A 115,343-nucleotide genomic window follows, 5' to 3' on the forward strand; every position below is an offset into this window, starting at 1 on the left:
CCGGTCGTCGTCCGGGGGGTAGGCGGTGAGGAACTTGCCGGACTGCGCGCGGGGTGCCCGCACCGAGGTCAGCTCGGCCGTGATCCGCGGGGAGACGGCGCACTTGAACGCGCACGCGTGCGCCGCCAGGACGGGGACCGCCCTCCGGAGGACGTCGGCCGCGGAGGCGGGGGTCGCGGACAGATGAAGCTTCCAGCCCTGCTGACGGAGCGTATGGCGCGGCGGCGTGACCATGCACCACGTCTCGCCGTCGCTGAGTGTCCAGCCCCCGGCCGGACCCTCCCCCAACTTGCTTCTGACGATGGCCTGATAGCTCTCCGTCACCGGGTCAGCATGGCACGCCGGGAGGGGGTGAGGAACCCGTTCCGGGCAGTGGGGTGTGAGGCGGCCGCCGCGTTGCACGCCCGCCCGAGGCCGAAAGCCGACCACGGGCGTGTTCCCGCCATTGATGAGGCGCCGTGGCACCCGTTTCCATTGGCCTGACCGATGTTCCTGCTGTCAGGCGTGTGCCGTGAGGCGCACCGTGGAGGGGGATAGCGTGCAGAAGCCAGGAGTACGTACGGGGAGACCGAGAGCATCCAGAGCACGGAGTGGCATATCCGGTGCGGCGGCGCTGATCAGCGCCGCCGCACTCGTCGTTTCGGCGGCTCCCGCCCACGCGGCGGCCACCCCGCCGCCCCCGCCGCCCGGCGGGGTGGTCCCCGGGCAGCGGACGGCGACGCCGGCGCTGGTGGAGGGCCTCCGGGAGCCGGTGAAGGCGACCGGGAGCGCGGCCGACGCGGCGCGCGCGCATCTCGTGGAGAAGCGGAGCCGCTACCGCATCGCCGACCCGCAGCGCGATCTGCGGCCGCTGTCCACCACGGCCGCCGGTACGTCGGAGACCGTGCGGCTCCAGCAGCGGCACCGGGGCGTCGAGGTGCTGGGCGGCCAGTACGTCGTCCGGATGGAGAGGAAGGACGGCAAGAGGGTCGTCACCGGTACCTCCGGCAAGTACTTCACCGGGCTGTCCACCGGCGTCGAGCCCGGCGTCGGCGAGGATCTGGCCGTCGAGCGGGCGGTGGAGGCGGCCGAGGCGCGGCTCGGCACCGGCCGGTTCGGCAGGGACGACGGCACGGAGGACGGGGGGAGCCCGGCGGCGGCGCCGCTGACCGGCACCGCCCGCGGCCTGGTCGTCCTGCCGCGCGGCGCCGGCGTGCTCACCCACCACGTCACCGTGCGCGGCACCGACCCCGCCACCGGCGAGCCCGTACTGCGCGAGGTGTACGTCGACGCCCAGGCCGGCTACCCGGTCCTTCAGTACAGCGGGATCAAGACGTTCGGCGCCCCCGCGGCCCGTACCCCCGGAGCCGTCGGCCGCGCCGCCGACGACCCGGCCCCCGGGGATCCCGGCGGCGTCAGCGGTTCGGGCGTCAGGCTCGACGGGAAACAGGTCGAGCTGAAGCTGACCCTGGACGAGTCGCGCAAGGAGTACCTGCTGCGCGACACGTCCCGGATGCGCGACAGCACCGGGAACGTGCTCGCCACCTGGGACGCGCGGGGCATGAACGTGGGCGACGTGTCCGGCACCTGGCCCGACGGCATCAAGGAGTTCGGCTCCGCGACGGCGGCCTTCGGCAAGGAGGCGACCGAGGCGGGCGCGGTCGACGCGCACTGGGCGGCCGGCAAGGTCTACGACTACTACAAGGAGGTGCACGGACGGAACAGCCTGAACGGCCGGGGCATGACCGTGAACTCCCTCGTCGGCGTCACGAACTACGGCCAGCCGTACGTGAACGCCTTCTGGGACGGCACCAAGATGGTGTACGGCAACGGGGACGCGGAGTACCGCCCGCTCTCCGCGGGCCTGGACGTCGTGGGGCACGAGATGACGCACGGCGTCGTCGAGAACTCCGCGAACCTCGTCTACGCGGGTCAGTCGGGTGCCATGAACGAGGCGATCGCCGACTACTTCGGCAACGCCATCAAGACCGACGCCGCCGGCATCCCCATGGACAGCCCCGACTCGGGGCTGCTGGGCGACACCCTGTGCCGGACGAAGTCCCCGCGCGAGTGCGCGATCCGCGACCTCAACGACGGAAGGACCACCTCCAAGTCCTTCCTCGGCGTGGGCTTCGCCACCGACAACGGCGGCGTCCACCTCAACTCCACCATCTTCTCGGGCGCCCTCTGGGACATCCGCGAGGACGTCGGGCGGACCCTCGCCGACAAGATCGTCTACAAGGCGCTCACCGAGTACCTCACCCCGCTGGACGGCTTCACCGAGGGCCGTGCGGCGGTCCTCGCCGCCGCGGGTGCCCTGGGCGTCTCCGCGAAGGACCTCGCGACCGTCACCCGGTCCTTCAACGCCCACGGCATCGTGCCCGGCTGGGAGCAGGCGATCGGCGTGGACAGCGACCAGCTGCTGGGCAGGCTCAACATCACCGACTCGAACACCGGCTCGGGCGGCGGCTGGTGGGCCGTGTCCAAGTCCGACGAGACCGGCGCCGAGCCGTACTCCATCTGGGCCGGGCGTGCCGACGGCACCGGTGAGAAGAAGCTGATCAGCCCCAACGACGGCCGCTACCACGTCAATCCGGCGACGGACGGGAAGACCGTGGTGTGGGCGGCGCACGGGCCCGGCGGTGTGGAGCTCCTGTCGCGACCGCTCGCGGGCGGGCCCGTCAAGAAGCTGTGGCGGAACCGCAAGTCCATCTACGACCTGCGCGTCGAGAACGGCGTCGTGGCCTTCTCGGCCTCCATCCGCACCGGTGTCGCCCTGAGGGTCGCGTACCTGCGCCCGGGTGACGAGGAGCCGACGTGGATGAACACCGGCGGCCGCCGGAACGCGACCGCCATGCCGTCCCTCGCGGGCGGGAAGCTCTCCTACGCCAAGCGCAGCTACACGCGCCCCACCGGCTTCACCTACGCCGTCGAGGTCCGGGACATCGCGACCGGCGCGACCACCGTGATGCCACAGCTCGGCAAGCCGATCAACGTGGGGCCCACCGCCATCACGGGCAAGCACGTCTACTGGCTGGCGGACGAGGTCGAGGACCAGGGCCAGCGGGCCGTCCGGCGCGCGAACCTCGACGGTTCGGGCGTGGTGGACCTCAGCAAGGAGCGGGGCCCGGACGCGCTGTACGCCACCGACCTGACGGCCTCGGACGAGGCGGTGACGGTCACCTCCCAGGTGCCCGCCGTCCCCGGCGGGCAGTCCGGCAACGAGACGCTTTCCAAGCTGTGGCAGTTCTCCGCGGACGGCACGCACCGGGGCCGGGTCTCCTGCAACCGCGGTGAGCAGTCCGCGGCCGCCGCCGCGGGCGGCAGGCGGGTGATCTGGGTCGACGCCACCACGGGCTACGGCGACCTGGTCACGCGCGGCCGGCCGGCGGGCAACTGCGGCTGAGCGTACGACGACGTACGGCCCGCCGGACATCCGTCCGGCGGGCCGTACGCGTGTCGCGGCGGGCCGCTCAGCCGACCGTCACCTTGACGACCCGGCCGGACGCCTCGACGACGAACAGGACGCGCCGCGGGTCGTTGTCGCCGAAGGCGCGGGCGACGCGCACGCTGCTGGGCATCCGCAGCCCGTCGGTCAGGACGCAGGTCCGTCCGGTCGCCGGGTCCACCCGCAGCAACTGGCCCTTGCGGAAGCTCGCGACCACCAGGTCGCCGTCGAAGGAGGTGAGGTCGTCGAGGACCTTGGTGTCCAGGAGGCTGGAGCCGAGCCTGACGACCGTGCTGCGGGCCGCCGGGTCCTTGAGCGGGATCCGTACGATCGGGGAGGTGGTGTCGGTGATGACGCTCGCGTACAACTGGTCGCCCACGATCGTCAGGCCGTTGGCGCCGAAGACATCCGCGGCCTTCGTCCACGCCTCGTCCCGGGTACCGTCCGGACGGATCTTGAGGATGCCCGTGGCCAGCTCACGGCTGAGGTAGAAGTTGCCCTCGGTGTCGACGGCCAGGCCGTTGATGCCGGAGAGCCCCGACACGAACCTCTCGGCCTTCGGCCGCGCGGCGGCCGGATCGAACCGCACGATGCCGGAGTCGTGAGTCAGGGGATTCACCCCGTAGTTGACGTACATCATGCCGTCCGGGCCGCGCCGGATCCCGCCGGGACCGCTCACCGTGACGCTGGTCCTCAGCGTCCCGTCGGGGGCGTACCCCTCGACCCGGTTCTTGGTCAGATGCGCGACCCAGAGGGTGCCGCGCCCGTCGAACTCCAGGTTCTCCCGCCAGTCCAGCAGCGGTATGCCGCCCTCCTTGAACACGTCGAGGCGGGCGGGCGCGGCGCAGTGCCCGAGGGTCGCGGCCCGGGCGGGGGAGGTGGTGGCCGGGACCAGTACGAGGGAGGCGAGGAGGCCGAGGACGCCGAGGAGAGGGGCCATGCGTGCTGCGGAGCGAATCTTCATGGGGTCGGTTCTATCGGGGTGGGCGGGGCGTCACCAGGGAGTCGTGGGCAAAGGGGGGTGGAGGGCGCGGGGTTCGGGGGTTTTCCCCAGCGTCGGCCGTTTTCCGGGGGCTTTCCGGAGGCCGGCGGGCGTGCCGGTGGTGCCCGCTGCCGGAGCGGTCCGTGGTCCCGGTTCCCACCCTCTTCGCCATTGTGGCACTGCCTCGGCGTCAGTGGGTCTTGCTCGTGGCGCCATAGTGGTGCCATGATGGCGTTATGGACCTCACGCCCTACGTCGAGAACCTCCGGCACGAGCTCGCGGTCGCCGCGGGCGCCGGCGGAGAAGAAGCACGCGCACTGGCCGAGCGGCTCGCCGCACCCCTGGAGTCCGCCGCCCGGCTCACCCTGCTGAGCGCGTTGTCCGCGGCCATGGGCGAGGTCACCCGTGACCTGGCCCCGGGCTCGGTCGACGTACGGCTGCGCGGCCTCGACCCCGAGTTCGTGGTGACGCTGCCGCCTGCTCCGGAACCGTACGAGGAGGCGGGCGACCGGGCGCCGGCCCCGGCCGCGGCGCGGGCGCCCCTGCCACCGGCCTCTTCGGAAGGGGACGACGGCAGTACGGCGCGGATCAATTTCCGGCTGCCCGGCCATCTGAAGAACCGGGTGGAGGACGCGGCGGGGAAGGAGGGGCTGTCGGTCAACGCGTGGCTGGTGCGGGCCGTGGCGACGGCGCTGGAGCCGGCGGAGCCGGAGCGGGGCGGGCGGAGCCGGCACCGGGGCGGACAGGGGTACACGGGGTGGGTGCGCTAGCGGTCTGGGCCCTGCGGGCGGCCTTCTCCCCGGCCCCGCCCCTGCCCGATCCGGGGCTTCGCCCCGGACCCCGGTCCTCAAGCGCCGGACGGGCTGGATTTCCGCTCGGTCCGGAGCCGAGGTTTCCGCCCAGGTCGGGCGACGACTCAGCCCGGCCGGCGCTTGAGGCCACCGCGCGGTAGCGCGGAAGGGGGCCTGGGGGATCGCCCCCGGTTCCGGGAAGGGGCGGGGTGGGGAAAAGGCCCCGCGCGGCGGAACCCCCGGCACCCCCAAACCCACCGAACACCCACCACATGCCTAAGGACGGCCCACCCATGCCCCGCTACGACACCCCGGCCCCCATCTCCGTCACCCTCGAATTCGACATCGGATCCGCCCGCATCACCGCGGGCCCCCGCACCGACACCGTCGTGGAGGTGCTCCCCACCGACGGCGCCGACCCCGCCGACGTACGGGCCGCCCAGCAGACCAAAGTCACCTTCCTGGACGGCAAGCTGGTCGTGAAGGGGCCCAAGAAGCGCTCCCTGTTCAGCAAGAGCGGTTCGCTCGACGTGAGCGTCGAACTGCCCGCCGGCTCGGACGTCCTGGGCGTCTCGCCCCTGGCGGACTTCCTCTGCGAAGGCCCCCTCGGCGAGTGCCGGCTCAAGTCCTCCCTCGGCGACCTCCAGGTCGCGGAGGCGGCGGCCGCCAACCTGCGGACCGGGCACGGCGACGTCCGGGTGGGCCACGTCACCGGGGACGCCGAGGTCGTCGGTACGGGCCGGATCGGCATCGGCCGCGTCGGGGGCGCCGCGACGGTCAAGAACGCCAACGGCGACACCGAGGTCGGCGAGGCCGGCGGAGACCTCCGGGTGAACTCCTCCAACGGCCGCATCTCCATCGGCGTCGCGCACGCCGGCGTCGACGCCAAGTCCGCCCACGGCGGCATCAGCGTCGACGAGGTGGCGCGCGGCAAGGTGACGCTCCAGACGGCCATGGGCGACCTCGAGGTCGGCATCCGTGAGTCCACCGCCGCCTGGCTCGACGTCAACACCCGCTTCGGCGCCGTGCGCAACTCCCTCGGCCCGTCCGACGGCCCCGGCGCCTCCGACGGCACCGTCGAGGTGCGCGCCCGCACCGGGCTCGGCGACATCGTGATCCGCCGCGCCTGACCACATCCGCACGTGCTCAGAGAGGTACGACCGCCATGACCGCGCCCTTAGCGACCGGCACCGAACAGGCGATCACCGCGATCGGGCTCACCAAGTCCTACGGGGACAAGCTCGTCCTCGACGGCATCGACCTGCGCATCCCCGAGGGCACGGTCTTCGCGCTCCTCGGCCCCAACGGCGCCGGCAAGACCACCACCGTGCAGATCCTCTCCACCCTCGTCGCCGCCGACTCCGGCCAGGCGTGGGTGGCGGGCCACGACCTGACCCGGGACTCCGACGCCGTACGCGCCGCGATCGGCGTCACCGGCCAGTTCTCGGCGGTGGACAATCTGCTCACCGCCGAGGAGAACCTGCTCCTCATGGCGGATCTGCACCACCTGCCCCGCCGCGAGGGCCGCCGCCGGGCCGCCGGCCTGCTGCGCCGCTTCGACCTGACCGAGGCCGCCGCGAAGCCCGCCGCCACCTGCTCGGGCGGCATGCGGCGCAAGCTCGACCTCGCGATGACCCTGGTCGGCGAGCCACGAGTGATCTTCCTCGACGAGCCGACCACCGGGCTCGACCCACGCAGCCGCCGCACCATGTGGGAGATCATCCGCGGCCTGGTCGACGACGAGGGCGTCACCGTCTTCCTGACGACGCAGTACCTGGAGGAGGCCGACCGGCTCGCCGACCGCATCGCCGTGCTGGACCGGGGGAGACTGGTCGCCGAAGGCACCGCGGACGAGCTGAAGCGCCGCGTACCCGGCGGCCACATCCGCCTCCGGTTCGCCGACCCGGGCGGACTCGAATCGGCCGCCGCCCTCTTCGGCCCGGTCACCCGGCAGGACACCGAGGCGCTCACCCTGAGCGTCCCCAGCGACGGCGGCGTCACCACCCTCCGGGCCGTCCTCGACGTCCTGGAGTACGCCTCGGTCGAGGCGGCGGAGCTCACGGTGCACACCCCCGACCTCGACGACGTCTTCCTCACCCTCACCGAACGGCCCGGACACTCCGCACAGCCCGGCCACGCGCCCGGCGGTCCGAAGGAGAACGCCCGATGAGCACCGCCGCGTACGCGATGCGCGACTCGATGACGATGCTGCGCCGCAACCTCAAGCACGCGCGGCGCTACCCCTCCATGACGGTCTCGGTCGTCGCCATGCCGATCCTCATGCTGCTGCTGTTCGTATATGTCTTCGGCGGCGCCCTGGGTCCCGGCATAGGGGTCGCGGGCGCGTCGGGCGACCGCGGCGCCTACATCGGCTACGTCGCCCCCGGCATCTTCCTGATGGCCGCGACCTCCGGTGCCGTCGCCACCGCCGTCTCCGTCTGCACCGACATGACCGAAGGCATCATCAACCGCTTCCGCACCATGGCCATCTCGCGGGGCTCCGTGCTCACGGGCCATGTCGTCGGCAGCGTCATCCAGACCATGATCAGCCTTGCGCTGGTCATCGGCGTCGCGGTGGCCGTGGGCTTCCGGCCGGACGCCACGCCCGTCGAGTGGCTCGCCGCCCTCGGCATCCTCGCGCTGATCGCCTTCGCCCTCACCTGGCTCTCGGCCGCGATGGGCCTGGTGGCCAAGACCGTGGAGTCCGCGAGCAACGCCCCCATGCCGCTGACGTTCCTGCCCTTCCTCGGCAGTGCGATCGTCACGCCCGAGTCCATGCCGGACGGGCTGCGCTGGTTCGCCGAGTACCAGCCCTTCACCCCCGTCAACGAGACGCTGCGCGGGCTCCTGACGGGCACGGAGATCGGCGACAACGCCCTGATCGCCCTCGCCTGGGGCGCCGGCCTCAGCCTCGTCGGCTATCTGTGGGCCCGCTCGGCCTTCGCCCGGGGCGCCAGGCCGTAGCCCACCCGTCACCACCCCCCTGCTCACTTCACCCGGCACCTGCACGTCACCGTTCACCGCACGTCACTCTGCACCCTGTTCCGGAGGACACCATGCACCACGAACCGTCGACAGCCCCGGCCGAGGAGACCGTCCACGAGACGGCTCCGCCCCCCGAGCTCGTGTCGCTCCCCACCGCCCGCCCCGCGGGCTGCCCCTTCGACCCGCCCGCCGAACTGGCCACGCTGCGCGCGGAGCGGCCGCTCCGGCGGATGCGCTTCCCCGACGGCCACCTCGGCTGGCTGGCCACCAGCCATGAGATCGTGCGCGCCGTCCTCGCCGACCGCCGCTTCAGCTCGCGGTACGAGCTCATGCACCTCCCCATGCCCGGCGCCCCCGCGGAACTGCCCCCGGCGACGGTCGGCGACCTCACGGGCATCGATGCCCCCGACCACACCCGCTACCGGCGGCTGCTCATGGGGAAGTTCACGGTCCGCCGGATGCGCGCCCTGACCGCCCGCGTCGAGCGGATAACCGCCGAGCGCCTCGACGCCATGGCCCGGCAGGGCCCCCCGGTCGACCTGGTCGCCGCCTTCGCCCACCCCGTACCCGCCCTGATGATCTGCGAGCTGCTGGGCGTGCCCGAGGCCGACCGGGAGGACTTCCAGCGCACCGCCGCGGGGATGAACGACCCCGGCGCCACCCTGGAACAGATGCTGGCGGCCCTGGCCTCGCTCACGGAGCGCGTCCACGCGCTCGTCCCGGCCAAGCGCGCCCACCCCACCGACGACCTGCTCAGCGATCTGACCACCACCGACCTCACCGACGACGAACTCGCCGGCATAGGCAGCTTCCTGCTGGCAGCCGGTCTCGACACCACCGCGAACATGCTCGGGCTCGGCACCTTCGCCCTGCTGAGGAACCCCGAGCAGGCCGCCGCCCTGCGCGCCGAGCCGGAACTCGCCGAACAGGCCGTCGAGGAACTGCTCCGCTACCTCACCATCACCCACACCGGATTCCGGGCGGCCCTGGAGGACGTGGAGCTGGACGGGCAGGTGATCAAGGCCGGCGAGACCGTCATCCTCTCGGTACAGGCCGCCAACCGCGACCCCGAGCGGTTCGCCGACCCCGACGTCCTCGACCTGCGGCGCAGGGCCACCGGCCATATGGCCTTCGGTCACGGCGTCCACCAGTGCCTGGGCCAGCAGCTCGCCCGCGTCGAGATGACGGTCGCCTTCCCCGCCCTCTTCACCCGCTTCCCGACGCTGCGGCTCGCCTGCCCGCCCGAGGAGGTGCCGGTGCGCGCCGACCAGAACATCTACGGGGTGCACCGGCTCCCCGTCACCTGGGACGAGAAGTAGCCGGGGCGGCGCACCCCACCGCCTCCGTTCCCCGGCGCCACCGGGGAACGGAGGCCCGTCCGCCGCTCCCCGCGTCGTATCGGCGCCCGGGCGTACGAGGCCGTCACTGTCGGCGCGCTGTGAGCGTTCCGGCCGGCCGGGTCCGTGCGCCGGCGCCCCGCCGTGGGAAGGTGGACGTGTGACCTTGGAAGACCTCGTCCGGCTGCGCCGGGCCCGCGACCGGATGGACCGTGACTACGCGGAGCCGCTCGACGTCCCCGCTCTGGCGCGCACCGCCCTCATGTCGTCCGGTCACTTCTCCCGCAGCTTCCGCGCCGCCTTCGGCGAGACGCCGTACAGCTATCTGATGACGCGCAGGATCGAGCGGGCCAAGGCGCTGCTGCGAAGGGGCGACCTGTCGGTCACGGAGGTCTGCTTCGAGGTCGGCTGCACCTCGCTGGGGTCGTTCAGCTCGCGCTTCACCGAGCTGGTCGGCGAGAGCCCGAGCGCGTACCGGAACCGCCGCCACGACGAGAGCGCGGCCATCCCGCCCTGCGTCGCCAAGATCCGTACGCGACCGGTCCGGTCCGCGCGACCGCCCGCCGACCCCGGCGGAACCGGTCAGGAACGGAGAAGCGGAACCCGCCCCCCGCCCGTAGCGTGAGACGCATGGACATCAAGCTTTCACAGTGTTTCATCGCCGTCGACGACCACGACAAGGCGCTCGCCTTCTACCGCGACGTGCTCGGCCTGGAGGTGCGCGACGACGTCGGGTTCGAGGGGATGCGCTGGGTGACCGTCGGCGCGCCGTCCCAGCCGGACGTCAACATCGTCCTGGAACCGCCCCTGGCGGACCCCAACGCCTCGCCGGGCGACCGGCAGGCCATGGCGGAACTGCTGGCGAAGGGCCTGCTGCGCGGCGTCATCTTCGCGACCGACGACTGCGACGCGACCTTCGAGCGCATCAGCGCGGCAGGCGGCGAGGTGCTCCAGGAGCCGGTCGACCAGCCCTACGGCGTCCGCGACTGCGCCTTCCGCGACCCTTCCGGCAACATGCTGCGCTTCACCCAGCCCCGCGCGAAGTGAGCGCGCGGCACACGATCCCGACGGAGCCCGTGAGGACGGCCCGCGCGATGGACGGAGAGACGATGAGCAGGGCCACCAGGACGGGCGCGCGGCCGCACGCCGCCGACAGCCACGACCTGATCCGCGTGCACGGCGCGCGGGTGAACAACCTCAAGGACGTCAGCGTCGAGCTCCCGAAGCGCCGGCTGACGGTGTTCACCGGAGTCTCCGGCTCGGGCAAGAGCTCACTGGTGTTCGGCACCATCGCCGCGGAGTCGCAGCGGCTGATCAACGAGACCTACAGCGCCTTCCTGCAGGGCTTCATGCCGGCGCTCGCCAGGCCCGAGGTCGACGTGCTCGAAGGGCTGACGACCGCGATCGTCATCGACCAGCAGCGGATGGGCGCCGACCCTCGCTCCACGGTCGGCACCGCCACCGACGCCAACGCGATGCTGCGCATCCTCTTCAGCCGGCTGGGCGAGCCCCGCATCGGCCCGCCCACCGCCTTCGCCTTCAACGTCCCGAAGCGGACGGCGAGCGGATCCATGACCGTCGACAAGGGCAAGGGAGAACGGATCACGGTGCGCGAGGCCGTCTACCACGGCGGCATGTGCGCGCGCTGCGAGGGCCGGGGCAACGTCTCCGACATCGACCTCGCCCAGCTCTACGACGCCGGCAAGTCGCTCAACGAGGGCGCGCTCACGATCCCCGGCTACACCATGGACGGCTGGTACGGCCGGATCTTCCGGGGCTGCGGCTTCTTCGACCCGGACAAGCCGATCCGCGGGTTCACCAAGAAGGAGCTGCACGACCTCCTCCACAAGGAGCCCACCAAGATCAAGGTGGCGGGGGTCAACCTGACGTACGAGGGGCTGATCCCCAGGATCCGGAAGTCGATGCTCGCCAAGGACCTCGACGCCCTGCAGCCCCACGTCCGCGCGTTCGTGGAACGGGCGACGACGTTCACCGTCTGCCCCGACTGCGAGGGCACCCGGCTCGCCGCGGAGGCCCGGTCGTCGAAGATCAAGAAGATCTCCATCGCCGACGCGTGCGCGATGGAGATCAGGGACCTCGCCGAATGGATCCGCGGCATCGAAGAGCCCTCGGTCGCGCCGCTGCTCGGCAAACTCCTGCACACCCTCGACTCGTTCGTCGAGATCGGGCTCGGCTATCTGTCGCTGGAGCGGCCCGCGGGCACGCTGTCGGGCGGCGAGGCACAGCGCGTCAAGATGATCCGCCACCTCGGGTCCCCGCTCACCGACACCACCTACGTCTTCGACGAACCCACCATCGGTCTGCACCCCCACGACATCCAGCGGATGAACGAACTGCTGCTCCGGCTGCGGGACAAGGGCAACACCGTGCTCGTCGTCGAGCACAAGCCGGAGACGATCGCGATCGCCGACCACGTCGTCGACCTCGGCCCCGGCGCCGGTGCGGGCGGCGGCACCATCTGCTTCGAGGGCACCTTCGAGGGGCTGCGGGCGGCCGGCACCCTCACCGGGCGCCACCTCGACGACCGGGCCGCCCTCAAGGAGGAGGTGCGGAAGCCCACCGGCCGGCTGCCGATCCGCGGGGTCACCCGCCACAACCTCCGGAACGTCGACGTCGATGTGCCGCTCGGCGTCCTCTGCGTCGTCACCGGCGTCGCGGGCTCCGGTAAGAGCTCACTGATCCACGGCTCGGTGCCCGCCTCCGCCGGCGTGGTCTCGGTCGACCAGGCGCCCATCCGCGGCTCACGGCGCAGCAATCCGGCCACGTACACCGGGTTGCTCGACCCGATCCGCAAGGCGTTCGCCAAGGCCAACGGCGTGAAGCCGGCGCTGTTCAGCTCCAACTCCGAGGGCGCCTGCCCCACCTGCAACGGCGTCGGCGTCATCTACACCGACCTGGGGATCATGGCCGGTGCCGAGACCCCGTGCGAGGACTGCGAGGGGAAGAGGTTCGAGCCGTCGGTGCTGGACTTCCGCCTCGGCGGCCGCGACATCAGCGAGGTGCTCGCCATGTCGGTGACCGAGGCCGGGGAGTTCTTCGCCGCCGGTGAGGCGCGCATCCCGGCCGCGCACCGAATCCTGACCCGGCTCGCCGACGTCGGGCTCGGCTACCTCGGTCTCGGCCAGCCGCTCACCACGCTGTCCGGCGGCGAGCGGCAGCGGCTCAAGCTGGCCACCCACATGGGGGAGAAGGGCGGCGACCGCCTCGTCTACGTACTCGACGAGCCGACCACCGGCCTCCACCTCGCGGACGTGGAACAGCTGCTCGGCCTGCTCGACCGGCTGGTCGACGCCGGCAGGTCGGTCATCGTCATCGAGCACCACCAGGCGGTCATGGCACGGGCCGACTGGATCATCGACCTCGGCCCCGGCGCGGGCAACGACGGCGGTCGGATCGTCTTCGAGGGCACACCCGCCGACCTGGTCGCCGACCGCTCCACCCGCACCGGCGAGCACCTCGCGGCCTACGTCGGCGCCTGACGCCCCCGGCGGGCTCCCGGTCCGTACGGGGGCCCGGCGGGGCTCAGGCCACGAGGGACCGCTCGAAGCACATCGAGTCCGGTACGCCCTCGTACGGGCCGAAGTTGGGGATCCGCTCGTACCCGGAGCGGAGGTAGAAGCGCACGGCGTCGGGCTGACGCACCCCCGTCTCCATCCGGAGCCTCGTCCAGCCCCGCCCGCGCGCCCAGTCCTCCAGCGCGCGGAGGATGTGCGTGGCGGCCCCCGAGCCGCGGGCGGCCGGCGCCACGTACATCCGCTTGACCTCGCCCGACCCCTCGCCGAGGTCGCGGAGCCCACCGCAGCCCACGGCCGTGCCGTCGTCCTCGCGCGCCACGAAGAAGGCCGCGATGTCCGCCGCCGACGGCGGCACACCGGGCTCGCTGTCGGGGGTTCCGTACCGCTCGGCTATCTCGGCCCGCTGGGCGGCGCGCAGCGCGGTGGCGTCGGGATCCGTCCAGTCGACTTGTTCGATCTTCATGGCGAGGATTCTGCCCGACGGCCCGCCCGGGCGGCCCCGGTTCACGCGGGGCGCCCCGCGCCGTCGCAGGTCAGGACGGCGCGCCCTCCGCGCGCTCCTTCAGCGCCGCCACCGTCGCCGTCATGTTCCGCTCGAACTCCCGCATCCGCACGAAGACCACCGACTGCTCCTTGTCCGGCATCAGGGCGATCGCGCGGGAGAGGCCGGACGGCGCCGGGCCGACCCGCACCCACTCGGTCAGCTCCGTGCCGCCGTCACGGGGTTCCAGGGTGAAGCGCCAGGTCGCCGCCGGGTGCTCCGGGTCCTCGACGGCCCAGGCGAAGACCTCCGCCGGGCGGCACTCGACGACGTACGACGTGGCCTCCCACTCGCCCATCGTCGGGTGCCGGCTGCGGCCGGTGAAGCGGGCGCCCACGGCCGGCCCGGTGGCCCCGTCCAGCCAGGACACGGACCGGAGCTCGGTGCTCAGGCCGGGCATGAGGGTGACGTCCGAGACGAGCTCCCACACCCGCTCGGGCCGTGCGTCGATCCAGATCCGGGCCTCCGCCGTGGGACCGTCCGCGTAGCGGGCGCCTGTCCACTCCATGGCCGACCGACCTCCTCGTGACGTCGAGCGGGCACCGGGGGACGCGAGCCGGGCCCTGATCATGAGAGTTCCCCACCCGGATCCCCGCGTCAAGAACGGGTGGGCGGTGCCCGGCCGCCCGTACGGCACGGGCGTCACACCGGGTGCGGGCCCGCGGCCGTACGGGCGGCCGGCGCGGCCCTGACGGGACCCACGACCGGTGCCCCTCGTCCTTTCGGTCGATGCGGCCTTCCTTCACTCCCGTTCCTTCGGCCGAAGCGGCATTCCGCCTTCGAATGATTGGCTTGATGGGTTCATGGGAGTACGAAGGCGTCTCCGTTCATGTGAGTGAGATCGGAATGGGGACGGCGATGCCGCACGTGCTCTACCTGGTGGGTATCGCCGCCTTCGCGGCCAGCGGCGTGCTGGCCGCGCACCGCGCGCGGCTCGACCCCTTCGGCGGGCTGGTGCTCGCCTTCGCCGCGTCCATCTCCGGCGGCACCCTGCGCGACCTGGTGCTGGACCGGCACCCGCTGTACTGGACGCACGACTGGGTGCTCCTGACGGTCATCGCCGTCACCGCCGTCGTGACCATGGTCTACCTGCGGTTCCGCGAGCTCCCGCACCGTGCGCTGATGACCGTCGACGCGCTGGGCCTCGCCGTCGTCACGGTCATCGGGGCCCGGGCGGCCATCGACGCGGGCGTCACACCGTTCGCCGTGATCATCCTCGCCGTGGTCACCGGAGTGACCGGAGAGGTGCTCCGCGATGTGCTGTGCGGGGAGTTCCCGCCGCTCCTGCTGCGGGAGGAGGTCTACGCCACCGCCGCCCTGGCCGGCGCGGGCTGCTATCTGCTGCTGGACCGGCTGGGCACGGCCGGCACCCCGGCCACGGTGATCTCGGCGGGCACCGTCTTCGCGATCCGGATGGGCGCGCTGTACTACGGCCTCCACCTGCCACGCCTCTCCCACCGCCCCCGCGGCGGCTCCGGGAACCCCTGAGCCCGGAGCGCCTCAGAGCTCCTGCGCCGGCCAGTCCAGCAGGCGTGCCCCGATGACCGCGGTCTGAAGGGTGTAGCGGTGCATCGGGTCGGCGGGGTCCGAACCGGTGTACCGGTGGATACGCTCCAGCCGGTAGGTGAGCGCCCGTACGCTCAGGCACAGCCGGCGGGCCGTCTCGGCGGCCACGCACCCCGAGTCGAAGTACGCGGTGAGCGTCTCCAGCAGCGGCTCGGCGCCGCCGCGCGCCTGCCGCAGCGGCCCCAGCGTGGAGCGCACGAGGTCGGCCATGGCCTGCCGGTCCCGGGTCAGCACGGGGAAGACCAGGAGGTCCGCCGCGCGCAGGACCGGAGCCTCAAGACCCATCCGGGCGGCCAGGTCCAGGGCCCCGAGGGCCTCCTCGTAGGAGTGCACCACACCGCCGGCGCCCGGGTGCGCGCGGCCGATCGCCACCTGGCCGCCCTCGGTCGCGGTGTGCGCCTGCTTGGTGAAGTACCGCACGACGTCGTCCTGGTCGCCCGGCGCGACACAGATCAGCCGGCCTTCCTTGGTCGTCAGCAGGATCTGCCGCTCCCCGAAGCGGACGTGGAGCGCGCTCTCCACCCGCCGCATCACGGGGTGGGTGTCGTCGTACGGCTCGGCGCCGGCCGCCACGGCCACCGCGTGGGCGCGGGCCAGCCGGAGCCCGAAGCGCTCGGCCCGCTCCGCCAGCCGGCCCAGGTCGCTGCGCCCGTGGAGCAGGTCGTCGACGAACTCCCGGCGGGCCGCCTCCTCCTGGCGCACGGCCAGGCGCTGCGCGCGTTCGTAGCCCTCGGCGAAGGCGTCGACGGCCTGTTCCGTCGCGGCGAGGACGGTCTCGGCCGTGGCCCGGGCGCCGGGCGCGCCGCCCGAGGTGGGAAGCGCGGACCAGACCTCCCGGGTGGTGGCGAGGTGGCCGATGACCAGCTGACGCAGCCCGCAGCCCCGCTCCGCGGCCCGCTCGCCGAGGGCCCGGCGGGACTCCAGCTCGTCGCGGCTCAGCCGGCGGCCGGTGGCCGAGACCCTGGCGAGGATGTCGGCATAGCCGTCCAGATACTCCCCGGATATGTCCTGCTGCGGCACGCGCTCTCCCTGTTTCCTTACGCGCTGCTGACGACTTCTTGTCGCGCGCTGCCCAGCGTGCCAGACGGCCGCCGGAGTGCAGCACCCTGCATTAAGGAAGCGTAAAGATTGCCGGAAACCGGCAATGCGTGCGTATACCAACGGCTGGCAGCCTGGGGGTGCGGGAAACGGGGGAGGGCCCCGGCGTCGGAACACGGCAACACCATCCGGCGCCGGGGCCCCGTGAACAGCAAGGACAACAGTGGACGAAGGGGACGGGCGCATGGATGACTTCCTCGCCGCGGCACTGGGCTTCCCGGCCGTCCTCTTCGGCTTCGCGCTGCTGGTCGTCATCGGCTACTGGCTGCTGGTCCTGGCCGGCGGCCTGGACCCGGCCGACCACGGCCACGCCGGCGACCCGGACCCGGGCGCGGACGGTGCCGACGGCACCGGTCACGGCGGTCCGGCCGGCCTCGTGGCCGCGGCCGGTCTGGGCGGGGTGCCCGTCTCCGTCGTCCTGTCCCTGCTGATCGCCGTCGCCTGGTTCCTGTCCCTGGCCGGGACCGCGCTGCTGGCCGACGCCGATGTGCCCGCCCCGCTCTGGGCCGCGCTGTCCGCGGGCGTGCTCGCCGGCGCGCTCGCCGGTTCGTGGGCCGCCGCCTGGGTGCTCGTACGCCCGCTCCGCCACCTCTTCCCCGACGAACGCCCGCCCTCGCGCCTGGACTTCGTCGGCCGCGTCTGCGTCATCCGCACCGGCCGGGTCGGGCCCGACTTCGGGCAGGCCGAGGTGGCCGCCGAGGACGGCTCGACGGCGATCGTCCAGGTCCGTACGGAACCGGCACCGCCGCCCGGCGGCGGTCCGGAGTGGCCGCACCCCGGGGAACCGGGGCTCACCGCCGGCGCGACCGCGCTGATCTTCCACTACGACGCCGACGGCGAGTTCTTCCTGGTCGCGCCCTTCGACGCGGCGCCCGGCCCGGCCGCCTGACCGGCAGTCCTCCCACCGCTCCGCACCTCCGTGCGTAAACGTTTCTTCGCTCGCGAGGGCCGCACCCGCCGCGGCCCTCCGCGACCCACACCGACAGAGGTTCCCCATGGATGCCACCGCCATCGGCGTCGGCGTGCTCATCGCCGTCCTGCTGCTCATCGCCCTCGGCGTGTTCTTCACCGTCGGCCGCCTCTTCCGCAAGGTCGAGCAGGGCAAGGCGCTGATCATCTCCAAGACGAAACGCGTCGACGTCACCTTCACCGGCGCCGTGGTCCTGCCGGTGCTGCACAAGGCCGAGTACATGGACATCTCGGTGAAGACCATCGAGATCCGCCGGACCGGCCGCGAGGGGCTGATCTGCAAGGACAACATTCGCGCCGACATCCACATCAACTTCTTCGTACGCGTCAACAAGACCGCCGAGGACGTCGTCAAGGTCGCCCAGGCCATCGGCACCGCCCGGGCCAGCGACCCGCGCACACTGCAGGAGTTCTTCGCCGCGAAGTTCTCCGAGGCGCTCAAGACCGTCGGCAAGCAGCTCGACTTCGTCGACCTCTACACCAAGCGCGAGGAGTTCCGGGACCGGATCATCGCCGTCATCGGCACCGACCTCAACGGCTACCACCTCGAGGACGCCGCCATCGACTTCCTCGAGCAGACCCCGATGACCCAGCTCGACTCCGCGAACATCCTCGACGCCCAGGGCATCCGCAAGATCACCGAGCTCACCGCCATCGAGCACGTGCGCACCAACGAGTTCCAGCGCACCGAGGAGAAGGAGATCACCCGGCAGAACGTCGAGGCCCGGGAGGCCGTCCTCGAACTGGAACGCCGCCAGGCCGACGCCGAGATCAAGCAGCAGCGCGAGATCGAGACCGTACGGGCCCGGGAGGAGGCCGAGACGGCCCGGGTGCAGGCCGAGGAGCGGCTGCGCTCGCACAGCGCCCACCTCAGGACGGAGGAGGCGCTCGGCATCCAGAACGAGAACCGCGAGCGCGAGGTGGCCGTCGCGCAGAAGAACCGCGAGCGGGTCATCGCCGTCGAGAGCGAGCGGATCGAGAAGGACCGGATGCTGGAGGTCATCGCGCGCGAGCGGGAGACCGAGCTGCGCCGCATCGCCGCCGACAAGGAGGTCGAGGCCGAGAAGCGGGAGATCGCCGAGGTCGTCCGGGAGCGCATCGCGGTCGAGCGGACCGTCGCCGCCCAGGAGGAGGAGATCAAGAAACTGCGCGCGGTCGAGGAGGCCGAGCGCGAGCGGCAGGCCGCCGTCATCCGCGCCGAGGCCGAGGCGCAGGAGCGCCTGGTCAAGGACATCAAGGCCGCGGAGGCGGCGGAGCAGGCGGCCGGCCACCGGGCCGCCGAGACGCTGACGCTGGCCGAGGCGCGCCGCAAGGCCGCCGAGCTCGACGCCGAGGCCGCCGTCCGGCTGGCCGACGGCAAGCGCGCGGACGCGGCCGCCGTCGGGCTCGCGGAGGCGGAGGTGCGCGAGCGCACCGCCCAGGCGATCGGCAAGGTCGGCCACGCCGAGGCCGAGGTGGCCAGGGAGAAGGCGTTCGCCGGGGCCGAGGGCCTCAAGCGCAAGCTCCAGGCCGAGGCCGAGGGGCTGACCGACAAGGCCGCCGCGATGGCGGCGCTGGACGCCGCGAGCCGTGAGCACGAGGAGTTCCGGCTGCGCCTGGAGGCCGAGAAGGACGTCCGGCTGGCCGGCATCGAGGTGCAGCGGCAGGTCGCCGAGGCCCAGGCGGGCGTCCTCGCCACCGGCCTGGAAAACGCGAAGATCGACATCGTCGGCGGCGACAGCGTCTTCTTCGACCGGCTGGTGAACTCCATCGCGCTCGGCAAGGGCGTCGACGCCTTCGTCGACCGCTCCGAGACGGTACGGACGCTGGCGGGCCCGTGGCTCGACAAGGACGACTCGTCCTTCACCCGGGACGTCGGCGCACTGGCCGCGGGCCTCGGCCCGGCGGGTCTGCGCGACCTCACCCTGGCCGGCGCCCTCAGCGGCCTGATCGCCGGCGGCGGCCCCCGGGCGGGAGCCCTCCAGGGCCTGCTGGACTCGGTACGGGCCAGCGGGCTGGGGGACGCCAGCCTGGCCGAACTGGCCGGCGCGGCACCGGGGTCGGTCAACGGCGCCGGGAAGTAGCCGGCGGCCGGAGCGCGAGCGCCGGGGGCGACCGGCGCCGCGTGAGCGCCGGTGTACCGGCGCCGTGAAGCGGGCGCCCGCGAGCGATCGCCGGTCGCCGGGACCGGGTGCCGTGAAACAAGCAGTGGGACGACAGAGCACGAGCGGAAGGCCGGGAACGACGTGATCACCGAACGCCGGGACACGCGGGAGGAGCCGGGCGCGGGCACCGCCCCGGGCGCGCACGGGGACGGCTCCGGGGCGGGGCCCGCCGGTCCGGACGCGGGGGCCTACGAGGTGCTGCGCGACCGGCTCACGGCCCAGGCCGGCGAGCTCCGCCGCCGGGCCGAGGAGCTCAACGCCCGGCGGGCGGCCGCCTTCGGCTCCCCCGGGCTCCGGCTCCTCGGCACGGCCGTGCTCCGCACGGAGCACCCGTGCGCGCCACGCGACATCGCCGCCGTCGGCGGGCACCTCCTCCTCGGCGTCCGCGCATCCGGCCGACCGGGCCCGGAGACGGCCGTCGAGGACGTCCTCACCCTCCACACCGTGCGTGTCGACGGCGGGGGTGACGCTGCGGCCCCGGGTGGCACGGGTGGTGCGGGGGCGCAAGGCGGGGGCGGCGCGGGCGGGGGCGTCGCTTCGGCCACCGCCTCCGAGGGCGGTGCTGCGGGCCCGGGCGGCGCGAGTGGCTTGGACGGTGTTGCGGGGGCGGATGGCGCGGGCGGCCGCATCGCTCTGGTCCCCGCCTCCGAGGGCGGTGTTGTGGCCTCGGGCGGTGCGAGGGGCGTTGTTGCGGCTCCGGGGGGTGCGGGGGCGGAAGGTGCGGGTGGTTCGGGCGGCGTTGTGGGCGTGGATGGCGCGGGTGGCCGCATCGCCCTGGTCACCGCCTCCGGGGGCGGTGTTGTGGCCTCGGGCGGTGCGAGGGGCGTTGTTGCGGCTCCGGGGGGTGCGGGGGCGGAAGGTGCGGGTGGTTCGGGCGGCGTTGTGGGCGTGGATGGCGCGGGTGGCCGCATCGCCCTGGTCACCGCCTCCGGGGGCGGTGTTGTGGCCTCGGGCGGTGCGAGGGGCGTTGTTGCGGCTCCGGGGGGTGCGGGGGCGGAAGGTGCGGGTGGTTCGGGCGGTGTTGTGGGCGTGGATGGCGCGGGTGGCCGCATCGCCCTGGTCACCGCCTCCGAGGGCGGCGTTGCGGCCCCGGACGGTGCGGGCGGCGCGGGCGGTGTCGCGGCCCCGGGCGGTGTCGGCCCCCGTGTCGTCCTCGTCGGCGCCCCCGCCGGCGCCCTCCCCGGGCTGCTCCACGACCCCGCGTTCGGCAAGGACTTCGCCGAGCTCCACCGCTACTACCGCGACGCCGCGCTCGCCCGCCTCCACCGGGCCGACGGAAGGCTCCTCGCCGCCTTCCGTACCGGCCCGCGCCCCGGCGACCTGCGCGTACTGCGCTGGCGGATCGCCGCCGACGGCACCCCCGCGTACCTGGACGCGCACGGCGAGCGCGACCACGCGCCCCCGCCGTCCCAGGAGCTCGCCTGGACGCCCGCCACGCGCGACGACCACGTGCTCGGCCGGCACCCCCACGTCTCCGTCGCGGGCGAGGCGTTCGTCTCCACCGTCGGCGGCGCCCTCACCATCAAGACGGAGAACACCACCGAGACCGCCGAGGGCGTCCACAGCGAACCGGTCGACGAACCGCTCCAGTCCCTCGCCGACGCCGAGATCGAGCACGCCCGCGCCGGGACGCTCCTCCTGCTGCGCGTCCGCCCGTACAACGAGTCCGCGCGGCGGCACTTCGTCTTCGACACCGCCACCGGGACCGTGACCCGCCAGGACGGCATCGGGCAGGCGTGCCTGCGCCTCCCCGACGACCAGGGCATCGTCTTCCCCGGCGGCTACCACCTCGCCACCGGCGCCACCAGGACCTTCGACACCGACACCACCGGCCTCCGCTTCGAGGAGGCCGTGGCCGCCCCCGACGGCGAGAACGTCCTCTACGTCTTCCGCGCGCCCGACGACGGCCGCACCGTGCTCCTCCCGTACAACACCCTGCGGGAGGAGGCCGCGACCCCGCTCGTCTGCCACGGGCACGCCCTCTTCGACGACGGCACGCTCGCCCTCCTGCGCGCCGGCGCCGACGGGCCCGCCCGCGCGCACACCCTCCAGTTCTGGCGGACCCCGTTCCGCTCCGACGCGCACATCGCCGCCGGCCCCGTCGCCGACGGCCCCCTGGAGCGCGTCGGCAACGCCGACCTGGTGCGCTGCCTCTCCGCCTGTCTCTCCCTGGCCCGGGCGATCCCCGGCACCGCCCCGACGCCCGCCGCCCTCGAACCGGTCGTCACGGCCTGCGCGCGCGTCACCGACCGCTTCCCCTGGCTCGCCGACCCCGGCCTCGGCGGGCTGCACACCCCGCTCGCCGCCGTGCGCGCCACCGCCGACCAGGTCCTGCGCGAGTCCGGGGCCGTCCGGGCCCTCACCCGGCAGGCCGCCGACGAACTGGGCGAGGCCGCGGTGCACATCGCCTCGCTCGTCCGCCGCATCCGCGCCGAGGCGCCCCGCACCGCCGGCGCCTGGGTCGACCGGATCACCGAACTCCGCCGGGCCCAGGGCCGGCTGGCGGCCCTGCGCGAGCTGCCCTACGCCGACGTCCCGCGCGTCGACACCCTCGCCGCCGACGTGGCGGGCGACACGGCCGCCACCGCGCGCCGCGCCGTCGCCTTCCTCCAGCGGCCGGACGCCTTCGCCGCCGACCACGCCGACAACGAGGCCCTGACCGCCGAGGCGGAGGCCCTCGCCACCGTCGACGGGGCCGGCCCCGTCGCCGACCGGATCACCGAACGGACCGAAGGACTCCAGACCCTTGCCGAGGTCGTCACCGGCCTCGACATCGGCGACGCCCCCGCCCGCACCGCCGTCCTGGAGCGCGTCGGGGAGGTCCTCGGCGGGCTCAACCGCGCCCGCGCCACGCTGGCCGCCCGCCGCCGCGCGCTCCGGGAGAGCGAGGGCCGGGCCGCGTTCGCCGCCGAGACCACCCTGCTCGGCCAGGCCGTCACCGGCGCGCTCGCCGCCGCGGACACCCCCGAGGCGTGCGAGGACCAACTCGGCCGCCTGCTGCTCCGGCTGGAGGACCTCGAAGCCCGGTTCGCCGACCACGACGGGTTCCTCGCCGAGCTGGCGACCCGGCGCGCCGACGTCCACGAGGCGTTCGCCGCCCGGCGGCAGTCCCTCCAGGACGCCCGCGCCCGGCGCGCCGAACGCCTCGCCGGCTCCGCGGCCAGGGTCCTGGAGACGATCGGCCGCCGCGCCGCCGCACTGGCCGACCTGGACGCCGTCCACACCTACTTCGCCTCCGACCCCATGGTCGCCAACGTCCGGCGCACCACCGCCGAGCTGCGCGAACTCGACGATCCGGTACGGGCCGACGAGCTGACGGGCCGGCTCGCGGCGGCACGCCAGGAAGCCGTACGCGCCCTGCGCGACCGCGCCGACCTCTTCGCCGAAGGCGACGGCGACGGCCCGGGACCGGGCACCGGCCGCACCCTCAGACTCGGCCGCCACCGCTTCACCGTCACCACCCGGCCCGCCGAGCTCACGCTCGTACCCCACGCGGACGGCCTTGCCCTCGCCCTCACCGGCACCGACTACCGCGCCCCCGTCACCGACCCCGGCTTCGCCGCCACCCGCCCCCACTGGGACCGGCTGCTGCCCTCCGAGTCCCCGGAGGTCTACCGCGCCGAACACCTCGCCGCGAGCGTCCTCGCGACCGCCGGCCCGGCGGCGCTCCAGGAGGCCGACCTGCCCGCCCTCGTACGCCGGGCCGCCGAGGCCGCCTACGACGAGGGCTACGAGCGCGGCGTCCACGACCACGACGCGACCGCCCTCCTCACCGCCCTCCTGCGGCTGGGCACCGGGGCCGGGCTGCTCCGGCACCCGGCCGGGGCGCGGGCGACCGCCCAGCTGTTCTGGGCCCACGGGCCCGACGCCGCCGCCCGTGAGGAGACCGCCCGCCGCGCGACGTCCCTCGGGCGGGCGCGCGCGGCGTTCGGGCGGCCGGAGGCGGTGGACGCCCTCAAGGCCGAACTGGCCGGGGAGGTCGAGCGGTTCGCCTCGGCCGCGGGCCTGGACCCCGCCCCGTCCGCCGCCGCGGCCGCGTACCTTGTGGAACACCTGGCCGCCGGGGCCGACGGCTTCGTCACCGCCGCACCGGCCCGCGCGCTCCTCGACGCCTTCCACACCGCCGTGGCCGGCACGTCCTACGCGGCGGACCTGCGGGCCACGACCGGCCTCCCGGACCGCCACCGGCTCGCCCTCGCCTGGCTCGGCGCGTACGCCGCCGCCTCGGGAGAGCACCCCGACCCCGGCGACCTCGCCGAGGCCGTGGCCGTCGAGGTCTGCCCCCTCCTGCCCCGCCGCGCCTCCGACGCCCCGCTCACCGCCACCGTCGACGGCCTGCTGGGCGCCCACCCCCGTGTCACCGACCGCCGCCTCACCCTCCGGCTCGACGAATTCCACGCCCGCACGGACCGCTTCCGCGCGCACGACGTGCCCGCCTTCCGCGCCTACCAGCGGCAGCGCGACGCGCTCGTGGCACGGGAGCGCGCCCGGCTGCGCCTCGACGACTTCCGGCCCAGGGTGATGAGCGCCTTCGTCCGCAACCGCCTCGTCGACGAGGTCTACCTCCCGCTCATCGGCGACTCCCTCGCCAAGCAGCTGGGCACGGCGGCGGGGCGGGGAGAGGCGGCCGCGCGCACCGACCGCGGCGGCCTGCTGCTGCTCCTCTCGCCGCCCGGCTACGGCAAGACGACGCTCATGGAGTACGTCGCCGACCGCCTCGGCCTCGTCTTCGTGAAGGTCAACGGCCCGGCCCTGGGCCGCGGGACCACCTCCCTGGACCCGGCCGAGGCCCCCGACGCGGCCGCCCGCCAGGAGGTCGAGAAGATCAACTTCGCCCTGGCGGCGGGCAACAACACCCTGCTCCACCTCGACGACATCCAGCACACCTCGCCCGAACTCCTGGAGAAGTTCCTCTCCCTGTGCGACACCCAGCGGCGCGTCGAGGGCGTGCTCGACGGCGCGCCCCGCACCTACGACCTGCGGGGCAAGCGCTTCGCCGTCAGCATGGCGGGCAACCCCTACACCGGGTCCGGGCAGCGCTTCCACCTCCCCGACATGCTCGCCAACCGCGCCGACGTACGGAACCTCGGCGACGTGCTGGCCGGCAAGGAGGACGTGTTCGCCCTGAGCTTCGTCGAGAACGCCCTGACGTCCCACCCGGTCCTGGCCCCGCTGGCCGCCCGGCCGCCCGGCGACCTGCCGCTGCTGGTCCGGCTGGCCGAGGGCGACACGGACGTACGGGCGGACGAGCTCGGGCACCCCTACCCGCCGGCCGAACTCGACCGCGTCCTCGCCGTCCTGCGCCACGTCCTCGCCGCCCGGCGCACGGTCCTCGCGGTCAACGACGCCTACATCGCCTCCGCCGCCCGGAGCGACGCCACCCGCACCGAGCCGCCCTTCCTGCTCCAGGGCTCGTACCGGGACATGAACAGGATCACCGAGCGCGTCGCGGCGGTGATGACGGACGCCGAACTCGCCGCCGCCGTCGGCGACCACTACGCGGGCGAGGCCCGTACCCTCGCCGCCGACGCCGAGGCCAACCTCCTCAAGCTCGCCGAGCTCCGTGGCTCCCTCACCCCGGAACAGGCCGTCCGTTGGAAGGAGATCAAGGACGCGTACGTCCGTGTCCACGCCCTCGGCGGCCCCGAGGCGGACCCCCTGACCCGGGCGGTCGCCGCCCTGGGCCTCCTCGCGGAGCGCGTCTCCGCCGTGGAGGCCGCCATCAGCCGGGCCGCCGGAGGGCCGCCGTCGCGGGGGTAGCGGGGCCCGGCCCTCGGCGCCGATCGTGTCGCCGGTGACCAGGGCCTGCGGTCACCGTGGTTCACCAGGGGATTCCTCTCAACCGGACACGGGAAGGCGGACGTTCATGGCGGCGCGGAGGTAGGCGCCGTCGACGGAGGCGGGGCCGGGCAGGTCCGGCAGGATCCGCCCGAGGGGGACGCAGTCGGCCGCCCGGCTCCGCCAGTCGTGGTGGAGGAGGCCGGCGAGGACCGGGTTGATCTTCCGTTCGACGAAGTTGGGCCGGTCGACCGCGGGCTGGAGGATCAGCTCGACGCCGGGGAGCAGCTCGGCGACGGCGGCGACCAGCGACCTCGCCGGGGTCTCGGCGGGATGGACCAGGGGGTAGGTCGTCGCGCCCGGCGGGTGCGGCAGCTCCGCCAGGCGCAGCATGGCGTCGACGGCGTACTCGACGGGGACGATGTTCATCCGGGCCGAGGGGTCGCCGAGGAGCCGGACCCGCAGCCGGGGGAACCCCGCCCGCCTGCCGAGGAGGAGGCCGCGCAGCGATGCCGGCACGTGGTCGAGCAGGGTGCGCAGTTCGGATCCGAGGGTGGACAGCGGCTGCTGGGCGGCGGTGTCGGGGAGCGGGCGGTCGGTGGCCAGCACGCTCGGGCGCAGCACCAGCGCCGGCCGCCTCCCGTCGGCCCAGGCGCGCACGACCTCCTCGGCCCGCCGCTTGGTGCGCTGGTAGCCGGTGAAGGCGTCGGCCAGGGCCGGTGAGGACCGCCGTTCCCGGGAGTGCGGGGCGGGGTCCCCGCTCACACAGGCGGTGCTGACGTACAGGAACGGCACCCCGGCGGGCGCGTGGTCGGCGAGTTCGGTGAGGCGGCAGGTGCCGGTGACGTTCACCGGGGTGAGCGATGCCTCGGTGTCGACCAGGGACGGCGGCGCGGCACAGTGCCAGATCGACCCGGCCCGCTCGCCCAGCCACCGGTGCGCGTCGGGCGTCAGCCCCAGCCGGGGCCGGGCCAGGTCGACCCGGACGGCCGTCACCCGCTCCTGGGCGCGCAGGAGTTCGCCCTCGTCGGCGCCGCAGGCGCGCAGCGCGTCCGTCACCCGCTCGGCCAGCGGCCGCCGCCCGTCCCGGCCGAGGACCGCGACCCGGCCCGCCCCCGCGGCCAGCAGGGCGCGCAGCAACCGGGAGCCGAGGAACCCGGTGGCGCCCGTCATCACGACCGTCATGGGTCACCCACCGTCCGGCAGGCGGCGCCGACGACGGCGACGGGGTCATGGTGCGCGTCGGATGAAAGACCACTGTGCTCCATGAATCAGAGACATTTCCGTGCTTGCCGTTATTAGTGAACTACCAGGCGGTTTCACTCTTTTGAGATGAACGGAAACCCTTCGTCGTTCGCTGTACGGTCAGCTGTCCGGGTTCGTCCGGCTTCAGGGGTACGACCCGATCATCAGATGAGGTAAAGTTCCTTCCGCGCCGCTAGCTCAGTTGGTCAGAGCGGCTGACTCTTAATCAGCAGGTCCGGGGTTCGAGTCCCTGGTGGCGCACCGGTGACGGAAGGCCCTCCGCAGCTCTCGCGGAGGGCCTTCCGCGTTGTCCGGACCGCTCCCTCGGTTTCTCCGGGCGCTCGGCACACCCGTCACGGCCGGGGGGCCGAACGACAAGCGGTGTGCCCTGTCCTCTCCGCCGCCCGCGCCCGAGCCAACGACCCGCCCCCGAAAGCGCCGACGAGCCGTCACGACCGGGGATGCCCTGGCCACGGCGCGGGGAGTCAGAGAGGGGCACCGAGGACCGGCGCGCGAACCGCTCGCCCCGGCCCCCGCGGAACCGTCACCGACAGGAGCACAGCCATGGCCATCATCGTCACCTTCTTCGTTCCCGGCATCGGGCCGGAGCTCTACGAAAGCTGCATCGAGCGCCTCACCGACGGGAAGGGCTTCACCAGCGTCGGGGACCTGCCCGTCCCCGGCCTCCTCTCGCACGCCACGGGCCCGGTCGCCGGCGGCTGGCGGGTCACCGACGTCTGGGAGTCCACCGAGGCGTTCGAGGCGTTCGGCAAGGTGCTCGGCCCGATCCTCGTCGACCTCGGGTACGGCGACCTCCAGCCCGAGGTCGGCCCGGCCTACAACGTCGTCATCCGCTGACGGACACCCGCCGTCCGACGGCACGGCGCCGGCCGGACCCTTGAGGTCCGGCCGGCGCGCCCACCCGCCGACGGATCCCGGCCCGGAGCGGTGCGACCTGCCGGGAGCCGTCGGTTCGCGCACGAGCGACAGCGCCGCGCGGGCCGGGCCCCGCGCGGACCCGGGAGGCCGTACGGGGCGGCCCGTCGGCGGAAGCCCGGCCCCCGCCCTTCAGAGCGTCACCCTCGCCGCGTGCTCGCACGGGTCCATCGCCGACGGAACAGGATGGTCCGCGAGTTCGCGGAGCCACGTCTCCACCGCCAGCGTCCGCTCCCACCCGCCCGCACCGCCCCCGGCGCCGTCGAGCGCCGCCTCCCGCAGCGCCCCCTCGTCCACGAGGCCCGCGGCCACCAGAAGGGACTCGTCCGCCCAGGCCGCACCGCCCGCCGCCCGCGGCTCCCCGTCCCCCCACGCCTCTTCTCCGGGCGGCTCCCCGCCGTCTTCCGCGACCCGCGGACGGAAACCCTCCGCCCGTACGCCCCGCATGGCCTCGATCAGCAGCGGCCGGTACGCCCAAGGGGTACCCGCCTCCTCCGGCCGCACCGCCAGACACGCGTCGAGCACCGCGTCGTCGCAGAACGGCGCGTCCGCCGGCAGCCCGCCGGCCGCCGCGTCCCGGACGGTGAACGCGGCCGCCCGCCCGGCCCGCTGGACCCGCTGGACCCACGTGTGCCGGCCCCGGTCCACCGCCAGCGGCTCCACCTCACCGGCCGCCGCGCCCAGCAGCAGATCGCGCACGAGCTCCACGCACTCCTCGCTCGCCCACGGCGGCAGCGCGGGCCGCGCCCCCCAGCGGTGCGGCGCCCTCGGCCCCTCCGCCGCCAGGTCCAGCCCGTCGGCCGCCGAGCCCAGCCAGTCCCGGTACGAGCCCCGGTCGAGCAGCGCCCGCGCCGTCGCCCCCGGCGCCCACCCCAGCCGCGCCCGGTGGCCGAACGCGTGCCACAACCCCGCCGCCGGCCGCTCCCGCACCAGCGCGTGGACGTACGCGCTGGGCGGCCGGACCGCCGCGTCACCGCCGTGCCCCAGCAGCAGCCGGCCCACCCCCTGCGCGCTCAGCACACCGGCCGACCCGCGCCGCCGAGCGCGGTCGCGCAACCCGGCCGACGGCTCGTCACCCGGCTCACGCCGCCCCCGCACCGGCAGGCCGGAGCCGGTGAAGCCGCCCTCGCCGGCGCCCGGCGGCCGGCCGCCCACCCCGCCCCGTACGAAGCCCGGCAGGCCCCGCGTCACCCCCGTAGCGTCCGGCCACCCGGCCGTCCTCTCCGCGAGGTCCGGTCGGCCGACGGTTCCTCTCGTGACGTCCGGCCGGCCGACTGCTCCTCTTGCGACGTCCGGTCGGCCGACAGTTCCCTTCGCGACGTCCGGTCGGCCGACTCTTCCTCTTGCGACGTCCGGCCGGCCGTCGTCGTGGCCCCCGTCCGGTCCCGGCGGTCCCGGCGTCCCCGAAGTCACCAGCTCGGCCCCCGCCTCGGCGGCCAGGAGGCACAGTGCGGTGGCGGCCGGGCCGCCCGACAGGTCCGCGCCCAGTACCTGTCCCGGGGCCACCCGGAGGGACACCGCCTCGCGCAGCGCCGCCAGCAGCCCCGGAGCGCCCTCGGCCACCGACAGCCCGGCGGCCGGCGGCAGCCACCAGCGCCGGACCGCACCGCCGTTGCCGTCCCGGTCCAGCCGGAGCGCGTCGCCCGGCGGGACCGTGTGCACCCCGGACCACATGGCGCCGCCGTCCAGCGGATACGGCAGACCGGGCCCGGCCAGGCGCGCGGCCAGCTGGGCGGGGTCCGGATCGGCGTCGGTCAGCCACGCCAGCGTCCTGGCCCGGTCCGCGGCCACCGCCGTGCCGTCGACCGACGTCCAGTACAGCCGCCGCGCACCGGACAGGCCGCCCCGGGCGTAGACCTCCCCGCCCAGCGAGGCGAGGACGTGGAAGCCGCCGTGCGCGCCGCGCAGGGCGTCCTCGACGTCGAACGGCGAACGGACGCCCCGCAGCCGCCCCGCGAGCTCCGCCTCGCCGAACGAACAGGGCCCGGCCACGGCCAGCCGCACCCCGCCCTGACGGGCCACCACCAGCTCGTCGTCCGGCCAGCAGCCGAGCAGCCACGGCCGGCCCGACGCGTGCGCCACGGTCCGGCAGCCGCGGCCGCGCAGCCTGCGCACGGCCGTGGACGCGTGCGGGCCGTCGGGAAGGACGGTGAACCAGCATCCGGCGCGAGGGACCAGCCCCCGGCCGGACGTCACGTGAACAGGCCCTCGGCGCGGTCCTCGTCGGGTGTGCCGGGGGATGACTCGCTCACGGAGACGGCCTCCTGTGCCAGGGCGGAAATGTTCGGCGGACGTGATCGACAGAGGTCAACGTAGGCGGCCGCGCCACCCCCGTCCGGAGCGATCAGTGTGAATTCCGCTCGTGTGGGTGACGAGGGGCCGCCAGGCACATCAGATCCGTCACCGCGCGCCACCCGCCCTCGGCGAGCGCCCGGCGCTGCCGGTCGGCCGGCGCCCCCTCCTTGCGCCGCCGGTGGACGAGCGAGGCGACCCGGCGCGCGCCGTCGAACCGCTCCAGGGCCGGGAAGACATGGCGGAGCAGCCGGCCGACGACCTCGTCGGCGGGCCGGCGGCGGCCGAGCGGGTCGATCAGGTCCCCGCCCAGGCCGTGCCGCGCCGCCTGCCAGTTCGCGGAGTCCAGCATCTCCGGGGAGGGCGCGGGGTACGGAACGCCGCGCTTCTCCTCGAAGACGGCGGTGTCCACGAGGGCCCGTACGACGCCGGCGAACATGACGGCGTCCTCGGCGCCCAGCTGGACGTCCGGCGCGCGGACCTCCAGGGTCGGATAGCGCTCCGACAGCCGCGCCTGCCAGTAGAGCTGGCCGCGGTCGCGCAGGATCCCGGCGGCCATCACGGCCCGCACCCGCCGCTCGTAGTCCCCGGCGTCCGCGAAGAGCGGCGGCGGGCCGCTCACCGGCCAGCGGCCGAAGACGACCGTGCGCCAGCTCGCGAACCCGGTGTCGCGCCCGCACCACATCGGCGAGTTCGCGGCCATGGCGACGAGCACCGGGAGCCAGGGGCGGACGCGGTTGAGCACCGCCACGCCGGTCTCGCGGTCCGGGATCCCGATGTGCACGTGCATGCCGTTGATCAGCTGCTCGTCCACCAGCTGCGGCGCGACGGCGTGGATGGCGTGGTACCGCGCCTCGTCGGTCACGGGCGGCGGGGTGCGGCCCGCGAAGGGCACGGTGCCGGACGCCGCCACCCGGCAGCCCGCCCGCGCCGCCGCCGCGGCGACCGCGTGCCGGAGCCTCAGCAGGCTGTCGCCCAGCTCGTCCAGGCTCCGGCAGACCGGAGTGGCGATCTCGATCTGGGACTGCAACAGCTCCGAGTGCACCTCGCCGGCGCCCGGCACCGGCCGCAGGCCCGCCGTCGCGCGGACCTTCTCGGCCAGCGGTACGGGCAGCCCGCTGGCCGCGTCGAGCAGCAGATACTCCTCCTCGACGCCCATGGTGCTCATGGAGGGAGGCTCCCGGTCGCGGGCCCCGGATCCAAGGAGGTGTGAGCCGACACGCTTCCGTGCGCCGCCGTTCGGGCATTCAAGTGCCGCGCACCGCGTGGTATGAACCTTTCGTAGGGTCTCTGTCAGTAGGGCGGTGTGGGATGAACTGCTCGCATTGCGGTGCGGAGATGCGCCAGGGGCCGAACGGGGACTGGGCATGCGCCAATTGCGGAGGTACCGGATGAACGAGTCGGAGGACTTCCCTCATGCCAACGCGGCCCTGATGCACTGCGCGCACTGCGGGTGGTCGGTGCACGAGGGGCCGGTGGGCGGATACGTCTGCGGCCAGTGCTTCCATACGGTGGAGCCGCAGCAGCACGAGCCGAGTGAACGGTAGCCCGGGGCTCGCGCCCCGGGCCCGGCCCGCCGGGCGGGCTCCCCGCCCGGCCCGGGTGGCCGTGTTCCCGCCTCTCCGGTGTCCGGGGCGGGGCCCGGCGCCCCCGCCCGTCAGCCGAAGGCGTCCCGTGCCGCCCGCCGCCACCGGTTCCCCGGCAGCCCCGGCCGCAGCGCGGCCAGCGCCCCGCAGTATTTGGTGAACACCGCCGGCCGCACCCCGTACGCGTGCAGCAGCCGGTCGGCCTCCGTCAGGTGTCCCGCGGTCTTCGTCTCCACGAGCACGAGCCCCGCGTCGCACCGCACCGACCGCCGGGCCCGCAGGTCGTCGCAGACCAGCCCGGCGTCGCAGGTGACGCGCTCCCCGTCGGCCACCAGGGTCGCGCGGAGGTAGTCCGTGCCGAGGGAGGGGGTCAGCGCTCCCGGCGCCTCGATGCCGTACGCGCGGTGCAGGGTGTCGGTGAGGAAGGACCGGAAGGGGCCGTCGAGCGGGGCGTCCGCGCCGGCCAGCGGGCGGCGGTGCTTCACCGTGTCACCGCGCCGGCCCTTGAGCTTGATCTCGAACTGCCGCTCGCCACTGTCCTCGTACACCCGTTCGCGGATCTTGAAGCGGAGGCGCCGCCCCTGGCGGTGGTCGTGGAAGGAGCGGAGCCCGGGGGTGTCGTAGTAGACCGAGTGGTAGCGGAAGGCGCGGCGGTCGTCGATGGTCAGGGCCCGGAAGGGGCCGCCGGGACGCCGGGGGTCGGTAAGCCGGTCCGCCATCCGGAGAAACGTTTCGGCAGGTACGAGGTAGCTGCGGTCGAAGCGGGCGAGCAGCTCGGCGCGCTCATTGACCTCGGCCAGCGAGATGGCGCCGGCCTTCCGGGTCGCGGCGAGCAGGGCCCGCACGGCGGCGGGGGCGTGCGGGGCTGGGGTCTCCGGGGCGAGTGTCATACGGACTCCCACGCGGGCACCGCGTGCACGGCCTCGGCGGCGGGCGCGGTCCCGGTGCCCGGCAGCGGCTCGCGGTAGCGGACGTCCACGACCGTCAGGTCGCGGACGAAGTCGACCTCCATGACCGTCCAGTGGAACGGTTCGCCGAGGCGCCGGGCCAGGTCGGCGCGGAGCGCGGCGGGGTCGCTGTGGACGGCGTCGAGGGTGACGACCGTGCGGCGCGAGCGGGCGAACAGCCGGGGGTGGTCGGCCACGTAGACGACGAGGAGCAGTACGGCGCTCAGCGTGGCGGCGAGCGGGAGGCTCAGGTGCGGCAGGCCGCACAGCAGGCCGAGGACGAGGGTGGTGAAGTAGTACGCCACCTCCTCGTGCTGTACGGAGTCGGACCGGAGCCTGATGATCGAGAGCACTCCGAAGAGACCGAAGCCGAGCGCCGTCCCGCCGCTGCCGCCCACTTCGGCAAGGGCGGCGACGACGGTGAACAGGGCGACGTTCAGGGCGAGATAGGCCGGGACGAGATCGCGGCGCCGGTGCCTGGGGTAGTAGATGGCGAAGGTCAGCAGGCAGATGGCGGCGAGGTCGAGCCCCAGGTGGGCCGCGAGGTGTCGTAGGGAATCCATGACTTCGCTCTCTGTGTACGGGAGAAGGGAACACCGAAGATAAGGAAACGCAGGGTGAACATGTACACACGTTCGCGTGAACAATGCGCGCTCTTGACGCCTAGTGGAGCGCAAGTGGCCGGAAGGGACTCAGCCTTGTCGTGGAAGGCCGTCTTGCGGGGAACCCGGGCGGGATCCGCGAGGGATCCGGGTGGGATCCGGGTGGGGTCCGAGAAGATGTGGGGGACGTCCGGGGCAGACTCGAAGGTCTCGTTCCGGATCCTGCGGAGAGCGAGGGCCTGGCGGCCGGATCCGGGGGACGCGGGGGCCTCGCGCCGGACCCGGGGGGCGGGGGTTTCGCGCCGCATCGGGGGCCCGCGCCGGATCCACGGCCCCGGGCGCGCGGCGGCCCGCCCCGGCCGTTCTGCCCGGGGCGGGCCGTCTCGACCGGAGGCCGTGGTTCAGCGCGGCCAGAGCTGGATCAGCCACTCCTCCGTGCCGTGGAAGAACATCTCGCCCGCCGCGTGCCGCTCCCGTGCCGCGGCGCGGCCGAGGCTCGCCGCGCGCAGCCGGTAGACGCCCGGGCCGCCGAGGTCGACGGGCTCGCCCGACGGATCACCGTCCCACTCGTTGAGCTGCACCTTCCCATGCCGGAACAGTTCGAACTCCACCGTGTCCAGGGTGTCCCAGCCACCCGGCGGCGCCGGCGGTTCGGCGGACCAGCTCTCCAGCCGCACATGCGGGTGGAAGTCGGTGGTGGCGCACCGGAAGAGCACACCGCCCGGCCCGGCGAGCACCGCCCAGCGTCTGGGGGCGGTGGTGACGGCCGTCTGCGGATCGGCGCCGTCCTCCAGGCCGCGCAGGAAGAAGGTGGAGTACGAGACGCGGGGCTCGGTGGTCCGCGCGCCGAGGAGTTCGGGGGACGGGGGAGTGGCCGTCACGGGCGGACCTCCGGCGGTCGGCTGCGGATGTGGACGTGGCACGCGCCGGAGTCGAGCATACGATCGAGTGTGCGGGGCTCGGTGATCCGGTCCCCGCCCTTCCCGTCGTCCCTCTCCGGAACGGGCGCGGGCGCGGGTGCGGCGCGGGCGAGAGGGATAATCGGAGGATGCAGCCCTCCGCGTCCGTCCCCGCCCCGGTCCCGCCCCCGGGTCCGGATCCATGGGCGGTTCGGCCCGGTGCCCCGGACGCGTACCCGGTGTCCGATGCGGCGGCATACCTGACGGGGGAGTGGACCGTCGAGCGCGCCCTGTTCGATCTCGCCGCCGACCGCAGCGGGTCGTTCCACGGCACGGCCGTGTTCCGGGCGGTCGACGGCGGCCGGCTGCTGCACACCGAGGACGGCGAACTGCGCTGGCACGGCACGGCGGCCCCGGCGGGCCGCACGCTCGTGCTGCTGCCCGGACCGGACGGCACTTGCGACGTCATGTTCTCCGACGGCCGCTTCTTCCACGACCTGGACCTGCGCACCGGCGGCTGGACCGTCTCCCACCCCTGCGCTGCCGACAGCTACGAGGGGGCGTTCGTCGCCGTGTCACCCGAGGAGTGGCGCGTGCGCTGGCGCACGACCGGCCCGGCCAAGGACCACCTGCAGCACACGGTCTACCGGCGGCGCGCCGCCGGACGCTGAGCCCCACGCTCGCGGGCCGTCCACAAGGCTCCGGCGCGAACCGGCGGGCGGGTCCGGGCACCGGGGCGCCCGGACCCGCCCGCCGTCACCGGCGCAGGATCTTGCGGGCCAGCAGGTTGCCCAGCAGCTGGGCGATCTGCACGAGGACGATCAGCACCGCCACGGTCACCACCATCACCGAGGTGTCGAAGCGCAGATAGCCGTACGTCATCGCGAGGTTGCCCACCCCGCCGCCGCCCACGGTCCCGGCCACCGCCGAGAAGTCGATCAGGGCGACGAGCATGAAGGTGAAGCCCAGGACCAGCGGCCCGAGGGCCTCCGGGACCAGCACGGTCAGCACGATGCGCAGGGGGCTCGCCCCCATGGACCGGGCGGCCTCGACGACCCCGGTGTCCACGGCGAGGAGGTTGGTCTCCACGATCCGGGCGACGCCGAAGGTCGCCACCACCACCATGGGGAAGATCGCCGCCTCGGTGCCGATCATCGTGCCCACCACGCCCCGGGTCACCGGGGACAGTGCGACGATCGCGATGATGAAGGGCACCGGCCGGATGACGTTGATCAGCGCGTTGAGCACCGCGTACACCACGCGGTTGGGGAGCACGCCGCCCTTGCGGGTGGCGTAGAGGGCCAGGCCCACGGCCATGCCCAGCACCGCGGAGAGCGCCAGCGTGATCAGCACCATGTACACAGTCTCGCCGGTGGCGTCGACGACCTTGACCCAGAACTCGTTCCAGTCGACGCTCATGCCACGGCCACCTCTCCGGCACCGGCCAGCTCGGTGAGGAACGCGTCGATCGCGTCGTCCGGACCCCGGAGTTCGAGGGTCACGCTGCCCAGCGGGAGGTGCTGCACCTCACCGACGCCGGCGTGCGCGATCGCGAAGTCCAGCCCGTACCGGCGCAGCAGCCGGGACAGATCGGGCCCGTCCGCGCCGTCCCTGGTGACGGGCACGGTGACCAGCCGCCCGCCGTGCCGGGCGCGCAGCCGCTCCAGGGCCGCGCCCTCCGGCACGTCGTGGAGCGCGGAGCGCACGAACGACGAGGTGACGATGTGCTTCGGCCGGGCGAAGACGTCGTAGACGCCGCCGCTCTCCACCACCCGGCCGTCGGCCATGACGGCCACCCGGTCGCAGATACGGCGCACCACGTCCATCTCATGGGTGATCAGGACGATCGTGACGCCGAGCTCGGCGTTCACCCGTTCGAGCAGGTCCAGCACCTCGCCGGTGGTCTGCGGGTCGAGGGCGGACGTCGCCTCGTCGCACAGCAGCACCTTCGGGGAGGTGGCCAGCGCCCGTGCGATGCCGACGCGCTGGCGCTGGCCGCCGGAGAGCTGTTCGGGGTAGCGGCGCGCGTGGCCCTCCAGACCGACGAAGCGCAGTGCCTCGCCGGCCCGCTCGCGCGCCTCCCGGCGCGAGTGCCCGGCGAGCCCGAGCGGGTAGGCGACATTGCCCAGGACCGTACGGGAGCGGAAGAGGTGGAACTGCTGGAAGACCATCCCTATGGACCGCCGGACCGCGCGCCGCCGCCGTTCCCCGAGCGCGCCCAGGTCCTGCCCGTCGACGAGGACGCTGCCGGAGGTGGGCTCCTCCAGGTAGTTGATGACGCGCAGAAGGGTGCTCTTGCCTGCGCCGCTGTGGCCGACGATGCCGAAGACGCTGCCCCGCTCCACGGTCAGGGAGACGTCGTCCACCGCCCGGAACTCGGATTTCCGGTTGCCGTCCCTGGTGGGAAAGGTCTTGGTGACGTGACGGAGTTCGATCACCGGGATCAGCCCTTGCCCTGCTTCGTCAGCCGGCCGAGCTCCTGGTCCAGCTCGGCCTGCGGGATGTCCAGGACGTAGCGGGCCCCGTGCGCGGACTTGGCGACGGCCTCCTGGACCTTCTTCGTCCGGTAGAGCTCGACGACCTTCCGGACGTTCTCGGAGTCCTTGTCCTTGCGGTTGGCGGCGATGACGTTGACGTAGGGCCGGGCGGCCGCGCTCTCCGGCTCGTCGTGGAAGACGGCCTGCTCCAGCTTGTAGCCGGCCAGTTCGGCGACGCCCGCGTTGATCACCGAGGCCGCGGTGTCCTTGAGGCTGCGCGGGGTCTGCTGGGCGTCCACCGGGGTGATCCTGAGATGCCTGGGGTTGGCGGTGATGTCCTCGGGGGTGCCGTAGATGCCCGCCTTCCCCTTGAGCTCGATCAGCTTGGCCGCCTGCAGCACCAGCAGTGCCCGGCCCTGGTTGGACGGGTCGTTGGGGATCGCGACGCGGGCCCCGTCGGGGATGTCGTCGACCTTCTTGTGCTTGAGCGAGTACAGGCCCATCGGCGCCACCGAGGTGGAGGTGACCGGCACGATGTCGGTGTGGTTCCGGGCGTTGAACTGGCTGAGGAAGGCGAGGTGCTGGAAGGCGTTGAGCTCGATGTCGCCGTCGGCGAGCGCCCTGTTGGGCAGCTGGTAGTCGTCAAAGGTGACGATCTTGACGTCGAGGCCCTCCTTCTTCGCCTCCTCGGCGAGCACGTCCCACTCCTGGTCCGCGCCGCTGACCCCGATCCGCACCTGGTTCCCACCGCCGGAGTCCGACAGTCCGCAGGCCGACAGCAGCAGGGCGAGGGCGGCGGCGGTGGTCGCCGCCAGGACGCGTCGGCGGGGGAGGGGGAGTGTCATCGGTGGCTCATTCCAGGAGACAGGACGGTGCGAGGACGTGGCGGGGCACTGGGCCGGCCTCCGCGTCTTTCCGGGGATCGTATGAGCGAAACCGGAAAATACCTGTCAAGTGAAGGCAGGGTTCATGCCTCCGCAATAAAACGAAGGCATTTGCTGCGTTCTTATGAACGGCTGTGTCTCCGGCCGTGTCCCTGACCGTGTCCCCGGCCGCGTCCTCGGCCGGGTTTCGGCTGTGTCGTCGGCCGGCTGCTCGGCGCGCGTGGTCGCGTCCTCGACCGGGTCTTGCGCCGAGCCCGCCGCCCGTCCTCGGCGCCTCCTCAGGAGCCGCCGAGGAAGTCGACCAGCAGCATGTCCCGGACGCCGGTCGCGGCGCCGGACGCCGGCCGGACCGGGGAGACACCGTGCAGGACCCGGCGGTCGTCGAGGATGATCGTCTCCAGCGGCGCGGTGAGCACGGCCCGGTGCACGGGGCGCCGCTCCGGGTCGTAGAGACAGGACTCCGCGCCCCGCACGTCCTGGCGGCGGATCAGCACCTGGGCCACGTAGCAGTGCCCGTCCCGGTGGACGCCCTCCGGCGCGGGATGGCCCTCGGCGTTGACCGTCGCGACGACGCGGATCTGGTGCACGCCGCAGGTGTCGATGCCCGCGCGCGGGCCGGGCAGCCGGTCCAGGAGCGCGAGGACGACGCGGCGCAGCGGCTCGCCCGCCGCCACGGACGGGTGCAGCGGGGCGAACAGCCGCGCGACGCCGCCGTTCACCCGGTTCACCGACGCGTCCTGGAAGAAGGGGGCGTGGGGGAGTGGCGCCAGCCCCCGCGACCGGAGGCGGAACTTCCCGTACCGGCGGAAGCGGTAGGGCTTCTCCGTACCCAGGTGGGCGTCACCGGGCAGATCGTCCCAGGAGCCGAGGAACTCCGTCACCTCAGCCTCGGGGACCCCCGCCAGCGCGTCCGCCAGCGGGCCGGGGCCGAAGTGGACGAAGGGCGGCCGGGACACGGCACCGGGTATCGCCGGAAGCGCGTCGGGCAGCTCCCGCGCGCGCAGTGGACTTGAGGTCATCAGATGTCCTCGCCTTCGTACGGGCCGGGGGCGCCGGCCCGGTGCGGGCCCGCGCGGGCGGCGTCGGGTCGGGGGCGAGGAGGCCCCTCGTCCGACAGTAAGGCGAGAGCCGGGCGGACTGGCCTGAAAGTGCGCGGTGGACCTGAGGAACCGGCCGGCCGACCGCCTCAGGCGCCCCATCCGTCACGGAAGACGTACAACTTGCGCCCCCCAGGTGAGACCCGCGCCGAATCCCAGGAACAACGCCAGATCGCCACTGGTCACGGCCCCCGACTCGCGCAGCCGGGCGACGGCGAGCGGTACGGAGGCGGCCGAGGTGTTGCCCGTGTGCACCACGTCCCGGGCCACGACGACGTGTTCGGGCAGCTCCATGCGCTGCGCCACGGTCTCGATCATCCGCAGATTGGCCTGGTGCGGTACGAAGGCGGCGAGATCGGAGGGTCTTGTTCCGGCCGCGTCGAGCGCGGCCAGGGCGACCTTGGGCATCTCCTCGATGGCCCAGCGGAACACCTCCGGCCCGGCCATGCGCATGGTCGGCCACACCGTCCCGGGCTCGTCCCGGTACGCGAGCCAGCTGGCCGAGTGGGCGATGAGCTCGCGGCGGCCGCCGTCGGAGCCCCAGACCACCGGCCCGATGCCGCACTCCTCGCGCGGTCCCACGACCATGGCGCCGGCGCCGTCGGCGAACAGGATGGCCGCCGAGGGGTCCTCCGGGTCGACGATGTCCGTCATCTTGTCCGAGCCGATCACCACGACATAGCGCGCCGCGCCGTCCCGGACCATCGAGCCGGCCAGCGCCAGGCCGTAGCAGAAGCCCGCGCAGGCGGCGTTGAGGTCGAAGGCCGCGCCACGGGTGCCGAGCCGGTCGGCGATCTCCGTCGCGTCACCGGGGCTCTGCCGCAGCCCCGACATCGAGGCCAGCACGACCGCGCCGATCAGGCCGGGCTCCACACCGGCGTCGGCGACGGCCTTCCGCGCCGCCTCCACGGCCATGTCCACGACCGTCTCGTCCGCGGCGGCATAGCGGCGTTCCATGATTCCGGTGCGCCGCTGTATCCACTCCGCCGTACGGCCGGTGCGGGAAGCCACTTCCTCATTGGTGACGACGCGGTGCGGCCGGTAGGCACCTATACCCAGAATTCCCGCGTCCTGTGCGGTGGTTCGCTGTATCTGCATGGCAATACCAACCCTCGGTCCGTTCTGGATGCCGGTTGTCGCACGGCCGTCGAAGGGGCACCGGTCCTGGCGCGGTCGACGGAGGCGGGGCGCGGGCGCGATCAGTGACAGCCGGTCCGCGCCGGCCGGCGGACGGGTCCGGGAAAGGCGCTCCGGCCTTGATCCCGAAGGTGTGCGGAAACCCGGTCCCGACGGGCGGGACACTCGGGCGCCGGACGGCTTCCGATCCGGGCGAGAACTCCGGTGGCGATCACCGTGCCGCGCATACAGGCCCCCCCAAGCCGGAAACGTGAACTCACCCGCGGGAACTATCGCCGGGGTGGGTTGGAGTCCGCAACCCACCGGCATCCGGATGCCGAGTGTTGAACGTCACGCCTCTCCGAGGATTCGAACAAGCGTGATGCGGGTCACAAAAAATATTGCTTGCTTGGTATGGCGCGGCCCTTCTACGGTCACTCGTGTGATCCAACTCCTCGTAAAGACTGGCCTGTTGTCGACGATCGGGTTCCAGCACCGCGAGGGGTCCGCCCTTTTCGCTGACGGCGTTGTTCCGGTTGCCGGTTCGGAGGAGTCGTGACCTCTCTTGCAACACCGCTCTCACCTGCGGAACTACTGCGCCGACCGGTCTCCGGCGATATCGCCGCGGGAGCCCATCTGCAGGGCTTCGGAGGCTTGCACGGCGGCCTCACCCTCGCGCTGATGACCTCCGCGATGCAGGGATCGGTACCGGACATTCCGCTGGTGAGCACAACCGCCCGATTCCACCGGCCGATCGGCGGCGACTTCCGGGTGGAGACCTCGGTCGTTCGATCGGGTCGCACCATCTCGGCGGTCGGCGCACGCGCGACGACGGCCAAAGGAATTCATGTCGACGGCCAGGCGGTCTTCGGGTCGCTGAAGCCGGCGTCCTGGCGGACGTTTGCCCCGGTCGCACCGGTGGCGCCGCCTCCGGAAGACTGTGAAATCTTCACCATTCCACCCGAGTTCGTGGCGATTTCCACGTACATGGAGATTCGCCCGGTCGGCCCCAGCCGTCCCTATGCGGGGGGTGCGGAACCCGAACTCATCGCATGGATAAGGCTGGTGGAGGACGAGGAGCCGCCGGATGTGCTGCGCTTCGTCTTTCTGATGGATTCGCTGGCGCCTTCGTACGCGGCGGTGCTCTCGACCCTAGCCTTGGTGCCCACCGTGGAACTCACCGTACGGCCCGGCGGAAATCTCGCCCGGGCGGATTCGCCGTGGATGCTGCTGCGCGCGCGGACCCGGGCGGCCAGTGCCGACGGCTGGGTGGACGAGCAGATCGACGCCTGGGGGCCGGACGGCACCCACCTGGGTTCCGCCCAGCAGCTCCGCGTCGTGCGGACGGACTGACCGGCTTTACCGCGCACGGCACGAAAAAAGAATTCAGGACCCGCCATTGGCGCAATGACGGGTCTCAGTCACGAGGCCGAAGTGAACGGGCCGAAGCAAACGGGGGCGCTGTGGACCGCTTAGCGGGGTGGGCTCGTACGTCATTGCCCGCATCATTGCCGGAGATCCTGGAACACCGGGCGGCCCAGCCGCCGAGGCTGGCCTTCCGCTTCCTCCCCGACGGGACCGGCGACGAGCTGGTCGACTGGACGTACCAGGACCTCGCCGAGCACGCCGGCCGTATCGCCGCGGATCTGCTGGGCCGGGAGCTCACGGGCCGCCGCGTCGTCCTGGCCCTCGACCCCGGGGTGCACTACGTCGCCGCGCTCTTCGGGATATTCCGGGCCGGGGCCACCGCGGTGCCCTCCTTCCCGCCGACCGGCAAGCGCGCCGTGGCGCGCTTCGCTTCGATCGTCGAGGACTGCGCACCCGATGTGATCATCGCCGACACCCGGCTGGAGAGCCGCGTCGGTCAATTCGAGGCCGAACTACCGGAATCCGTGTCCCGCCCGCAGTGGATATTCGTCGACGACGCGTATTTCCGGGGCGCGGCCGCACCCGATCCGGAGCCCCCGAGGCTCGCCGGTCCGGCGCTGCTGCAGTACACCTCGGGCTCGACCGGGAACCCCAAGGGCATTGTGCTCACCCATGAAAACCTCGTCAGCAATTGCGTCACGCTTGAGGAGAACATGGGCTACGAGCCGGACCGGGTCGGCTGCACCTGGCTCCCGCCGTACCACGACATGGGGCTCATGGGCACCCTGTTGCTCGCGGTGCACGGTGGCTGGCCCCTGGTGCTGCTGTCGCCGGCGCACTTCGTACAGCAGCCGTACCGCTGGCTCAAGGCGCTCACCGACCACAAGGTGACGATTTCGGTCGGCCCGAACTTCGCGTTCGACCTCTGTACGTCGAGCGTCACCGACGAGGAGCTGGAGACGCTCGACCTCCGCCTGCTGCGGCAGGTCTTCTGCGGCTCGGAGCCCGTCTCCCGGGCCACCCTGGACCGGTTCCAGGAGCGATTCGGCCCGCGCGGCTACACCGAGACGTCCCTCATCCCCTGCTATGGGCTGGCCGAGGCGACGCTCTACGTCTCGGGCAAGCGCTCGGGCACCGAGGTCCGCACCCGGCTCCTGGACAAGGAGGCCCTGGAGCGGGGTTCCGTCCGCGACGCCGATCCCCTCGGCGCGGCCGCGACGGCGCGGATCGTCAGCTGCGGCGCCGTCGCCGCCGGCCACGAGGTGCTGATCGTCGACCCGGAGTCCCGGCGTCCGGCCGGTGCCGGGCGGGTCGGCGAGGTCTGGGTCCGCGGCCCCAACGTCGCCGCGGGCTACCTCGGCCGGCCCGAGCTCACCGCCGAGACCTTCGCCGCCCGCCTCGCGGACGGCGCCCGGCCGTCTTCGGGAAGTGAACAAACGTATCTGCGCACGGGAGACCTGGGCTTCCTGCTCGATGACGAGCTCTACATCACCGGGCGCCTCAAGGACCTCGTGGTCATCGCCGGCCGCAATCTCTATCCGCAGGACATCGAGCACTCCGTGCGCGAGTCCCACGACAGACTGCGCGGCTCCGCGGTCTTCTCCCGCCCCGGTGAGGCCGGCGAGGAACTGGTGGTCGTCGCGGAGTACCGCGGCACCGCACGTCAGCTGGCCGCCGAGGGCGGCGCGGTCCTCGACGCGGTGATCGCGGCGGTGACCGCCGACCACGGGGTCCGGCCGGCCGACGTGCACTTCGGGCCGGTCGGCGCGATCCCCATGACCACCAGCGGCAAGGTCCGCCGGGACGCGACACGGAAGGCATACGCCCAGGGGACGCTCAAGAAGCTGGCCCTGGCCACCGACGACAAGCCGCTGTCCGCGCGGTGACGGGAGTCCACCATGACCGTCTCTTCCGAGAGTTCACCCGGGACCACCCCCGGGAGCTCCCCCCGGCCGGCCGGTGCCGCGGGCCCCGCCGGTGCCCCGGCCGGTGACACCGACGCCTCGGCGCGAAGACTCGCCTACGTCACCGTCGGCGTGCCCACCCTCGGCTTCGCCGGAGCCGTGGTCTTCGCCTTCCACTACGGCATCAGCGCCGTCGACATCGGGCTGCTCGCCGGCATGTACCTGGTGACCTCGCTGGGGGTGGAGGGCGGCTTCCACCGCTTCTTCTCCCACCTGTCCTTCACGGCCAGGCCCGGCGTCACCGCCTTCTGGGGGATCGCCGGGAGCATGGCGGCGCAGGGCCCGATCGTCTTCTGGGTGGCCACCCACCGCCAGCACCACGCCTTCACCGACCGCGACGGCGACCCCCACTCGCCCCGCCCGCTCGAGGACGGCCGGCGCTTCCCCCGGGTACGCGGCTTCTGGCACGGCCACGTGGGCTGGCTGTTCACGGTCCGCCGGCAGAACTGGAGCAAGTACGTCCCGGACCTGATGCGCAACCGGCTGGTGATGAAGATCAACCAGTACTACTTCGGCTGGGTCCTGGCCGGTCTGGCGCTGCCCGCGCTGCTGGGCTGGGCGCTCACCGGCGGCAGCGCCCGCGGCGCGGCCGGCGGCCTCCTCTGGGGCGGTCTGGCCCGGATCTTCCTGCTCGACCATGTGACGTGGAGCGTCAACTCGATCGGCCACACGCTGGGCAACCGCCCGCACCGGACCCGTGACGACAGCCGCAACGTGGCCGCCCTCGCACCGTTCTCGGTCGGCGGCTCCTGGCACAACAACCACCACGCCAAGCCGGCCCTGGCGCACAACCGGCACACCTTCTGGCAGATCGACATCGCCGGGGGCGTCATCCGGCTGCTGGACGTGCTCGGCCTGGTCTCCCATGTCCGCTACCCCAAACGCGCACGGTCAGAGTAGAAAAGGAGTGGCCCTCGTGTCCTCGGCAACAGCTGATCCGCTGGCGGCGGCAATCGTCAAGCTCGACCCTGCCAGCCGCCGCATCAAGAGATTCTCCGCGCTGACCACCATGACGCTGCCGCTGATCGGCACCCTCGCGGCGGTCTGGTTCCTGTGGACCGGCAACTTCACCACCACGGACCTGGTCCTGTTCGTCGTGATGTATTTCGTCCACATGGGCGGCATCACCATCGGCTTCCACCGCTACCTCTCGCACAAGGCGTTCAAGACCTCGCGTGTGTTCGAGGGCATCATGATGATCACCGGATCCATGGGTGCCCAGGGCCCGCTGATGTTCTGGGTCACGACCCACCGCCGGCATCACCGCTTCAGCGACCGCGACGGCGACCCGCACTCCCCGAACCTGCACGGCCGGAGCCTCCGGGCCCGCCTGCGGGGGCTGTGGTACGCGCACATGCCCTGGATGCTGAGCGACGAGACCTCGAAGTGGACCGTCTTCGCCCCCGACGTCCTGCGCGACCGCCGGCTGATGTGGTACCACCGCACCTACCCCGCCTGGGTGCTCACCGGCCTGCTGATCCCCACCGTGATCGGCTTCGCCGTCGGCCATACCCCGATGTCCGCCCTCACCGCGCTGGTCTTCGGCGGATTCGCCCGTATCTTCGTGGCCAACCAGGCCGCCTGGTGCGTCGGTTCGGTCTGCCACGCCATCGGCAGCCGCCCCTTCAACAACGACGACCGCAGCGCCAACAACTGGCCCGTGGCCGCCTTCACCTTCGGCGAGGGCCTGCAGAACAACCACCACGCCTTCCCGGGCTCGTACCGCCACGGCGTCACCTGGTGGGAGCCGGACCTGAGCGGCTGGCTGCTCTTCGGCCTCGGCAAGGCGGGCGTCGTATGGGAGCTGCGCGAACCCGACCAGGCGACCATCGCCAGGAAACGGGCGATGAAAAAGGCCGCCTGAGCGGCCCCGCTCCCCTCCACCCCACCCAGTTCCCGCACCACCTCCCGGCAGGAGCCACACCACCCATGTTCGGACGCAAGAAGGAAACGCAGCTGACCGGCCCGCTCACGGAGGACTCCCTCCGGCAGTGGCTGGTCGACCACCTGGCACAGCGGATCGAGGTGTCGCCCGCCGAGATCGACACCACCAAGTCCTTCGAGGCGTACGGGCTCGACTCCCGCGTCGCCGTCCAGGTCTCGGGCTCCCTGGAGAAGGTCGTCGAGCGCAGGCTCTCGCCCGGCCTGCTCTACGAGCACCAGACCATCGACGACCTGAGCCGCTACCTCGCGCAAGAGCTCAGACTGTCCGGCCGGACCGGCTGAAGGGATCGCCACGATGGCCGCTTACAACTTTCCGTCGGCACCCGACGAGAACTTCAAGGAATTCCTCCGGAAGTCGGAGAAGATCGAGGGGGAACGCCTTCAGGCGGCCATCCCCCGGGACTACTTCGAGCCCCGGGTGGCCCGCGGCATCCTCGGCTTCGCCGTCAGCTGGGCGCTCTACATCGGGGCGACCGTCGGCGTCGCCTACGCACCGCACTGGCTGCTGTGGATCCCGCTGTGGATCGTCGCCGGCCTCGGCGGCTGGGGACTGCACTGCATCGCCCACGACTGCGGGCACGGCTCCTTCTCCCGGTCGCGCAAGTTCAACTTCGCCGTCGGCCATGTGTCGCTGCTGCCCCTGATCTACCCCTTCCACGCCTGGCGGCACGTCCACAACCTGCACCACAGCCACACCAACAACCTGGAGCTGGACACCGACTGGCGTCCCGTCCCGGCGGCGCTCTACGACCGGATGCCCTTCCACGAGAAGGTCATCTACCACGGGACGCGCACCTGGGCGTTCTGGGGCGGCACCATCAACTACTGGCGGGAGTCCGGCTTCCGGCCGAGCTATTTCCCCAAGCGCGAGGCGCGCCGCGACGTCCGCCGGTCGATGCTCTTCGTGCTGGCCGTGTGCGCGCTGTACTTCACGCCGCTGATCTGGTTCACCGGCTTCACCGGCTTCCTGATCTACTTCGTCGCGCCCTGGCTCGCCACCCACGCGTGGTTCAGCGCGACGACGCTGATGCACCACAGCTCCAGCGACGTGCCGTACCTGACCAACGAGCACTGGACGCGCAACGCGAGCCGGCTGCTGGTGACGACCGACTACGTCTACCCCAAGTGGCTGCTGTTCCTCACCCACAACATCTCCATCCACACCGCGCACCATGTGGCCCCGGTCGTGCCCTACTACAACCTCCGCAAGGCCCAGGCGGCCCTGAAGGCGGCGTACCCGGGCATGGTCCGCGAGGAGAAGGTCAGGATCGGCCAGCTCGCCCGGATCGTCCGGCGGCTGCACTTCTACGACACCGAGTCGGGCTACTACACCGACTTCTCCCGTACCCGCATCGCACCGGCGGAGGCCGAGCCGGTGCCCGTGAAGACCTCGTGATGACACCACTCTCCCTCCGACGGTTCGCCCACGCGGCGGTCGGCGCCCTCGCACCGGGCATCGGCGGCCGCTGGGCGACCGACGTGTTCTCCCGCACCCGCAAGCTGGGTGTCCGCCCCGACAACGTCCTGCCGCTCGGCGCCCGCCGGTTCGCCATCGAGGGCAACCCCGATGTGCGCGGCGGCTATCTGTGGGGCGAGGACGAGGGCCCGGACGGCGCGCCCGCGCCGACCGCGCTGCTCGTGCACGGCTGGGGCGCGGACAGCTCCAGCATGTACTCCCTCATCGCCCCGCTGCGCGAACTCGGCTACCGCGTGGCCGCGTTCGACGCCCCGGCCCACGGGGTGTCCGAGGGCAAGCGGGCGACGATGACGCAGTACACGGCGGCCACCCGGGCGGCGCTGGACTCGCTCGGCGGGGCGCGGGTGATCGTCGCGCACTCGCTGGGCTCGATCGCCGCCGTGGCCGCCCTGGCCCTGCGACCGGACCCGCGCGTCGACTGCCTCGCCCTCGTCGCGCCCACCTGCACCCTGAACGCCGTCCTGGACACCTGGGCGGAGCACGAGCTGCGGCTCGCCCGCCCGGTCCTCGACCGCATCTACCGAGAACTGCACCGCCGCAACGGGGTGCCCGTCAGCCACTGGGACGTCGTCGGCCTCGGCCGCGGGCTCCCGTGCCCGGTGCTGGCGATCCACGACCCCGACGACCCGGTCGTGCCGTTCCACGAGGCCGAGGTCATCGCGGCCGGCCTGCCGGACGTCCGGCTCGAAAGGGCCACCGGACGGGGCCACATGGGGATCCTCATGTCGCCCGAAGTGAAGAGCGCCGTCTCCGCGTTCGTCGCCGAACACGGATCCAGAACTGGAGAGACCATCGCGTGAGCGAGGACATGGGCAAGAGGGCATGGATGTGCCTGGTGTGCGGATGGGTCTACTACGAGGCCCTCGGACTCCCCGAGGAGGGCATCGCCCCGGGCACCCCCTGGGAGCAGATCCCCGACACCTGGGAGTGCCCGGACTGCGGCACCACCAAGGCCGACTTCGTGATGGCACCGCTGTAGCCCCGGAGATCCGCACCGCCCGCCGGCACCCGCCGGGAACGTTCGAGGAGGAGAGCAGATGAGCACACCGGTGACGGACCCCGGCGCCGCGATGACGGCGCTGATGACCCCGGAGGGCAAGCGCGACCCGTACCCCCTCTACGAGGCGCTCCGCGCGTACGGTCCGCTGCTGCGGCTCGGTCCGGACCAGCTGGTCGTCACCGGCCACGCCGAGTGCTTCCGCGCGCTGCGCGAGCCCGGGCTGCTGTCCACCGACGGGGCCGTGCAGGACAGGATGATGCCGGGCTGGCGCGAGCACTCCTCCTGGGTCTGGCTGGCCCGGAACATGCTGTTCAGCAACTCCCCGGACCATGAGCGCTACCGGCGGTTCTTCAGCGGCGCCTTCACCCCGCGGCGGATCGCCGGGATGCGGCCCGTGGCCGAGGGCCTGATCGACGGACTGGTCGAGCGGCTGGCCGGGCTCGGCGCGGACGGCGCCCCGGTGGACTTCATGGCGGAGTTCGCCTTCCGGGTGCCGATGGCCGTGATGGGTGCGCTGCTGGGCATCCCGGAGGAGGACCAGGCGGCGTTCCGGGGCCCCGTCGGGGACATCACCACCGCCCTGGAGCCGATCCGCGACCTCGCCCAGCTCGACCGGGGCGACGGCGGCATGGACCGGATGGCCGCCTACTTCACCGAACTGGTCGCCGCCCGCCGGGCCGCACCGCGCGACGACCTGGTCAGCGAGCTGACCCGGGCCCGGGACGAGAGCGGCGAGCTCAGCGAGGAAGAGCTGATCGCCAACTTTATGCTGCTCCTGGTCGCCGGGACCGAGGCCCCCATGGACCTCATCGGCAACGCGCTGCGGCTGGCCCTCGACCACCCCGAGCACGCCGACGGGCTCCGCGAGAACCCCGGGCTGGCCCCCGGTTACATCGAGGAGACCCTGCGCTTCGACCCCGCCGCCCAGGCGCTCAACAGGATGGCCGCGACCGACATGGAGTTCTGCGGCGTACCGCTCACGGCGGGGACGAAGGTCACCCTCCTCATCGCGGCCGGCAACCGCGACCCGCGCCGGTTCCCCGACCCGCTGCGGTTCGACCCGTACCGCACGGGCAACCACGCGCTGACGTTCAGCGGCGGCGCGCACTTCTGCCTCGGCGCGGCGCTGGCCCGGATGCAGGCGGAGACCGCGCTGCCGAGGCTGCTGCGCCGGCTCCCGGGGATCGGGCCGGCGGGGGAGCCCGGCTTCCGCGACCAGCTGGTGCAGCGGGGCTTCGACCGGCTGCCGGTGAAGTGTGGCTGACGCCTCTTCATGAAGCCGGGGGCCGTCCGCGAGGGCGCGGTATGCTCGCGTGAGTTGGAAAAACCAACTCACTAATGAGGAGAGCGATGACTCAGACCGCCGCCGGTGAGGCGGGCAGCGTCACCAAGCCCCGGTTCGGCCCGGTGTTCGCCGTGGTGGTGGCCGGCGTGGCGATGTCCAACCTCGACATGTTCATCGTCAACGTCGCCCTGCCCGACATCGGCGCACGGTTCTCCGGGTCGTCGCTGGCCTCGCTGTCGTGGATCCTCAACGCCTACGCCGTGATCTTCGCCGCGCTGCTCGTCCCGGCCGGCAGCCTCGCCGACCGGACCAGCCCGCGGCAGGCGTACCTGCTGGGCACGGCCGTCTTCACCCTCGCCTCCGCCGCCTGCGCGGTGGCGCCGGGGGTATGGGTCCTGGTCGCCGCCCGGGTGGTCCAGGCCGTCGGGGCGGCGATGCTGATCCCGTCCTCCCTGGGGCTCCTGCTCGCCGCCGCCCCACCCGAGAAGCGGGTCGCCTCGGTGCGCGCCTGGACCGCCATCAGCGGACTGGCCGCGGCGCTCGGCCCCGTCATCGGCGGCCTGCTCACCCAGCTCGACTGGCGCTGGGTCTTCCTGATCAACCTGCCCATCGGCGTCTTCGCCCTCGTCGTCGGCGCCCGGGTGCTGCCGCGCACCCCGTCCCGCCCGACCGCCGACCGGCTGGACCTCGCCGGCGCCGTGCTGCTCACCCTCGGCATCGCCGTCGTCGCCCTCGGCCTGGTCAAGAGCGGCGACTGGGGCTGGGCCTCCGGCGGGGTCCTCGGCTCGCTGGCGGCCGGCGCCGTCCTGCTCGGCTGCTTCGTCGTCAGCTCCGCCCGCCACCCGTCCCCGATCCTGCCGCTGGACCTGCTGAGGATCCGGCCCGTCGGCCCGGCGACCTTCGCCAACCTCCTGTTCGCGGTGGCCTTCGGGGCGATGCTGCTCTCCGCGGTGCTCTGGTGCCAGCAGGTCTGGCACTGGTCACCGCTGCGCACCGGCCTCGCCATCGCGCCCGGCCCGGTGATGGTCCCCGCCTTCGCCATGGGCGTCGGCCCGCTCATCCGCAGGATCGGCTCGGGCGCGGTCTCCGCGATCGGCTCCGTGCTCTTCTGCGTGGGCATCGGCTGGTGGATACTCCGCCTGGACACCGCGCACGACTACGTCGCCGGCTTCCTCCCCGGCATGCTCCTCACCGGCGTCGGGGTGGGCCTGGTCGTACCGACCCTCGTCGGCGCCGCCGTGACCGCCCTCCCGCCGCAGAGCTTCTCCACCGGCTCGGCCGTGGTCACCATGGCCCGCCAGGTCGGCTCCGTCCTCGGGGTGGCCCTGCTGGTCGCCTTCCTCGGCACCCCCGGCGCCGGCGACGCCGTCACGGCCTTCGACCACGGCTGGGAGTTCACCCTCGCCGCGTCCGGGCTCTCGGCGCCGGCCTGTCTCTTCATACCCCGGGCCGCGAAGAAGGCCGCCGCCTGACGATCCCCCCGGCACCCGATACCACTCTCCCACCCCCGGCCGGACGGCCGCCGCGCCCCGAACGCGAGCGGCCGTCCGGCGTTTTCGCGTGTATTGACACAGGGCCGGGTGATCGACAATGCTCATTCCACTAGCTGACTAGTTAATTAGCAAGGTGGTCGATGGTGGGGATACCTCCGGACGGCGGCGGAAGCCGCTGGGCGATAGAGGCACACGGGCTCGGCAAGCGCTACCGGCGGCGCTGGGCCCTCCGTGACTGCTCGTTCCGGGTGCCGGCCGGCGCCGTGTGTGGACTCGTGGGGTCGAACGGCGCGGGCAAGAGCACCCTGCTGAACCTGGCCGCCCGCGTCACCCGGCCCTCCGGCGGGAGCCTCCGGCTGTTCGGGACGCCCGTGGCCGAGGCCGGTGTGCTGGCGCGGTGCGCCTTCCTGGCACAGGACAAGCCGCTGTTCCCGCGCTTCACTGTCGAGGACCACCTCCGGCTGGGCGAGGAGCTCAACCCCCGGTGGGACCGCGCGGTCGCGACGCGGATCGTACGCTCCGGAAAGGTGCCCCTCCACGCGCGGACGGCGGCCCTCTCCGGCGGCCAGCGCTCCCGGGTCGCGCTCGCCCTGGCCTTCGGCAAGCGCCCCGACCTGCTGCTCCTGGACGAACCCATGGCCGAGCTGGACCCGCTCGCCGCCCATGAGATCGCCGGGCTGCTGATGTCCGAGGCCGCCGAGCAGGGCACGACCGTCGTCATGTCCTCGCACCAGCTGTCCGACGTGTCCACCATGTGCGACTACCTGCTGGCCCTCGCCGACGGCCGGCTCCGGCTCGCCGGCGAGGTCGACGCGCTGCTGTCCGCCCACAGCCTGGTGACCGGGGCCCGCCTGGTGGACGGCGTCCCCCCGGAGCTCGCCCGGCACACCGTCGTCGAATCGCGCGTCGTGGGCCGCCAGTTCACCGGGCTGATCCGCCCGGACGGCCCGGTGGAGGGCGACTGGAGGATCAGCGAACCCACCCTCGAAGAGGTGCTCCTCGGCTGTCTGAGGTCGCCCGGAGCACCCCCGCTGATCACGGCCGGAGCCCGGCCCGACGGCTACGACGAGCACGGCACCCCGGAGGTGGCCGCATGAGCACGACCGTACGGCAGGCGGCGCACCCCGAGGCCGGCAAGCGGCCGCCCCGCGTCATGCGCGGCATGGCCTGGCTGGTCTGGCGCCAGCACCGCACCGCCTTCGTCGCCTGCCTCCTGCTCGCCGCCGCCTCCTGCGTGAACATGCTGTGGCAGCGCGGCGCGACCCGGGACCTCCTCGCGCGCGGGGCCGACGGCACGGCCGTCGACCTCCTCCAGCTGTTCCAGGGCTCGCAGAACTCCGCCTTCCAGAGCGCCACCTGGACGCTGTCGATGGCGCCCGTCGTCGCCGGAGTCTTCCTCGGCGCCCCGCTGATCTCCGGCGACCGCGAACGCGGCACCGTGAAGCTGGTCACCACCCAGTCGATGACGCGCGGCCGCTGGATCCTCACCAAGCTCGGCCTCGCGGCACTGGTCACCCTCGTCTGCTCGGTCGCCCTCTCCGCCGTCTTCACCTGGTGGTGGGAGCCCGCGCACCGCTACGTCAACAGCGGTCAGTGGGACGCCGCCAGTGTCTTCGACAACACCGGCCCCATGCTGCCGGCGATGGCGCTGCTCCACTTCGCCGTGGGCGCGGCCCTCGGCATGTTCGTCCGCCGCACGGTGACCGCCATGGTGCTGACCTTCGGCTTCGCCTACGCGGCGGACATCCTCTGGGACACCGTCCGGCACCGGCTCGGCACCGCCCGGGTCCTCACCTCCCCGGTGGAGGCGGGCCCGCCCCCGCTGCCGGAGGGCGCGGTGCGCCACGACGAGTGGACCGTCGACGCGCACGGCGGACTGCACGGCTTCGGCACCTGCTTCAACGAGCGCACGCCCGAGGGCTGCCGGGCGAACGAGGGGATCGTCGCCCACCGCCTGGAATACTTCGGATACGACCAGATGAACGCCATGCAATGGACGGGCGCCGCGATCCTGCTGGCCCTGGCCGCCGCGATTCTCACCCTCACCGTGTGGTGGGCCCGCAGGCGTCCCCTGTGAGCCGTGCCGTCATCGGGTCGACGCGCACACGGATGGATTGAGGGGGCCGGCACATGGTCGCGTTCAGGATCGACCGGCACAGCGGTATGGCCGCCTATCTGCAGATCGTCCAACAGGTGCAGGAGGCCCTGCGGCTGGGCATCCTCGCCGTGGGCGACCAGCTGCCGACCGCGGCGCGCGTCGCCCGGGACACCAAGCTCAACCCCAACACCACGCTCAAGGCGTACCGGGAGCTCGAACACCTGGGGCTCGTCGAACCCCGCCCCGGCGTGGGGACGTTCGTCAGCGCCGTCCCGGCGCAGGCCCGGCCGCTCGGGGACTCCCCGTTCCGCGGGGAGCTGTCGGACTGGATGGGCCGGGCGCGCGCGGCGGGGCTCGACTGGGCGGACGTCTCCGCCCTGGTCACGGCGGCCCGCGCCGAGCACTATCCCACCGCCTGACCCGGGGCCCCGGCCCGCGCCCTGCCGAAGCCCGTCCCGCGCCGTCACGCCCGGCCCGGACCACCCGGGCACCCCGGCCACCATCCGAAGAAACGGCATGAAAAACGTTATGAGAACGGTGAAACCGGATCTGATACCCGGCTCCTCCGCGACGGGGACCCGCGCCCGGCCGTCGTGGAGGAAGCCGGAGCCCAGCTCTCCGGCGAAACGTATCTTCGCCCAGGTGCGGCCCGCGTTCGCCGTCTACGCCGGCACCGCCGCGCTCCATCTGCTCCTGCTCTCCGTCATGAGCGGACCGGACGGCCCCGGCCTCCGCGAGAAGCTGCTGGCCTGGGACGGCGGCCTCTACGTCGACATCGCGGAGCACGGCTACCCGGACTCCTTCAGCTACGGCGAGGACGGCCGGCTCACCGGCAACAACCTGGCCTTCTTCCCGCTGTTCCCGACGCTGATCCGGGTGGTCCACACCGTCACCCGCCTCGACCACGGGACCTCCGGCATCGTCGCCGCCCACCTCTCGCTGATCGCCGCGCTCGTCCTCGTGCACCGCCTCGTCGACGGGCTGTACGGGCGCCGGACCGCGACCGTCACCCTCGTCCTGCTGGCCGGGGCGCAGCCGATGGCCCTGGCCTTCCTGATGTCCTACAGCGAGGCCCTCTTCCTGGCGCTGGCCGCCGGAACGCTCCTCGCCGCGCACCGCCACGCCTGGCTCACCGCGGGCGCCCTCGCCCTGCTCACCGGCCTGACCCGGCCCGCCGCCGCGGCCACCGTCGCCGCCCTGGCCGTCGCCGCCGGACTGCACCTCCTCCGTGAGCGCCGCGTCACCTGGCGCCCGGTCACGGCCGTCGCCCTCGGCTGCGCGGGCACCCCCCTCTACCTGTGGTGGGTGGGGTGGCGGCTCGGCGAGCCGGGCGCGTGGTTCCGTGTCCAGGAGGCCGGCTGGGGCACCCACTGGGACAACGGCGCCGCCTTCCTGGACTTCCTCGGCGAGACGCTCCGGCGGGGCGAGGGCTGGGTGGCCGTGAGCACCGCCGTCCTCCTCCTCGGCCTCCTCTGCGCCACCTTCCTCACCTGGCACCGCGGCACCTGGCCGCCGCTGCTCGTGTACGGCACCGGCATCGTCGTACTGACCCTCGCGCAGAGCAACTACTCCCACTCCAAGCTGCGGCTGCTGGTCCCCGCCCTCCTCTTCCTGCTGCCCGCCGCCCGCGCGCTCGCCCGGGCCGCCGACCGCACGGTGGTCGTCTCCCTGACCGCCGCCACCCTCTTCGGCTGCTGGTACGGGGCGTACATGCTCACGGCCTGGCACTACGCCATCTAGCGCGGTATGCGGTTACGGAGGTCCCGGATGCGGGGGAGGGGAACGCGGGCCCGGCCGGGGCTACGGCTTGCGCGCCGTCGCGGCGTAGCAGGCGGACTCCGCGGCCGTGGCGCGCAGGGCGTCCCCGGGCCGGTCGGGGCGCCAGCGGTGGGTGAGGGTGACGCCCGGCTCCAGCAGTTCCCAGCCGTCGAAGAACCGGCGGAACTCGGCCTCCGTGCGCAGCCGGAAGGGCGTCCCCGCCCGCCGGCAGACCTCGCCGACCGCGGACATGGCCGCCGGGGCGAACTCGCGGGTGGCGTGCGTCGCCGTGAGCGTACTGCCACTGGGCATCGCGGCCTTGAGCTCCTCGACGGCCGCGTGGGCGCCGCCGCGCCCGTCGCCGGGGACGAAGTGCAGCAGTGCGATGAGGGTCAGGGCCACCGGTCTGCCGAGGTCGAGGGTCTCCCGCAGCCGTGGCGCGCCGAGGACGGCGGCCGGATCGGTGACGTCGGCCTGGACGTATGCCGTACGCCCCTCGGGCCGGCCGCGCAGCAGGGCGGCGGCGTGGGCGAGTACGACGGGGTCGTTGTCGGCGTAGACGACGCGGGCGTCGGGCCGGATCGCCTGGACGGTCTCGTGGAGGTTGGGCGAGGTCGGGAGGCCGGCGCCGATGTCGAGGAACTGGCGCATGCCCGCGCGGGCCAGATGACGGGCCGCCCGGTGGGTGAAGGCGCGGTTGATCCGGGCCGCCGCGGCGGCCTGGGGGAAGACCGCGAGCATCCGGCGGGCGGCCTCCCGGTCGGCGGCGAAGTGCGTACGGCCACCGAGCAGGAAGTCGTAGATCCGGGCCGGATGGGCCCGGTCGAGCCGGAGGTCGACCGCCGTTCCCCGCCCGCCGTCGCTCATCCTGTGCGCCTCCCCGGCACGGGCGGCCCACCGGCCGGACCGGCTGCCGCGGATTGTCGGGTCGTCATACGTACCCACTTCAATGAGCGCATACGAGTAACCAGTTGGATGCGGAGAGCTAAAATTTTTGATGTGTTGCCGCATGACCGGATCAATTTTCCGGTTCATTGGATGCCGAGCGCATACCGGCACATCCGCCCACACCGCGCGGCTTCGTACGGATCGAGGGATCTGTGAGTGGAGACTCGGAGCGGCCGCCGCCGTCCGGCGCGGACGGCCGCCGGATGGCGATCACCTACGCCGCCTTCCGTGAACTGCACGCGAGCAAGTGGCGGGTCTACGCCTATGTGCACACCGGCGACCGGGAGGCCGCGGCGAGGATCTCCGAGGAGACCTTCGCCCTGCTGGCCGCGCGCTGGCCGCACGTCCTGCGCCGGCGGTCCGCCGACTCCTACGCCTGGTCGCTGCTGAAGGAGCGGGTCGACCGCTGGCTGACGGACCGCGGCCGGGGCACCGCGCTGGCGACGGCGGCGTTCCACGGCGCGGGCGGCGGGGACCGCCTGCCACCGGCCGGGGACCGCCTCTCGCCGGCCGGGGAGTGCGCGCGCCGCTTCGCCCGGCTGGAGCAGCGGATCGGGCTCTACGCGGCCCTGGCCCGGCTGCCCGAGCGGCAGTCCGACGCCCTCGTCCTCACCTGCTTGATCGGCTACGGCGTGCGCCAGGTCGCGGAGCTCCTCGGAGCCGAGGAGGCGTCCGTGCGCTCCCACATCGGCCACGCGAAACGCAGGCTCGCCTCGGTGCTGGAGGCGCAGAATTCCGTCAGGGGGAACCCATGCCGCACAGCAATGACACCGACGGTGATGCCGTCGAAGCCATCCTGACCGCGGACGCCCGCATCATCGCGGGGGAGTTCGAGAACCGCCGCCGGATCCCGGCGGTCCGCCGCCGCGGGCGGCCCGCCGACGGGCGGAACGAACCGGTCCGCGCCGGCCGCCCCACCGCCCGGGACGAGGCCGCCCAGGAGCTCGACCTCGCCTGCGCACTCGTCATCGGCGCCGCCGAGGCCGCCACCAGCCTCGGGCTCCTGGAGAACGGCCGGGCCATCGACCCCGAAGGCGCGCTCGTCTTCGCCTGTCTGCTCCACGTCGTCGGGCACACCGGCGCGGCCGAGTTCTGGTGGCGGTTCGGGGCGGGCGGCGGCAGCCGCACCGCCGCCTACTGCCTCCACCTCTCGCACCGCCGCAACGGCGAGTTCCGCGACGCCGCCTTCTGGCGCGCGGAGGCCGCCCACGATCCGGAGGAGGAGCGGGAGCCGCGGCCGGCCGGGCCGGTCACCGGCCGTGCGGGGCTGCTGCCGGACGCCGCCCGGCACGCCCTCCTCGTCCAGTGGCACAGCGGCCTCACGCCGCATCTGCCCGCCGCGCTCGAAAGCGTCGTCAACCGCCTCGTCGTCGCGGGCGACGACGAGGACTTCGGCGAGGTGCCGCAGCCCGACCCCGGTCTCGTGGCACGGCTCTCCCGCGAAAGGTGAGCCAGGGGCCCGCCGCTACAGCGTGGCCTGCGCCGCGAGCAGCCCCAGCACGCCCTTGACCGCCCGGTCGTACGGCTCGGCCGAACCCGCCGCGCGGGCGAGGACGTATCCGCCCTGGAGCACGGCGACCACGGCCGACGCCGTCCCGGCGGGGTCGAGGGAGGCGCTCAGCTCGCCGCGCTCACGGCCCTCGGCGAGCACCTCCGCGAGCCGGCCGCGCAGCCAGTCGAAGGTCTCCTCGACGGGCCGGCGCAGCGCGGGGTCGGCCACGACGTCCGGGTCCTGGGCGAGCCCGCCGATCGGGCAGCCCTTGAGCACGTCCCGCTCGCGCAGGAGGTAGGCCGAGACCCGCTCCAGGGCCGTGCCCGGTCCGGCGAACTGCTCCTCGGCCTTGGCCCGCATCTCCTCGGCGGTCCGCCGGATCGCGGCGAGGGCGAGGTCCGGCTTGCCGGTGAAGTGGTGGTACATGCTGCCTTGGCCGGCGCCGGCGCGCTGCTGGATGGCCTTGGGGCTGGTGCCTACGTAGCCGCGTTCCCAGAGGAGGGCGCGGGTGCTTTCGATCAGGCGGTCCGATGTGTTCACGTCGGCACTGTACCTGTGGGTACAGGAGGGCTTTCCGCTGCCCGCCCTGCCCCGGCCGGGATCAGCCCACCGCCACCGGGCGCCGCGCCGACGGGACCACGACCGGTGACCCGTCGTCCGGTGCCTGGAGGATGTCGGCCTCGATGCCGTACAGCTCGCGCACCAGAGCCGTGTCGACGACGTCGCGCGGCGCGCCCTGGGCGACGATCCGGCCGTCCTTCATGGCGACCACCGTGTCCGCGTAGCGCGCGGCGCTGGCCAGGTCGTGCAGGACCATCACGACCGTACGGCCCGCGACGGCCACCTGGCGTACGAGGTCGAGGACTTCCACGGCGTGGCCGATGTCCAGGGCGCTGGTCGGCTCGTCGAGGAGGACGATCGGGGTCTCCTGGGCGAGGACCATCGCCAGCCAGCAGCGCTGCCGCTGGCCGCCGGAGAGCTGCTCCAGGCGGCGGTCGGCGAGGGCGGTGACCCCCGTGGCCCGCAGGGCCTCCTCGACGGCCCGCTCGTCCTCGCGCGACCACTGCCGGAAGAGGCCCTGGTGCGGGTGGCGGCCGTAGCGCACGAGCCCGGCGACGGTGACCGCCTCGGGGGCGAGCGGGGACTGGGGGAGGAGGGCGATGCGGTGGGCGGCCTGGCGCTGCTTCAGCTGCCAGATGTCGGCGTCGCCCGCGTGGACCCGGCCGGACTCGGGCTGGTGGAGACGGGCGACGGAGCGCAGCAGGGTGGACTTGCCGCAGCCGTTGGGTCCGACGATCGCGACGACCTGCCCCGAGGGGATGGTGAGGTCGACGCCGGCCACGGCGCGGTGGCCGGGGTAGCCGGCGACGAGCTGTTCTACGCGGAGCTCCACGGGCGGGGGCCTTTCCAGAAGATCGCCGGTTCGATGTGGACCCTCTTGCCTGAGGGCTTTAAGGTAAGGCTAACCTAATGGCTGTCGCAGGTCAGTGCGAGGGGACACCCGTACGACCGGTGGCCGTTTTTCCTGCTTTTCCTGCGTCCCCCTTTTTCACGTCTTTCACGTCCGGAGCTTTCGATGACCGCACCCCACCGCCTCCTCCTGTCCACCCCGCGCCGCGCGGTACAGGTCCTCGCCGCCGTGGGGGCGGCAGCCGTGCTGGTGACGGGCTGCGGCTCGGACTCGGACAAGGGCTCCGACAAGAAGTCCGACACGAAGTCCGAGGCGAGCGGCACCCGCACCGTCAAGGACGCGACCGGCAAGGCCGTCCAGGTCCCGGCCAACCCCAAGCGGATCGTGACGCTCACCCAGGAGGACCTGGACGCGGTGCTCGCGCTCGGCCTCAAGCCGGTCGGCATCACCAACGGCCAGGGCCTGAACAAGCCGCCGGCCTACCTCGACGACAAGGTCAAGGGCATCAACGTCGTCGGCAACCTGCTCCAGCCGGTGATGGACAAGGTCGTGGCCGCCAAGCCCGACCTCATCCTGGCCGGTGACATGCAGGACGAGCAGGTGCTCAAGCAGCTGCGCGAGATCACCCCGGCGACCCTGGTCACCATGGCCCCGACCGACGACTGGAAGCTCTCTTTCCGGGGCATCGGCAACGCCGTCAACGCCATGGACAAGGCCAACAAGGTCATCTCCGACTACGAGTCCAAGGCCAAGAAGGCCGGCGAGGGCCTGGGTGACAACAAGGGCGCCGAGGTCAGCATCGTCCGCTGGAACCCGGACGGCCCCAGCTGGATGGAGAAGAAGCAGTTCGCCAGCGGCGTCGCCCTGGACATGGGCCTGAAGCGCCCCAAGTCCCAGGACAAGGACGGCAACGCCCACACGCCGGCGCTCAGCCTTGAGAAGATCAACGAGATCGACGGCGACTGGCTGTTCCTCTCGACCCTCACCTCCGACGGTGAGAAGGCCCTGAAGGACGTCCAGGAGAAGCCGGCCTACAAGGACCTGAACGCGGTCAAGAAGAACCACGCCGTGACGGTGGACGGTTCGGTCTGGTCGACCCGTGGCGGCCCGCTGGCCAGCTCCGCCGTCATCGACGACATCGTGAAGGCGCTGGGCGCGAAGTCCTGACGCCACCGCACCCAGTACGGGGAGTTCACACGCCGGACGGGCTGAGAATCAGCCCGTCCGGCGTGTGAGGACCGGGGCCCGGGGCGGAGCCCCGGAAACTACCCGCGCTTCGCCGCCGCGAAGTCCGCCGCCGTCCAGGCCATGCCCACCGCGCCGTCCAGGAGAGCGCGCTCCCCCATGGGGGACACCGCCGCCTCCGCGAACGCGGCCTCGTGCGGGCCGCACGCGCCACCCGAGATGTCGAGGACGGGATGGATCGACGGGACGACATGGGAGACGTTGCCCATGTCCGTGCACGCGAACGCGTCACGCCGCTGCGGCTCCGGGCGGCCCAGGGCGCGGGCGTTGGCCTGCCACAGGGAGATCAGCCCGGCGTCGGTGCGGAAGTCCAGATAGTCCGGCTCGGGCCGGGTCAGCTCCACCTCGCAGCCCGTGGCCAGCGCACCCGCCCGGAAGCACGCCTCGACGCGCTCCCGCAGCTCCCGCAGGTCCTCGGCGGCCGACGCGCGGATCTCGTACTCGGCGGTCGCCCGGTCCGGGATCAGGTTCGGCGCCGTCCCCGCGCCCGTGGTCACGCCGTGCACCTTCCACTGCGGCGGCAACTGCTGACGCAGCAGCCCCAGGGCGACCTGGGCGACCGTCAGGGCGTCCGCGGCGTTGCGGCCCTCGTGCGGGTTGAGGCTCGGGTGCGCCGCCTTGCCGGTGTACGCGACGGAGAGGGTGCCCAGGGCGAAGGAGCGGAACTCCGCGACCTCGAACGGGCACGGGTGCACCATCATCGCGGCGTCCACCCCCTCGAAGGCCCCCGCCTCCAGCATCAGCGCCTTGCCGGCGCCGCGCTCCTCGGCGGGGGTGCCCAGGACCCGTACCGTCAGGCCGAGTTCGTCGGCGTACGGCGCGAGGGCGAGGGCCGCGCCGAGGCCCGCGGCGGCGATCAGATTGTGCCCGCAGGCGTGCCCGAGGCCCGGCAGCGCGTCGTACTCGCAGGCGATCGCCACGGTCACCGGGCCGGATCCCACCGTCGCGGCGAACGCGGTGTCGAGCCCGTACGCCGGGGCCGTCACGTCGAAGCCCCGCTCGCGCAGGAAGTCGGCGCACCACGCGGCGGCGCGGTGCTCGCCGAAGGCGGTCTCGGGATGCGCGTGGATGCGCCGGCTCAGCGACAGGAGGGCGTCGCGGTGGTCGAGCACGCGTGCGCGCAGGGCGGATTTGAGGCCGTCGGCCGCGGTCATGAGGTGGCTCCTGTTCGTTTCGCCCGCTCAGCTGAGGGAGTCTCACGGGCGAGCAAAAAAATAGCTTAGGCTTCCCTAAGCTGACATGCCGGGGGGTCCGGTGTGGCCAGATCGCTGTCATACAACGGGAGTCCCCACGCCATGCGTCACCACCAGGTCGAGATCTCTCCTGCCGATCCCGCCGATGCCGAGCTGCCCCTGCTCGCCGCCCAGGCCGGAATCCTGTACGCGCAGGAGCTCGCCCCCGACAATCCGGTCTACAACACCGGTGACCGCGTGGAGATAACCGGCCCCCTGGACGAGGAGCTCTTCGCCCGCGCCCTGCGCCGCACCGCCCGCGAGGCCGAGACCCTGGCCCTGCTCGCCACCCCCGGCGGCGCCGACACCCCGCCCGCGCAGCGCCTCGGCGGCACGGAGACCACGCTCCACCGCGTCGACCTGCGCGCCGCCGCCGACCCCCGGGCCGAGGCCGAGCGCTGGATGCGCGCCGACCTCGACCGGCCCGTCGACCTCACCCGCGGACCGCTCGTCACCCAGGCCCTCCTCCGCCTCGCCGACGAGCGCTACTGGTGGTACCAGCGCGTCCACCACTTCGCCGTCGACGCCTACGCCCTGACGCTCATCGGCCGCCGCACCGCCGAGGTCTACACCGCCCTGGCCGCCGGCGAGGAGCCCTCCGGCAACCCCTTCGGCACCCTGCGCGAACTCGTCGACGACGAGGCCGACTACCTCGCGAGCCCCCGGCACACCGCCGACCGCGACTTCTGGCGCACGCACCTCGCGGACCGCCCCGAGCCCGTCTCCCTCTCCACCCGCCCCGCCGCCCCCGCGGGCGAGACGCTGCGCCGCACCGGCGTCCTCCCCGCCGGGACCATGCCCCGCCTGGAAGCGGCCGCCGGGGCCGTCAAGGCCACCTGGGCCGAACTCCTCATCGCGGCCACCGCCGGATACGTCCACCGCGTCACGGGCACCCACGACGTCGTCCTCGGCCTGCCCCTGATGAACCGCCGCGGCCCCGCCGCCCTGCGCACCCCCGCCATGACCGTCAACGTCATGCCGCTGCGCATCACCGTGCGCCCCCAGGACACCGGCGCCGAACTCCTGCGCCGCGTCGTGCTCGCCGTCCGCGCAGGCCGCCGCCACCAGCGCTACCGGCTGGAGGACCTCCGCCGCGACCTCGGCCTCACCGGCGCCGAGACCCCGCTCTTCGGCCCGATGGTCAACATCAAGGCGTTCGAGGGCGACCTGGACTTCGGCGGGCTGCCCGGCGTCGTCCGCAACCTCGCCGCCGGCCCCGTCGACGACCTCGCCGTCGCCGCCACCCCGGCCCCCGACGGCTCGCTGAGACTCGGCTTCGACGCCAACCCCGCCCGCTACGACGACGCGGCGCTCGCCGGGCACGAGGACGCCCTGCTCCGCTACCTCGACGCCCTCGCCGGCCTGCTGCTCGACGACCCGGCCCGGCCCGTCGGCACCCTCGACCTCCTCGACGCCGACGAGATCCACCGCGCCACGGCCGGCCGTGGCGAGCCCGCCCCCGACCGGACCCTGCCCGAGCTCTTCGCCGCGCAGGCCGCCCGCACCCCCGGCGCCGTCGCGGTCCGCAGCAACGGCACCGCCCTCACCTTCGGCGACCTGGACGCGCGCGCCAACCGCCTGGCCCACGAGCTGATCGAATCCGGCGTGACCGCCGGGACCCCCGTCGCCCTGGCCCTGCCGCGGAGCGCCGACACCGTCGTCGCCCTGTTCGCCGTCCTCAAGGCGGGCGGCGTCTGCCAGCCCCTGGACCTCGGCCACCCCGAACAGCGCCTCACCGCCGTCCTCACGGACACGCGACCCGCCTGCGTCGTCGGCACCGCCGACGCCGTGGCCGGCCTGCCCGCGCACTCCATACCCACCCTGCTCCTCGACGACCCGGCCACCCGCGCCCGGATCGACGCCCGGCCCGCCACCGCGCCCCGGGCGCCCGCCCTCGGCCAGGCCGCGTACATCATCCACACCTCCGGCTCCACCGGCCGCCCCAAGGGCGTCGTCGTCACCCACGCCTCGCTGGCCAACCTCCACGCCGGACACGGCACCGACCACATCGCGCCCGCCGTCGCCCGCGCCGGCCGGGACCGGCTGCGCGTCGCCCACAGCGCCTCCTTCGCCTTCGACGCCTCCTGGGACCCCGTCATCTGGATGGTCCACGGCCACGAACTGCACCTCCTGGACGACGCCGGCTACCGCGACACCGCCGCCCTCGCCGCGTACGTCCACGAGCACCGCGTCGACTACCTCGACGCCACCCCCTCCTACGTCGAGGCGCTCCTCGCCGAGGGCCTGCTCGACGCGGACCGGCACCGCCCCGCCATGGTCGTCGTCGGCGGCGAGACCGTCCCCGAACCCCTGTGGCGGACCCTCGCCGGCACCGAGGGCCTCACCCCCCTCAACCTCTACGGGCCCACCGAGACCACCGTCGACGCCTACTACTGGGTGCCCGGCGACGGCGCGGACGCCCCGGCCGTCGGCAGCCCCGTCCGCGGCTCCCGCGCCTACGTCCTCGACAACTCCCTGCGGCCCACCCCGGCCGGCGTCACCGGCGAGCTCTACATCGCCGGCGCCTGCCTGGCCCGCGGCTACCTCGGCCGCCCCGACCTCACCGCCGAACGCTTCACCGCCGACCCCTTCGGCGCCCTCCACGGCGACCCCGGCGCCGCCATGTACCGCACCGGGGACCTGGTGCGCCGCCGCCCCGACAACACCCTGGAGTTCCTCGGCCGCGCCGACGACCAGGTGAAGATCCGCGGCTTCCGCATCGAACTCGGCGAGATCCAGGCCGTCCTGGCCGCGCACCCCGCCGTCGCCCAGGCCGCCGTCATCGCCCGCGACACCGCCCACGGCAAGCGGCTCCTCGGCTACGCCGTGCCCACCGGGCCCGGCGCCGCCGACCCCGAGGCCCTGCGCGCCCACCTCGCCGAGCGGCTGCCGTCCCACATGGTGCCCGCCGCGATCGTCCTCCTCGACGCGCTGCCCCGCACCGCCAACGACAAGCTCGACCACCGCGCCCTGCCCGACCCGGAGCCCACCGCGACCACCGCGTACGAGGCGCCCCGCACCCCGCGCGAGACCGTTCTCCGCGACCTCTTCCAGGACGTCCTCGGGCTGCCGGAACCCCCTTCCGTCCACGCCGACTTCTTCGAGCTGGGCGGCCACTCCCTGCTCGCCGGCCGGATCGCCGCCCGCGTCCGCGAGACCCTCGACGAGGGCTTCGGACTCGCCGACGTCTTCCGCCACCCCACCCCGGCGGCCCTCGCCGCGCTCCTGGCGGACGGCACCGCGCCGGACGCCCCCGAGGAGCGGCCCGAACTCGCGCCCGTACCCCGCGAGGAGCGGATGCCGCTCTCCCCGGCCCAGAAGCGCCTGTGGTTCATGCACCGCCTCGAAGGCCCCAGCCCCACCTACAACATCCCCCTGCTCCTCACCCTCACCGGCCCCGTCGACCAGGACGCGCTGCGCCGGGCGCTCGGCGACCTCACCGAGCGGCACGAAACCCTCCGCACCGTCTACCCGGCCGCGGACAACGAGCCCTACCAGCGGATCCTGACGCCCGGCGAGGCACGCCCCGAGCTGCACACCGCCCCGGCCACCGCGGACCTCACCGAGGCCGTGCGGCACTGCTTCGACCTCGCCGCCGAACCCCCGCTGCGCGTCACGCTCTTCACCGGCGGCTCCGGCGAGCACGGCACGGACGAAGGCGAGCACCACACCCTGCTCCTCCTCCTGCACCACATCGCCGGCGACGGCGCCTCCACCACGCCCCTCGCCCGCGACCTCGCCACCGCCTACACGGCCCGCGCCGGGGGCCGCGCCCCCGCGTTCGCGCCGCTGCCCGTCCAGTACGCCGACCACACCGCCTGGCAGCAGCGCCTCCTCGGCACCGCCGAGGAGCCCACCCCGCTCGCCGGGCGGCAGCTCGACCACTGGCGGCAGGCCCTCGCCGGCCTCCCCGACCAGCTCGAACTCCCCACCGACCGGCCGCGTCCCGCCGTCGCCTCCTACGCCGGCGCCACCGTCCCCTTCGACCTCGACCCGGCCGCCCACGCCACCGTCGAAGCGCTCGCCCGCACCACCGGCACCAGCGTCTTCATGGTCGTTCAGGCCGCCCTCGCGGCCCTCCTGACCCGCTACGGCTGCGGCACCGACATCCCCGTCGGCACCCCCGTCGCCGGCCGCGACCAGGACGCCACCGCCGACCTCGTCGGCTTCTTCGTCAACACCCTCGTGCTGCGCGCCGACACCTCCGGCGCACCGACCTTCCGCACCCTGCTCGACCGCGTCCGCACCGCCACCCTGGCCGCCTACGAGCACGCCGACCTGCCCTTCGACCGCCTCGTCGAGGACCTCAACCCGCCCCGCTCGCTTGCCCGGCACCCGCTCTTCCAGGTGATGCTCGCCTGGCAGTCCGTGCCCGACGCCGAGTTCGCCATGGGTCCCGGCCTCACCGCCCGGATGGGCGCCGTCCCCTCCGGCACCGCCAAGTTCGACCTGACCCTCAACGCCGGCGAGCGGCCCGGCGGCGGTATCGCCGGCTTCCTCGAGTACCGCACCGACCTCTTCGACCCGGCCACCGCCGAGGCGCTCGCCACCCACCTCGCCCGGCTCCTCGCCGCGGCGGCGGACGCCCCCGACACCCCCCTCGGCCGGCTGCCGCTCCTCGACGACGCCGAGCTCCACCGCTCCCTCGTCGAGTGGAACACCGGCACCCCCGCCCCCGAGCCGTTCAAGCAGACCCTCGTCGAGCTCTACGAGGACGCCGCCCGCCGCCACCCCGGCCGCACCGCCGTCACCTGCGAGGGCGTGTCCCTCACCTATGCCGAGCTGTCCGCCCGCGCCAACCGCCTCGCCCGGCTGCTGGCCGCCCGCGGCATCGGCCCCGGCTCCATCGTCGCCCTCGCCCTGCCCCGCTCCCCGGAGCTCGTCACGGGCCTGCTGGCCGTCGCCAAGTCCGGCGCCGCCTACCTCCCGATGGACCCGGACTACCCGGCCGACCGCCTGGCCTACATGCTCCAGGACGCCGCCCCGGCCGCCGTCGTCACCGACACCGCGACCGCCGCCCGCATCCCCGCCCACGAGCTGCCCGTCGTCCTCGTCGACGGCACCGACGCCGAGGCCCACGCACTCACCGACCTCACCCCCGGCGAGCGCACCCGCGCCCTGCGGCCCGACGACGTCGCGTACGTCATCTACACCTCCGGCTCCACCGGCCGCCCCAAGGGCGTCCCCGTCACGCACCACAACGTCGCCCGGCTGTTCTCGGCCACCGACCTGTGGTTCGGCTTCGACGCCGACGACGTCTGGACGCTCTTCCACTCCTACGCGTTCGACTTCTCCGTCTGGGAGATGTGGGGCGCCCTCCTGCACGGCGGCCGCCTCGTCGTCGTCCCCCACCTCGTCAGCCGCGACCCCGCCGCCTTCCTCCGGCTGCTGGCCGGGGAGCGCGTCACCGTCCTCAACCAGACGCCGTCCGCCTTCTACCAGCTGATGGCCGCGGACAAGGAGAACCCCGGCAGCGACCTGGCCCTGCGCTACGTCGTCTTCGGCGGCGAGGCCCTCGAACTCGCCCGCCTCGCCGACTGGTACGACCGGCACGCCGACGACGCCCCCACGCTCGTCAACATGTACGGCATCACCGAGACCACCGTGCACGTCTCCTACATCGCCCTCGACCGCGCCAAGGCCGCCGCCGGAGCCTCCAGCACCATCGGCGTCAACATCCCCGACCTGCGCGTCTACGTCCTCGACGAGTACCTCCAGCCCGTGCCGCCCGGCGTCACCGGCGAGATGTACGTCGCCGGCGAGGGCCTCGCCCGCGGCTACCTCGGCCGCCACGCCCTCACGGCGGAACGATTCGTCGCCGACCCCTTCGCCCACCTCTTCGGCGAGAGCGGCACCCCGATGTACCGCTCCGGCGACCTCGCGCGCCGCCGCCACGACGGCAACCTCGACTACTTCGGGCGCGCCGACCACCAGGTGAAGATCCGCGGCTTCCGCATCGAGCTCGGCGAGATCGAGGGCGTCCTCGCCGACCACCCCGACGTCGCCGACGCGGCCGTCGTCGTCCGCGAGGACACCCCCGGCGACAGGCGCCTCGTCGCCTACGCCGTCCCCGCCCGCGAGACCACCCCCGCCGCACTGCGCGAGCACGCCGGCACCGAACTGCCCCTCCACATGGTCCCGTCGGCCGTCGTCCTCCTCGACCGGCTGCCGCTGACCGCCAACGGCAAGCTCGACCGCAAGGCCCTCCCCGCCCCCGACCTCGCCGCCGCCGTCACCGAGGGCCGCGCCCCCCGCGGCCCCCGCGAGGAACAGCTCTGCGCGATCTTCGCCGATGTGCTGGGCCTGCCCCGGGTCGGCGTCGACGACAACTTCTTCGACCTCGGCGGCCACTCCCTCCTCGCCGTGCGCCTCGCCGGCCGCGTCAAGGAGGCCCTCGGCGCCGAGGTCGGCATCGGGACGATCTTCCAGGCGCCCACCGTGGCCGCCCTGGACGCGGCCCTCGACGCCACCGACCGCACCGACGAACTGGACGTCCTGCTCCCGCTGCGCCCGGCCGCGCCCGGCGACAAGGCCCCGCTGTACTGCGTCCACCCCGCCGGCGGCCTCAGCTGGTGCTACGCCGGCATCATCCGCCACCTGCCCGCCGAGGTGCCGATCTACGGCATGCAGGCCCAGGGCGTCGGCCCGGCCACCGCCGCCGAACCGCTCCCCGCCACCCTGGAGGAGCTCGCCGCCCACTACGTCGACCGGCTCCGCGAGGTCCAGCCGGAAGGCCCGTACCGCCTGCTCGGCTGGTCCACCGGCGGCATCATCGCGCACGCCATGGCCACCCGCCTCCAGGACCTCGGCCAGGAGGTCGAGACCCTCGCGATCCTCGACGCCTACCCCGCCGAGGGCTTCCGCGAGCTGCCCGTCCCCGACCAGGCCGAGGCCCTGGAGGCGCTGCTCGCCATGGGCGGCTACGGACCGGACAGCCTGGCGGGCAAGCCCTTCGAACTGGCCCATGTCACCGAGGTGCTGCGCCGCGAGGGCTCCCCGCTGGCCAGCCTGGACGACGCCACCATCGAGGCCCTCAACCGCACCTACCTCAACACCAACCACCTGGTGCGCGCCTTCGACCACCGGGTCTTCCGGGGCGACGTGCTCTTCTTCCGGGCCACCGTCGACACCATCGACGACACCCTCACCCCGGACACCTGGGCCCCCTACGTCACCGGGCGGATCGACAACACCGATGTCGCCTGCTCGCACAAGGACATGACCCTGCCCGAACCGATCGCGCACATCGCGAGCGTGATCGCCGACCAGCTGAAGAACCTGGAGAACTGACCCCATGAGCGACGCACCCGCCAACCCCTTCGACGGGGACGGCCCCTTCCACGTCCTCGTCAACGCCGAGGGCCGGCACAGCCTCTGGCCGGGGTTCGCCGCCGTCCCCGACGGCTGGACCGCCGTCCACGGCCCGTGCGAGCGCCAGGAGGCACTCGACTGGATCACCGAGCACTGGACCGACCTGAACCCGGCGGCCCGGTGAAGGGCATGAACCCGCGCGTCGCCGTCGTGATCGTGTACACGGCGGCGATGTGCATGAACGGGCTCGACTCCACCATCGTCAACCCGGCGCTGCTCACCATCGCCCGGGACTTCGGCGAACCGGTGTCGGCCGCCAACACCGTCGAGGTCGCCTTCCTGGTGGCGCTCGCCGTCGCCCTGCCCGTCGCGGGCTGGTTCGGCGACCGCTTCGGCACCAAGCGGGTCTTCCTCGGCTCCCTCGCCGTCTTCACGGCCGCCTCCGCGGTCTGCGGCCTCGCCCAGAACCTGGAGACGCTGGTCCTCGCCCGCGTCGTCCAGGGCATCGCGGGCGGCCTGCTCACGCCCGTCGGCATGACGCTGCTCTTCCGCGCCTTCCCGCCGCACGAGCGGATGAAGCTGTCGAAGGTGCTCATCGTGCCGACGGCCCTGATGCCGGCCCTCGGGCCGCCGCTGGGCGGCTTCCTGACCGAGCACCTCTCCTGGCACTGGCTGTTCTTCGTCAATGTGCCGATCGGCGCGGCGGCGGTGCTGCTGGGAGCGGTGGGGCTGACCGAGCACAAGGAGGACACCGAGGGCGGGTTCGACCTCAAGGGCTTCCTGCTCGCCACCCCCGCGCTCGGCCTGCTCACCTACGCGCTCGGCTTCGGCCCCACACACGGCTGGACCGCACCGTCCGTCGTGGTGGCCGGCCCGCTCGGGCTCGTCCTGCTGGTCGCCGGGTGCGTCCACCTGGTCCGCGCGAAGACGCCGCTGCTCCGGCTGCGGCTGCTCGCCGACAAGGTGTTCGCCTCCGCCACCGTGCTCGCCCTGGTCACCTCGGCCGGGCTGATGGGCGTCCTCTTCGCCTTCCCGCTGCTCTACCAGGCGGCGCTCGGGGCCTCGGCCCTGGACGCGGGCCTGAGCGTCTTCCCGGAGGCGCTCGGACTGATGCTGGCCTCCCAGGTCTCCGACCGGCTGATGCCCCGGCTCGGACCCCGGTGGCTCGCCGTGCCCGCCCTGGTCCTGGCGACGGCGGTCTTCGCCGCGCTCGCCGTACCGGGGGTGGCCGAGAACGCCTGGGCGGTACGGGCGCTGATGTTCTGCGTCGGCCTGGTGCTGGGCACGGCCGTGATCACGGTGCAGATCGCCGGGTTCGCGGACGTACCGCCCCCGGCCATGGGCCAGGCCATGGCCCTGTTCACCATCGTGCGCACGCTCGGCGGGGCGCTGGGCATCGCGGCCGTCGCCGCGGTCATCTCCGCCTCGGGCGCCGCGTCCACGCACGACGCCGACCCGGGCCCGTACCGTACGGGCATCCTGGTCACCGCCGGACTGGTCGCCGCCGGCACGCTGTTCGCCCTGCGGATGCCCAAGGAGGCACCCGGCCCGCCGCCCTTCGACGACGAGCCGGAGAGCGAGCAGGCGCCGGCCGCGGCCTGACGCGCCACGGCAGAGGCCCCCTTGGACCGGCGTCGACGCCGGTCCAAGGGGGCCTCTGCCGTCACCCCGTGACGTGCTCAGGAACCCAGCAGCCCCGCGAGGCCGCTGGCCAGCCCGCCGCGCCAGCAGGCGTAGTCGTGGCCGCCGTTGAACTCGTGGTAGTCCACCTCGTAACCGCGTGCCCGGAGCACGTCGCGCAGGTGGCGGTTCTGGGGGAGCAGCATCCACTCCTGGAGGCCCACCTCCAGACGGAAGCGGACCGGCAGCTTCTCGCGCACCGCGTACTGCCGGGTCAGCCACTCGCTGCCGCTGTCGAACTCGGTGCCGTCGGGCCACCAGAAGGAGCCCGACTGCGACAGCGCGTTCCCGAACCGCTCGGGCCTGCGGAACGCCGCGAACGCCGCCGTCAGACCGCCCGCGCTCTGACCCGCCACCACCGTGCGCGCCGGGTCGCCCGTGGCGCCGTACGCCTCGGCGGCCCACGGCAGCAGCACGTCCGCCAGCCAGTCGACGAACTCCTCGCTGCAGCTGAGGTCGGTCACCCGCCGGTCCCGGCCCATGGTGTGCACCAGCAGCGTCACGGTCGGCGGGATCCGCTGCTCCGCGTGCAGGTTGTCGAGGGTGTCACCGAAGCCCAGGACCGGCCCCCACATCTCGCCGTCCAGCAGCACGGCGACGGCGTACGAGCCGTTCCCGGCCCGGTGCCCGGCGGGCAGGTGCACCGACACCGGGCGGCCGTCGACCTCCGCCTCGACGCGCTCGCCGCGCGCCACCTCCGACCTGGGCGGGGCCCACTTCTGGGCCGGGGCGTCGGGCAGCTCCAGCACGGACGACGGGTGCCGGCCGTCCTTGGCGGGCAGCGACGGGCCCGTGCCGAGCGGGTCGGGCACGGCGGCGTCCAGCACCCGCAGCCACGCCTCGCGGTCGGTGCGCAGCGTCTCCTCGCGGGGGCCGCGCGCCACGAAGAACTGGTACGAGGCCCGGTGGTCGGCGCGCAGCCGGTGGCTGATCGCCCAGACGTCCGTGCCCGGCACCTTCTCCATCAGGTGCGGGCTCAGGTCGCGGGCGTGCCGGTCCTTGTCGGTGACGGTGTGCAGGAGGGCGAGGACGTCGGTGGCGGGGTCGGCGGGGTCGTCGCGCCAGAGGAAGGTGACGAGGCGGTACGCGGGGTTGTCGGGGTCGGGCTCGACGAGGGGGGTGGCGGTGTGCCGCCAGAAGTCCTCTGTGGCGCGGGGGCCGTCGGTGCGTATGTCTTCGACGAGCTGTCGGAGTGCGGGGCTCTGCGGTTCCATGACTCCCTTGGTTTCTGTGATGTGCGGAGGGGGCTGTGCCTGCGGCGCTTTCCCCTACCCGCCCCTTCCCGTACCGGGGGCTTCGCCCCGGGCCCCCGTTCCGCGCTCCGCGCGGTGTCCTCAATCGCCGGACGGGCTGAAATTCAGCCCGTCCGGCGATTGAGGACATTCGGGAAGGGGCGGGGTGGGGAAGAAAACCTCCCGCCGTCCTTACACGCGCGCCGCCGCGGAGCGACCCAGCAGCACCCACAGCAGGAACGGCCCGCCCAGCACCGTCGTGACGACCCCGACCGGGATCTCCACCCCGTTCAGGACGATCCTGCCGAGCATGTCCGCCAGAACGATCAGCACCGCGCCCACCAGCATCGACCCCAGCACCGGCACCCGCAGCGGCCCCGCCAGCCGGCCCGCGATCACGGGCGCGGCGAGGGCGACGAAGCCGACGGGCCCGCAGATGCCGACGGCCAGGCCGGCCAGGCCCACCGCGAGGAGCAGGCAGATCAGCCGGATCCGGGCGGCGGAGACGCCCAGCGACGCGGCCGTCGAGTCGTCGAACCGCAGCACGTTGAGGTGCCGGGCGACGACGAGGGCGAGCGGTACGAGCACGGCCAGACCGATGAGGACCGGGACGGCCACGGAGTAGCCGCGCCCGTTGAGGCTGCCGGAGGTCCACACGTAGAGGGAGCTCGCGGAGTTCAGGGAGCGGCGGGAGAGCACGACCTGGGTGACGGCGGAGGCGAGCGCCGACATCGCGAGGCCCACGACGAGGACCCGGTAGCCGCGCTGCCCGAGGCCGCCGGAGACGGTGGTGACGACCAGTACGGCGGCGAGGGCGCCGAGCGGGCCCGCCCACCAGGCGCCGAAGGTGCCGCTGAGAGTGGCCGACAGCAGGACGGCGGCGGTGGCGCCGTCGTTGACGCCGAGGAGCTCGGGGGTGGCGAGCCGGTTCCTGGCGAGCGTCTGGGTCAGACACCCCGCGAGGCCGAGCGCCGCGCCGGCGGCCAGCCCGGCGACGATCCGGCCGAGCCGGAACTTCTGCACCAGCAGCACGTCGAACCGGTCGCCGGAGCCGAAGACCGCGTTGAACGTACGGGTGATGCCCATGTCGCTCTGCCCGGCGTACGCGGACAGCACGACGGCCGCCACCAGCAGCGCGCTCAGGAGCAGCGCGGCGAGCGCCGCCCGGCGGGGCACCAGCAGGGAGAGCGGGCCGCGGCGGACCACCAGGGTGTCGGACCGCCCCTCGGCGGGGCGGGGCAGCCGGGGCAGCAGTCGCCGGCCGGGGCCCGAGGTCTCGGCGGTGGCGGGCTCGGTCATGCCCATCGCGCCCAGCCGCTTGGAGCGGACGATGGCGATCAGGACGGGCGCGCCGAAGAGCGCGATGACGACGGAGACCGGGGCCTCGAAGGGCCGGGAGACCACCCGGGCCAGGACGTCGGAGCCGGTCAGGACGCCCGCGCCGATGAGCCCGGCGAGCACGATCTGGGCGAGCAGCCGGGGGCCGGTGACGGCGCGGGCCAGGAACCCGGCGAGCAGCCCGAGGAAGGAGATGGGTCCGACGAGCGCCACGGACGCCGCGGTCAGCAGGGTCACGGAGAGGGCGACGACGACGCGGATGGCGCCCGGTCGGTGGCCCAGGCCGCGGGCGAGGTCGTCGCCGAGGGCGAGGGCGGACAGCGGCCGGGCGATGAGCAGCGCCACGACGAAGCCCACGGCCAGGACGGGCGCCAGGCTGCCGAGCTTGCCGAAGCCCTCGACGCCGGCGAGGGAGCCGAGCACCCAGAAGCGGAAGCGGTCGTAGGTCTCGGCGGAGTTCACGATGAGGACGCTGGTGACACCGCCGAAGGTCGCGCCCAGCGCGGATCCGGCGAGCACCAGCCGCATCGGCGAACCACCGCCCCGGCGGCCCGCTATCAGCAGCACGAGGGAGCTCGCGACGACGGCGCCGCCGAAGGCCCAGAGCAGATAGCCGAAGCCGCTCTGCACCCCGAGGAAGGCGATGCCGACGACGACGCCGAGGGACGCGCCCGCGTTGACGCCGAGCAGGCCGGTCTCGGCCAGCGGGTTGCGGGTGACGGCCTGGAGCAGACAGCCCGCCGTGCCGAGGGCCGCGCCGACGGCCAGCGCGGTGAGCGTGCGGGGTATCCGCAAGTCGCCGACGACCAGGGAGAGACGGGAGCTGTCGCGTGCGCCGTCCCGCCCCAGCAGGTAGTCCAGGACGTCCCCGGGCCCGACCTCTCCCGCGCCCACGGACAGCGAGAGGGCGGACAGGACGAGGACGGCGAGCACCAGGGAGACCGCGGCGACCACGAGGGTCCGGCTGCCGTGCGGACGGCCCGGCGGCGACGCCGAAGGGGAGGAGCTGGTGGGCTGTGCCTCCGGGGGGCCCACTTGCGACAGAGTCATAAGGTAAGGCTAGCCTAAGAACTTTACATCATCGCAGGCGGAGGGGGGCGTACGTCCGTCGTACGCTCCGCCGGAGCCGTCCCGCCCGGACCTGGTCCCCGGTCAGGGCTCCACCGGATACGGTACGAAGGTCGTACGGTTCTCGTCCACGGCCAGCCGCCGGCCCAGCGGCGGCACCGCGCGCTGCGGGCAGTCCAGCCGCTCGCACGCCCGGCAGCCCATCCCGATCGGCGTCGCCGCCGCCGCGTCGTCCAGGTCCAGACCCGTGGAGTACACCAGCCGCGGCGCGTGCCGCAGCTCGCAGCCCAGCCCGATCGCGAACGTCTTGCCGGGCTCGCCCCAGCCACCGCGGGAGCGGGTGACGGCCCGTGCCGTCCACAGATAGCGCTGCCCGTCCGGCATCGCCGCCAGCTGCACATGGACCCGGCCCGGCGAGGCGAACGCCTCGTAGACGTTCCACAGCGGGCAGGTGCCGCCCGCGCGGGAGAAGTGGAAGCCCGTCGCCGACTGCCGCTTGGACATGTTGCCCGCCCGGTCCACCCGGACGAACGAGAACGGCACCCCGCGGGCCCGGGGCCGCTGCAGGGTGCTGAGCCGGTGACACACCGTCTCGTACCCCACCCCGAAGTGGTCGGCGAGCCGCTCGATGTCGTAGCGCTGCTCCTCCGCCGCCGCGTGGAAGACGCCGTACGGCAGGACGAGCGCCGCCGCGAAGTAGTTGGCCAGCCCGATCCGGGCCGTGGACCAGGCCGGGGAGTCCTCCGTGAAGTCCTCCGCTGCCAGCTCCGACAGCTCTCGCCCGTACTCCAGGAGCGCGAGCTGCGTCGCCATCCGGAACGCCTGCTGGCCCGGCCGCAGCCGGGGTGACAGGTGCAGGACGCGCGCGGCCGGATCGTAGCGGTGCAGTTCCTCGGTGCCTGCGGCCAGCCGCACCCCGTGCCGGTCGGCCAGCCGGGCCGCCAGCGCCTGCCGCACCTCGCCGCGCCGGACCCCGATCGCGCCCGCGAGCCGCTCGGCGGCCATGTCCGGTTCGTTCAGATAGTTCTGCCGCCGGTAGAAGAACTCCCGCACCTCCTCGTGCGGCGTGCGCCCGGCCGCGGCCGCCGCGGTGCCCTCGCGGTCCCCGGCGAGCTCCGCCAGCCGCTCGGTCAGCGCGCGGTTGCGGCGGTCCATGGTGAGCACGACCTCGGCCACGGACGGCAGCCGCGACGCCAGCTCGGAGAGATCGCCCGGGGAGACCTTCGCGCCCGTCACCTCGTCGGCCAGGGCCTCCCGCAGGTCCGCGAGCAACCGGTTGGTGTCCCGCTCGGAGAAGAACCCGGCGTCCACGCCGAACGCCTCGGTCAGGCGCAGCAGCACGGGGACGGTCAGGGGGCGGGCGTCGTGCTCCATCTGGTTGAGGTAGCTGGGGGAGACGGCGAGCTGCCGCGCGAGCTCGGCCTGGCTCAGCCGGCGCTCCTCCCTGAGACGGCGCAGGCGCGCGCCGGCGTAGGTCTTGCTCATGTCCATGCCCTCCCGGGGCATCCTCGCACTGTAGTGGCGTGCGCGGGCGGCAAAGATTGGATCTTTCCCCGGCACCTGAGGACCGGGGTCCGGGGCGGAGCCCCGGTTCGGGAAGGGGCGGGTAGGGGGAAAACCACCCCTCACAACGCCGACCCGCACCGCAGATTCCACCGCCCCACCCGCCCCGACAACTCCGTACGCACCAGCGGCCGCACATCCAGCCGCCAGAACGCCTCCCCCGGCAACCCCAGCCCGTGGACCACCGCCGCCCGCACCACTGCCGGTTCCACCACCGCCAGCACCCGCCCGCCGTCCGCCACCAGGGAGTCCAGCCAGCCGCCCACCCGGGCCACCAGGCCGAGGACCGACTCGCCGCCGTGCGGCGCGGCACCGGGGTCGGCCAGCCAGCGGGCCACGGCCTCGGGCTCCTCGGCGCCGACCTCCGCCAGCGAACGCCCGCGCCACCGGCCGGGGTCCAGGTCGTGCGGGGCGGCCCCGGCGCCCGCGTCCGGGGTCAGGCCGAGCGCCGCGCACGTCTCGCGGCAGCGCACGGACGGTGCGCAGAACACCCGCGCCGCGGCCGGTACGCCCGCCGCCGCGTCCGCCGCCCGCCGCCGGGCGGCCTCGTCCAGCGGGCCGTCGGCGAACCGCGCCTCCCGCTCCGCCGCCCCGGACGCGGCTGAGATCAGCGTCACACGCACCGTCATCGTCGTTCCCTTCCTCTTGCCTCACCGGTGATTCCCTTGCCCGCCAAGCCCGTTCCGGCTCCCGCGCGCCCGCGCGTCAGGAGACCACGGACATCCGGGGGAGCGTGCGCTGGGGTGCGCATCCGCACGCCGTGGCGCGCGGGTCCGGCGCGCGGTACGGTCGCGTGGCAATGACGACGGTGTGACGGAATCCCGGTGAGAATCCGGTACGGTCGCGCCACTGTGTCACCGGCCCGCGCGCCCTCCGGCGTGCCCGGGCCGGGAAGTCAGACCCGGCACCGTCGTCCTGGCCCCGACATGGGACGCGTGTTCCCCCAGGAGGTTCCGCCATGGCACAGTCAGCCGCTCCCGCGACCAGCTCGCCCGTCATACCCGAGGTCACCCCCATCTCGTTGAAGGAGATCGCCCCCTGGGCCGTCTTCGGCGGGATCCTCATGCTGGTCCTGATCTACTTCGTCGGCGCCGAACAGGGCGCCACCTCGCTCGTCTCCGGCGAGAACGTCCACGAGTGGCTCCACGACGGGCGCCACCTGCTCGGCTTCCCCTGCCACTGACGATCCAGGGGTACCGACACATGAACTCCGTCTCCGTGAGAGCCCTGCTCGTCCGCGGTATGCTCGCCGGCCTCGCCGCCGGCGTCCTCGCCCTGATCGTCGCCTATCTGCTGGGCGAGCCCCAAGTGGACTCCGCCATCGCCTTCGAGGAGGCGCACAGCCATGAGCACGGCGGCGAGGAGGCCGTCAGCCGCGCCCTGCAGTCCACGGCCGGCCTCGCCACCGGCGTCCTCGTCTACGGCGTCGCGCTCGGTGGCGTCGCCGCCCTGGCCTTCTGCGTCGCGCTCGGCCGCGTCGGCCGGTTCGGCCCCCGCGCGACGGCCTCCCTGGTCTCCCTCGGCGCGCTCCTGTCCGTCTATGTGGTGCCGTTCCTGAAGTATCCGGCGAACCCCCCGGCCGTCGGCGACCCCGACACCATCGCCAAGCGCACCACGCTCTACTTCCTGATGATCGCGCTCAGCGTCCTCCTGGCCGTGGGCGCGGTCGTCCTCGGCAAGCGGCTCGCGCCCCGCCTCGGCGCCTGGTACGCCACCGTCGCGGCGGCCGCCGGCTTCCTCGTCGCGGTCGGCCTCGCCTACGCCTTCCTGCCCGCTGTCAACGAAGTCCCCGAGGGCTTCTCCGCCACGGTGCTCTGGCGCTTCAGGCTCTCCGCCCTCGCCATGCAACTCGCCCTGTGGACCGGCTTCGGCCTCGTCTTCGGCCACCTCGCCGAGCGGCTCCTCACCCCCCGGGCCGCGACCGGATCCCGCGCCGGGACGACCGCGTCGGCGGCCGCGCCGACGCGCTGAATCTACCCCTCCCACGTGAGAGCCCGCCCGGAGCCACCGGGCGGGCTCTCACGTCTCCGCTCCTACCACGCCTCTGTAGTCGACAACTCGCCTTACAGTCAATGACTTTGACGGATCGTCGAATCGCAATGGCATCGCGGCGAACCGATGGCGATGGCTTCCTGCCGGTCTCGCACCGGGGCGGGCGGAGGCGCTAGCCTGAACGCCCGACACGCGCGCTGCGCTTGGGGGCGGGGGAGCGGTGGGGTGTGCATGGACGGTCGGATGACCCTACGTCACGTCAGGTGGCCGACGTGTCGCCCGGGACAGTGGCGCGGAATCCTTCAGAGCCGGTAAATCCCCTGGCGCGAGGCCCCGTCGGGCCGTTCTCCGCCACGGTCTCCGCGAGTGCGGTCCCTTTCGCGTTCCGCCGGCCCCTTTTTCGCCGTGGGCCCCTCGGCACCCTCGGCATCGGCCGCCGGAGACCCGGAAATCCGGGAATTCATCCCGAGAAGGTCCGTCTGCTGAACTTTACGAGGGCGTGTCACTCCAGATGATACTGGTCAACCGTGAAAAGGAACTCGGCCTTCTCGCGGCCGCGCTCACCGAGTGCGCGGCCGGACGGTCCAGGACGGTCGTCGTGGAAGGCGGCGTCGGCTGCGGAAAGAGCGAACTCCTGGACACCTTCGCCGAATACGCCGCCGCCCGCGGCGCCGTGGTGCTCAGGGCCGGCGGGCCGCGTGCCACCGACGCGCGGCCCTTCGCCCTGCCGCACCGGCTCGCGGACCGGACGGGACACGACGGCCCCGGTCCGGCCCGGCCCCCCACCGAGCACGACTTCCTCGCGACCCTCGCGACTCTCCACCGGACGGCGGCGACCCCACCCGTCGTCGTCTGCGTGGACGACGCCCGGGACGGTGGCATCCGCTCCCCGCACCACCTCCTCCGGCTCGCGGGCCGGCTCCGCCCGGCCCGCCTCCTCCTCGTCCTCACCGACGGCCTTCACCTGCCCCACCAGGACCCGTCGAGTGAACCGGAGTTGCCGCACCGCTCCGACATCCTGTACATCCGCCTCGGTCCGCTCACCGAACAGGGCACCGCCGAGCTCCTCGCCGCCCACGGCGGCGACCCCCACGACGCCGTCCTCGTCGCGCGCCTGCACTCCGTAGCCGCCGGCAACCCCCGGCTCCTGCGGGCACTCCTCGAAGAGTGCCCGGTCACCGGGGCGGGCCCGGCGGATGCCTGCGGCGAACCCCTGGTGGGCGGGCGCTACGGACAGGCCCTCCTCGCCTGTCTCCACCGCGGCGGAGCCACGGCCCTGGAGATCGGCCACGCCCTCGCCGTCCTCGGCGACGAAGGCCGCCCCGACCTGCTCGCCCGGATGCTCGACCGGCCCGCCGCGTCCCTCGACCGGAACCTCCGGGCGCTCAGGGCCGCCGGGGTCCTCGACGGCACCCGCTTCCGGCACCGCTCCGCCGCCGCCACGGTCGAGGCCGGCATGGCACCCGCCCGCCGCACCGCCCTCCACCGCAGGGCCGCCGCCGTCCTCCACACGGACGGGGCCGGCTCCCCGGCGATCGCCCGCCACCTCCTGGCGGCCCGGTGCGCCGTCGAACCCTGGGAACTGACCGCCCTGCGCGACGCCGCCGAGGACGCCCTCGGCGAGGACGACGCGGAGTTCGCCGTCGACTGCCTCGAACTCGCCCACGAATCGGACCCCGACGCGTCCCGGCGCATCGAGATCGGGATGCGCCTCGCCCTCGTCATGTGGCGCACCGACCCCGCCGCCGCGGAGTGCCGGCACCTCCCCGGCCTGCTCGCCGCCATGCGCGCCGGAGCGCTGTCCTCCGACGGTCTGGCCATGCTCGGCAGGCTCCTCGTGGCGCACGGCCGCGTCGAGGACGCCCTGGAGGTCGCCGCCCGCCGCGGCCCCGGGGCCCCGGACGCCTCCCCGGAGCGCGGCATCCACCCGTACGTCTCCTCGGCGCGGGCGCGCCACGACGTCCCCGCCGTGGTGTCCCCCGGCGAGGGCCGCGCGACCGTCCCGGCGGTCTCCGGCGTCCCCGCCGGTGAGCGCGTCCCCGGCGTCCGGCTCCTCCAGGGGTCCGCCGGATCCCTTCCGCCCGGCGGGGGCGGGGCGGACCGGGCCGCCTCCGCCGAGAGCTTCCTCAAGGTCGCCACCCTCACCGACGCCACGCTCGGCCCTGTGTGCGGTGCCCTCAAGGCCCTGCTCCACGCGGACCGGGTCGAGGAGGCCGCCGCCTGGTGCGCGCGTTCGCTCGACGAGTCGGTCCGCCGTGACATCCCCGGCTGGCAAGCGGTGTTCGCCACCGTCCAGGGCCTGATAGCCCTGCGCCAGGGGCGGCTGGAGGACGCGATCACCTCGGTCGAGCGGGCCCTGGCCGTGGTGCCCGGGCGCGCGGGCGGAGTCATGGGCTGCGGCACCACCGCCATCCTGGCCACGGCCTACACCGAGCTCGGCCGCTACGACGACGCCGCCCGCCAGATCGACCGGCCCGTCCCGGAGACCTGGCGCACGAGCGTGCACTGGCTCGACCGTCTCCGCGCCCGCGGCCTCTTCCACCTCGCGACGGACCGCCCGCGCGCCGCGCTCGCGGACTTCCTGGAAACAGGAAGGCTGGCCGGCCGCTGGGGAATCGACCACCCCGTGCTCGTCTCCTGGCGCACCGAGGCCGCCGAATGCCGGCTGCGCGTCGGCGAACACGTCCAGGCCGCGGAGCTCCTTTCCCCGCAATCCAGCGCGGATTTCCCCGGCAACGCGCGCGTCCGCGGTATCACCCTCCGGCTGGAGGCGGCCCTAGCCCCCCTTTCCCGGCGGCCCGAACTCCTCCGCATGTCCATCGAGGATCTCCACTTCGCCCACGACCGGCTGGAGGCCGCGAAGGCCCTCGCCGACCTCCGCGACGCCTATCAGGAACTCGGCGATCCCCTGCGCGCGGAACTCGCCCGCCGCCGCGCCTGGCACATCGCCCGGGAATGCGGCGCGGAACCCCTGTGCCGCCGCGTCGCCCCGGGCCGCCGGGCGGAACCCGTACCCCGGGAGCCCGCGGTCCCGGAACCCGCCGTCGGACTCACCAGGGCGGAACACCGTGTGGCCTCGCTCGCCGCCTACGGCCGTACCAATCGCGAGATATCGGAGCAGCTCTACATCACGGTCAGTACCGTCGAACAGCATCTGACGCGCGTCTACCGAAAACTGCGTATCACCCGCCGCCATCAACTTCCGATGGACCTGTAGCCGGGGAGCGCCCCCGGAGCCGGCGGCTCCGGGGACGCTCGGGCGACGCTGCCGGGCCGCGGGCCCATGCCGAACGGGGCGACTCGTCAGGCGGTGTCCGCCGGCTCGGCGCCGGGCACGCGGAAGCGGTCGATGGCCTCCCGGTGCCGGGCGCGGAGCTCGTGGTCACGGACGCCGAGCCCCTCCTCGGGGGCGAGGGCGAGCACGCCGACCTTGCCCTGGTGGAGGTTGCGGTGGACGTCGTAGGCGGCCTGGCCGGTCTCCTCCAGGCGGTACGTCTTGGACAGCGTGGGGTGGATCTTCCCCTTGGCGAGCAGCCGGTTGGCCTCCCATGCCTCGCGGTAGTTGGCGAAGTGGGAGCCGACGATCTTCTTCAGGGACATCCACAGGTAGCGGTTGTCGTACTCGTGGTTGTAGCCGCTGGTGGAGGCGCAGGTGACGACGGTGCCGCCCTTGCGGGCGACGTAGACGGAGGCGCCGAAGGTCTCGCGGCCGGGGTGTTCGAAGACGATGTCGGGGTCTTCGCCGCCGGTGAGTTCGCGGATGCGGGTGCCGAAGCGCTTCCATTCGCGGGGGTTCTGGGTGTGTTCGTCGCTCCAGAACCGGTAGTCCTCGGCGGTGCGGTCGATGATGGCCTCGGCGCCCATCCTGCGGCAGATGTCGGCTTTCTGGGGGCTGGAGACCACGCAGATCGGGTTGGCGCCGCCCGCCAGGGCGAACTGGGTGGCGTAGGAGCCGAGTCCGCCGCTGGCGCCCCAGATGAGGACGTTGTCGCCCTGTTTCATTCCGGCGCCGTTGCGGGAGACCAGCTGCCGGTACGCGGTGGAGTTGACCAGTCCCGGTGCGGCGGCCTCTTCCCAGGTCAGGTGCTTGGCCTTGGGCATCAGCTGGTTGGACTTGACGAGGGCGATCTCGGCGAGACCGCCGAAGTTGGTCTCGAAGCCCCAGATCCGCTGCTCGGGGTCGAGCATGGTGTCGTCGTGGCCGTCGGCGCTCTCCAGTTCCACGGACAGGCAGTGCGCGACGACCTCGTCACCGGGCTTCCAGGCGTTGACGCCGGGGCCGGTGCGCAGGACGACGCCCGCGAGGTCGGAGCCGATGACGTGGTACGGGAGGTCGTGGCGCTTGGCGAGGGGCGAGGTGCGGCCGTAGCGCTCCAGGAACCCGAAGGTGGGCAGCGGCTCGAAGATCGAGGTCCACACGGTGTTGTAGTTCACGGAGCTGGCCATCACGGCCACCAGCGCCTCACCGGGCCCGAGTTCGGGCACCGGCACCTCCTCCACGCGCAGCGACTTGCGCGGGTCCTTGTCGGCGGAGGCCATACCCTCGAAGAGCCCGACGTCCTCCTTGCGGACGACCACGCCCCGGTAGCTCTCGGGTAAACGGAGGGCGGCGATATCGGCCGCTGCCGCTTCGCCGGATACCAAGGCCCTGGCTATTTCCTGCATCGGATGTCCTCGTGCGGCGTGCCTATACGCCCATGGGGGAGCCTTCAGGCCGAGCCGGGCCGGCATCATGACGTTGTTACCGGCGGTCCGTTGCTCGACGATCTTCCCATTCTGCACACGACCCATGTTCGGCATAAGTATTTCGAAGGTCTCGACGCGACGGCGTCCGCAAGAAGGCGGACTGTGTCAACTTCCCTACCGCGAGCCCGCTCTCCCGGCCGGGCGGAGTACCGGGCGGGCGCTCCGCGTCTCCGGACGTGCCCGGCCGGGCGGTCACGACATCCGGGGCGATGAATTCCCGGGTCTTTTCGATGTCGCCGGAATTGAATCCCCGTAAATGCCGGTGATCGCGTCCGAGGGGCGCCGGGGCGTCGTGGATCCCGTCCCGGAGAAGAAGGCCGGACCGCGGAGGGCGATCCCCCGCGTGGCCGGGCTGTGACGGTACACCCGCGCCGCGCCGCCCGTACGTCACCCCCCTCCCCGTCAGCCCCTGAAGTCCCGCTCATCCATTAGTGGTTCGGATTTCCCGCCGGGCCGGGACGGGTGCGACGATGCGCTCTCCCTGACCCGAACCGCGAGGAAATGGAGCCTGTATGCAGCGATCTGGGGGAGCACCGGCCGGCAAGTGGAGCCGCTGGGGAGCGTTGCTGACGGCGGCGGCCGCCACGGCCCTCGCCGCCCTCCCGGCGCCCGTGGCCGAGGCCGCGCACGGCCCGTCGGGAGTCGCCGCGAAGGGCGCGTACCTGCTCGACGGCGGCGCCAACCGGGCCTTGTGGTCCAAGGCCCCCGACGTCAGACGGCAGATGGCGAGCACCACCAAGATCATGACGGCCGTGGTGGTGCTCGACACCCCCGGCGTGGACCTCGATCGGCCCGTCGCCGTCAAGCAGGTCTACCGCGACTACGTCACGCGCACCGAGGCCAGCACCGCCGACCTCCGGACCGGCGACAAGCTCACGGTCCGCCAGCTGCTGTACGCGCTGATGCTGCCCTCCGGCTGCGACGCCGCGTACGCCCTCGCCGATTCCTTCGGCACCGGGGACAGCGAGGCCGAGCGCACCAAGTCGTTCATCGGCAGGATGAATCAGCGGGCGGCGCAGCTGGGGCTGCGCGACACCCGGTACGACTCGTTCGACGGCATCTCGTCCCACGGTGGCAGCTACACCACGCCGCGCGACCTGGCGCAGCTCGCCCGGCACGCGCTGCGCGACCGGACCTTCCGGCAGGTGATCGGCGCGATGAGCACCCAGCAGAAGGCCGTCAACGTCAACCGCCTCTACACCTGGTACAACACGAACAAGCTGCTCGGCTCCTACCGCGATGTGATCGGGGTCAAGACCGGCACCACCTCGGGCGCCGGGCCCTGCCTGGTCTTCGCCGCGCAGCGCGGCGGCCGGACCGTGATCGGCGTCGTCCTGAACGACTCCTTCGACCGCCGCTACCCCGACGCGGCCAGGATGCTGGACTTCGCGTACGGGAAGCACACTCCGCTGAAGCTCCGTCAGCTCCCGGAGTTCTCGCGCGAGGACTGAGCCCGAGGGCCGAGTCGGCCGTCGCGTGCGGGCCGGACGAAATCCGCGCGCGACGGTATACGGCCACGCGAGGACGACCGGCCTGGAGGTGATCATTCCACGCCTCCGCCGCGAGCCCGGACCCCGAAAAGGGTCCGGGCTCGATTTATACCTGAACGAGTGAACCGTCAGCAGGTAACTGGGGGATGCCGAACTGCCCCGTGTGCGGGGGGAGATAGAGTCCTTCCTGTCCGGAAACGGGCGCCGGGCCGCTGCGTTCGCCGACGGTATCGGACTGGATCACCGTCCCCCCGGAGACCGTTCACCACCCCGAGCCCGACTCCTCCTCCTTCGGCGCGCCGCCGCGACCAGCGGCTTCCGCGCGCCCCTGGGCCCTACCCCTGCCCGAGAACGGGAGCGCACCCACTCACTTCGTCCGACGACCCCTGGAGGCGCCATGTCCGCCCGAAAAGAGCCACGAGTCAGCGCCCCCCGGGGCCCGGGGGTCGTGACACCGGAGCTCCCGGTCACCGTCACCGCGGGCGCGGGACCGGGGGCTCGGTGACGCTCCTGGGGCGGCGGGCCGCCCATGACATCCCCGTATCCGCCAGCGAACTCCTGCTGTTCGGCGGCCCCTTGCGGTTCGAGCGCCCCTATGTCACCCATGAACGGCCGCTGCTGCGGATGACGTTCTGGGCCATGGCGCGCCGGTTCCCCGCGATGGTCGCCACCGTGGGGCGCGCCGCCTGGCGCGAGGACCCCGCCGCGCTGCTCGCGCTCCTGGGCGCCGAGCTGGGGCAGGGGCTGGCGCGGGCCTTCGGCCTGGTCGCCACCAACCGCGCGCTCGTCGCCCTGTTCTCCGCCGGGCCCACACCCGAACGGCTGGGCCACGCCCTTCCGGCGCTGCTGGGCGTCACCTCCGTCGCCGCCGTCTCCGCCCTGCTGTCGTGCGTCTCCGTCGCCGCCGCCGGGCAGCTGGAGCCCAAGGTGGAGCGGGCGTGCACCGCCCGCTTCTACCGCGCGGCGGTCCGCGTGGAGCTCGCGGCGCTGGAGGACAAGGAGTTCCACCGCCTCCTCGACGCCGGCCGCTTCGGCACGGACTCCGTGCGGATGATGCTCAGCTCCTCGGTGACCGTGGTCAACGCCCTGATCGGACTGCTCGCCGCCGCCGGCGTCCTGCTGCTGCTGCACCCGGCGCTGGTCGGCATGCTGCTGCTGATCGCCGCCCCCAAGGGCTGGGGCGCCGTCGTCTCCGCGCGGCGGCAGTACGCCTCGCGGCACGCCTGGATCGAGCACCGGCGTGCCATCTCGGTGATCACCTCCACGCTCACCGCCCAGGACTGCGCCGCCGAGATCCGGGTGCACGGCGCCGGCCGGATGCTCGTCGACGCCTACGACGACATGTCCCGGAGCATGGAGCGGGAGTCGTCGCGCCTCGCCCGCGCGCAGGCCGCCACCCAGAGCGCCTCCTCCGCCCTGTCCGGGCTCGCCGCCGTCGCGGCCTACGGCGTGCTGTGGCTGCTGCTGGCCTCGGGCGGCATGCCCCTGGCCGTCGCCGGCACGGCCGTGATCGCCGTCCGGGGCGCCAGCGCCGGCCTCACCTCCCTGGTCACCCAGGTCAACCGGCTCTACGAGGAGGCCATGTACCTCAGCGACCTGGAGGAGGCGTGCGGCGCCGCCGAGCGGCAGGCCATCCCCACGGGCGGCACCCCGCTCGCGGGCGGGGCGGAGGAGATCCGCCTGGACCATGTGACCTTCGCCTACCCCGACGCCTCCGCCGTCGCCCTGCACGACGTCACCCTCGTCATCCCGTCCGGGAAGGTCGTCGCCCTCGTCGGCGCCAACGGCTCCGGCAAGACCACCCTGTCCAAGCTGGTCGCCGGGCTCTATCTGCCCACCTCCGGGCGGCTGTCGTGGAACGGCGTGGACGTCCGGGACGGCGACCGCGACCAGCTCTTCGACCGGGTCGCCGTGCTCTCCCAGGACTTCCCCCGCTGGCCCATGACGGCCCGCGCCAACATCCACATCGGCCGCCCCGGGCAGCCGCTGGACCAGACCCGCATCGACCGCGCCGCCGCCGAGGCCGACGCCACCGACGTCGTCACCTCCCTCCCGTACACCTGGGACAGCCTGGTGCTCAAGGGCTTCGAGCGCGGCACCCAGATCTCCGGCGGGCAGTGGCAGCGACTCGGCAGCGCCCGTGCCCGCTACCGCCGCGCACCGCTGCTCATCGTGGACGAGCCCACCTCCGCGCTCGACCCGAAGGCCGAGGCCGAGGCGTTCCGCTCGCTGCGCTCGCTCGCCGACGACGGCACGACCGTACTGCTGATCACCCACCGCCTCGCCGCGACCGCGACGGCCGACCTCATCTACGTCCTCGACCGGGGCCGCCTGGTGGGCAAGGGCACGCACCAGGAGCTGATGGCCGTCGAAGGCGGTCTGTACCGCTCGATGTACGAGCTCCAGGCCGCCCAGTACGGCGTCGGCACCGCCCTGTCCCCTTGTCCCGAAGCCGCCGAGGCCCGGACGACCCCCGACCGCGCACGGCGCAACGGTTCTTCTCATGCACAGCCCGTCCAGACCTGACGGCGGCCGGGTTGCCCCGAAGGGCCCGAAGGAACTGCCTCCCGAACCGATGGGACCGCTGGCGAGCACCTTGCGCGACGTCTTCGGATGCGTAGGGGTAATCATGGCCGCAGTGCTCATCTCCATGCTCTGTGTCCACTTGAGTCACGCGTTCCCCGAGCTCTCCGCCAAATGACGGAGGTGGGAGGCGTCATTACGAGCCAACGGCGGGGATGACCTGCCCATGCTCTGGCGGACCGGGATGGCGCCTCCTACGATTCGAACGCTCCCCGTCCCACGGGCCGTTGGAGAGTTCATTGTCATGGGCATGACTTCAAATGTCGCGCCTTCACCCACCGGGAGGCGCTCGCTCCCGGCACCCGGCCCGCACCCAGTCGCTCGTTCCCAGGACCATGGATAGGAGACACCATGCCCGGCGGTCTTTTCGCGGGTGCCGCGATCGCGGCCCTGTTCGCCACGCCGATGTCCACGTTCGACGCATCGGTGATCGTCAACCCTCCACCGGACAAGATCGTGATCGAGGTCGCGTCCGTCAACGGTTCGGGGTGTCCCATCAACACCGCGGCCGTGGCCGTCTCGCCCGACAACACGGCCTTCACCGTCACCTACAGCCAGTACCTGGCCCAGGTGGGCCTGGGCTCCAAGCCGACGGACTTCCGTAAGAACTGCCAGCTCAACCTGGTCGTGCACGTACCCCAGGGCTTCACCTACGCCATCGCCAGCGCGGACTACCGCGGCTACGCCAAGCTGGAGGCCGGCGCGACCGGGCAGCAGAAGGCGTCGTACTACTTCCAGGGCTCCTCCCAGACGCTCCCGATCGTCCACAACTTCAAGGGCGCCTACGAGGACAACTGGCAGTCGACGGACCGGGTCGACGTGGCCGCGCTCGTCTGGGCGCCCTGTGGCGAGAGACGGAACTTCAACATCAACACCGAACTGAGGGTCAACGCCGGCACCTCGGACCCCACCAAGACCAACAGCTTCATGGCCATGGACTCCACCGACGGTGACATCAACACCATCTACCACCTGGCCTGGAAGGAGTGCCCGAAGCCGTAGACGGCCGAGAGGCCGGTGCGACGAACGGTGCGACGGGCGGGCCCGCAGGCCGACGCGGGTCCGCCCGGCTCGTCCCGGCGCCGTCGTCCCCGAGCCGGTGCCCTGGTGCCGGTGTCCCGGCCCTGCGCTACGGGCGGGAAGGACTTTATTCCGGCCTCATCCCGCCCCACCTGCGGAGATAGCGCTCCGCAGCACGCCGGTGACCATCGGGGTATAGACCTCTGGCGAAAAGCGCGCGAATGTGGGGGGAACCACGCGAAGACAAGACGGCCCGAGAACGAACCCCCGCAGGACCGTACCGGCGTCGGAGAGACTTCCCGCCCCCAGCGCCCTTCGTGCTACTTCGATCGCACGTGAGCCCCATGCCTGCTATCAGCCGCGACACCGTGAGTGCCGCACACGCGGTCGGCGCCCCCGCCGGCGCCCCCGAGCCCGTCGCCGACCGGCTCGTCCCGCCCCGGCGACCCCTCGGCCCCTGGGGCCCGGGCATCCCGCTGTGCATGCACAGCCGGCCCGCCCGCAGGAGGCTGCACGCCCTGCACCTCCCGTCCGTGCCCGGCCACCCCTCCGGCTCCACCTCGCTGCCCGCGACCACCGGCTCCGTCTCCGCCGCCCGCAGGTTCGCCACCCGGCTGCTGGCCGAATGGGGACTGGACGAGCTGGCGGACGACACCGCGCTGCTCCTCTCGGAGATCGTCACCAACGCCGTCGTGCACGTCCCCGGCACGGCGGGCATCGAGCTCCTCCTCACCCGGGGCCAGGGCCACCTCGTCGCCCAGGTCACCGACGCCGGAGGCCGGCTGCCGCACTGCGGCGAGGCCGACCCGGACAGCGAGAACGGGCGCGGGATGTGGCTCGTCGAGCAGATCGCCGCCCGCTGGGGCCACCACGCCTCCGGCAACGGCAAGACCGTCTGGTTCACCCTTCCCCTTCCGTAGGTCCTTCCGCCGTCCCCCTCCGCGAACCGGCCCGTCCGCAGGCTCCTCCTCCGGTTGCGGGCACGTCCGCTGTGTGCAGCGGGCTGCGCGGTGGGCCGGTTCGGAGAGACCATGGAAGTCGCGCGCGGCGCACACAGGCGCAGCCGCCGGTCCGGGTCTGACGGCGCGGGGCTGCCGCACCACCTCCGCGGGCGGAAGGAGGACCCGATGGGGACGACCGACGCCGACGGCTTCCGGTCGGAACCCGCCCGGGCCGCGGGCGCCCCCTACGAGCCCGGCGGGCTGCTCGACCTCCTGAACGTGGCCGCCGTGGTCCTCGACGAGCGTGGCCGGATCGTGCTGTGGAGCCCGCAGGCCGAGACCCTCTTCGGCTGGAGCGCCGCCGAGGCCCTCGGCCGCTACGGGGCCCGGCTGCTCGTCGTCGACGAGGACCTCGAAGCGATCCTGGAGCTGTTCGCCAAGGTGATGGAGGGCGGCGAGTCCTGGGCCGGCGGCTTCCCCGCCCGGCACAAGGACGGCGCCACCCGCCTCGTCGAGTTCCGCAACATGCGGCTGGAGGACGAGAGCGGCCGCTTCTACGCCCTCGGCATGGCCACCGACCAGCGGGTCCTGCGGCGCGTCGAACGCGACCTGGCGCTCTCCCTGCAACTGGTCGACCGGTCCCCGATCGGCCTCGCCGTCCTGGACACCGGCCTGCGGTACGTGATGGTCAACCCCGCCCTGGAGCGCATGCACGGGCTGCCCGCCGAGGCCCACCTCGGCCGCCGGGTCGGCGAGGCCCTGCCGCTCGCGGACGCCGCCGGGATCGAGGCGGCGATGCGCGGGGTACTGGCCACGGGCACCCCGCTGCTGGACCGCTTCGCCGTGGGCCGCGAGGGCGGCGGCGCGGCCGAGGACCAGGCCCAGCTGATCTCGTACTACCGCCTGGACGACCCCGCCGGCCGCGTGCTGGGCCTCGCCACCTCCGTGGTCGACGTCTCCGACCGCTACCGCGTCAACGCCGAGGCCCGCCGCCGGACGGCGCTGATCGCCGAGGCTTCCGTCCTCATCGGCACCACCCTCGACCTCGACCAGACCGCCCGGGAACTCGCCGACACCGTGGTGCCCGGGCTCGCCGACGTCGCCGCCGTCGACGTCCTCGACACCGTCCTGGGCGGCGACCACGCCGCGCCGGAGAGGCGGTCCGCGGTCTTCCGGGCACTGGCCGTCGCCTCGGCCGACGCCCCCGAGGCCGTACGCGCCGCCGACCCGCCGGGGCAGATCGCGCGGTACGCCGCGGACCGGCTCGTCACCCGCTGTGTGAGCACCGGCCGGCCGGTGCACCTCCCGCACGTCCGGCCGCGGGACCTGCCGCGCATCGCCCGCGACGACGACGCCGCCGAGCTGCTGGCCCGCGCCGGCCTGCACTCCTACCTCGCCGTGCCGCTGATCGCCCGGGGCGAGGTGCTCGGCGCCCTGGACCTCAAGCGGCTCGCCAACCCCAGACCCTTCAGCGAGGACGACGTCGCCCTCGCCTCGGAGCTGGCCGCCCGCGCCGCCGTCTGCATCGACAACGCGCGCTGGTACCAGCGCGAGCGCTCCACCGTCCTCACCCTCCAGCGCAGCCTGCTCCCGCAGCGGCCGCCGCACCTGGTGGGCCTGGAGATCGCCTACCGCTACCAGCCCGCCGGTACCGCCGGCCAGGTCGGCGGCGACTGGTTCGACGTCATCCCCCAGACCGCCGACCGGAGCGCCCTGGTCGTCGGCGACGTCATGGGCAGCGGCATCAACGCCGCTGCGGCCATGGGCCAGCTGCGCACCGCCGCCCGTACGCTCGCCCAGCTCGACCTGGACCCGGCGCGGGTGCTGCACCACCTGGACCACACCGCCGGTGATCTGGACCAGATGATCGCCACCTGTCTCTACGCGGTGTACGACCCGCACCAGGGGCTCTGCCGCGCCGCCAACGCCGGCCACCTCCCGCCCGCCCTCGTCCGCCCCGGCGCCCGGCCCGTGCTGCTGGAGCTGCCGGCCGGCGCCCCGCTCGGGGTGGGCGGCGTCCCCTTCGAGAGCGCCGACCTGCGGCTGGCGCCGGGCGACGCGGTCGTGCTGTACACCGACGGGCTGGTCGAGACCCGCGACCAGGACATCGACGTCCGTCTCGACGCCCTGCTCACGGTCCTCGACGACGCCCCGCACGATCTGGAGGCGACGTGCGACCTGCTGCTGACCACCCTGCGGGACGGCAACGACCAGGACGACGTGGCCCTGCTCATCGCCCGTGTCACCGGGCGGCCCTGACCGGGCGTCAGGCCGGGGCGCGGGGGCTCAGCCGTGCAGCTGGATGCGGTACGACGCCCGGTCGCCGTCGAGCGTGATGCGGGCCTCGCCCACCGCGCCCGCGTAGCTCCCGGTACCGCCGGTGACGGCCGCGGTCACGGGGTAGGGACCCCGCCCGAAGCGATCGCTCATGGACGTCAGGACGAGGGTGCCGCCGTCGGTCCGCAGCACCCGCTGGCACTGGGTGACCACGCCCTCGTAGCGGGCCAGCACGACGTCGCAGCGGTCGCTCGCGTCGCCGACCCGCTTGCCCGCGGACTCCCGGCCGTCCTTGCCGACCGTGGTGGCGTGCAGATCGAAGTAGGTCACCCAGCTGTCGCCGGTCTTGAGGTGCTCGGGCTGGGTGTCGGCCTTGCGCACCGTGGTCAGCCGGAGCTCCTTATCCCCGTCCGCCGAGGCGGGTTGCAGGGACAGCACGCTGAACGTCACGGCACCGGCGGCGGCCACCGCGGCGGCGGCGATACCCATCGTGCGGCGGGGACGGTCACGGAACATGGGTCCTCCAGGTCGAATCGGGCGCGGCCCACCGCGCGGGCATCCCCCTCACCCGTCCCGCCCGGCACCGCGTTCACCTCGCCGCCGACCGTATCGCGGAGCGGCCGCCCGCCGACACGGTCGCACCCGCCAGAAAGCGCCATTCCGTCCCGTAGGAGGAAACGCGTGGCCGGATATCGGACGACTAGGCGAAAGAGCCCGGGCCGTCCGGGAGTTCCTCCTCCGTCGGGTACGAGGGCTGCGCGCCCGGCCGGGTCACCGAGGCGGCGCCGACCCGCACCGCGTAGCGGGCCGCCCCCGCCAGCGACGCCCCGCGCGCCAGCCTGGCGGCCAGCGCGCCGGTGAAGGCGTCCCCGGCGCCCGTCGTGTCCACGGCCTCGACCCGGACGCCCGGCACCCTCACCGCCTCGTCCGTAGCCGGTCCGGCGCCCGGGCCCGCGCCGGAGGCCGTGGTCCGGCCGGCCGCCGGCCCGGCGTCCAGGACCAGGGCCCCGTCGCCGCCCAGGGTGACCACGACCGACCGGGCGCCCCGCTCCCGCAGCGCGCGGGCCCAGTCCTCGGGACCGCCGCCGGCGAGCCCCGACAGCTGCCGGGCCTCGTGCTCGTTGACGACCAACGGGTCGGCCGCCGCGAGGAGTCCGGGCGCCAGCTCCGAGGGCGCCGGCGAGGGGTTCAGCACCACCCGGGCGCCGGTCTCCCGCGCGACCGCGACCGCCGCCCGCACCGTCTCCGGCGGGATCTCCAGCTGGAGCGAGACGACGGCCGAGGCGGCGACGGCCTCGCGCGCCTCCGCCACGTCGGCGGGGGAGAGGCGGGCGTTGGCCCCCGGGGACACCACGATGGTGTTGTCCCCGTCCGGCCCGACGACGATCATCGCCGTGCCCGTCCGGGCGCCCTTCTCCACCCGCACGTGCCGTACGTCCGTACCGGCCGCGCGCTGCCCGTCCAGGAGCAGTTCGCCGAAGGCGTCGTCACCGACCTTCGCCAGCAGGGCCGTCCGCGCGCCGAGCCGGGCCGCCGCGGCGGCCTGATTGGCGCCCTTGCCACCGGCCGACTCCACCAGGTCCGTACCGAGCACGGTCTCGCCCGCGACCGGCCGGCGGTCCACCCGGACCGTCAGATCCGCGTTGGCCGAACCGACCACCAGGACGTCGTACACGTTCTCCCGCTCACTCATCGCCACGCCTCCACCTTGCCCTGCCGGGCCGTCAGTCCGCGAACCGCGCCGCGTTGTCCCGGGTCACCAGCACCACCGGCACCTTCACCTCGCGCGGTAGCGGCCGCCCCTCGGCGGCCCTGACCGCCCACTCCACGGCCTGCTTGCCGAGCAGCCTCGGCTGCTGCGCCACGGTCGCCGTCAGCGAGCCGTCCCGCACGGCCCTGACCCCGTCGGGCGTGCCGTCGAAGGCCACGACCTTCACCCGGCCGCCCGAGGCGGAGCCCAGCGCCTTCGACGCGCCGAGCGCCATCTCGTCGTTGGCGGCGAACACGCCGCCGATGCCGCGGTGGGCCTGGAGCATGTTCGCCATCACGTCCATGCCCTTGGCGCGGTCGAAGTCGGCGGGCTGCCGGGCGACGACCCGGATCCCCGGGTACGCCTTGATGCCCTCCTCGAAGCCCTTGCCGCGCTCGCGGGCCGCCGAGGTGCCCGGCTGACCCTCCAGGAACGCCACCTCGCCCTTGCCGCCGAGCGCCTCGGCGAGGGTCTTCGCGGCCAGCCGGCCGCCGGCGACGTTGTCGGAGGCGATGGTCGTGCCGACCTTGCCGCCGTTCACACCGCGGTCGATGGAGATCACCGGCACGTCCGCGCGGTTGGCGACGCCCACCGCCGGGACCGCCGCGTCGGAGTCGACGGGGTTGATGACCGCCGCCTTGACGTTCTGGCTGGTGAACGTCTCCAGCTGATTGATCTGCTGCGTCGGGTCGTTCTGCGCGTCCGTGATGTTGATCTTCAGGCCGCGGGCCGCCGCCTCGGCCTGCGCACCCTCCTTGATCCCGACGAAGAAGGGGTTGTTCATCGTGGACAGGGCGAGCCCCAGATCCGTGTGCCCGCCCCGGTCGCAGCCGGACAGGGCCAGGGACGCGGTGAGCGCCGCCGCGACCGCCAGCACGCGCCCCCTCATCGGGCGCTCCGGCGGCGCAGCGTGTCCAGCAGCACGGCCAGCGCGATGACCAGACCCGTGGCCACCTGCTGCCAGAAGGCCGACACGCTCAGCAGATTGAGGCCGTTGCGGAGCACCGCCAGGATCAGCGCGCCTATGAGCGTGCCCGACGCCTTGCCCGAACCGCCCGAGAGGCTCGCCCCGCCGATGACGACGGCGGCGATGGCGTCCAGCTCGTAACCGACGGCCGCCTGCGGCTGTGCCGAGGTCAGCCGGGCGGCGAGCACGATCCCGGCCACGGCCGCGAAGAGCCCGGACAGCGCGTAGATCACCAGCTTCCGGCGCTTGACGTCGATGCCCGACAGCCGGGCCGCCTCCTCGTTCCCGCCGATCGCGAACATCGCCCGGCCCGTGTACGTACGCGCCAGGACCAGCGCCGCGACCAGCCCCATGGCGATCATCACCAGCACGGGCACCGGCAGCCAGCCGCCGAGGGTGTCGCCGAGCCGGCCGACCGAGGACGGGAAGGCGATCGGCGAGCCCCCGGAGACGACCAGCGCCAGGCCCCGGGCGACCGACAGCATCGCCAGCGTCGCGATGAACGCGGGCAGCCTCCCGTACGCGACGAGCGCGCCGGACAGCAGACCGGCCACCGCGCCCACCGCGAGCCCGAGGAGCACCGCGACCCAGACGGGCAGCCCCTCCTTCGTGGCGGACCAGGCCACCACCGTCGCCGACAGCGCGGCCACCGAGCCGACGGACAGGTCGATGCCCGCCGACACGATCACGAACGTCACACCGAAGGCCAGGATCGCCGTCACCGACGCCTGCACGCCCACGTTGAGCAGGTTCTGCCCGTTCAGGAAGTCCCGGGACAGCACCGCCATCACCACGACCAGGGCGATCAGACCGCCCAGCGGGCCGTTGCGCAGCACCGCCCTCGCGAACCACTGCCCGGGGGTGCTCCCGGGCGCCCGCAGCACCTCAGCCGACATCGGAGCCCTCCATCGCGCTCTCGTTCCCGTTCTCCACACCGCCGGCCGACCGGACCGCCAGTTCCATCACGGCGTCCTGCGTGGCCGCCTCACCGGCCAGCTCGCCGACGAGCCGGCCCTGGGCCATCACCAGCACCCGATCGCTCATCCCGAGCACCTCCGGCAGGTCGCTGGAGATCATCAGCACCGCGCAGCCCGCGGCCGTCAGCTCGTTGACCAGCTGATAGATCTCGACCTTCGCGCCGACGTCGACGCCGCGCGTGGGCTCGTCGAGGATCAGCAGCCGGGCGCCGGCCAGCAGCCACTTACCGATGACGATCTTCTGCTGGTTGCCGCCGGACAGGGTGCGCGCCGACTGCTCCAGCCCGCTCATCCGCACCTTCAGCCGCTCGGCGACCTCCGCCGCCGCCCGCCGCTGCGCCCGCCGGTCGACGAGGCCGCCCCGGGTGTCCCGGTCGAGCCGGGCGAGGGTGAGGTTGTCGCGCAGCGACGCGTCCAGGAGCAGGCCCTGGCTCTTGCGGTCCTCGGGTACGAGCCCGAGACCGGCCCGCATCGCCGCCCGTACGTCACCGCGCGCCAGCTCCCGGCCGTCCACCTCGACGGTCCCGGTGTCGTAGCGGTCCACACCGAAGAGCGCCCGTGCCACCTCGGTGCGGCCCGCGCCCACCAGCCCGGCCAGCCCGACGACCTCGCCGGCCCGCACCTCGAAGCCGATGTCCGTGAACACCGGCCGCTCGCCGCGGCCGCCGCCCCGGCCGAGGCCGCGCACCCGCAGGCGCGGGGCGCCCGGCTCCTCGGGCGGGCGGCGCGGGTACTGCTCGGCGATGTCGCGGCCCACCATCAGGCGGATCAGGTCGTCCTCGGGCGTCGTCGCCGGGACCTCGGCCACCGAGCGCCCGTCGCGCAGCACCGTCACCCGGTCCCCGAGCGCGGCGATCTCCTCCAGGTGGTGGGTGATGAAGACGACGCCGACCCCGCTCGCGCGCAGCTCCCGGACGATCCCGAAGAGCGTGGCCACCTCCTCGGAGGTGAGCACCGCGGTCGGCTCATCCATGATCAGGACGCGGGCGTCCAGGCTCAGCGCCTTGGCGATCTCCACCATCTGGAGCTGGGCGATGCCGAGGCCGGCGACCGGCGCGGCGGGGGAGACGCCGAGCCGGACCCGGGCCAGCAGCTCCGCCGCCCGGGCCCGCATGGCCCGCCGGTCGACGAGGCCGAGCGCGGTGCGCGGCTGCCGGCCCAGGAAGAGGTTCTCCGCGACCGTGAGGCCGGGGACGAGGTTGAACTCCTGGTGGATGGTGGCGATGCCCAGGCGTTCGGCGTCCTGCGCGGAGCGGACGGTCACCTCGGCGCCGTCCACCACGATGCGGCCCTCGTCGGGGCGGTGGGCACCGGCGAGCATCTTGATCAGCGTGCTCTTGCCCGCGCCGTTCTCCCCGAGCAGGACGTGCACCTCGCCCGCGCGCAGGGTCAGATCCACGCCGTCCAGGGCGCGTACGCCCGGGAACGACTTGGTGACCCCCTCGACGCGCAGCAGTTCGCGGCCGCCGGCCGGAACGTCGTCGTTGACGCCGGTCATGCGCTGCCCCTCTCGATTCTTCAGTGGGTGGGTGGTTCGCCGCAGGAGCGGCGGACGACGAGACGCGCCGGCAGCAGCACCGAGCCGGCCGGGCGGCCCTCGATCCGCTCCAGCAGGGTGTGCACGGCGGCCCGGCCGAGCTCGCGCGTCGGCTGGGCGATGGCGGTGAGCGGCGGGTCGGTGTGGGCGAACCACGGCACGTCGTCGAAGACCACCAGCGCGAGGTCGTCCGGGACGCGCAGGCCCCGGGCCCGCACCTCGTCCAGGGCGCCCAGCGCCATCAGGTTGTCGGTGGCGAGCACGGCGTCCGGCGGCTCGGCCAGGTCCAGCAGGTCCCGCGTCACCTGCCGGCCGCCCGAGGGCGAGAGGTCCGGGGAGGAGCCGATCCGCTCCGGGGGCAGCGCGATGCCGTGCGCCAGGAGCGCGGCGCGGAACAGCTCCAGCCGCTCGTCCCCGATGGGCGTGCCGGCGGGCGCGACGATCACGGCGGGGCGGCGCCGCCCCAGCGCCGCCAGATGGGCGGCGAGTCCGGTCAGCGCCGCGCGCCCCTCCGCCCGTACGCACGGGGCGGCGACGCCCGGCACCGAACGGTCGAGGAGGACCAGCGGGGTGCCCGCGGCCACGACCTCGCGGAGCATCGCGGAACCGGTGCCGGCGGAGCTGACCATCAGCCCGTCGATCCGCCGGTCGAGCAGGGTGCGGATGTAGTCGTCCTGCTGCTCCGGGCTCTCGCCCGCGTTGCCGATGATCAGGCTGTAGCCCAGCCGGCGCGCCTCCTGCTCGACGGCGTCGGCCAGCTCGGTGAAGAAGGGGTTCCGCAGATCGCTGATGACCAGCCCCAGCGTGCGCGTACGGGCCGTGCGCAGCGCCCGGGCGACGACGTTGGGGCGGTAGCCGAGCTCTTCCACGGCGGCGAGCACGCGCTCGCGGGTCTCGGCCACGGGGGAGCGGCCGTTGAGCACGCGGGAGACGGTGGCGACGGATACGCCGGCCCGCTCGGCCACGTCCTTGATGTTCGCCACGAGCGCCTCCGGACCGGGCCGGGGGAGACCCGGCTGCGGATGTAATCGATTTCTTGGGGGCTAGGTAATCGATTACATCAGGAGGGCGTCAAGAGGCCGCCGATGTGGCGCGCGCCACAGATGACCCGGGTGTGCGGCGGGGTCGGGCGCCCGGGTGTGCGTGCGGGGTCAGGCGCCCGGCCAGGTCCAGTCCGCCACCTCCGGAAGATCCGTGCCGTGCTCACGGATCCAGGCGTGGTGGCGGGTCCGGGCGTCCGCCATGGCCTGGCGGACGGCGACGGCGCGTACGCCCAGGCCGGGGACGCGGTCGAGGACGTCCATGACCAGCCGGTAGCGGTCGAGGTCGTTGCGGACGACCATGTCGAAGGGGGTGGTCGTGGTGCCCTCCTCTTTGTAGCCGCGCACATGGAGCCGGGCGTGGCCGGTACGCCGGTAGGTGAGGCGGTGGATCAGCCAGGGGTAGCCGTGGTAGGCGAAGACGACCGGCCTGTCGGTGGTGAACAGCGCGTCGTACTCCGCGTCGGTCATGCCGTGCGGGTGCTCCTCGCGCGGCAGCAGCCGCGTCATGTCGACGACGTTGACGAGCCGTACGGCGAGCTCCGGAAGGTGGCGCCGGAGGAGCCCGGCGGCGGCCAGCGCCTCCTGGGCGGGGACGTCGCCCGCGCAGCCGAGGACCACGTCCGGCGGCCGGTCGCCGGTCTCGGTGCCCGCCCACTCCCAGACGCCCGCGCCGCGCGCGCAGTGGGCGCGGGCCTCGGCCATGCCGAGCCAGTCGAAGCACGGCTGCTTGCCCGCGACGATCACGTTCACGTGATCGCGGCTGCGGAGGGCGTGATCGGTCACGGACAGCAGGGTGTTGGCGTCCGGCGGCAGATAGACGCGCACCACCTCGGGGGACTTGTTGAGGACGTGGTCGACGAAGCCGGGGTCCTGGTGGGAGAAGCCATTGTGGTCCTGGCGCCAGACGTGGGACGTGAGCAGGTAGTTGAGGGAGGGCACGGGGCGGCGCCAGGGGAGGGCGCGGGAGGTCCTCAGCCACTTGATGTGCTGGTTGACCATGGAGTCGACGATATGCGCGAACGCCTCGTAGCAGGAGAAGAGGCCGTGCCGGCCGGTGAGGGTGTAGCCCTCCAGCCAGCCCTGGCAGAGGTGTTCGGAGAGGACCTCCAGCACCCGGCCGTCGTGGGCGAGGTGTTCGTCGGTGTCCAGGATCTCCGCCTGCCACGCCTTGGCGGTCGCCGCGTAGAGGGCCTCCAGGCGGTTGGAGGCGGTCTCGTCGGGGCCGACGACCCGGAAGTCCCGGCGGCCCGCGGTGTCGGCCATGATCTGCGCCAGCAGGCCGCCGAGCACCCGGGTGGGCTCGTGTTTCGAGGTGCCGGGCTCGCCGACGGGCACCGCGTAGTGCTCCAGCGGCGGCAGGGGCAGCGAACGGGTCAGCAGGCCGCCGTTGGCGTGCGGGTTCGCGCCGAGGCGCCGGTCGCCCTCCGGCACGAGCTCCAGGACCTCGGGGCGGGGCCGGCCGTCCTCGTCGAAGAGCTCCTCCGGGCGGTACGAGCGCAGCCAGTCCTCCAGTTGCCGCAGGTGCGCGGGGTTGTCGCGGACGCCGGACAGCGGCACCTGGTGGGAGCGCCAGGTGCCCGCCACCGGGACCCTGTCGACCTCCGCCGGGCCCGTCCAGCCCTTGGGCGTGCGCAGCACGATCACGGGCCAGTGCGGCCGGTCGGGCACGCCGTCCTCCCGGGCGACGCGCTGCGCGGTCGCGATGTGGTCCAGGGCGCGGTCCATGGCGGCCGCCATGGACCGGTGCACCTCGGCCGGGTCGTCCCCGGTGACGTACAGCGGTTCGTGGCCGTAGCCGCGCAGCAGCCGGTCCAGCTCCTCCTCGGGCAGCCGGGCCAGGACCGTGGGGTTGGCGATCTTGTAGCCATTGAGGTGGAGGACCGGCAGGACCGCCCCGTCGTGGACCGGGTCGAGGAACTTGTTCGCGTGCCAGGACGTCGCGAGCGGGCCGGTCTCGGCCTCGCCGTCGCCGATGACACAGACGACCAGCAGGCCGGGGTTGTCCAGGGCGGCACCGTAGGCGTGGGCGAGCGAATAGCCGAGCTCGCCGCCCTCGTGGATCGAGCCCGGCGTCTCCGGGGCGACGTGGCTGGGCACGCCGCCGGGGAAGGAGAACTGCCGGAAGAGCCGCTCCATCCCCTCCGCGTCGCGGCTCACGTCCGGGTACACCTCGCTGTAGCTGCCCTCCAGCCAGGAGTTGGCGACCACGGCCGGCCCGCCGTGCCCCGGGCCCCAGACGCAGAGGGCGTCGAGGTCGCGGGCCTTGACCACCCGGTTGAGGTGGGTGTGGACGAGATTGAGCCCGGGGGAGGTGCCCCAGTGCCCCAGCAGCCTCGGCTTGATGTGCTCGGGCTCCAGCGGCACGGCCAGCAAGGGGTTGCTCAGCAGGTAGATCTGCCCGACGGTCAGATAGTTGGCGGCGCGCCAGTGCGCGTCCAGGGCGGCCGCTTCGGCGCCGGTGAGCGACGCCGCCGGCTCGGTGGCACGGCCGGAGTGCGGCGGGCGTACGGGCATAGGGCCTCCTCGGGGCGTGGGCCGGGTGTCGGGTACCCCTCGCGCGGTAGCCCATGCACCACCGCTCCGCCGGCGACCTCACCTCACCGGTCAGGCACTCTCACCCCTTTATTTCTATTGACCATGCGGTCAACACGGATAGCATTGACCGCATGGTCAATAACATGGGAACAGACAAGCGTGAGTCGGCGTCACTCGCGTCCTTATCGCTCGCAGGGGTGGAGCGACTGGTAGCCGCCTACGTGGTGGTGGCCTTGGGTACGTTGGCGGCCCTGGCCGTCCTGGCGGCGACGGCACCGCGACTGGCGACCGACGAGGCGTGGGGTCACGCCGTGATCGTCGCCGTGTTCGCGATCGTGCTGCCCCTGCGGACACGCGCCGCGCTCAGAGGGAGCCCCTCCGGCCTTCGCGCGCTCACTGTCATCGGGTGTGTCCTGCTGGTGGTGAATCTCGTCGAGGCCGCGCTGCCCGGCGTCTTTCCCGCATGGATGCGCGTAGAGATGCTGGTCATCGCCGCGATGATGCTGATCCTCGCGATCCTGTCGGTCCGGGTTCGCCGGAACCGCCGGCAGCTCGCCGATCACCGGGCCGACGGTCCACAGTGAAGGCGTGACTACTTCATCCTCACCGACCACAGGGCCGCGTGCGCGCCGGCGGCGACTCGACGAGAACCAACGCCGGGCACAGATCATGACCGCGGCCGTGGAGGAGCTCGCCGACTGCGGTTACGACGGCCTGTCGTTGACTCGCGTCGCCGAGCGGGCCGGTGTCTCCAAGGGCCTGATCTGGCATTACTTCGCCGACAAGGACGACCTGATGGAGTCCACGGCCAAAGCGACCATGACCACCATCCGCGACCGCATCGCGGACTCGCTCGACCTGACCGAGCCCGTCCCGGACATCATTCGCGCGGCCCTGCGCCGGGTCGCGGCCTTGACCGTCACCCACCAGGGAGAGCTCACCGCACTCAACCGCATCGTGCACAACCTGCGTAACCCCGATGGCACGCCGCGCCTGACACCTGACGTCTACGAAGAGACCTACCAGGCACAGGAGTCGCTGTTCCGACGCGGCCAGACCGAGGGAACCCTGCGCGACTTCGACACGCGCGTGATGGCCATCACCTACCAAGGCGCGATCGGCATGATGCTCGGATACCTCGGAACCAGCCACTCCCACATCAGCCCTGACGACTACGCGGACAGGCTCGCGGACATCTTGCTCGCCGGCATCCGGCGAAGCTGACCGTGGTGGCGCCGCCCCGGATTCGCCGTGCCGTGCGCGTGGGGCGGCGGGCCCCGGGCGGGGTCCGCCGCCCGGGGGGTCCTGCCGCCGCGCCCAGGGGGCATCGTCCGCCCGCCACCCGAGTCGCCTATCACCCTCCGTGACCGGCCAGGCGCTCCCGGTCGCGGGCGGCGTCGTTCGGGGCGATGCTGGTGGGACCGTGGCCGGTCCGGCCACCCCGGCGCCCGGCGCCCACGGTGCCGGTGGGTGACGAACGCGGCACCTCGCGACAGCGGCGCCCCCGTCCGGCAGCCGCACGACGTCACGCACCCCGGCCGACGGGGACGCTCCATCCGCCCGAGCGAGGGGACGGCTGTGACCAAGGCAGACACCGCGCCCCGGCGGCGCGCACGCGAGGCACCCGACACCGCCGCGGCCTTCGAGCGGCTCGTGACCCTCTCCGGCGGCGCCGAGCGCGACCGGCTCCGGCAGGAGGTGATCGCGGCCTGGCTGCCCATGGCCGAGCGCATCAGCCTGCGGTTCCGCAGCAGCGGCGAGAGCCCCGCGGACCTGCGCCAGGTGGCCGCCCTGGGCCTGGTCAACGCCGTGGACCGCTACGACCCCGGGCTCGGCTACGCCTTCGAGACCTTCGCCGTCCCCACCATCACCGGGGAGCTCAGGCGGCACGTCCGGGATCACGCCTGGTCGGTGCACATCCCGCGCCGGGACCAGGAGCTGCGGACGGCCGTCCGCGCGGCCCAGGTCGCGCTGGCGCAGCGGGGCGTCCGCGGCCGGGCGGGCCCGGCCGAGCTGGCCGCGGAGTGCGGGCTGTCCGAGGAGGAGGTGCGGCGCGGGCTGGCCGCCGAGGGCGTGCACCACACGCTGTCCCTGGACCACCCGGTGCTCGGCGCCTACGACCTCCCGCTCGCCGACACCCTCGGGTGCCTGGACGGCGCGCTGGACCTGGTGATCGACCGGCAGACCCTGCGGCCGCTCCTGAGCGCCCTGCCCGAGCGCGAGAAATACGTTCTGTACTGGCGGTTCTTCGGGAACCTCACCCAGAAGCAGATCGGCGCCCGGCTGGGCGTCTCCCAGATGCAGATCTCCCGCATCCTCAGCCGTACCTGCGCCCGGCTCCGCCAGGAGCTGCTCAGCGCGGCCGCGCCGCCGGGCGGCAGTCCCGCCCCCTCCTGAGCGGGCGGGCCGGTCCCCCGGTGTCTACGGGACGGGTCGGCCCGCGCGTCCCCCGCCCCTGCGAACCCCTGCCCCTACGCCCCCGTCCCTCTTCCGTCACGACAGGCAGGCGCATCATCATGACGTCGAGTCACACCCGCCTCACCCCCGATCTGCCGCCGCTCGTCGACATCCCCGACCTCCCCGGCGCCCACCGGTCCGACCCGGCGAGCCGGGAGCCCGACGAGGCCGCCCGCGACACCGGGCCCGGACATGGCGATGGCGCCCATCATGGCCATGATGGGCGCCACGACCGCGCGGGCGAGGACTCCGGCGGCTGACTGTGACCCTCCCCACGCGCACCGCGCGGGTGCGGCTCGGCCGCACCCGGCGCGGAGCTTAAGGGCTTACCACTTGTCGTGGTCGTAGCCGTCGTGGCCGCCGTAGCCGCCGTGACCGTGGTGGCCGTGGTGCCCTTCGTTGCCGTCGATGTTGGCGCAGGTGTTGCCGAAGGTCGGGTTCAGCAGGCCCACGATGTCGATGGTGTTGCCGCAGAGGTTCACCGGGATCTGGATCGGGACCTGAATGACGTTGCCCGAGATGACGCCGGGGGAGCCCACGGCCGCACCCTGCGCTCCGGAAGCGGCGGAGGCGACTCCCGCCGCGGCGCCGGTCACGGCGAAACCGGCGGCGACGGTCAGGGCAGCAGCCTTGGCGATACGCGACATGGCTAAACCTTTCTCATGGGTGGTGAGCGGCAATTGTTGCCAGAGAACCCAGAGAGATTTGCTCAATTCGGGCGCAGAGGGCCATAATTAACCCGGTAAGCCCAATAAGTAATATGGAATGCGTGGGGTGTTGAGGAAAAACGCTGGGCCGACCGGGTGCCGGTGCGTAACCCCCGGGTGCTCCTGAGAGGGCCCGGGAGGGAGCGGGCGTACGAGCGCGGCACACCCGCCCGGGACCCGCCGTGACGCCTCCTCGTGCGGTGCCCGTGACGCCCCGTGACCGCCCCGTACGGGCCCGGGGCCGCCCGCCGGCGTGACGGAGGACACCGGGAGAGATCGCTCATGTGCACACAGGTGAGGAGGTCAAGTACAGTTCTCCGGAGCTTTGATAGATCAGACGAACTGGGAAATGACACCGCCGATGACGGTCACTGAAGAAAGCCGCGACGGTGCAGCCCTCGAGGCAGGCATCGATCCCGAGCGGATGGCGATCTGCCTGAGCGTGCTGGACGAGCTCGACGGACTGCCCGTCGACCACCCGCAGGCGATCGAGATCCGCCGCGCCACGGCCGGCATCTACCGCATGGTGAAGCAGCGCCGCCGCCAGGAGCGCCGGGCCGCGAAGACCGCCAACGACAAGGCGGTCACCGAGGCCACCGCGACCGGCGCCGCCGACCGCATCGACGACGAGACCCGGGGCATCCCGCTCGCCGCCACGACCGCCGCCCAGATCGTCGGCATCCTGGAGCGCCCCCGCTCCTGCTACATCTGCAAGACCCGGTACACCGAGGTCGACGCGTTCTACCACCAGCTGTGCCAGCCCTGCGCCACGGAGAACCGCGCCCGCCGGGACGCCCGTACGGACCTGTCCGGCAAGCGCGCCCTGCTCACCGGCGGCCGTGCCAAGATCGGCATGTACATAGCGCTGCGGCTGCTGCGCGACGGTGCGCACACCACCGTGACCACGCGGTTCCCCAACGACGCGATCCGCCGCTTCAAGGCGATGCCGGACAGCGCGGAGTGGCTGCACCGGCTGAAGATCGTCGGCATCGACCTGCGGGACCCCGCGCAGGTCGTCGCCCTGGCCGACTCCGTCGCCGCCGAGGGCCCGCTCGACATCCTGATCAACAACGCCGCCCAGACCGTCCGCCGCAGCCCGGCCGCCTACCGCGAGCTGGTCGCCGCCGAGGCCGCCCCGCTGCCCGCCGGCGAGCTGCCCGCCTCCGTGGTCTTCGGCGCCTTCGGCAGCGGCGCGCAGGCCGCCCTGCCCGCCCCCGCGGGCAGTCGGCACGACGAGCTGACCCCGCAGGCGCTCACCGAGCTCGCCCTGACCAGCGGCTCCGCCTCGCCGGCCCGCGTCGAGGCCGGCACCGCGATCGACGCCGGCGGCCTCGTGCCCGACCTGGACGCCACCAACACCTGGATCCAGAAGGTCGGCGACGTCGACCCCGTTGAGCTGCTCGAAGTCCAGCTCTGCAATGTCACCGCGCCGTTCGTGCTGGTCAGCCGGCTCCGCCCGGCCATGGCCGCCTCGTCCGCCCGGCGTAAGTACGTGGTCAACGTCTCCGCCATGGAGGGCGTCTTCAGCCGCGGCTACAAGGGCGCGGGCCACCCGCACACCAACATGGCCAAGGCCGCGCTCAACATGCTCACGCGCACCAGCGCCCAGGAGATGTTCGAGACCGACAACATCCTGATGACCGCCGTCGACACGGGCTGGATCACCGACGAGCGCCCGCACCCCGACAAGGTGCGGCTCGCCGAGGAGGGCTTCCACGCCCCGCTCGACCTCGTCGACGGCGCGGCCCGCGTCTACGACCCGATCGTCCGCGGCGAGCAGGGCGAGGACCTCTACGGCTGCTTCCTGAAGGACTACGCGCCCGCCGGCTGGTAGCCGCGCCGGGCGAACCGCCCGCACCGGGAGATCCCGGGGCGGGCGGTTCCGTCGTTCCCGGGCCCCGCCCGCGCGGGACGCACCCGTAAGGCCAGCCCCGCCTGGCGCGACGCACCCGCCACGGGAGAGCGTGGACCCCATGGACGCGACAGCGCACGAGCACGGCCGGGACGAGGGTGCCGACGGGGCGGGCGGTGCACCCGGGCCCGGGGAGCCGGACGGGACGGGCGGGCCCTCCGGGGCGGCCGCCCCGCCGCGCGTGCTCGTCACCGGGGCGACCGGCTACATCGGCGGACGGCTCGTCCCCCGCCTGCTGGACGCCGGATACCGGGTGCGCTGCCTGGTCCGCGACCCCGCACGGCTGCGGGACCAGCCGTGGGCGGACCGCGTCGAGGCCGTCAAGGCCGATGTGACCCGCCCCGGCACCCTGCCCCGCGCCTTCGCGGACGTGGACGTCCTCTACTACCTGGTGCACGCGCTCGGCACCGGCCGGGACTTCGAGGAGACCGACCGGCGGGCCGCGCTCGCCGTCGGCCGCGCGGCCAAGGAGGCCGGCCTGCGGCGCATCGTCTACCTGGGCGGACCCTCGCCCCGGCAGGTGCCCGAGCGCGACCTCTCCCCGCACCTGCGCTCCCGGGCCGAGGTCGGGCGCATCCTGCTCGGCAGCGGCGTCCCCACCGCCCAGCTCCGCGCCGCCGTGATCATCGGATCCGGCTCGGCCTCCTTCGAGATGCTGCGGTACCTCACCGAGCGGCTGCCCGCGATGGTCACCCCGAAATGGGTGAACACCCGGGTGCAGCCCATCGCCGTCCGCGACGTGCTGCGCTACCTGCTGGGCGCCGCCCGGCTGCCCGCCGACGTCAGCCGGAGCTTCGACATCTGCGGCCCCGAGGTCCTCACCTACCGCCGCATGATGGAGCGCTACGCGGCCGTCGCCCGCCTCCCGCGCCGGGCGGTCCTGCCCGTACCGGTGCTCTCGCCCCGGCTGTCCAGCCTCTGGGTCGGCCTCGTCACGCCCGTACCCGGCGGCATCGCCCGCCCGCTCGTCGAGTCGCTGCGCCACGAGGCGGTGTGCCGTGAGCACGACATCGCCCGGTACGTGCCGGACCCGCCGGGCGGCCCGGTCGGCTTCGACGAGGCCGTCCGCCTGGCCCTCCAGCGGGTACGCGACGCCGACGTCGCCACCCGCTGGTCCTCCGCCTCCCTGCCCGGCGCGCCCAGCGACCCGCTGCCCTCCGACCCCGACTGGTCCGGCGGCAGCCTCTACGAGGACCGGCGCGAGGTGACCGTCGACGCCTCGCCCGCCGCGCTCTGGAGCGTCGTCGAAGGCATCGGGGGCGAGAACGGCTGGTACTCTTTCCCGCTCGCCTGGTCGGCCCGCGGCCTGCTGGACCGCCTGGTCGGCGGCGTCGGCCTGCGCCGGGGCCGCCGGGACCCGCAGCGGCTGCGGGTCGGTGACTCACTGGACTTCTGGCGGGTCGAGGAACTGGATCCCGGACGGACGCTGCGGTTGCGGGCCGAGATGCGGTTGCCGGGGCTGGCGTGGCTGGAGCTGACGGTAGCCCCGGAGGGGCCGGGTCGGGCGGTCTATCGTCAGCGGGCGCTGTTTCATCCGCACGGGCTGGCGGGGCACGCGTATTGGTGGAGCGTGGCGCCGTTCCATGCGGTGGTGTTCGGGGGGATGGCGCGGAACGTCGCGCGGCGGGCGGGGTCGGGTACGGCGGGTGGGTGGGGGGGGCTTTGTCCCCACCCCGCCTCTTCCCGCAGCATCCGATGTGCGGCTCCGCCGCGCGGGGGCTCCGCCCCGAACCCCGGTCCTCAAGCGCCGGACAGGCTGAAAATCAGCCCGTCCGGCGCTTGAGGACACCGCGCGGAGCGCGGAAAAGGGGGCCCGGGGGCAAAGCCCCCGGTTTCGGGAAGGGGCGGGGCTGGGGAAAAAGCCCGCCGCAGGCGCGTCAACCCCGCGGCAGCAGCTCCGGCAACCGCCCCAGCACCCCCGGCAACTCGGACACCGCCAGCCCCCCACCCTGAGCGACGTCGTCATTGCCACCACCCCGCCCATTCAGCAACGACTTCACCAGCACCGCCGCCGACAGCCCCGCCACCCGCCCCGCCTCGTTCACCGCGACGGCCACCACCGCCTTGCCGCCCGCGTCCGAACCGATCACCGCGACGCCGGGCCGGGTGTCCGGCAGGCGGTCGCGTACGGCCAGGGCCAGGCCCCGCGCGTCGCCGTCCGTGGTCGCGGTCACAGCGAGGGTCCCGGCGACGTCGGCCGCGGCGGCGGCGAGCTCCGCCGCCCGCCCGGCCGCGGCCCGCTGCCGCAGCTCCTCGGCCCGCTGGTCGGCGGCCTTGAGCCGGTCGAGCAGCACCGCCACCCGGTCCGTCAGCTGTGCGCGGGGCGCCTGGAGCTGCTCCGCGAGCCGGGCCACCAGGTCGCGCTCACGCGCCAGATAACCGAAGCCCTCCACGCCGACCGCGGCCTCCAGGCGGCGCATGCCCGCGCCGACCGACGACTCGGCGGTCAGCGCCACCAGGCCGATCTGCGAGGCGTGCTCGACGTGGGTGCCGCCGCACAGCTCGCGCGACCACGCGCCGCCGATCTCCACGACCCGCACCCGCTCGCCGTAGGTCTCGCCGAACAGCGCGAGCGCGCCCAGTTCCTTGGCCTCGGGCAGCGTCATCCACCGCACGTCCACGGCCAGGTCCCGGCGCAGGGCGCGGTTCGCGGCCTCCTCGACCTCGCTGCGGGCGGTCTGGCCCAGCGCGCCGCGCCAGGGGAAGTCCAGGCGCAGATAGCCGGGACGGTTGTACGAGCCGGCCTGGAGCGCGGTGGGGCCGAGCACCTGGCGCAGCGCCGCGTGCAGCACGTGCGTACCGGAGTGCGCCTGCCGGGCGCCGAGCCGCCATTCGGCGTCGACGGCCGCCCGTACGCCGTCACCCACGGCCAACTCCCCCGCCGTCACCCGCACCTGATGGGTCACCAGTCCGGGGAGGGGGCGCTGGACGTCCAGTACCTCGGCCTCCACGGAGGCGCCGGTCAGCGCGCCCGCGTCGCTGTCCTGGCCGCCGGACTCGGCGTAGAACGGGGTGCGGTCCAGGACGACCGTGGCGATCTCCCCGGCGCGGACCACCGGCAGCGGGCCGGCGGGGCCGAGCAGGGCCAGGACCTTGGAGTCGGTCAGCAGCGTGTCGTAGGCCCGCCAGTCCGTGGGGCCGTGGGCGTCGAGCACCGAGCGCAGCGCGGAGGTGTCCAGCGCCCCGCCGGACTTACGGGCGCGGGCGTCGGCACGGGCCCGCTCGCGCTGCTCGGCCATGAGCGCGGTGAAGCCCTCGCGGTCGACCTCGACGCCCTGCTCCTCGGCCATCTCCAGGGTCAGGTCGATGGGGAAGCCGTAGGTGTCGTGCAGCAGGAACGCCCGGTCGCCCGGCAGCTTCCGGCCGCCGGCCGCCTTGACCTCGGCCACGGCCGTGTCGAGCACGGTCGTGCCCTGCCGCAGGGTGGAGCGGAAGGCGTCCTCCTCCGCGTACGCCTGCTGCGAGATGCGGTCGAACTCCTCGGCCACCTCGGGGTAGCTCGCGGCCATGCAGTCCCGGGCCGCCGGCAGCAGCTCGGGCAGGGCGGGGTCCTGGTGGCCGAGCAGCCGCACCGAGCGGACGGCCCGGCGCAGGATGCGGCGCAGCACGTAGCCGCGCCCCTCATTGCCGGGCGCGGTGCCGTCGGCGAGCAGCATCAGGGCGGTGCGGACGTGGTCGGCGATCACCCGCAGCCGGACGTCCGCCTCGGCGTCGGCGCCGTAGCGGGCGCCGGTCAGCTCGGCGGCCCGGTCGAGGATCGGCCGGGTCTCGTCGATCTCGTAGAGGTTGTCGACGCCCTGGAGGAGCGTCGCCATGCGCTCCAGGCCCATGCCGGTGTCGATGTTGCGGCGCGGCAGCTCGCCCAGGATGGGGTAGCCGGCCTTGCCGGTGCCCTCGCCGCGCTCGTACTGCATGAAGACGAGGTTCCAGAACTCCATGTAGCGGTCCTCGTCCACGGTGGGACCGCCCTCGCGGCCCAGGGCGGGGCCGCGGTCGTAGAAGAGCTCGGAGCACGGGCCGCAGGGGCCGGGGACGCCCATGGACCAGAAGTTGTCCTCGTCGCCCCGGCGGACGATCCGCTCCTGCGGCAGCCCGGAGATCCGCCGCCACAGCTCGGCGGCCTCGTCGTCCGCGTGGTGGACGGTGGCCCAGATCCGGTCCGGGTCGAGCCCGAAGCCGCCTTGGGCGACCGGGGCCGTGGACAGTTCCCAGGCGTAGGAGATGGCCTCTTCCTTGAAGTAGTCGCCGAACGAGAAGTTGCCGTTCATCTGGAAGAACGAGCCGTGCCGGGTGGTCCGGCCGACCTCTTCGATGTCCAGCGTGCGGATGCACTTCTGCACGCTCGTCGCCCGCGCCCAGGGCGCCTGTGCCTCACCCGTCAGATACGGCTTGAACGGCACCATGCCGGCGTTGACGAACAGCAGCGTCGGGTCGGGCGTCGGCAGGGGCGCGCTGGGGACGACGGTGTGGCCGCGGGCGGCGAAGTAGTCGAGGAAGCGGGAACGGATCTCGGCGGTACGCATGCGGAACTCCGGGAGGTTCAAGTGGCACGGCCGGTCCGGCGGTCCCGGACCGGCGGTGGGGCGGCGCGCCGCGCGGGGCGGCGGCCTGGGGCTCAGGCGACCTGGGCCTTACGGGCGACGGGGTGCAGCGCCGCGTACTCCAGCGGTGCCGACGGGTCGATCGACACGTCCAGCGGCGCGGGCTCCGCACCCGCCCGCACCAGCAGGTCGCCGACCGCGGCGATCATCGCGCCGTTGTCCGTGCACAGCCGCAGCGGCGGCACCCGCAGGGTTATGCCGGCCTTGGCGCACCGCTCCTCGGCCAGGGCCCGCACCCGGGAGTTGGCGGCCACGCCGCCGACCACGACGAGCGTGCCCACCCCGTGCTCCTTGCACGCGGCGACCGCCTTGCGGGTGAGGACGTCGGCGATGGCCTCCTGGAGCGAGGCGGCGCCGTCGGCCACCGGCAGCGGCAGCCCCGCGGCCCGGTGCTGCTCGGCCCAGCGCGCGGCGGCCGTCTTCAGACCGGAGAAGGAGAACGCGTAGCGGTCGTCGCGCGGGCCCGTGAGCGGGCGCGGGAACGCCACCGCGCGCGGGTTGCCCTCACGCGCCGCCCGGTCGACGGCGGGGCCGCCGGGGTAGGGCAGCCCGAAGACGCGGGCGACCTTGTCGAAGCACTCGCCCGCGGCGTCGTCGAGGGTGTCGCCGAGGTGGACGATCGGGTCACGCGCCAGGTCCCGGACGAGCAGCAGCGAGGTGTGGCCGCCGGAGACGATCAGCACCATGCAGGGGTTGGGCAGCGGCCCGTGCTCCAGGGTGTCCGCGGCCACGTGACCGGCGAGGTGGTGCACTCCGTAGAGCGGCACCCCCAGGGAGTACGCGAAGCCCTTGGCGGCCGCGACGCCGACCTGGAGCGCGCCGGAGAGGCCGGGGCCGGTCGTGACGGCGACCGCGTCGATGTCGCTCATGGTCAGGCCCGCGTCGGCCAGCGCCGCGTGGACGACCGGCGCCGCCGCGTGCACATGCGCGCGCGCCGCGATCTCCGGCACGACGCCGCCGAAGCGCGCGTGCTCGTCCATGCTGGACGCCACCGAGTGGCCCAGCAGCTTTCCGTCCTGGACCAGACCCGCACCGGTCTCGTCGCAGGACGACTCGATCCCCAGCACCACCGGTGAACGCTTCACGCCGCGCCGCCTCCCGCCTTCTGTCAGTAATTGCACATTGTATGCAACTGATGGGACCCGGTCCCGGCTGCGCCGCCTCCGTCGCCGGTCAGTAGAGTTCCCGTGCTCCCCGACCCCCGCGCACCCCGAGGTACGAGACCCCGTGAGCCATGCCCCCGTGACCGTCGTAGGCATCGGCGCCGACGGCTGGCCCGGCCTCGCGCCCGGTGCCCGGGACGCGCTCCGCGCCGCCGAGGTGCTCGTCGGCGGACCGCGTCAGCTGGACCTGCTCCCGGAGGACTGTACCGGCGAGCGCGTCCCCTGGCCGTCGCCGCTGCGGCCCGCCGTGCCGGGGCTGCTGGCCGCCCACGCCGGGCGGCGCGTCTGTGTGCTCGCCAGCGGCGACCCCATGTTCTTCGGCATCGGCCGCACGCTCGTGGACGTCCTCGGTGGCGCGGGCCTGCTGCGCGTACTGCCGCACCCCTCCTCCGTCTCGTACGCCTGCGCCCGGCTCGGCTGGTCGCTGGAGGACACCGAGGTCGTCAGCCTCGTCGGCCGGCCGCTCGGCGCGCTCGTCGCCGCGCTGCACCCGGGCCGCCGGCTGCTGGTGCTCAGCGCCGGCGCCGGCACCCCCGCCGAGGTGGCCGCGCTGCTGGCCGCTCGCGGCTTCGGGCCGAGCCGGCTGACCCTCCTGGAGCAGCTCGGCGGGGAGCGCGAGCGCCGCGCCGAGGGCCCGGCCGAGGGCTGGCCGCACCCGCCCGGCGACGCGCTGAACGTCCTCGCCGTCGAGTGCCGGGCCGCAGGCGGCACGCCGCGCCTCCCGCTCACCCCCGGTCTCCCGGACGAAGCCTTCGAGCACGACGGACAGTTGACGAAGCGTCACGTACGGGCGGTGACCCTCGCCACGCTCGCCCCGACCCCCGGCGAACTGCTGTGGGACGTGGGCGGCGGCTCCGGCTCCATCGGCATCGAATGGATGCGCGCCCACCGCTCCTGCCGCGCCGTCGCCGTCGAGCGCGACCCCGTACGGGCCGGGCGGATCGCCCGTAACGCCGAGGCGCTCGGCGTGCCCGCCCTGCGCGTCGTCACCGGTCCCGCCCCGGCCGCCCTGGCCGGGCTGCCCACGCCCGACGCCGTCTTCGTGGGCGGCGGGCTCACCGCGCCCGGCCTGCTCGACGCCTGCTGGCAGGCGCTGCCCGCCGGCGGCCGGCTGGTCGCCAACACCGTCACCCTGGAGTCCGAGGCGCTGCTCACCGAGTGGTACCGGCGGCACGGCGGCGAGCTGACCCGCCTGGCGGTGGCGCGCGCCGTCCCCGTGGGAGGCTTCACGGGCTGGCGCCAGGCGATGCCGGTGACGCAGTGGTCAGCGGTCAAGCCCACCGATCCGCACACCGAGGGGAACTCCCAGTCATGACCGTGTACTTCATCGGCGCCGGCCCCGGCGCCGCCGACCTCATCACGGTGCGGGGCGCGCGGACCCTGGCCCGCTGCGGCGTCTGCCTCTACGCGGGCAGCCTCGTCCCCGCGGAGCTCCTCGCCGACTGCCCGCCCGGCGCCCGGCTCGTGGACACCGCCCGGCTGGACTTGGATCAGATCACGGCGGAGTTCGTCCGCGCCCACGAGGCGGGCCAGGACGTGGCCCGGCTGCACTCCGGCGACCCGGCCGTCTTCAGCGCCGTCGCCGAGCAGATGCGGCGCCTCGACGCGGCCGGGATCCCGTACGAGATCGTGCCCGGCGTGCCGTCCTTCGCCGCGGCCGCCGCAGCGCTCGGGCGCGAGCTGACCGTGCCGACCGTCGGCCAGACGGTCATCCTCACGCGCGTCGCCCAGCAGGCCACCCCGATGCCCCCCGGCGAGGATCTCGCGACGCTCGGCCGCAGCGGCGCCCTGCTCGTCCTCCACCTCGCGGCGCGCTACACCGACCGCGTCGTCGCGGAGCTGCTCCCGCACTACGGGCCGGACTGCCCCGCGGCCGTCGTCGCGATGGCCAGCCGCCCCGACGAGATCGTGCTGCGCGGCACGCTGGCCGACATCGCGGGCCGGGTCGCGGAGGCCGGGGTGGTCCGTACGGCGGTCATCCTCGTCGGGCGCGCGCTGGCGGCGGATCAGTTCCCGGACAGCTATCTGTACTCGACCGGACGGGACCGGTGCGACCACTGAGGGAGCGCCGAGCCGAACCGAGGCCGAACTGAGGTTAGCCTATGCTTACCCCCGAATGATCATGTGGCAGCCGGCCGGCCACACCATTTCCCAGGGGGGAACGCATGTCCAAGCACATATCGAAGGTTCTGCGGGGCGCGCTGGTCGCGCTCACCGCGGCGGGCGTCGTCGGGGGTGCGACGGTCGCCCCGGCCGGCGCCGCGACGCAGGGCAAGGGCTCGCACGCCGCGACGCAGGCCGCCCTGGACGGCCTCGTCGCCGCGGGCATGCCGGGCGTCGCCGCCGGCACCTGGACGCCCCAGGGCACCTGGTCCGGCTCGGCCGGCTACGCGGACACCGACACCAAGCGCAAGCGCACCGCCGACGACCACTTCCGCGCGGGCAGCATCACCAAGTCCTTCGTCGCGACGGTGCTGCTGCAGCTGGAGGCGGAGGGGAAGCTGAGCATCGACGACTCCGTCGAGAAGTGGCTCCCCGGCGTGGTCAAGGGCAACGGCTACGACGCCAACAAGATCACGATCCGTCAGCTCCTCAACCACACCAGTGGCGTGCACGACATGGTGTACACGCCCGAGTGGAACGAGCAGATGAACGGCCAGGGCTTCTTCGAGCACCGCTACGACATCAAGACGCCCGAGCAGATCGTCGCCATGGGCGTCAAGTACGGCCCCGACTTCGAGCCCGGCAAGGGCTGGCGCTACTCCAACACCAACTTCGTCCTCGGTGGCATGATCATCGAGAAGGTCACCGGGAAGCCGTACGCCCGCGAGGTGGAGCGCCGCGTCGTCAAGCCGCTCGGCCTGAAGGAGACGACCTTCCCGGGCACCGACCCGAAGCTGCCGGCCCCGCACCCGGTCGGCTACTCCAAGCTCTACGTCCCCGACCCCGGCCCGCAGATCTACGACGCCACCGAGTACCGGCCGTCCTGGTCCGGCGCCACCGGCGAGGTCGTGAGCACCAGCGGCGACCTCAACCGCTTCTACAGCGCCCTGCTCCAGGGCAAGCTGCTGCCCAAGAAGCAGCTCGACAAGATGCTCACCACCGTCGAGACCGGCGAGCACTACACCTACGGCCTCGGCATCATCTCCCGCAAGCTGTCCTGCGGCGTCCAGGTGTACGGCCACGACGGCGTCGTCTGGGGCTCGCTCTCCGGTGCCGCCGGCACCCGGGACGGCAAGCACATGCTGACCTTCAACATCAACGGTGACTGGCTCGACCAGAGCCCGCCTTTCGAGAACATGTTCGAGGGTGAGTTCTGCGGGAGCGCCGCGAAGACCGGCAAGGCGGTGGCGCCTCAGGCAGTGCTTGGCCCGGTAAACCACTAGGTCACAGCCCCGGTGGTTCTGGAGGCTTTCGATCTGCAACCTGTGACCGATACAAGGGACGTGCATCTCTGCGAGCGCCTTCGAGGCCGGGGAGCGGTTCGTGCGGGGCGAGAAGGACGCGGTGATCGCAAAGGATCTGCGGGTTAGTGAGCGTTCGGTGGAGCGCTGGAGGCGCGTCTGGCGGGCGGGGTGGTTTGGATGCCCTGGCGTCGGCGGGGCCTGCGAAGGTGCCGAAGTTGTCCGATGAGAGGTTCGCCGAACTGGAGCGGGAGCTTGCGCGGGGTCCGGCGGTTCACGGCTGGGAGGACCAGCGCTGGACGCTGGCCAGGATCCGGGTGCTGATCCGGCGGAGGTTCGGGCTGGACTGTTCGTCGGCGGCGGTGTGGCGGTTGCTGCACCGGCACGGCTGGTCCTGGCGGTCGCCCGCCCGCCGGGCGCTGGAGCGTGATGAGGACGCGGCGAGGTTATGGAAGAAGGAGGCGTGGCCGCAGGTGGAATGGCTGCGGCGGTGCTCGGGGCCTACGTGGTGTTCGAGGACGAGGCCGGGTTCTCGATGACACCGTCAGTCGCCCGCACATGGGGCCGGCGGGGGCATACGCCGGTGGTGCGGGTCCGAGGCCGTTCCTGGCGCCGCTTCTCGATAGCGGCCCTGTGCTGCTACAAGCCCGGCGGGACACCGCGGCTGATCTCCGGCCCTATCGTCACCGCAAGCACCCCGGATCCGGGCGCAAGAGCTTCGCCTGGAGCGACTACCGAGACCTGGTCGTGCGCGCCCACCTGCAGCTCGGCGCCCCGATCGTCTTAATCTGGGATAATCTCAACACACACCGGGCCGCCGGAATGCGCCAGTACGCCGCTGACCATGACTGACTCACCATCGTGCAACTCCCTTCCTACGCACCGGACCTGAACCCGGTGGAAGGCATGTGGTCGCTGCTACGACGCGGTCCGCTGGCCAACGTCGCCTTCACCGATCACGAACACCTCGAACGCGTCCTACGCCGCGGACTGCGTCGCGTCCAGCGCCATCCCGAACTCATCGACGGCTGCCTCGCAGGCACCGGCCTCAGCCTCACTCACCACCCGACAACACCCCGAAGAGGTCAGTAACCGGGGCCGCCCGCAAGGCCGAGGCTGAGCGTCTGGCGCCCCTGTACCTGGGCGGGGCGAAGATTCGGGAGATCGCCGCAGCCACGGGCCGTTCTTACGGCGGTACGCGGCTACTGCTCCTGCTCGCGGGCGTGCAGCTGAGGCAGCGGGGAGGCGAGCCTCGGCCGGAGCCGAAGCTGGAGGACGGTACCCGGTGATACCGCGACCGGGCGGGGTGCAGACGGCGCTGGAGCCGAACGCAATCGGAATCGGCCTGCTGCTCCAGCACGGCGTGAAGATCCGACCTGAGGCCGGCGGCCACTTCCGGGGCGCGGCACGCCGCGCGGTGGCCGTGCACACTGCGACGCAACGCGAGGCGGACCTCACCATCGCGGCCATCGCCGCTGAGACGGGCCTGTCGCGGTATCTGGTCCGGGCCCTGCTGATCGAGCAGGGCGTCATCAAGCGGCCGCAGCACAGGAGCGCGCGGTGATAGCCCCGCGCGGCTCAGACGGGCCGGTCCGTACGGGCTGTCCCCACCCCAGGCAGGGCGCCGACTCAGGACTCCGGGCCACCTGCGGCTGGCACGCGCGTCTCGCCAAGGGCCGCGCAGGCGCGTTCGTAGAAGTCGAACGGCACGATGACGGCCGCTTCCTTGCCGCGGTTGATGAGCACCGTCGTCTCGCCGGCGTAGCGCGCTCGGGAGATGACTTCGCCGAGGACGTTGCGGGCTTCAGCGATCTTGGCGCGGTGCTCGATGCGGTCGGACATGGGAGCAGGTTAGCGGATTCGCCGCGAAACCCAACAGCGCTAATTCGCTTTCTTAGCTATGATAGCTACGAGCTGAGCGAGGGGCGTGCCCCTCCTCAAGCACTCGCCTGCACCTGTCCGACCAGCACCATCGGCGAGAAGAGAGCACGTGAGCAACGAGGCAGTGAAGTGGGCCATGGACGACGCGCCCATGCTGCGCACCGACAAGGGCAAGCCGGACACTACGGCGCGCCACGTCCTTCAGGCGCTCGCCGAGCACGCCCACAAGGACGGCTCGAACGCTCACCCCTCGCTGCTCCGGATCCAGTACCGCACCGGCTACGACCGCAGGACCGTGCAGCGGGCGCAGAGGCGGCTGGAAGACGCTGGGCTGATCTCGGCGAACGGGGCTGTCCGCGGCTGTACCCGCTGGAAGCTGCACCTGGAGAAGCGCCGTCCGACTCCGACTGGACTGCACTGGAGTCCGAGGAGGAGGCCGAGCGGACGGCGGCAGCTGAGCGGAAGCGGAAGTCGCGCGCCAGGCGCGTCACGCACTCCAACGACGTGACGGTCACGCACTCAGAGTCCGTGACCGATTCCGATGTCACGCACTCTGCGTCCGGACGTCACGCACTCAACGCCGCCCGAACCATCAATGAACCACCAGCGGAACCACCAGGAACAAAAGACTCTTCCGCATCTGCCGATGCGGGAGATAGCACACCTGCTCCCGCTGAGCCCCCGGTAGACGAGCCGCACGACCTCAACGCTTTCGGCGCCTTCTGGCTCGTCTACCCCAAGAAGCGCGACAAGCAAGAAGCACTCAAGGCATGGCTGACCGCCACCAAGACCGGCGTCGACCCGCAGAAGATCACCGACGCCGCCAACGCCTACGCCCGCGAGCGAGCCGGCCAGGACCCGAAGTACACGAAGTTCCCCCGCGAACTGGCTCGCGAAGGGCTGCTACGACGACGAGCCCGACCCTCCCGCCTCCCGGCCGCCTTTCCGAGCAGTTCCCGGCAACGGCGGCTACCAGCCCTTCCAGTGCCCACCCGCGTCCGCCTACGAGAGCGACCAGGGGTTCTGATGCACGACCCGCAGCCCATCGGCGGAGCCCGACTCCTCGACCGCTTCCGCTCGATTCCTCACCGTCCGCGGCCTCACCGCCATCGAGCCCGGCCCCACCGACACCACCTTCACCCCCGACGACCCCGGCCACCCCGACTACCACCACCGCCAGCGAGCCACCGTCGCCCTCGCCCGCTGGGAATCCGCAAC

90 protein-coding genes, 1 tRNA gene and 3 pseudogenes (1 of these 94 cut by a window edge) are annotated in these 115,343 nt (G+C 73.4%); 59 read left to right on the forward strand and 35 right to left on the reverse strand.

Annotated elements, in window-relative coordinates; translation table 11 throughout:
- Positions 1-324, reverse strand: the 5' portion of a protein-coding gene (gene lanL, locus AF335_RS05755; RefSeq protein WP_244926930.1) for a class IV lanthionine synthetase LanL. The gene continues 2,382 nt to the left of window position 1, outside the view; the window shows 324 of its 2,706 coding nt (coding positions 1-324); it begins with the start codon at positions 322-324; the stop codon falls past the left edge of the window.
- Positions 325-538: 214 nt separating this feature from the next.
- On the opposite strand from lanL, the gene AF335_RS05760 reads away from it, so the two are divergent.
- Positions 539-3,385 (forward strand): M4 family metallopeptidase, encoded by a 2,847-nt coding sequence (locus AF335_RS05760; protein WP_244926931.1) that lies wholly within the window; start codon positions 539-541, stop codon positions 3,383-3,385.
- A 67-nt stretch (positions 3,386-3,452) separates the two neighbouring features.
- Here the strand turns inward: AF335_RS05760 and AF335_RS05765 are convergent, their stop codons facing one another.
- Positions 3,453-4,391, reverse strand: a complete 939-nt coding sequence (locus tag AF335_RS05765; RefSeq protein ID WP_146045442.1) for an SMP-30/gluconolactonase/LRE family protein — start codon at positions 4,389-4,391, stop codon at positions 3,453-3,455.
- Positions 4,392-4,645: 254 nt separating this feature from the next.
- Between AF335_RS05765 and AF335_RS05770 the strand changes: the two genes are divergently transcribed.
- The 8 genes from AF335_RS05770 (at position 4,646) to AF335_RS05805 (ending at position 13,022) form a co-directional block, all read left to right on the forward strand.
- The gene (locus AF335_RS05770; RefSeq protein WP_102917197.1) at positions 4,646-5,179 is read left to right on the forward strand and encodes a hypothetical protein; all 534 of its coding nucleotides are present in this window, start codon (positions 4,646-4,648) and stop codon (positions 5,177-5,179) included.
- Between the two features lie 314 nt (positions 5,180-5,493).
- Complete coding sequence (locus AF335_RS05775) at positions 5,494-6,330, forward strand: DUF4097 family beta strand repeat-containing protein (RefSeq protein WP_102917198.1); 837 nt, start codon at positions 5,494-5,496, stop codon at positions 6,328-6,330.
- 35 nt (positions 6,331-6,365) lie between these two features.
- Positions 6,366-7,370, forward strand: a complete 1,005-nt coding sequence (locus tag AF335_RS05780) for an ATP-binding cassette domain-containing protein (protein ID WP_102917199.1) — start codon at positions 6,366-6,368, stop codon at positions 7,368-7,370.
- Positions 7,367-8,164, forward strand: coding sequence for an ABC transporter permease (locus tag AF335_RS05785; RefSeq protein WP_102917200.1), 798 nt, complete (start codon positions 7,367-7,369; stop codon positions 8,162-8,164). Before AF335_RS05780 ends, AF335_RS05785 begins: the two co-directional genes overlap by 4 nt.
- Positions 8,165-8,256: 92 nt before the next feature.
- Positions 8,257-9,504 (forward strand): cytochrome P450, encoded by a 1,248-nt coding sequence (locus AF335_RS05790; protein WP_102917201.1) that lies wholly within the window; start codon positions 8,257-8,259, stop codon positions 9,502-9,504.
- A 178-nt stretch (positions 9,505-9,682) separates the two neighbouring features.
- Positions 9,683-10,147 (forward strand): helix-turn-helix transcriptional regulator, encoded by a 465-nt coding sequence (locus AF335_RS05795; protein WP_170127604.1) that lies wholly within the window; start codon positions 9,683-9,685, stop codon positions 10,145-10,147.
- A 5-nt stretch (positions 10,148-10,152) separates the two neighbouring features.
- Complete coding sequence (locus tag AF335_RS05800; protein ID WP_102917202.1) at positions 10,153-10,569, forward strand: VOC family protein; 417 nt, start codon at positions 10,153-10,155, stop codon at positions 10,567-10,569.
- Between the two features lie 62 nt (positions 10,570-10,631).
- Complete coding sequence (locus tag AF335_RS05805; RefSeq protein WP_102917855.1) at positions 10,632-13,022, forward strand: ATP-binding cassette domain-containing protein; 2,391 nt, start codon at positions 10,632-10,634, stop codon at positions 13,020-13,022.
- A gap of 43 nt (positions 13,023-13,065) precedes the next feature.
- On the opposite strand, the gene AF335_RS05810 is transcribed toward AF335_RS05805, so the two are convergent.
- Complete coding sequence (locus AF335_RS05810; protein ID WP_102917203.1) at positions 13,066-13,521, reverse strand: GNAT family N-acetyltransferase; 456 nt, start codon at positions 13,519-13,521, stop codon at positions 13,066-13,068.
- 70 nt (positions 13,522-13,591) lie between these two features.
- The gene (locus AF335_RS05815; RefSeq protein WP_102917204.1) at positions 13,592-14,107 is read right to left on the reverse strand and encodes an SRPBCC family protein; all 516 of its coding nucleotides are present in this window, start codon (positions 14,105-14,107) and stop codon (positions 13,592-13,594) included.
- 350 nt (positions 14,108-14,457) lie between these two features.
- On the opposite strand from AF335_RS05815, the gene AF335_RS05820 reads away from it, so the two are divergent.
- Positions 14,458-15,087, forward strand: coding sequence for a trimeric intracellular cation channel family protein (locus AF335_RS05820; RefSeq protein WP_102917856.1), 630 nt, complete (start codon positions 14,458-14,460; stop codon positions 15,085-15,087).
- 12 nt (positions 15,088-15,099) lie between these two features.
- On the opposite strand, the gene AF335_RS05825 is transcribed toward AF335_RS05820, so the two are convergent.
- Positions 15,100-16,185 (reverse strand): PucR family transcriptional regulator, encoded by a 1,086-nt coding sequence (locus AF335_RS05825; protein ID WP_244926932.1) that lies wholly within the window; start codon positions 16,183-16,185, stop codon positions 15,100-15,102.
- Positions 16,186-16,447: 262 nt separating this feature from the next.
- Between AF335_RS05825 and AF335_RS05830 the strand changes: the two genes are divergently transcribed.
- From AF335_RS05830 to AF335_RS05840, 4 genes and pseudogenes are all read left to right on the forward strand, one after another.
- The gene (locus AF335_RS05830; protein ID WP_102917206.1) at positions 16,448-17,152 is read left to right on the forward strand and encodes a hypothetical protein; all 705 of its coding nucleotides are present in this window, start codon (positions 16,448-16,450) and stop codon (positions 17,150-17,152) included.
- A 106-nt stretch (positions 17,153-17,258) separates the two neighbouring features.
- Positions 17,259-19,295, forward strand: coding sequence for an SPFH domain-containing protein (locus AF335_RS05835; protein ID WP_102917207.1), 2,037 nt, complete (start codon positions 17,259-17,261; stop codon positions 19,293-19,295).
- A gap of 276 nt (positions 19,296-19,571) precedes the next feature.
- Positions 19,572-19,814 (forward strand): annotated as a pseudogene (locus tag AF335_RS36565) (DNA repair ATPase); the annotation flags it as partial.
- Between the two features lie 591 nt (positions 19,815-20,405).
- Positions 20,406-25,136: a DNA repair ATPase gene (locus AF335_RS05840; protein WP_194963198.1), complete on the forward strand. Its 4,731-nt coding sequence runs from the start codon at positions 20,406-20,408 to the stop codon at positions 25,134-25,136.
- A 78-nt stretch (positions 25,137-25,214) separates the two neighbouring features.
- On the opposite strand, the gene AF335_RS05845 is transcribed toward AF335_RS05840, so the two are convergent.
- Positions 25,215-26,339 carry an SDR family oxidoreductase gene (locus AF335_RS05845; protein WP_102917209.1) on the reverse strand — a complete coding sequence of 375 codons (1,125 nt, stop codon included), beginning with the start codon at positions 26,337-26,339 and terminating at the stop codon, positions 25,215-25,217.
- Between the two features lie 247 nt (positions 26,340-26,586).
- Between AF335_RS05845 and AF335_RS05850 the strand changes: the two genes are divergently transcribed.
- Together AF335_RS05850 and AF335_RS05855 are read left to right on the forward strand one after the other, a co-directional pair.
- A tRNA-Lys gene (locus tag AF335_RS05850) sits at positions 26,587-26,660 on the forward strand.
- A gap of 303 nt (positions 26,661-26,963) precedes the next feature.
- Complete coding sequence (locus tag AF335_RS05855) at positions 26,964-27,257, forward strand: hypothetical protein (protein ID WP_102917210.1); 294 nt, start codon at positions 26,964-26,966, stop codon at positions 27,255-27,257.
- Positions 27,258-27,467: 210 nt separating this feature from the next.
- Here the strand turns inward: AF335_RS05855 and AF335_RS34445 are convergent, their stop codons facing one another.
- Together AF335_RS34445 and AF335_RS05865 are read right to left on the reverse strand one after the other, a co-directional pair.
- Positions 27,468-29,531, reverse strand: a complete 2,064-nt coding sequence (locus tag AF335_RS34445; RefSeq protein ID WP_170127605.1) for an asparagine synthase-related protein — start codon at positions 29,529-29,531, stop codon at positions 27,468-27,470.
- Between the two features lie 148 nt (positions 29,532-29,679).
- The gene (locus AF335_RS05865) at positions 29,680-30,795 is read right to left on the reverse strand and encodes a carboxylate-amine ligase (RefSeq protein ID WP_102917212.1); all 1,116 of its coding nucleotides are present in this window, start codon (positions 30,793-30,795) and stop codon (positions 29,680-29,682) included.
- Between the two features lie 223 nt (positions 30,796-31,018).
- Here AF335_RS05865 and AF335_RS34450 point away from each other — a divergent pair, with 223 nt between their 5' ends.
- Positions 31,019-31,174 carry a hypothetical protein gene (locus tag AF335_RS34450; RefSeq protein WP_159395218.1) on the forward strand — a complete coding sequence of 52 codons (156 nt, stop codon included), beginning with the start codon at positions 31,019-31,021 and terminating at the stop codon, positions 31,172-31,174.
- Between the two features lie 110 nt (positions 31,175-31,284).
- Here the strand turns inward: AF335_RS34450 and AF335_RS05875 are convergent, their stop codons facing one another.
- The 3 genes from AF335_RS05875 to AF335_RS05885 all read right to left on the reverse strand — a co-directional run bounded on the left by AF335_RS05875 (position 31,285) and on the right by AF335_RS05885 (position 33,643).
- Positions 31,285-32,103, reverse strand: coding sequence for a polyphosphate polymerase domain-containing protein (locus AF335_RS05875; protein ID WP_102917214.1), 819 nt, complete (start codon positions 32,101-32,103; stop codon positions 31,285-31,287).
- A complete protein-coding gene (locus AF335_RS05880) occupies positions 32,100-32,723 on the reverse strand; it encodes a DUF4956 domain-containing protein (protein ID WP_102917215.1) in 624 nt (207 codons plus the stop codon). Before AF335_RS05880 ends, AF335_RS05875 begins: the two co-directional genes overlap by 4 nt.
- Before the next feature lie 440 nt (positions 32,724-33,163).
- Complete coding sequence (locus AF335_RS05885; protein ID WP_102917216.1) at positions 33,164-33,643, reverse strand: hypothetical protein; 480 nt, start codon at positions 33,641-33,643, stop codon at positions 33,164-33,166.
- A gap of 257 nt (positions 33,644-33,900) precedes the next feature.
- Here AF335_RS05885 and AF335_RS05890 point away from each other — a divergent pair, with 257 nt between their 5' ends.
- The gene (locus AF335_RS05890; protein WP_102917217.1) at positions 33,901-34,332 is read left to right on the forward strand and encodes a DUF6314 family protein; all 432 of its coding nucleotides are present in this window, start codon (positions 33,901-33,903) and stop codon (positions 34,330-34,332) included.
- An 85-nt stretch (positions 34,333-34,417) separates the two neighbouring features.
- Here AF335_RS05890 and AF335_RS05895 read toward each other — a convergent pair whose 3' ends face one another.
- From AF335_RS05895 to AF335_RS05915, 5 genes are all read right to left on the reverse strand, one after another.
- Positions 34,418-35,080: a methionine ABC transporter permease gene (locus AF335_RS05895; protein WP_102917218.1), complete on the reverse strand. Its 663-nt coding sequence runs from the start codon at positions 35,078-35,080 to the stop codon at positions 34,418-34,420.
- Complete coding sequence (locus tag AF335_RS05900) at positions 35,077-36,099, reverse strand: methionine ABC transporter ATP-binding protein (RefSeq protein ID WP_102917219.1); 1,023 nt, start codon at positions 36,097-36,099, stop codon at positions 35,077-35,079. Before AF335_RS05900 ends, AF335_RS05895 begins: the two co-directional genes overlap by 4 nt.
- A gap of 5 nt (positions 36,100-36,104) precedes the next feature.
- Positions 36,105-36,983, reverse strand: coding sequence for a MetQ/NlpA family ABC transporter substrate-binding protein (locus AF335_RS05905; protein WP_102917220.1), 879 nt, complete (start codon positions 36,981-36,983; stop codon positions 36,105-36,107).
- Positions 36,984-37,300: 317 nt separating this feature from the next.
- Complete coding sequence (locus AF335_RS05910) at positions 37,301-38,041, reverse strand: 2OG-Fe dioxygenase family protein (RefSeq protein WP_170127606.1); 741 nt, start codon at positions 38,039-38,041, stop codon at positions 37,301-37,303.
- Between the two features lie 183 nt (positions 38,042-38,224).
- Positions 38,225-39,217 (reverse strand): beta-ketoacyl-ACP synthase III, encoded by a 993-nt coding sequence (locus tag AF335_RS05915; RefSeq protein ID WP_184743653.1) that lies wholly within the window; start codon positions 39,215-39,217, stop codon positions 38,225-38,227.
- Between the two features lie 573 nt (positions 39,218-39,790).
- On the opposite strand from AF335_RS05915, the gene AF335_RS05920 reads away from it, so the two are divergent.
- The 14 genes from AF335_RS05920 (at position 39,791) to AF335_RS05985 (ending at position 53,604) form a co-directional block, all read left to right on the forward strand.
- Positions 39,791-40,588 (forward strand): thioesterase family protein, encoded by a 798-nt coding sequence (locus AF335_RS05920; protein ID WP_244926933.1) that lies wholly within the window; start codon positions 39,791-39,793, stop codon positions 40,586-40,588.
- A gap of 143 nt (positions 40,589-40,731) precedes the next feature.
- Positions 40,732-42,489: a fatty acyl-AMP ligase gene (locus AF335_RS05925; protein ID WP_221505520.1), complete on the forward strand. Its 1,758-nt coding sequence runs from the start codon at positions 40,732-40,734 to the stop codon at positions 42,487-42,489.
- Positions 42,490-42,501: 12 nt separating this feature from the next.
- Positions 42,502-43,467: an acyl-CoA desaturase gene (locus AF335_RS05930; protein ID WP_102917223.1), complete on the forward strand. Its 966-nt coding sequence runs from the start codon at positions 42,502-42,504 to the stop codon at positions 43,465-43,467.
- A gap of 16 nt (positions 43,468-43,483) precedes the next feature.
- Positions 43,484-44,431, forward strand: a complete 948-nt coding sequence (locus AF335_RS05935; protein ID WP_244926934.1) for an acyl-CoA desaturase — start codon at positions 43,484-43,486, stop codon at positions 44,429-44,431.
- Positions 44,432-44,496: 65 nt separating this feature from the next.
- Positions 44,497-44,793 (forward strand): acyl carrier protein, encoded by a 297-nt coding sequence (locus AF335_RS05940; RefSeq protein WP_102917225.1) that lies wholly within the window; start codon positions 44,497-44,499, stop codon positions 44,791-44,793.
- 13 nt (positions 44,794-44,806) lie between these two features.
- Complete coding sequence (locus AF335_RS05945) at positions 44,807-45,907, forward strand: fatty acid desaturase (protein WP_102917226.1); 1,101 nt, start codon at positions 44,807-44,809, stop codon at positions 45,905-45,907.
- Entirely contained in the window at positions 45,907-46,788 is an 882-nt protein-coding gene (locus tag AF335_RS05950; protein WP_102917227.1) for an alpha/beta fold hydrolase, read from the forward strand. The genes AF335_RS05945 and AF335_RS05950 overlap by 1 nt, the downstream gene beginning before the upstream one ends.
- The gene (locus AF335_RS05955) at positions 46,785-46,967 is read left to right on the forward strand and encodes a rubredoxin (protein WP_376697840.1); all 183 of its coding nucleotides are present in this window, start codon (positions 46,785-46,787) and stop codon (positions 46,965-46,967) included. The genes AF335_RS05950 and AF335_RS05955 overlap by 4 nt, the downstream gene beginning before the upstream one ends.
- 58 nt (positions 46,968-47,025) lie before the next feature.
- A complete protein-coding gene (locus AF335_RS05960) occupies positions 47,026-48,252 on the forward strand; it encodes a cytochrome P450 (RefSeq protein ID WP_102917228.1) in 1,227 nt (408 codons plus the stop codon).
- Between the two features lie 86 nt (positions 48,253-48,338).
- A complete protein-coding gene (locus AF335_RS05965; protein ID WP_102917229.1) occupies positions 48,339-49,745 on the forward strand; it encodes an MFS transporter in 1,407 nt (468 codons plus the stop codon).
- A gap of 161 nt (positions 49,746-49,906) precedes the next feature.
- A complete protein-coding gene (locus tag AF335_RS05970; protein ID WP_102917230.1) occupies positions 49,907-50,863 on the forward strand; it encodes an ABC transporter ATP-binding protein in 957 nt (318 codons plus the stop codon).
- The gene (locus AF335_RS05975) at positions 50,860-51,843 is read left to right on the forward strand and encodes an ABC transporter permease (protein WP_102917231.1); all 984 of its coding nucleotides are present in this window, start codon (positions 50,860-50,862) and stop codon (positions 51,841-51,843) included. Before AF335_RS05970 ends, AF335_RS05975 begins: the two co-directional genes overlap by 4 nt.
- A 53-nt stretch (positions 51,844-51,896) precedes the next feature.
- Positions 51,897-52,283, forward strand: coding sequence for a GntR family transcriptional regulator (locus tag AF335_RS05980; RefSeq protein ID WP_102917232.1), 387 nt, complete (start codon positions 51,897-51,899; stop codon positions 52,281-52,283).
- A 223-nt stretch (positions 52,284-52,506) separates the two neighbouring features.
- Positions 52,507-53,604: a hypothetical protein gene (locus tag AF335_RS05985; RefSeq protein ID WP_244926935.1), complete on the forward strand. Its 1,098-nt coding sequence runs from the start codon at positions 52,507-52,509 to the stop codon at positions 53,602-53,604.
- 60 nt (positions 53,605-53,664) lie between these two features.
- Here the strand turns inward: AF335_RS05985 and AF335_RS05990 are convergent, their stop codons facing one another.
- On the reverse strand, positions 53,665-54,489 hold the full coding sequence (locus AF335_RS05990) for an SAM-dependent methyltransferase (RefSeq protein ID WP_102917233.1): 825 nt from the start codon (positions 54,487-54,489) through the stop codon (positions 53,665-53,667).
- A 233-nt stretch (positions 54,490-54,722) separates the two neighbouring features.
- On the opposite strand from AF335_RS05990, the gene AF335_RS05995 reads away from it, so the two are divergent.
- On the forward strand, positions 54,723-55,370 hold the full coding sequence (locus AF335_RS05995; protein ID WP_146045444.1) for an RNA polymerase sigma factor: 648 nt from the start codon (positions 54,723-54,725) through the stop codon (positions 55,368-55,370).
- Positions 55,322-56,020, forward strand: coding sequence for a hypothetical protein (locus AF335_RS06000; RefSeq protein ID WP_102917235.1), 699 nt, complete (start codon positions 55,322-55,324; stop codon positions 56,018-56,020). Before AF335_RS05995 ends, AF335_RS06000 begins: the two co-directional genes overlap by 49 nt.
- 15 nt (positions 56,021-56,035) lie before the next feature.
- On the opposite strand, the gene AF335_RS06005 is transcribed toward AF335_RS06000, so the two are convergent.
- Both AF335_RS06005 and AF335_RS06010 read right to left on the reverse strand, forming a co-directional pair.
- Entirely contained in the window at positions 56,036-56,602 is a 567-nt protein-coding gene (locus AF335_RS06005) for a TetR/AcrR family transcriptional regulator (RefSeq protein WP_102917236.1), read from the reverse strand.
- Positions 56,603-56,663: 61 nt separating this feature from the next.
- Positions 56,664-57,455 carry an ABC transporter ATP-binding protein gene (locus tag AF335_RS06010; RefSeq protein ID WP_184743656.1) on the reverse strand — a complete coding sequence of 264 codons (792 nt, stop codon included), beginning with the start codon at positions 57,453-57,455 and terminating at the stop codon, positions 56,664-56,666.
- A 183-nt stretch (positions 57,456-57,638) separates the two neighbouring features.
- Between AF335_RS06010 and AF335_RS06015 the strand changes: the two genes are divergently transcribed.
- Positions 57,639-58,640, forward strand: a complete 1,002-nt coding sequence (locus AF335_RS06015; protein WP_102917237.1) for an ABC transporter substrate-binding protein — start codon at positions 57,639-57,641, stop codon at positions 58,638-58,640.
- A gap of 98 nt (positions 58,641-58,738) precedes the next feature.
- Here AF335_RS06015 and AF335_RS06020 read toward each other — a convergent pair whose 3' ends face one another.
- A complete protein-coding gene (locus AF335_RS06020) occupies positions 58,739-59,872 on the reverse strand; it encodes a M20 family metallopeptidase (RefSeq protein ID WP_102917238.1) in 1,134 nt (377 codons plus the stop codon).
- Between the two features lie 141 nt (positions 59,873-60,013).
- Between AF335_RS06020 and AF335_RS06025 the strand changes: the two genes are divergently transcribed.
- Genes AF335_RS06025 through AF335_RS06035 form a run of 3 tightly spaced genes read left to right on the forward strand, consistent with a single transcriptional unit; the run spans position 60,014 to position 68,863 of the window.
- Positions 60,014-67,240: an amino acid adenylation domain-containing protein gene (locus AF335_RS06025; RefSeq protein WP_102917239.1), complete on the forward strand. Its 7,227-nt coding sequence runs from the start codon at positions 60,014-60,016 to the stop codon at positions 67,238-67,240.
- A 4-nt stretch (positions 67,241-67,244) separates the two neighbouring features.
- A complete protein-coding gene (locus AF335_RS06030; RefSeq protein ID WP_102917240.1) occupies positions 67,245-67,445 on the forward strand; it encodes an MbtH family protein in 201 nt (66 codons plus the stop codon).
- A gap of 5 nt (positions 67,446-67,450) precedes the next feature.
- Positions 67,451-68,863: a DHA2 family efflux MFS transporter permease subunit gene (locus AF335_RS06035; protein WP_102917862.1), complete on the forward strand. Its 1,413-nt coding sequence runs from the start codon at positions 67,451-67,453 to the stop codon at positions 68,861-68,863.
- A gap of 77 nt (positions 68,864-68,940) precedes the next feature.
- Here the strand turns inward: AF335_RS06035 and fes are convergent, their stop codons facing one another.
- The 4 genes from fes to AF335_RS06055 form a co-directional block, all read right to left on the reverse strand.
- Positions 68,941-70,155: an enterochelin esterase gene (gene fes, locus AF335_RS06040; RefSeq protein WP_102917241.1), complete on the reverse strand. Its 1,215-nt coding sequence runs from the start codon at positions 70,153-70,155 to the stop codon at positions 68,941-68,943.
- Positions 70,156-70,365: 210 nt separating this feature from the next.
- Positions 70,366-72,561, reverse strand: coding sequence for a Fe(3+)-hydroxamate ABC transporter permease FhuB (fhuB, locus tag AF335_RS06045; RefSeq protein WP_102917242.1), 2,196 nt, complete (start codon positions 72,559-72,561; stop codon positions 70,366-70,368).
- A gap of 102 nt (positions 72,562-72,663) precedes the next feature.
- The gene (locus tag AF335_RS06050; RefSeq protein ID WP_102917863.1) at positions 72,664-74,064 is read right to left on the reverse strand and encodes a short-chain fatty acyl-CoA regulator family protein; all 1,401 of its coding nucleotides are present in this window, start codon (positions 74,062-74,064) and stop codon (positions 72,664-72,666) included.
- 140 nt (positions 74,065-74,204) lie between these two features.
- On the reverse strand, positions 74,205-74,771 hold the full coding sequence (locus tag AF335_RS06055; RefSeq protein ID WP_102917243.1) for a histidine phosphatase family protein: 567 nt from the start codon (positions 74,769-74,771) through the stop codon (positions 74,205-74,207).
- 329 nt (positions 74,772-75,100) lie between these two features.
- On the opposite strand from AF335_RS06055, the gene AF335_RS06060 reads away from it, so the two are divergent.
- From AF335_RS06060 to AF335_RS06070, 3 genes are all read left to right on the forward strand, one after another.
- Complete coding sequence (locus tag AF335_RS06060) at positions 75,101-75,325, forward strand: CbtB domain-containing protein (RefSeq protein WP_102917244.1); 225 nt, start codon at positions 75,101-75,103, stop codon at positions 75,323-75,325.
- 20 nt (positions 75,326-75,345) lie between these two features.
- Positions 75,346-76,113, forward strand: coding sequence for a CbtA family protein (locus tag AF335_RS06065; protein WP_102917245.1), 768 nt, complete (start codon positions 75,346-75,348; stop codon positions 76,111-76,113).
- 520 nt (positions 76,114-76,633) lie between these two features.
- On the forward strand, positions 76,634-79,351 hold the full coding sequence (locus AF335_RS06070) for a helix-turn-helix transcriptional regulator (protein ID WP_146045445.1): 2,718 nt from the start codon (positions 76,634-76,636) through the stop codon (positions 79,349-79,351).
- An 86-nt stretch (positions 79,352-79,437) separates the two neighbouring features.
- Here the strand turns inward: AF335_RS06070 and ccrA are convergent, their stop codons facing one another.
- Positions 79,438-80,799 carry a crotonyl-CoA carboxylase/reductase gene (ccrA, locus tag AF335_RS06075; RefSeq protein ID WP_102917247.1) on the reverse strand — a complete coding sequence of 454 codons (1,362 nt, stop codon included), beginning with the start codon at positions 80,797-80,799 and terminating at the stop codon, positions 79,438-79,440.
- 593 nt (positions 80,800-81,392) lie between these two features.
- On the opposite strand from ccrA, the gene AF335_RS06080 reads away from it, so the two are divergent.
- The 5 genes from AF335_RS06080 to AF335_RS06100 all read left to right on the forward strand — a co-directional run bounded on the left by AF335_RS06080 (position 81,393) and on the right by AF335_RS06100 (position 89,173).
- Positions 81,393-82,331 (forward strand): D-alanyl-D-alanine carboxypeptidase family protein, encoded by a 939-nt coding sequence (locus AF335_RS06080; protein WP_102917248.1) that lies wholly within the window; start codon positions 81,393-81,395, stop codon positions 82,329-82,331.
- Positions 82,332-82,880: 549 nt separating this feature from the next.
- The gene (locus AF335_RS06085) at positions 82,881-84,896 is read left to right on the forward strand and encodes an ABC transporter ATP-binding protein (protein WP_228773004.1); all 2,016 of its coding nucleotides are present in this window, start codon (positions 82,881-82,883) and stop codon (positions 84,894-84,896) included.
- Positions 84,897-85,304: 408 nt separating this feature from the next.
- The gene (locus tag AF335_RS06090) at positions 85,305-85,955 is read left to right on the forward strand and encodes a DUF4360 domain-containing protein (RefSeq protein WP_102917249.1); all 651 of its coding nucleotides are present in this window, start codon (positions 85,305-85,307) and stop codon (positions 85,953-85,955) included.
- 386 nt (positions 85,956-86,341) lie between these two features.
- Positions 86,342-86,893 (forward strand): ATP-binding protein, encoded by a 552-nt coding sequence (locus tag AF335_RS06095; protein WP_170127607.1) that lies wholly within the window; start codon positions 86,342-86,344, stop codon positions 86,891-86,893.
- Between the two features lie 207 nt (positions 86,894-87,100).
- Positions 87,101-89,173 carry a SpoIIE family protein phosphatase gene (locus AF335_RS06100; RefSeq protein ID WP_102917251.1) on the forward strand — a complete coding sequence of 691 codons (2,073 nt, stop codon included), beginning with the start codon at positions 87,101-87,103 and terminating at the stop codon, positions 89,171-89,173.
- Positions 89,174-89,200: 27 nt separating this feature from the next.
- Here the strand turns inward: AF335_RS06100 and AF335_RS06105 are convergent, their stop codons facing one another.
- From AF335_RS06105 to AF335_RS06135, 6 genes and pseudogenes are all read right to left on the reverse strand, one after another.
- Complete coding sequence (locus tag AF335_RS06105) at positions 89,201-89,707, reverse strand: hypothetical protein (protein WP_102917252.1); 507 nt, start codon at positions 89,705-89,707, stop codon at positions 89,201-89,203.
- Between the two features lie 184 nt (positions 89,708-89,891).
- A complete protein-coding gene (locus AF335_RS06110) occupies positions 89,892-90,884 on the reverse strand; it encodes a ribokinase (protein ID WP_102917253.1) in 993 nt (330 codons plus the stop codon).
- 31 nt (positions 90,885-90,915) lie between these two features.
- Positions 90,916-92,804, reverse strand: a pseudogene (locus tag AF335_RS35400) (ABC transporter permease/substrate-binding protein).
- Positions 92,794-94,383, reverse strand: a complete 1,590-nt coding sequence (locus tag AF335_RS06125) for a sugar ABC transporter ATP-binding protein (RefSeq protein ID WP_102917256.1) — start codon at positions 94,381-94,383, stop codon at positions 92,794-92,796. The pseudogene AF335_RS35400 and the gene AF335_RS06125 overlap by 11 nt, the downstream one beginning before the upstream one ends.
- Positions 94,384-94,403: 20 nt before the next feature.
- Positions 94,404-95,405 (reverse strand): LacI family DNA-binding transcriptional regulator, encoded by a 1,002-nt coding sequence (locus AF335_RS06130; protein ID WP_102917257.1) that lies wholly within the window; start codon positions 95,403-95,405, stop codon positions 94,404-94,406.
- Positions 95,406-95,573: 168 nt separating this feature from the next.
- Positions 95,574-97,979: a phosphoketolase family protein gene (locus AF335_RS06135; protein WP_102917258.1), complete on the reverse strand. Its 2,406-nt coding sequence runs from the start codon at positions 97,977-97,979 to the stop codon at positions 95,574-95,576.
- Positions 97,980-98,131: 152 nt separating this feature from the next.
- On the opposite strand from AF335_RS06135, the gene AF335_RS06140 reads away from it, so the two are divergent.
- The 4 genes from AF335_RS06140 to AF335_RS06155 all read left to right on the forward strand — a co-directional run bounded on the left by AF335_RS06140 (position 98,132) and on the right by AF335_RS06155 (position 100,717).
- Complete coding sequence (locus AF335_RS06140; protein WP_146045446.1) at positions 98,132-98,584, forward strand: hypothetical protein; 453 nt, start codon at positions 98,132-98,134, stop codon at positions 98,582-98,584.
- A gap of 4 nt (positions 98,585-98,588) precedes the next feature.
- The gene (locus AF335_RS06145; protein ID WP_146045447.1) at positions 98,589-99,224 is read left to right on the forward strand and encodes a TetR/AcrR family transcriptional regulator; all 636 of its coding nucleotides are present in this window, start codon (positions 98,589-98,591) and stop codon (positions 99,222-99,224) included.
- A 354-nt stretch (positions 99,225-99,578) separates the two neighbouring features.
- Positions 99,579-100,397, forward strand: coding sequence for a sigma-70 family RNA polymerase sigma factor (locus AF335_RS06150; RefSeq protein WP_102917261.1), 819 nt, complete (start codon positions 99,579-99,581; stop codon positions 100,395-100,397).
- 119 nt (positions 100,398-100,516) lie between these two features.
- Positions 100,517-100,717, forward strand: a complete 201-nt coding sequence (locus AF335_RS06155) for a hypothetical protein (protein ID WP_102917262.1) — start codon at positions 100,517-100,519, stop codon at positions 100,715-100,717.
- Between the two features lie 66 nt (positions 100,718-100,783).
- On the opposite strand, the gene AF335_RS06160 is transcribed toward AF335_RS06155, so the two are convergent.
- A complete protein-coding gene (locus AF335_RS06160; RefSeq protein WP_102917263.1) occupies positions 100,784-101,104 on the reverse strand; it encodes a chaplin in 321 nt (106 codons plus the stop codon).
- A 421-nt stretch (positions 101,105-101,525) separates the two neighbouring features.
- Between AF335_RS06160 and AF335_RS06165 the strand changes: the two genes are divergently transcribed.
- Positions 101,526-102,998 (forward strand): SDR family oxidoreductase, encoded by a 1,473-nt coding sequence (locus AF335_RS06165; protein ID WP_102917264.1) that lies wholly within the window; start codon positions 101,526-101,528, stop codon positions 102,996-102,998.
- A 139-nt stretch (positions 102,999-103,137) separates the two neighbouring features.
- The gene (locus AF335_RS06170) at positions 103,138-104,859 is read left to right on the forward strand and encodes an SDR family oxidoreductase (protein ID WP_102917265.1); all 1,722 of its coding nucleotides are present in this window, start codon (positions 103,138-103,140) and stop codon (positions 104,857-104,859) included.
- Between the two features lie 94 nt (positions 104,860-104,953).
- Here the strand turns inward: AF335_RS06170 and alaS are convergent, their stop codons facing one another.
- Both alaS and tsaD read right to left on the reverse strand, forming a co-directional pair.
- Positions 104,954-107,599: an alanine--tRNA ligase gene (gene alaS, locus AF335_RS06175; protein WP_102917266.1), complete on the reverse strand. Its 2,646-nt coding sequence runs from the start codon at positions 107,597-107,599 to the stop codon at positions 104,954-104,956.
- Positions 107,600-107,691: 92 nt separating this feature from the next.
- On the reverse strand, positions 107,692-108,747 hold the full coding sequence (tsaD, locus tag AF335_RS06180) for a tRNA (adenosine(37)-N6)-threonylcarbamoyltransferase complex transferase subunit TsaD (RefSeq protein WP_102917865.1): 1,056 nt from the start codon (positions 108,745-108,747) through the stop codon (positions 107,692-107,694).
- A gap of 157 nt (positions 108,748-108,904) precedes the next feature.
- Here tsaD and cbiE point away from each other — a divergent pair, with 157 nt between their 5' ends.
- The 6 genes and pseudogenes from cbiE (at position 108,905) to AF335_RS06215 (ending at position 113,808) form a co-directional block, all read left to right on the forward strand.
- Positions 108,905-110,155, forward strand: a complete 1,251-nt coding sequence (gene cbiE / locus AF335_RS06185; protein WP_102917267.1) for a precorrin-6y C5,15-methyltransferase (decarboxylating) subunit CbiE — start codon at positions 108,905-108,907, stop codon at positions 110,153-110,155.
- Entirely contained in the window at positions 110,152-110,901 is a 750-nt protein-coding gene (cobM, locus tag AF335_RS06190; RefSeq protein WP_102917268.1) for a precorrin-4 C(11)-methyltransferase, read from the forward strand. Before cbiE ends, cobM begins: the two co-directional genes overlap by 4 nt.
- A gap of 104 nt (positions 110,902-111,005) precedes the next feature.
- A complete protein-coding gene (locus AF335_RS06195; protein ID WP_102917269.1) occupies positions 111,006-112,226 on the forward strand; it encodes a serine hydrolase domain-containing protein in 1,221 nt (406 codons plus the stop codon).
- A gap of 79 nt (positions 112,227-112,305) precedes the next feature.
- A pseudogene (locus AF335_RS36570) lies at positions 112,306-113,336 on the forward strand (IS630 family transposase); the annotation flags it as partial.
- Positions 113,337-113,383: 47 nt separating this feature from the next.
- Entirely contained in the window at positions 113,384-113,533 is a 150-nt protein-coding gene (locus AF335_RS36380; protein WP_311775576.1) for a helix-turn-helix domain-containing protein, read from the forward strand.
- The gene (locus tag AF335_RS06215) at positions 113,530-113,808 is read left to right on the forward strand and encodes a hypothetical protein (RefSeq protein ID WP_146045448.1); all 279 of its coding nucleotides are present in this window, start codon (positions 113,530-113,532) and stop codon (positions 113,806-113,808) included. Before AF335_RS36380 ends, AF335_RS06215 begins: the two co-directional genes overlap by 4 nt.
- 65 nt (positions 113,809-113,873) lie before the next feature.
- On the opposite strand, the gene AF335_RS06220 is transcribed toward AF335_RS06215, so the two are convergent.
- Positions 113,874-114,086 (reverse strand): type II toxin-antitoxin system prevent-host-death family antitoxin, encoded by a 213-nt coding sequence (locus AF335_RS06220; protein WP_102917271.1) that lies wholly within the window; start codon positions 114,084-114,086, stop codon positions 113,874-113,876.
- A 148-nt stretch (positions 114,087-114,234) separates the two neighbouring features.
- Between AF335_RS06220 and AF335_RS06225 the strand changes: the two genes are divergently transcribed.
- On the forward strand, positions 114,235-114,633 hold the full coding sequence (locus AF335_RS06225) for a helix-turn-helix domain-containing protein (protein ID WP_146045449.1): 399 nt from the start codon (positions 114,235-114,237) through the stop codon (positions 114,631-114,633).
- The last annotated feature ends 710 nt before the right edge of the window (positions 114,634-115,343 follow it).

Origin of the sequence: Streptomyces eurocidicus (genome assembly GCF_002891295.1) — a bacterium.
Lineage (GTDB): Bacteria > Actinomycetota > Actinomycetes > Streptomycetales > Streptomycetaceae > Streptomyces > Streptomyces eurocidicus.

What these genes read in the sequence shown, in the direction of transcription:
- AF335_RS06055 (WP_102917243.1), bottom strand. Translation starts at nt 74,771, where the DNA reads ATGACGGTGCGTGTGACGCTGATCTCAGCCGCGTCCGGGGCGGCGGAG.
- AF335_RS05845 (WP_102917209.1), bottom strand. Translation starts at nt 26,339, where the DNA reads ATGACGGTCGTGATGACGGGCGCCACCGGGTTCCTCGGCTCCCGGTTG.
- cobM (WP_102917268.1), top strand. Translation starts at nt 110,152, where the DNA reads ATGACCGTGTACTTCATCGGCGCCGGCCCCGGCGCCGCCGACCTCATC.
- AF335_RS05810 (WP_102917203.1), bottom strand. Translation starts at nt 13,521, where the DNA reads ATGAAGATCGAACAAGTCGACTGGACGGATCCCGACGCCACCGCGCTG.
- alaS (WP_102917266.1), bottom strand. Translation starts at nt 107,599, where the DNA reads ATGCGTACCGCCGAGATCCGTTCCCGCTTCCTCGACTACTTCGCCGCC.
- AF335_RS05780 (WP_102917199.1), top strand. Translation starts at nt 6,366, where the DNA reads ATGACCGCGCCCTTAGCGACCGGCACCGAACAGGCGATCACCGCGATC.
- AF335_RS05915 (WP_184743653.1), bottom strand. Translation starts at nt 39,217, where the DNA reads ATGCAGATACAGCGAACCACCGCACAGGACGCGGGAATTCTGGGTATA.
- AF335_RS05855 (WP_102917210.1), top strand. Translation starts at nt 26,964, where the DNA reads ATGGCCATCATCGTCACCTTCTTCGTTCCCGGCATCGGGCCGGAGCTC.
- AF335_RS05895 (WP_102917218.1), bottom strand. Translation starts at nt 35,080, where the DNA reads ATGAGCGTCGACTGGAACGAGTTCTGGGTCAAGGTCGTCGACGCCACC.
- AF335_RS05815 (WP_102917204.1), bottom strand. Translation starts at nt 14,107, where the DNA reads ATGGAGTGGACAGGCGCCCGCTACGCGGACGGTCCCACGGCGGAGGCC.
- AF335_RS05965 (WP_102917229.1), top strand. Translation starts at nt 48,339, where the DNA reads ATGACTCAGACCGCCGCCGGTGAGGCGGGCAGCGTCACCAAGCCCCGG.
- AF335_RS05910 (WP_170127606.1), bottom strand. Translation starts at nt 38,041, where the DNA reads ATGACCTCAAGTCCACTGCGCGCGCGGGAGCTGCCCGACGCGCTTCCG.
- AF335_RS05785 (WP_102917200.1), top strand. Translation starts at nt 7,367, where the DNA reads ATGAGCACCGCCGCGTACGCGATGCGCGACTCGATGACGATGCTGCGC.
- AF335_RS05980 (WP_102917232.1), top strand. Translation starts at nt 51,897, where the DNA reads ATGGTCGCGTTCAGGATCGACCGGCACAGCGGTATGGCCGCCTATCTG.
- AF335_RS05770 (WP_102917197.1), top strand. Translation starts at nt 4,646, where the DNA reads ATGGACCTCACGCCCTACGTCGAGAACCTCCGGCACGAGCTCGCGGTC.
- AF335_RS06135 (WP_102917258.1), bottom strand. Translation starts at nt 97,979, where the DNA reads ATGCCCGTACGCCCGCCGCACTCCGGCCGTGCCACCGAGCCGGCGGCG.
- AF335_RS05990 (WP_102917233.1), bottom strand. Translation starts at nt 54,489, where the DNA reads ATGAGCGACGGCGGGCGGGGAACGGCGGTCGACCTCCGGCTCGACCGG.
- AF335_RS06220 (WP_102917271.1), bottom strand. Translation starts at nt 114,086, where the DNA reads ATGTCCGACCGCATCGAGCACCGCGCCAAGATCGCTGAAGCCCGCAAC.
- AF335_RS05865 (WP_102917212.1), bottom strand. Translation starts at nt 30,795, where the DNA reads ATGAGCACCATGGGCGTCGAGGAGGAGTATCTGCTGCTCGACGCGGCC.
- AF335_RS06195 (WP_102917269.1), top strand. Translation starts at nt 111,006, where the DNA reads ATGTCCAAGCACATATCGAAGGTTCTGCGGGGCGCGCTGGTCGCGCTC.
- AF335_RS05835 (WP_102917207.1), top strand. Translation starts at nt 17,259, where the DNA reads ATGGATGCCACCGCCATCGGCGTCGGCGTGCTCATCGCCGTCCTGCTG.
- AF335_RS05945 (WP_102917226.1), top strand. Translation starts at nt 44,807, where the DNA reads ATGGCCGCTTACAACTTTCCGTCGGCACCCGACGAGAACTTCAAGGAA.
- AF335_RS05950 (WP_102917227.1), top strand. Translation starts at nt 45,907, where the DNA reads ATGACACCACTCTCCCTCCGACGGTTCGCCCACGCGGCGGTCGGCGCC.
- AF335_RS06165 (WP_102917264.1), top strand. Translation starts at nt 101,526, where the DNA reads ATGACGGTCACTGAAGAAAGCCGCGACGGTGCAGCCCTCGAGGCAGGC.
- AF335_RS05805 (WP_102917855.1), top strand. Translation starts at nt 10,632, where the DNA reads ATGAGCAGGGCCACCAGGACGGGCGCGCGGCCGCACGCCGCCGACAGC.
- AF335_RS06025 (WP_102917239.1), top strand. Translation starts at nt 60,014, where the DNA reads ATGCGTCACCACCAGGTCGAGATCTCTCCTGCCGATCCCGCCGATGCC.
- AF335_RS05930 (WP_102917223.1), top strand. Translation starts at nt 42,502, where the DNA reads ATGACCGTCTCTTCCGAGAGTTCACCCGGGACCACCCCCGGGAGCTCC.
- AF335_RS06035 (WP_102917862.1), top strand. Translation starts at nt 67,451, where the DNA reads ATGAACCCGCGCGTCGCCGTCGTGATCGTGTACACGGCGGCGATGTGC.
- AF335_RS05940 (WP_102917225.1), top strand. Translation starts at nt 44,497, where the DNA reads ATGTTCGGACGCAAGAAGGAAACGCAGCTGACCGGCCCGCTCACGGAG.
- AF335_RS05820 (WP_102917856.1), top strand. Translation starts at nt 14,458, where the DNA reads ATGCCGCACGTGCTCTACCTGGTGGGTATCGCCGCCTTCGCGGCCAGC.
- AF335_RS05830 (WP_102917206.1), top strand. Translation starts at nt 16,448, where the DNA reads ATGGATGACTTCCTCGCCGCGGCACTGGGCTTCCCGGCCGTCCTCTTC.
- AF335_RS06060 (WP_102917244.1), top strand. Translation starts at nt 75,101, where the DNA reads ATGGCACAGTCAGCCGCTCCCGCGACCAGCTCGCCCGTCATACCCGAG.
- AF335_RS06080 (WP_102917248.1), top strand. Translation starts at nt 81,393, where the DNA reads ATGCAGCGATCTGGGGGAGCACCGGCCGGCAAGTGGAGCCGCTGGGGA.
- AF335_RS06110 (WP_102917253.1), bottom strand. Translation starts at nt 90,884, where the DNA reads ATGAGTGAGCGGGAGAACGTGTACGACGTCCTGGTGGTCGGTTCGGCC.
- AF335_RS05875 (WP_102917214.1), bottom strand. Translation starts at nt 32,103, where the DNA reads ATGACACTCGCCCCGGAGACCCCAGCCCCGCACGCCCCCGCCGCCGTG.
- AF335_RS06125 (WP_102917256.1), bottom strand. Translation starts at nt 94,383, where the DNA reads ATGACCGGCGTCAACGACGACGTTCCGGCCGGCGGCCGCGAACTGCTG.
- AF335_RS06155 (WP_102917262.1), top strand. Translation starts at nt 100,517, where the DNA reads ATGACGTCGAGTCACACCCGCCTCACCCCCGATCTGCCGCCGCTCGTC.
- AF335_RS34450 (WP_159395218.1), top strand. Translation starts at nt 31,019, where the DNA reads ATGAACGAGTCGGAGGACTTCCCTCATGCCAACGCGGCCCTGATGCAC.
- fes (WP_102917241.1), bottom strand. Translation starts at nt 70,155, where the DNA reads ATGGAACCGCAGAGCCCCGCACTCCGACAGCTCGTCGAAGACATACGC.
- AF335_RS06065 (WP_102917245.1), top strand. Translation starts at nt 75,346, where the DNA reads ATGAACTCCGTCTCCGTGAGAGCCCTGCTCGTCCGCGGTATGCTCGCC.
- AF335_RS05960 (WP_102917228.1), top strand. Translation starts at nt 47,026, where the DNA reads ATGAGCACACCGGTGACGGACCCCGGCGCCGCGATGACGGCGCTGATG.
- AF335_RS06020 (WP_102917238.1), bottom strand. Translation starts at nt 59,872, where the DNA reads ATGACCGCGGCCGACGGCCTCAAATCCGCCCTGCGCGCACGCGTGCTC.
- AF335_RS05905 (WP_102917220.1), bottom strand. Translation starts at nt 36,983, where the DNA reads ATGACACTCCCCCTCCCCCGCCGACGCGTCCTGGCGGCGACCACCGCC.
- AF335_RS06160 (WP_102917263.1), bottom strand. Translation starts at nt 101,104, where the DNA reads ATGTCGCGTATCGCCAAGGCTGCTGCCCTGACCGTCGCCGCCGGTTTC.
- AF335_RS06050 (WP_102917863.1), bottom strand. Translation starts at nt 74,064, where the DNA reads ATGAGCAAGACCTACGCCGGCGCGCGCCTGCGCCGTCTCAGGGAGGAG.
- AF335_RS06030 (WP_102917240.1), top strand. Translation starts at nt 67,245, where the DNA reads ATGAGCGACGCACCCGCCAACCCCTTCGACGGGGACGGCCCCTTCCAC.
- fhuB (WP_102917242.1), bottom strand. Translation starts at nt 72,561, where the DNA reads ATGACTCTGTCGCAAGTGGGCCCCCCGGAGGCACAGCCCACCAGCTCC.
- AF335_RS06140 (WP_146045446.1), top strand. Translation starts at nt 98,132, where the DNA reads ATGGTCAATAACATGGGAACAGACAAGCGTGAGTCGGCGTCACTCGCG.
- AF335_RS06015 (WP_102917237.1), top strand. Translation starts at nt 57,639, where the DNA reads ATGACCGCACCCCACCGCCTCCTCCTGTCCACCCCGCGCCGCGCGGTA.
- AF335_RS05790 (WP_102917201.1), top strand. Translation starts at nt 8,257, where the DNA reads ATGCACCACGAACCGTCGACAGCCCCGGCCGAGGAGACCGTCCACGAG.
- AF335_RS05800 (WP_102917202.1), top strand. Translation starts at nt 10,153, where the DNA reads ATGGACATCAAGCTTTCACAGTGTTTCATCGCCGTCGACGACCACGAC.
- AF335_RS06100 (WP_102917251.1), top strand. Translation starts at nt 87,101, where the DNA reads ATGGGGACGACCGACGCCGACGGCTTCCGGTCGGAACCCGCCCGGGCC.
- AF335_RS06170 (WP_102917265.1), top strand. Translation starts at nt 103,138, where the DNA reads ATGGACGCGACAGCGCACGAGCACGGCCGGGACGAGGGTGCCGACGGG.
- AF335_RS05880 (WP_102917215.1), bottom strand. Translation starts at nt 32,723, where the DNA reads ATGGATTCCCTACGACACCTCGCGGCCCACCTGGGGCTCGACCTCGCC.
- ccrA (WP_102917247.1), bottom strand. Translation starts at nt 80,799, where the DNA reads ATGCAGGAAATAGCCAGGGCCTTGGTATCCGGCGAAGCGGCAGCGGCC.
- AF335_RS06000 (WP_102917235.1), top strand. Translation starts at nt 55,322, where the DNA reads ATGCCGCACAGCAATGACACCGACGGTGATGCCGTCGAAGCCATCCTG.
- AF335_RS05775 (WP_102917198.1), top strand. Translation starts at nt 5,494, where the DNA reads ATGCCCCGCTACGACACCCCGGCCCCCATCTCCGTCACCCTCGAATTC.
- AF335_RS05975 (WP_102917231.1), top strand. Translation starts at nt 50,860, where the DNA reads ATGAGCACGACCGTACGGCAGGCGGCGCACCCCGAGGCCGGCAAGCGG.
- AF335_RS05765 (WP_146045442.1), bottom strand. Translation starts at nt 4,391, where the DNA reads ATGAAGATTCGCTCCGCAGCACGCATGGCCCCTCTCCTCGGCGTCCTC.
- AF335_RS06090 (WP_102917249.1), top strand. Translation starts at nt 85,305, where the DNA reads ATGCCCGGCGGTCTTTTCGCGGGTGCCGCGATCGCGGCCCTGTTCGCC.
- AF335_RS05970 (WP_102917230.1), top strand. Translation starts at nt 49,907, where the DNA reads ATGGTGGGGATACCTCCGGACGGCGGCGGAAGCCGCTGGGCGATAGAG.
- AF335_RS06105 (WP_102917252.1), bottom strand. Translation starts at nt 89,707, where the DNA reads ATGTTCCGTGACCGTCCCCGCCGCACGATGGGTATCGCCGCCGCCGCG.